The sequence below is a fragment of the Belnapia sp. F-4-1 genome, assembly GCF_000802185.1.
Taxonomy (GTDB): Bacteria; Pseudomonadota; Alphaproteobacteria; order Acetobacterales; family Acetobacteraceae; genus Belnapia.
This window is the reverse complement of record NZ_KN676113.1, coordinates 956,372-1,070,491: the sequence shown is the minus strand read 5'-3', so window position 1 is coordinate 1,070,491 and position 114,120 is coordinate 956,372. Positions and strand designations below refer to the sequence as shown.

Genomic DNA, 114,120 nt, shown 5'->3' with positions numbered 1-114,120 from the left:
CTTCCCGGCCGGCGGCGGCACGGATGTCGCGGCCCGCCCCCTGGCCCGGATCATGGAGAAGTATCTCGGCCAGCCCGTGGTGGTCACCAACCGCCCCGGCGCCGCGGGCGAGATCGGCTTCACCGAACTCGCCCGCAGCAAGCCGGACGGCTACACGATCGGCTTCATCAACACGCCGACCATCGTCACCATCCCGCTGGAGCGGCCGCAGGCGCGCTTCCGCCTCGACGACTTCGCCCCGGTCCTCAACATCGTGGATGATCCGGGCGCCATCTGGGTGCGGCCCGACAGCCCGCTGCGCAACGTCGCCGATCTGGTGGAGGAAGCCCGTCGCCGTCCCGGCCAGGTCAGCTACGGCACCTCCGGCATCGGCTCCGACGACCATCTCGCGGTGCTGGCGCTGGAGCGCGTCACCGGCACCAAATTCCTCCATGTCCCCTTTGCCGGCGGCGCCCCCGTCCGCACCGCCACCCTCTCGAAGCAGATCGACCTCGCCGTGACCAATATCGGCGAGGCGATCGGCGATTTCCGCCAGGGCCTGTTCCGCCCGCTCGGCCAGATGGGCACCGCCCGCTGGCCGGTGATGGCCGACGTGCCGACCTTCCGCGAACAGGGCTTCGACGTGGTCGAGGGCTCGATGCGCGGCCTCGCCGCCCCGGCCGGCCTGCCCCGCCCGGTGCTCGACCGGCTGGTGGACGCCGCCCGTCGCGCGGCGGAGGACCCGGAATGGCAGACGACCGCCACCCAGCTCGCCCTGCCGCTCCGCCTGCTCGGCCCGGACGAGTATCGCGGCGAGCTGGTGGCGATGCAGGCGCAGTACGAGAAGCTCTGGGCCGCGCATCCCTGGAGGGAATGAGGCCGGCGCGCGCTCAGCCAGGGACGGACAGGCGCTCGGCCAGGAAGGCGGCCAGCGCCTCGACCTTGGCCGGCCGGTGCCGCGCGGTCGGCGTGATGAAGTAGAGCCCGCCCAGGGCCATCCGCCAGCCGGGCAGCACCACCTCCATCCGCCCCGCCGCCAGGTGCTCCGCCACGACGAAATCCGGCACCTCGGCGATGCCGAGGCCATCCAGTACGGTCGGCACCAGCGCATCCACATTGGTCACCCGTAGCGGGCCGGTCGGGATGACGGCAATCTCCTCGCCATCCGGCCCGATGAAGCGCCAGGCATCGCCCCGGGCCCGGTAGGCGTAGCCGAGGCAGCGATGCGCCGCGAGCTCGCGCGGGTGCTGCGGCCGCCCATGCCGGGCGAGATAGGCCGGCGAGGCCACCACCAGCCGCGCCACCGGGCAGAGCCGTCGCGCCACCAGCGCGGAATCCTCGAGCACCGCGATCCGCAGCGCCGCGTCGAACCCCTCGCCCACCAGGTCCACCACGGCATCGCCGAGATGCAGGTCGAGCGAGATGTCCGGGTAGCGCCGCAGGAAGTCCGGCAGGACCGGCGCCACCCGCCGCAGCCCGAAGGACATCGGCACAGCGAGCCGGACCAGGCCGCGCGGCTGGCTCGCCAGCTCGCGCCCGGCCGCCTCCGCCTCCTCCGCTTCGCACAGGGTCCGCGCCGCCCGCTCGGCCACGATGCGGCCGAGATCGGTCAGCGCCAGCCGGCGGGAGCTGCGGTTGAAGACCCGGCCACCCAGCCGCTCCTCCAGCCGGGTGACCGCGCGCGAGACCGTTGCCACCGAGACGCCGAGCGCGCGCGCCGCGGCAGCGAAAGAGCCTTCCTCGGCGAGCCGCGCGACCATCGCCAGCGCTTCGAAATCCGGCAGCCTGGACATCTGCAATCCTGCAACAGTGGCTTTCAATCCTTTCTATTTTGACGGCATCGCCCCGGCCATACCTTCCTCGCAGCCAATCCAGCAAGGAGTTGCAGACATGGCCCGCAAGCTCGAAGGCAAGGTCGCCGTCGTCACCGGCGGCACCAGCGGCATCGGCCTCGCCACCGCGCGGCGCTTCGCCGCGGAAGGCGCCCAGGTTTTCGTCACTGGCCGCCGTTCCGCCGAACTCGCCGCCGCCGTGACGGCGATCGGCCCCAACGCCACCGGCATCCAGGCCGATTCCACCAGCCTCGCCGATCTCGACCGGCTCTATGCGCGGGTGAAGGCCGAAGCCGGGCGCATCGACGTGCTCTTCGCCAATGCCGGCGGCGGCTCCTTCCTGCCGCTCGGCTCGATCACCGAGGAGCAGGTGGACGACACCTTCGGCCGCAACGTGAAGGGCGTGCTCTTCACCGTGCAGAAGGCGCTGCCGCTGCTGGTGGACGGCGCCTCGGTCATCCTCGCCGGCTCGACCGCGGCGAGCACCGGCACGCCCGGCTTCAGCGTCTATGGCGCGTCCAAGGCCGCGATCCGCGCCTTCGCCCGCAACTGGATCCTCGACCTGAAGGAGCGCCGCATCCGGGTGAACGTCATCGCCCCCGGCCCGATCCGCACCCCTGGCCTGGTCGGCCTCGCCGGCGAGGATGCCGCCGCGCAGCAGGGGCTGCTCGACCAGCTCGCTTCCGCCATCCCGCTCGGCCGCGTCGGCGAGCCGGAGGAGTTGGCGCGGGCCGCGCTGTTCCTCGCCTCCGACGATTCCAGCTTCGTCAACGGCACCGAATTCTTCGTCGACGGCGGCCAGGCGCAGATCTGAGGCGGGCGGCGCTCAGAGGAACTTGAGCGCCACGAAGCCCAGCACGATCCCGGCGGCAGCGCCGGTCGTCACCAGCGTCAGCCGCCGCTCGATGAAGTCGCGGATCGGCGGCCCGTAGCGCCGCAGCAGGAAGGCGAGCAGGAAGAACCGCGCCCCCCGCGTCACGATGCTCGCCACGACGAAGATCAGGAAGTTGAACTGCGCCGCGCCGGAGGCGATGGTGACGATCTTGTAGGGGATCGGCGTCAGCCCCTTGATGAGGATGACGAGCGCGCCCCAGCGGTCGTACCAGCCCTGGAAGGTCGCCATCGCATCGGCATGGCCATAGGCGCGCAGCACCGGCACCGCCAGCGCGTCGAACAGCCAGAAGCCGATCGCGTAGCCGAGGATGCCGCCCAGCACGGAGGCGACGGTGCAGATGGCGGCATAGCGGTAGGCCAGCTCCGGCCGGGCGATGCACATGGGGATGAGCATCGCGTCCGGCGGGATGGGGAAGAAGCTGCTTTCCGCGAAGCTGACGCCTGCCAGATAGGCCGGTGCCCGGCGGTGCCCCGCCAGCGCCAGGACACGATCGTAGAGGGCTCGCAGCATCATCCAGTCCCAACCGGTGGAGGGCCGCCCTTCGCACTTCCGGTGCGACAACGCAATTCACGGATGCTTCCCTGCCGGATGAGCATGTGCGCCGGCATAGCCATGCGCCCTGCGCAGTTGTCCCATCGGGCCCTGCGATGGTCTCATGCCGATGACCGAGAGGAAGACCCATGACCGCATCGACCCGGCTGTCCGTCGCCCTGCTGCTGGGCTGCGGCGTCGTCACCGCCGCCCTGGCCATGGGCCTCCGCCAGAGCCTCGGCCTCTTCCTCGCGCCGATGACGGCGGCCCAGGGCTGGGGCGCAAGCGGCTTCGCCTTCGCCATCGCCCTCCAGGTGCTGTGCAACGGCCTCACCCAGCCGGTCTGGGGCCAGGTGGCGGACCGCATCGGCGGCCGCCGCGTCATCATGATCGGCGCCGTGCTGCAGGCCGTGGCCCTCACCGGCATGGCCTTCTCGACCAGCCTCTTCTGGTTCACCTTCTTCGCCGGGGTGGTGATGGGCTGCGCCGTGTCCGCCGCCGGGATGCCCGTCATCATGGCGAGCCTGACCCGCCTGCTGCCGGAAAGCCTGCGCGGCCGCGCCACCGGCCTCGGCACCGCCGGCTCCTCCTTCGGCCAGTTCCTCGTCGTCCCTGTTGTCGCCCTCGGCCTGCATGCCGCCGGCTGGCAATGGGCGCTGCTCGCCATCGCCGCCGTCTCCCTGCTGATGATCCCGCTCGCCCTGCCGCTGAACGACCAGGCGGCGAAGCCCGCCCCCGGCGCCGCGCCGGAGGAGCGCGCCACCGTCGCCCTCGGCCGCGCGCTGCGCGACCCGACCTTCTGGTTCCTCTCCTTCGGCTTCTTCGTCTGCGGCCTGCATGTGAGCTTCATGGCCGTCCACCTGCCGGGCTTCGTCGCCAGCTGCCACCTGCCGCTCGGCGTCGGCGCCGCCGCGATCAGCCTGATCGGCCTGTTCAACGTCGCCGGCTCGCTCATCGCCGGCGAGCTGTCCGGCCGCTGGCGGCGGCGGGAGCTGCTGGTGATCATCTATGCCGCCCGCGGCGTGCTGATCGGCGGCTTCATGCTGGTCGAGAAGACGACGGCGAGCGTGCTTGTCTTCTCGGCGATCATGGGGCTGCTTTGGCTCTCCACCGTCCCGCCGACCGTCGCGCTCTGCGCCCGCAATTTCGGCACGCGCTGGCTGGCGACGATCTTCGGCCTCGTCTTCCTCGGCCACCAGGTCGGCGGCTTCACCGGCGCCTGGCTCGGCGGCGTGGTCTTCGACCTCGACGGCAGCTACGACCGCATGTGGCTGCTCGCCACCATCGCCGCCTTCGCCGGCGCCGGCTTCTCGGCGCTTTGCCGCGACGGCGCGCCGGCCCCGACGGCGCCCGCGCGGCCGGTCGGGCGCGTGGCGGAGGCCTGAGCTCAGGCCGGCAGCGCCTCCCACACCCGCTCCGCCGGCCGGCACAGCCCCACCCCGGCCGGTCCCGCCACGACCGGCCGCTCGATCAGCACCGGGTCCGCGGCCATCGCCGCGATCACCGCCGCGTCGGTCACGTCCGGCCGGTCGAGCCCGAGCGCCGCATGGGCCGCCTCCTTCCGCCGCAGGTCGCGCGGCGCGATCCCCATCCGCCGGATCAGCTCCGCCAGCGCCTCCGCCCCGGGCGGCGTCTTCAGGTATTCGACGACGACCGGCTCGATGCCCCGCTCGCGGAGCATCCCGGGCACGCGCCGCGAGGTTCCGCAGCCGGGGTTATGGTAGATGGTGACCCGCGTCCCCCAAGCTTCGCCGCACCTCGCCGCGCCGCAACATCGAATCCGGTGGCGCCACTGCCGCTCCGGGTCCAGCCTCCTTCGAAAGCATGAAAGGAAGGGACCAGGGGATGACCTCACGCCGATCCTTGCTCGCCGGCGGCATTGCCTTCTGCGGCTGCGGCCTGCTCCACGCCCGCGGCGCCTCGGCCCAGGGGCAGGGGCAGGGGCAGGCCCCGCGCCGCCAGGCCGTCTCCGTCGCCGGCCGCCGGGTGAAGACGATCGACGTCCACGCCCATTGCGTCTTCCGCGAAACCGCCGCCCTGCTCGGCGACGATGCCAGGGTGCTGACGCCTCCCGTCCGCGGCGCCGAGGAGGGCTTCATCGACCTCGCCCAGCGCCTCGCCGCCATGGACGCCCAGCGCGTCGACATGGAGGTGCTCTCGGTCAACCCCTTCTGGTACGGCCGCGACCGCGACCAGGCGGCGCAGATCGTCAAAATCAACAACGAGAAGATGGCCGAGTTCTGCGCCGCCTATAAGGACCGCTTCGCCGGCTTCGCCTCCCTCACCCTGCAGGACCCGCAGCTCGCCGTGCAGGAGCTGGAGACGGCGATGCGCCGGCAGGGCCTGAAGGGCGCGGCCATCGGCGGCTCGGTCGGCACCCTCGAATTCTCCGACCCGCGCTTCCACCCCGTCTGGGCCAAGGCCGAGGAACTGGGCGCCGTCCTTTTCATCCACCCCCAGGGCGTGCCTGAGCTGAGCCGCCGCCTCGCCGGCAATGGCTGGCTCGGCAATGCCATCGGCAACCCGCTGGATACGACGATCGCCCTTTCGCACCTGATCTTCGAGGGCACGCTCGACCGCTTCCCCGGCCTGAAGATCATCGCGGCGCATGGCGGCGGCTACCTCGCCTCCTATGCCGACCGCTCGGACCATGCCTGCCTGGTCGGCCCCGCCGGCTGCGACCCGAACATCCGGCTGAAGAAGAAGCCGACCGACTACCTGAAGCAGATCTGGTTCGACTCGCTGGTCTTCACCCCGGAGGCCATCCGCCACCTCCAGGCCCAGGTCGGCGCCGCGCAGATCGTCCTCGGCAGCGACTACCCCTACCCCTGGGCGCTCAAGCCGGTGGACCACATCATGGCCTGCGCCTCGCTTAACGACCGCCAGAAGGCCGGCGTGCTCGGCGAAACCGCGGCGCGGCTGCTGAAGATCGCCTGAGCCCTCCCCGCAACCCTCGTCCGGGGTTATGGCTTTCCCCTGGCTCCGGGGGCAGGCGAGGGGAGGGGAAATGCGGGCGACCGATGCGGCGAAGCTGGCGCGGATTCTCGGCCTGCTCGGCTCCGACCAGCCCGGCGAGCGCGCCGCCGCGGCCGAGGCGGCGCACCGCATGGTCAGCCGCCTCGGCCTCCGCTGGGAGGACATCCTCGCCCCGCCGCCCAAGCCCGCGCGCCTGCCGCCCTCGCCCTCGCCCTCGCCGTCGCACGATGCGCTGGACGCCGCCCAGTCCCGCCTGCGCCAGTCGATGCGGGAGAATGCCGACCTCCGCCGCCGCATCAACCAGCTCCAGCGCCGGATCGAGGTGCTGCACCAGCAGATGCCCCCGCCGGCGCCCGAGGAGGATTGACCCCCGCCATGCCTCCCGGCCGATCGCCACCCAGCCCGGCGCAGCAGGCGCTCGACGAGACCTGCCGCGGCATCTACAGCGACATGGCCGCCCTCTACGCGGAGCTCGAGCCATCCCTGGCCCGCGACGGCCCGGCCCCCGGCTACGCGATCCTGTTCGGCCCGCCGCGCCTGCGGCCGCCGATCCTCTTCATCGGCTACCAGCCGGGCGGGCCATACGGCCCGAGGCCCGACGCGGCCTCGCCCTCCCCATGGCCGCTGGTATCCGAATACGCCACCTGCAGCTGGCGGCTGGCGCTGCGGCTGCAGGACATTTACGGGAAGGAACTGCTCGCGCGCTGCACCGGGACGAATGCGATCTTCGTCAGGGCACGGAGCTCGACCCACTACAAGGCCTACCCGCCCGCGGCCCGGCAGCGGATCGAGGCCTTCTGCATCCCGGCCTGCCGCCGGCTGGTCGAGGCGATGCAACCCGAGAAGGTCGTCGTCCTGGGCCTCGGCAGCCTGGGCCTCCTCGGCAAGGCCGGTCAGGCGCCGATCGCCACGGGCGCGAAGGGCCGCTGGCTGGTCTGCGACGGGACCATCGCGGGCCGGCCCATCACGGCCGTCCTGCACCCGACCGGAGCCTTCGGCCTGTCCGCCGCGGAGTGGGGCACGGTCAAGCGGCACCTGGCCGCGTGACGCTGCCCCACCGCGTCACCCGAACACCTCCCCCCAGGCTCCCATCAGCGCCGCATCCACCTCCTCCATCGTCGCCAGCACCCCGAGCCGGTGCAGGCTCGTCACCCCATGCTGGCTGATGCCGCAGGGCACGATCCCGCCGAAATGGCCGAGGTCCGGGTCGACGTTCAGCGCGACGCCGTGCCAACTCACCCAGCGCGTCACCCGGACGCCGATGGCGGCGATCTTGTCCTCCGTCCCCCGCGCCCGGTCCTCCACCCAGATGCCGACGCGCCCCTCCCGCCGTTCACCCCGGACATTGAACCGCCACAGCGCCCTGATCAGCCACTCCTCGAGGTTGTGGACATAGGCCCGAACATCCCGCCCGCGCCGGGTGAGATCGAGCATCACATAGCCCGTCCGCTGCCCCGGCCCGTGATAGGTCCACTGCCCCCCGCGCCCGGCCCGGAAGACCGGGAAGCGCGGATCGACCAGCCCCTCCGGCGTCGCCGAGGTTCCGGCGGTGTAGGTCGGCGGGTGCTCGACGAGCCAGACCAACTCCTCCGCCGTCCCGGCGCGGATAGCAGCCACCCGCTCCTCCATCCGGGCGAGGGCCGTCTCATAGGGCACCAGCCCCTCCGCGACCTCCCAATGCGGAAGCCCTGTTGCGACCGGCGCATTCATCGTCTATACGCCCCGCCTCGCCCCGGTTTGCGGTCGTGGCGGAATGGTAGACGCGCCAGCTTGAGGTGCTGGTGGGGGAAACCCCGTGGAAGTTCGAATCTTCTCGACCGCACCATTTTTCATGCCTCAGATTATTATGAGGCCACCCATTAAACGGGAATGGACCCATTTCCCAAGAATCGGCTACCCATAAAAATGGAATGGGAACCTAGTCGATTACATACCCTCGCTGCAAATCGCGTCGAGTTGAACCCGAAATAGTGCTTCCTCAAATTTATCTTCTGGCGTGTCCTTGCTGGAAGGACCTCCGGCCCCGCCATGGTTCATGGCGGACCCGAGCCGAATGCCCCATTCACCGATCCTGATTTTTTGCTAAATCGCTATTTGAAACGAATCCCGTCTAGCGAAGCCTTTCGCTGCCGGATGCCGAAGCCTTAGCCCTCTCCCAGACGAGCAACGAGATATCTTCCTGGGCCGACCAAGGCTTCTCGGTCACACAGATGGAATCGTGACGCTCAGGCTTCTAGGACAACCTTGGGCATCTCCTGTCGCCCCTCGCGGTATTTGCATCGAGTCCCTCCAGCCTGCGCTGGAAAAATCCCGCCCGTTGTGGAGCGAGCAAGGACGCTGCTGGTCCACCGTCAGGATGGGTCCGGAAGAATAAATAGGGGATACCGGAGTGAAGGAGAGCGCTTCGACGAGGACAGCAGGGGTGGGGACCTTCTCCGACTTATTCCTTTATGGATAGGTCGTATTTTTGGCTGGTCGCCGGTCGAACCCAAGCGAACGCCACCGCTGCCGCCGCAGTCCAGCCGTCAGGCGTCACCCCGGCCCAGCGGCGGACCCGGTGTCGAAACATAAGTCTGGCCAAGCTTGCTGATTCCTGACGGCGTGGGCGTTTTTAAGGAGAGGCACGAAGGGCGAACCACCTACGAGATCCCTCGATCTGCATCTGCCGAGCCGATGCTTGCTCCGGCACTGCTAGACGTGCGCACTCGGGCGCAGCGTCTCAGCCTCTGCCACCGAACAAGGCAAGGAGACGGCGTCCCGCGGAACGGCCACGTTCCATTACCTCCACCGCCCCCTGCTTCACGGCCATTACTGCCCGCACCACCGGCTTGCGTACACGACTTAATCGGATGCCCCGGGCGATGCGCGTCTGCGGGGATGCGGTGACGGCCTCTTGTCGCGGTGAGGTCGGAGCCTCGGCTTGCCCAGGCGCCGGACCATTACTGGTCGCTGTAACCAAACCCCTGTCTTCTTGCGCCGTGGATTGCGGCGTCTCTACGGCGCCCCTGCGCGTCTGGACTGGAGTCGGGCCGCCATAGGGAAGCGAAGCCGCGTCTTCGATTACTGTCCGCCTGCCATCTGGGCTCCTGCCGTCTTCTGACGCTTCGCCCCCGGATGACGCTTCAAGCTCAACCGACCCTGAACCAGGGGGCATGCCATTGAGCTCTGGGTACACGAGGCTAGCAGACGGAACCTGCTCCTCTTGCGCCGCGGGGGTTCCAGCTACGGCTTCGTCGGTGCCCCCTTGAGCGGGCCTGTCGTCTTCTGCCGCAGGAGGTGGTGGCTCCGGTGGGTTGCCATCCGGCGCAGCATCGTCGACCGGTGGCGAATCCGACGACCGAAACTCCGGCGGTGAACGGGAGAGGGATGGTGCGGCGCCTCTTGGCTCGGGTGTGTAGGTAGCCGTGCCCGAGTCAACGGGCGCCATATGCGCAGGCCGCTCGTTATCAGTGTCTCCGGACGCTTCGCCCGGGCGGGGTGCCTCGGAGTCGCCCGGCTCTGGATCGGGCGGCAGAGCATCAAGCGTCGGGTCGACGTGGCTTGCAGGCGACACCTGCTCCTCTAGGCCCGCCCCCTCTCTATCCACGACCTCATCCGCACCGCCTTCGGCATTCCCGCTGTCCTCCGATTCGGGATATCCGTGCGCCAACGGGTCGCCGCTGGAAACCGTATCCTCGACCGATGGCACATCCGGCGGTGGCCGGTCTTCCGGAGGGGGAGTGTCGGTGAACGGAACGCCACGGTTTGGCGAAGGCACACTGGCGGCCCCTTCTTCAGGCACCCCGCCCTCGTACCGCTCCTTATCAGGATGTCGGGGAACCTCCAGCAGCCCCCCTCCAACCGCGAAGACTTGGCTTTTGTCGCGGATGGGCAGGATGATGTGGGCGAACGGGGCATAGGACCCCTTCCTACTGCGGGTGAAGTCGGCCGGTTTGAAACGAGGTATGCCGCAGACCACGACCTGCTTCGCGTCCCAGATCGCGTCCGCCAACGCCTTGTCCCCGACTTGAAGCTGGACTTGGACGTTGTAGGGGGGATTGTCCGGCTCAAGCTCGAACTCACCGGAAATATGATAGTGCCCGCTGGCCTGGTGGGGGCTGGACGCAGTTTCGCGCTTCCGGCGCTCGAACTCTACCGTGACAGGGCGCCCCTGGATTCGCTCCCACGCCTTCCAAAGGCGGCGGTGCTCCTTGAAGCCGAAGAAGAAATCCCTCCACGGGATCTTCTCGCCGTTGAAGACGACCTGGACCTTCTCCTCGAGCTCTGCGTCGTCGCCGATGACGTCGGCCACCATGACGATGCTCTCGACGCAGTTCATGTACGCAGTCAGGCGTCGGTCCGACTCCCTATACGCATAGGCTACCTCGGGATCAGGGTCCTGTCGGTTGAGGATGCGTCCCGGCTCCATCCCGGCCAGGAGGACGTGGAGCCGGAATTCCACGGCCTGCTCCTCCCGGCTGCCGACATGCTCCACCAGGGCCGCCGTGCCCAGTTCCCGAACCTCGTGCGACTTGGCGACGATCTTACGCAGCGTGGCGTCGATGTCGTACTTGCAGCCAGGGCGATGCTTCTGACCCTTCCGCAGCCCGAAGTGGGCGCTGACCACCGTGCGTCCGCTGTTCTTGGGGTACGCAGACGTGTGTGTCAGTTCGATGCCGCATCCTGACCCTGGACACCGGGGAATGCCGTGCCTGACTTTGCCGTAGAGTGCGGCCAGGATTGGCACTGTCCGGGGCGCACCCTTCTCGGGTAAGGCCTCCTTGAGTTTGACCGCCAATCCGGAAGTCCTTGGCTGCGCCAAGAGTAGATGGGGATCGTGCGTCCGGATTCAAATGCCAGCGGGATAGCTGCGGCTGAGAGATTGGCACCTTGGAGATGCGGCGCTGTGAGGCGGAGCGACATCTACCCAAGAAGGCGCTTCGTTAGCCCTGGCCAACAACTGGCACAACCTTCATCGACGAGTTAGTCAGGGCTGTGCCCGGCGGCTCAAGCGCGCACCTCAGGATCCCGGCAGAAGGTCCTAAGCCACCCTCCGATCACGTGCGGAGCGCTTGGCGAACCGCTGAGCTTCCAGCGCGCGCTGCTTCGCAGCCTGCTGAGCCTTCTCCTGACGGACTCGCTCAGCTTCGGCTTCGGCCGCGCGCCGACGTTCCGTGGCCTCGTCTCGAGCCTTCGCTCGCTCTGCGGCCTTGGCGTCGGCGACCTTGAGGCAGGTACTCTCGCTCCGCAGGCCTGAGGAGGCCATGCGCGCGGATGCAGCGTCGCCGGGACCGAAGTAGACCACAATGGAGACCGGTTCTTGCTGACCGTCGCTCTCAAAGGCGAGCTTGAGGTCGGCGCCCATTTGGATGCGGGCACCCTTCTCAGGAGCTCCGATCAAGCGGCCCAGGAGACCCGGGTCCGGTGCGACCTCGGCGAGTTCGGTGACCTCGGCAGCCGTAAGGTGCCGCAGATTGCGGTAGTTTGCGACCAAGCGGCCATCCTCGCCGGGCTGGACGATGCAAACGCGACCTGTCTCTGCTTCGATGAAAACCCCGATGGCGCCGTCATGGCCAATCATCAGGCGGTCGGTTTCGAAGGAGGTCTCGCGCAGCCTCTCGGTCATGCCATCGAAGCGGCGTCGCAGCGCCTCGGCAGCAGATGTTGTCCCATGGGCCTGCGGGGTTTGCGGCCGAGCGAGCACAATGCCCCCACCTGCTGCGAGAGCCGCGCAGATGATTAACCCTTCCACGAGCATCTCAAGGCACTCCCCGCTCGGTTATCACCAACCGGAGCCGTAACATAACGATATCGAGTAGATAAATCAACTAAAGGTAGCGTTACACAGGGTAGGTGCTCGTTCGAGGGTGTCCGCCGCTCGGCCCGACCGGTGCCGAATGGCGAAGCCTCGGAGGCTGCTGACGCCTGGCACCAAGTCTACGTGACACCTGGTGTGTTTGCGGCATGTCTGCACGCCCCAAGTCGCCAGGAGCGTCGACGCCGAAGTTCCAGGCACTCGGCCATCAGCCGCTTCCAACCACTTACAATCTTTGTGCAAAGGGATTGGGCACCTGGATGTCCGCCGTAGCCTCCAGGCTACCCACCCTCATCGTCGGCTCACGCCAGGTTAGGTGGAAGTCTGCGCGCCTCGCTGGCTGGCGCTCCCGCAGATAGGTGTCAACCTCCTCGGACAGGCACTGCGGCGGACCCCAGTCTTCATCATCGTCCTCAGGCTCGGATTCCCGCGCCTCGTTTGTGATGAAGACGCAGTAGTCCGGCTGGATACCAAGTGCCTCCAGCGTCTGCATCATCGTGACGCCCTCGATGATGACAGGGCGGCCTTGTCGATGCCGCGACCGGACCAGTTTCTCGAGTTCACCGATCCGATGGGTCACAGGAGACGTCGAAGATAACCAAAGGTCCGTCTCCAAGACCGGCATGCCAAGCTGCCACGCCAGGTAGCGCGCCACGGATGTCTTGCCAGCGCCATTCCGTCCATCGATGGCGATAGTGAGCGCCCGCCAGGGAAGACAAAAAGACCGCAGGTGCGTCAACAGATCGTCTGCGCCAGGTATCGGTTGTCTAGTTGGAATCATCGGCATCTCCAATATGCCACGGATGGAACCTGCGGCATCAAGGCCAGGCGACGCCGGACGGTCAGCCAACCCTGATGTCATCGTCGTCGTATGGCTGCCAGCGCCGGTCGAGCGGACCGGGTGGCATGTAGAGGCCCTGCTGTGCCGCATGCAGGAATCCCAGCACAACAAGCGGTCCTGGCGGCCCACCGCTGATGACGAGGTCAAGCGGCGGACGGCCGCCGAAGACGGGCGCGGCATGCTGCGCCTTGAGCCACTCGACCCCTTCGCGCTCGAGGACATGAAGAACCCCGAGCGCCTGATGGATTGCGAGGACGGCGGAGATCTGGGCGAGGACGTCATCCGGCAGCGCGAGGGGGTGGTGCGCCCGGGCCGCCTGGATCCAGATCTCGATATCCGGCGACCCGCCGAGTACGCGGCACCGCTCGGCCTCGCCCAACCCCCAGAGCGCCGTGATTGCCAGGAAGGTGCGCATCCCGGGCCCGCTCAGTCGGCGCCGACGCTCGATTGCGGCGAAGCGCTCGGCTTCCTCCAGGAGGTCAGCAGGTGTCCCGGTCCGGATGAGGGCTAGTTCAGGATCGTAGTTCGTGCAGCCGGGATGGGCATTGGCCAGCCAGGCCAAGCATTTGTGGACACCTTCCCATCCGGCTTCGGCATGCCGCCACGGCTCGATGCCGTCGAGCTCGGCGTGAGGCGTCTCGATCCACTCGCGGCCAAGGTCTACGCTGCCCATTGCCCTCACAGCAGCCACCAGCACGCGGAAAATGCGGCGGGTGACCTGGCGCGCGTCCGACAGGCGGACCGGCTGGCCGTCGAGGAGCTCGTGGAAGTCGGGCTCGCCCTTCTGCCACTCCTGGAATTCCTCAGGCGTCATGGCGCCGTGCCCGCACGCAGGCGACCGAGGATGTCGAGCACCTGCTGACGACCGGCGTCACCCTCGGCGGCGACCGCGGCAGGCGTCCGACCATTCAGCAGGGGATGCGGTCGGTGCAGCCAACCAAATACTTCCTCAACGGAGTCCCAGGTCAGTAAGGCGGCGTCCAGTAACACCGGGTCTTCGAGTTCAAAGAACTCACCGGCCTGCCGCTGCTCAATCAGTAGCCGCAGCGCCTGGAGGTCATCTTCCTGGTCGTCACTGATGTCCGGTCCGTGTCCTTCCGGATGCAGAGGTGGCCGCACAAGTGGTCTTCCGGCCCGCCTAGCGTCCTCCTCGACTTTGTCCAGAAGTCGCTCGATCTCGGCGTAGGCCGCGCGCGCCGTAGTCTCCCACTTCGTGTTCTTGGCCCGCTCGGCCGCGAAGGCGAGCCGTTTCAAAGCGGCCCATGCATACAGGTGGATGGTTGCCCGCACGTTCTCGGGCAGATCGCTGATGTCCGGCCGTGGCTGGCGTCTCGTTCCCTCGTTCATGCCTTCCTCTCAGTCAGCACGATTGCCTCCACTTCGGTGCCGGTCAGCACCTCCCGCTCCAGCAGTCCCGCCTCCAGAGAATCCAGTGCGGGCCGGTGCTCCCGCAATCGGCGGCAGACCTCCTCATAGGCGGCGTTGAGCCGCGTCTCGACCCGCCGCGCTAGATCCGGCCGGTTCATCAGCAGGGTAGCGAGGTCCCGCTCGTTCCAGAGGCCGAGCCAAAGCAATGGCCGTGCGGACATGCCCATCGCCGTCTCGGCGTTGGCGGCCAGCCAGGTCGCCCTCCCCAGGTCACTGTGGATCGGCCCTCCGGAGCCACCCGTCACCTGCCCGAGCACCACCTCCTCCGCAGCCCGGCCAGCCAGAAACCGGCGCAGGTGCATGCTGAGCCAAGCTTCGGTGACGTCGCCGCTCGGGGTATCGACGGCCGTATGCCCGCCGCTCTGGTCATCCTCACGGATGGAGACGTGTTGCAGGGTGCCCGGCTGCTCCAGCACCTGCATCAGGGCATGCCCGGCCTCGTGCACCGCCGCGATCCGCCGGGCACCCACAGGTGACATCTGACCGGCACCCCGGATCTCCGCCAGCAGGTCGTCGAGCGTCATCGGGCGCCCGGCCTTGCGCGCCCGCCGCCGGGCGCCGCGGGCCCAGCGCTCGCAATCAGCACCCGTGCCGCCCAAAGCGAGCAGCGCCGCCCGGGTCAGGTCGACGCCTGCCAAGTCGTCACCGAGGTGAACCCGAAGGATTCCTGCCAAAGCACGCTGGTCAGGGAGGGGGACGGCGATGATGCGGTCCAGACGGCCTGATCGCGTGATGGCCGGGTCGACCATCTCGGGATGGTTGGTGGCCCCAACCACCACGACGCCCTCGCGCCCGCCGACGCCGTCCAGGTGCTCGAGCAGCGCGCCGACAACCGAGGCCCACCAATCTCGGTGACGGCTGTCGGCGGTTCGACTGTAGAAGCTATCGAGTTCGTCGATGAATAGGATGGAGGGCGCCGCCTTCCTGGCCTCATCGAAAGTCGCCGCCATTGCCTTGAGGAGATCGCCAAGGTGCCCATCCCTCGACGCCTGCCACATCGAGTAGGAGCCGACGACAAGCGGGACGCCGCAGGTCGCCGCCAGGGCGCGGGCGAAGGTGGTCTTGCCGGTGCCGGGAGGACCGGCGAGCAGGCACCCGCGGTCGATGTCGGCCCAGGAGAGCCGACCGGCGCCATAGGCCGCCAGGTCGCGCGCGAGGTCATGTCCCCAGGCTACCGCAGCATCCATGCCAGGGAGGTCGTCCAGCGTAGGTGTGGGCCGCGACGCTCTCGAGGTAGCGCGAGCCACGATAGCTTCGGCGCGCCGCAGGAAGTCCTCGGCCGACTGCCCTGACCGTCGTGCCAGCCTCAGGACCACCGGCGACACGGCGGCGCAGACCTCGACGGCGAGCGTCAGGTCCGTAGTGCTGGACGTGACCGACTGGGCTACACCCATCAGGTCTTCGGCGTTTAGAGGCATCAGGACGAGCCTCAGGTCGGCAGCGCGGAGAAGGTCCGCTGGCAGGAGCCGGTCGGGCGCGTGGGACACTCCGAGGACGCTCTGGCCCTGCCAAAGGCTCTCCGCGACCTGCTCGTTCTCGTATTTGGGTCTGTGGCGTGATCCAGAGCCATCGGCGTCAAAGACCATCCACTCGCCCGGCCGAACCTCGATGTCGCCTGTCCTACTGCTGGACGTCCGCTTGGTGGGCACCTTGGCGATGTCCCGCCAGGCCATGCTGACGGGCGACACCCAATCCGGACTGGGCACCTCGATGACAACGACGCCGACTAGGGCATCGGCATCGACCCCCTGTTCGGCCAGAGCGCATTGGACGGCGAGGCGGGCTACAATCCGGGCCGGGTCCACGGCCCTGGGTGCTTCAGGAACCGGCTCACCGTCCGGGAAGTCGTTATCGACTAAGCCATCCTCGTCTACTGCATCGTGGTCGGCGGACATGCTGGAACCTCGTCTGCGGGAATGCGAAATGGCGGCGCGGCGTGGCCGGTCCGTATTCGCAGGGGCAGAGGCTCAGGCTGTCTCGGGTCCACAGGGGTCTCCTGCTCAGGTAGGGGAACGTTAAGAGAACATTTGGGTCTCGGCAACTGTCAGCGCTGGGCTGGCTTCTGACGAGGTTGGGAGGCCCTCGGTCGGCGCCCCAGGAGACGGACATGTTCAACCTGTGGACCAAGAACCCGCTGATGAGCATGATGCTCAGCGGGGCGAATGCCTGGGCCGGAGCCGCCCGGGGCGTCATGCTCGGCCAAGCCAAGCGCCATCAGACGGCCGCGATGCGAGAGGGTACCAAACAGGTCACCGACCCCTGGGCGGCGGCATTGACCAACGCCGCGCCCAAGAAGCGGGTGAGGAAGAAGCGCTCCTGAAGCTGCCCCATGTGCAACCTCTACAGCATGACCAGCAACCAGCGCGCGATCATGGGGCTCACTGGGGCCACGCGCGACCGCACCGGCAACCTACCACCGCTGCCCGCCATCTATCCGGACAGCATGGCGCCGGTTGTGCGGCAGGCCGAGGATGGCGAGCGTGAGCTCATCATGATGCGCTGGGGCATGCCCGGCCCGGAGCAGTATGGCGGGCACCCTGTGACCAACATCCGCAACACCCGCAGCCCGCACTGGCGCCGCTGGCTGGGTCCGGCGCATCGCTGCCTGGTGCCGGTCACGTCCTTCTCCGAGTGGGAGGACACCAAGCCCAAAAAGACGCCGGTCTGGTTTGGGTTGTCGGAGGAGCGCCCCCTGTTCGCCTTTGCGGGGATCTGGACCACCTGGACCGGGGTTCGCGGCACCAAGGCCGATCCCGTTGAGGGCGAGCACGAGCTTTATGGATTCCTGACCTGCGACCCGAACGAGACAGTAGGCGCTATTCATCCGAAGGCCATGCCGGTGTTGCTGACGATGCCGGACGAGATGGACACCTGGTTGGAGGCACCGTGGGAAGTCGCCAGGGAGCTACAGCGTCCCTTGCCGGATGCCGACATGCTCATTGTGTCGAAGGGCAATCGGAAGGATCCGGCGTCCTGACCGACCTGTGATCCTCGAGGCGTCCCAATCGGGCCACACGCCGCTGTGCAGCACTCGACAAGGCTGCCAACTCGAGGCGAGCCAACCCCACAAGCGATTGATTACCAGCGTCGGCGGGCCGCTGGCTTCAGGATGATCTCGAGCGTGCCGCACAACGTGTCGAACGAGGACACGTCCGTGTTGATGCACAGCATCACGGCGGGTGCGCCCGGCAACACGACCGACACCGACTTCGGGCGGCGCCCGTCCCAATTGGTCGTTTCATACGGCCCGGTGAAGCCATTCCGGCCGGGCATGCCGAGCGAGCGGAAGTGGGAAGGCTCGCCGAGCCCGCACGGCGACATAGGGTTTGCGATGTAAGCCATCGTGTCCGCTTCGAGGTCATGCACGGCGACCTCCACCAGCGGCCCGAACAAGGAGGCGCTGGCGTCGGCGAGCATCCGGTACTGAGCCGCAATTTCAGCCAAGCCTCATCTCCTTGTGGATACACGCCGCCTAGAATAGACACCCCACCCAAACAAGGGACGGTTTCCGATGTCGCTCATCGACAACATCGTCGAGGCGTTGGAGCAGCGCCCGGCCGAGATGCTGGAAACGCCACTGCTACCGAGCTTCGGCCTATCCGACCTGCTGGGCTGCGAGGTGCTGCTGAAAGCCGAGCACCTGCAAACCACCGGCTCCTTCAAGTACCGGGGCGCCGCCAACGCCATCCGGCTGCTCAACGAGGACCAGCGCCGCCGCGGCGTTGTGACGGCCTCCTCGGGCAACCACGGCCAAGCCGTGGCCCTCGCGGGGCGCCACGCTGGGGTGCGGGTGACCGTCTATGCCACGTCCACGGCATCCCCCGCTAAGCTGGCCGCGATCCGCGGCTACGGCGCCGAACTCCAACTGCTGGAGGAATCCAGCCTTGAGGTCGAACTCGCTGCTCGAAGGGAGGCGGAGGCAAGCGGACGGCTGTTCGTATCGCCCTACAACGATCTTTCGGTCATCGCGGGCCAGGGCACGATCGGGCTCGAACTGGCTAACCGTGCACCGGACCTCGACGCCGTCTTCGTGGCAGTCGGAGGCGGCGGACTGGTGAGCGGAATCGGCACGGCACTAAAAGGCCGCGGCGTTGGGGCGTTGGTCGTCGGGTGCTGGCCGGAAGCGTCGCCCTGCCTGATGCAGGCGCTGGAGGCCGGATACATCCACGACGTGCCTGAGACGGACACCATCTCCGACGGCACGGCGGGCGGCATCGAGCCGGGTTCAGTCACGCTCGACCTTTGCGCCCAGACCATGGACAGGCGCGTCGCGGTGAGCGAGCGGGAGATCAAGCGCGCCATGTGGCTGCTGGCCGAGCATGACCGCTGGATGGTCGAGGGCGCGGCTGGGGTGGCGCTCGCCGGGCTGATCCGCCTGGCAGATGAGTTCAGGGGCAAGAAGGTCGCCGTCGTGCTGTGCGGCCGTAACATCACGCCGTCCAAGTACGTGGCTGCCCTATCGAGCGCGACGGCTGGCACATGAATGCGCCCTGACGACGGGGCATCCGACCGCTGGCGGCTGTTCCGCTGGTTTGTGTCGTCGGCCACCTTCAGCGTTCCGCAAGCGGCAGGTCCCATCGCGTTCTCCCTGGTCGCGCTGAGCCTCACCGGGGACGCCAGCCGCGGCGCGGCGATCATCCTGGCCATGACATTGGCCCAGGTGGTCGGGGCGGTTCCCATCGCTCGGATCGGCAGGAACCTGCCAGCAGCGACGTTCCTGAGACTGCTGGTGGGTATCCGCACTGCGGCCCTGGTCCTAATTGCCGCCCTGGCGGCAGGAGGGGCGCCGCTCATCTGGCTCATCCTGGCCGCGGCAGTCGGGGGCTCCGTGAATGGTGCGGCCCACGGGTATCTCCGCTCGGTGCTGAACTGGCTGACGCCTGCCGCGCGGCTCCCACGTGCCCTCGGCATCGCGGCCACGCTCAACGAGTTGACTTTCGTGCTGGCGCCGGTGGCGGCCTCCGGCCTGGGCACGATCTCGCCGGTCTTCGCCGTCCTGGCGATCGCGGCTTTGGGCGCCGTCCCAATGCTGCTGATGCCGCAGACCCGCTCCAGTCCCATCGAGGGTGTGCTCCACGCCGGGGGAGCGGTGCTCAGCCCGTCCATCCTGCTCTGGCTCATGTGTTCCGCGGCAAGCGGAGCCACGGTGGCGTCCATCGAGATCGGTGCCGTCGCGCTGGCGCTGCGGTTTGGCTACGAACCGGCGCTAGCCTTCCTGTTCACTGTCCCGCTGTGTCTGGCCTCCGTGGCTGGCGGGATCTGGGTCAGCCTGCGCAACCGCATGGCCACGCGAAAGGCCGTGGTGGTCCAGTTGTCCGTCATGACCCTGGGTGCCGCACTCGTGGCTATGGAGCATTCGTTGGCCACGACGGTTCTCGGTGCCGTGCTGGTTGGTTCTGTTCTGGCCCCGCTGGGCACCTACTACTCGCTCATCCTGGACACCCTAGCTCCTCCGCAAAGGCGCGCCGAAGTCTTCGCCCTGCTGCGTACCGCCAACTCCTCCGGGGTCATCTTTGCCAGCGCGATCCTGACCATGTCCTCGATGTCTGTGGCGCTGATGGCTGTCGCTGGCCTGATGGTGGTCACCACCGCGACCGTCGGCATCGCAACGCATCGGCGTCGATCCCGACCTCGCCAAGTGTAGCTTCGGCCGGGGCGGCATCGCTGCTGCTGCCCGCCCGAGCCGCCCGACGGATGGCGGCTCGGTCCTCTCTTTGGGAGGTCGCTGGCATCAGCCCTGAGGCCGCCGAGGAAACAAGGCGGCACGCGGAGTGCCCGGCCAGCCATGTCCCTCGCCGCTGATGGGCGTTGAAGTGGCCAACCCGGATAAAAGTGCGCATTCCTGCTTCAGCCACTCGGCGAGACCGAGTGCCCCGCCGGACAGTTCCGGCGCTCCAGCGGCGAGCCAACTCGGCGCGATCCTTCGCAGCGTTGCCCTCCTTAACGGCCGTCCTTAGAGTCTTCACTAGGTTGTTGGCGTGGACGTCACCAACCGCGCTCAACCCTGCTTGTACGAGCGGGTTAGCTCGGCCAGCAACCCGACGCCCTTCTCGATGCTCGCCACAGAGAGGGCTGCATAGCCAAGGACGAGTCCGGCACAACCCGGGCGCAAGGCGCCTCCCGTGCGGTCGTACAATGGGCTGATCGGATAGATGCCCAGACCGGCACTGGCCGCCTGCCGGGCGAAGTCCTCCTCGGCCGCGCGGGGGATGCCGTTCAGCCAGGCGACGACGTGCAGCCCTGCATCAACGCCAACCACGATCACTGCATCGCCCAGGTTGGCCGACAGCGCCGCCAGCAGGGCAGCGCGCCGCTCACCATTGCGGCGGCGCACGCGCCGGACATGCCGCTCGTAGGAGCCGCTCTCAATCAGGTTTGCCAGGGCTTCCTGTTCCAGGCCGGGCGCGTGCCGGTCCGCCAGCCGCTTCGCCTGGGCGAAGGCGTCCGCCAGTGCCACCGGGACCACGAGGTAGCCGAGGCGCAGCGTCGGTGAGAGCGTCTTGGAGACCGTGCCGAGATAGATGACCCGCCCGGCGCCATCCATGGCCTGGACCGTCGGGACCGGGGCGATATCATAGCGATACTCGCTGTCGTAGTCGTCCTCGATGACATGGGCGCCCGTGTGCCTTGCCCAGGCGAGAAGCTCCCGCCGACGGCCAACCGACATGACGCCCCCGAGGGGAAACTGGTGCGATGGCGTGACATAGGCCAGCCGGGCCGGAGGTAGGCTCTCCGTCCGCATGCCGTCCCGATCCACCGTAATAGGAACGACCTCTGCCCCGACGGCCAGGAAGACTTGGCGCGCGAGGTTGTAGCCCGGGTTCTCGATCACGGCTTGATCGCCCGGATCGAGCAGCAGTCGCGCGCAGAGGTCGAGGCCCTGCTGCGAGCCGCTGACCACGATGACCTGCCCCGGTTCGCAGCGTAGACCACGCGCCCTCCACAGGTATCCCTGCAAGGCAGTCCGCAGACCGGGCAAGCCGCTGGGGTCCTCATACCGGAGGCGCGGTCTTCGGCGCAGTAGCACGCCGGTGACTGCCTTCCTCCAGGCGAGCACCGGAAAGTCGTCGGCCGCCAAATCCCCGTATCGAAAATCCACTGTCAACCGCATCGGACCGGCGAGCGGGGGAAGTGGAAAGGCCGCCAGTCTCTGCCCAAAGGCCGACAGACGGTCAGGGGCTGCGCGAGTGGTGGGTTGTCCTGGCAGAGGCGAAGCTTGGCCAAGGTCCCTCGCCACCTGCGCCAGGGCGCCCTGGCGCGTCTCTAGGTAACCTTCCGCGATGAGTTGCTCGTAGGCGGCCGTCACCGTCGTCCGCGAGACGCCCCACTCCGCCGCCAGTGACCGGGTGGAGGGCAGCCGGGCACCCGGGCCAAGCAGGCCGGAGGCGATCTGGGTCTTGATCGTCTCGCTGATCCTCTGTGTGACCCGCTCGGGTGTGGGTGCTTCCGGCCTCATTGCAGTGACTGGCCCACTTCATTTCAAGGAAACTGGACGTTCTTTGTGGACCATCGACAGAGCATGTTCCAGCACGATTGGGGAGCCCAGCCGATGTACGTCCCGCCCGCCTTCCATGTGGATGATCTCGCCGCCCTGCACGGCACAATGCGGGAGGCGCGCTTGGCGAACCTCGTCACCGCGACGACCGAGGGCTTGCTTGCAACGCCGCTGCCGCTCTTCCTGGTGCCCGAGGAAGGCGCCTACGGCACCCTCTATGGCCATGTGGCTCGGGCGAACACGCAGTGGAAGCTTCCGCCGACGGGCGACGACATGGCGCTGTTCATGGGTCCCGACGCCTACGTCAGCCCCTCCTGGTACGCCACCAAACAGGAGCACCACAAAGTCGTGCCGACCTGGAACTACATCACCGTGCACGCCTACGGTGCCGTCGAGTTCTTCGAGGATGCCGACCGGCTGCTAGAGGTCGTCACCCGACTGACGAACCTGCATGAGCAATCCCAGGCTAAGCCGTGGGCCGTGATGGAAGCACCGGAAGCCTTCGTCCGCGCTCAGTTGCGGGGGATCGTCGGCCTGCGGCTGCCGATCACACGCCTCGAAGGCAAGCGGAAGATGAGCCAGAACCGCAGCGTGCAGGATCGTGCGGGCGTGGCTGCCGGGCTCGTGGCCAGCCAGCGCGCGTCGGACCGCTACGTGGCAACGATGATCCCAGTTGGATGAGCCTCGCGATCCAGATGAGCCAGACGACGCCATACGCGCCCGGGATGTTCCGCGGCCTCTCCGCATTTCCCATCACGCCTGCTGACCCTGCTGGCCATGTCGACACCGACGGCCTGGTGCGCTTGGTGCAGCGCCTCGCCGCGGCGGAGGTGGACTCCATCGGCCTGCTGGGCAGCACCGGAACCTATGCCTATCTTACCCGCGCCGAGCGTCGCCGCGCCGTCGAAGCCGTGTCGGCGTCGCTGAGCGGCCGGGTTCCGCTGATTGTGGGTGTCGGGGCGCTCCGGACCGATGACGCGCGGGATCTGGCGCGAGATGCGGAAGCTGCTGGAGCGGACGGCCTCCTCCTGGCCCCGGTGTCCTACACTCCACTCACCGAGGAGGAGGTCTACCAGCACTTCGTCGCCGTTGCGGAAGCGACGCCGCTGCCCCTTTGCATCTACAACAATCCCGGGACGACCCACTTCACCTTCTCCGACGCCCTGGTGGCGCGACTGGCGCAGCTTCCCACAGTGCTCGCCGTGAAGAACCCGGCACCTTCACCCTCGGAAGCACGCCTGCGGCACGAGGAGCTCCGCGCCAGGATCCTTGGCGCCTTCGCCATCGGCTACAGTGGTGATTGGAATGCCCCGGCTGCCGTGTTGGCCGGTGGCGACGCCTGGTACAGCGTCGTCGGCGGGCTGCTGCCGGAGCCGACCCTGAAGCTCCTTCGCGCGGCTCAGGCAGGAGATGAAGACGAGGTGGCGCGCTTGAACGCCAGGTTTGAGCCACTTTGGGCACTTTTCAAGAAGCTCAGCAGCTTACGGGTGGTCTATGCGGCGGCAAGCATGCTGAACCTCACCCAAGCACAGCCGCCACGTCCCGTTATGCCTCTCGAAGACGATAACCGGCGGCGCGTCGCTGCGGCCCTCCAGATGCTTGAGGGCTGACCATGCGCTGCCAGTCGGACGCCTCAACAACCTTGCTTCGGCCGCGGCTGGGAGTTCATGAGAATGCCTGGGGTGTCCCAACTCGCCCTGTACTTTGCGGCGGCTCTCTTGCTCGCCATCACGCCTGGCCCCGGTATCTTCTATGTCGCGGCGAGAACCCTCGCTGGTGGGCGGGCGGAAGGCATCGCCTCCAGTTTTGGCACAGGGCTGGGCGGCATGGTCCACGTGATCGCAGGCAGCCTGGGCGTCTCCGCCATCGTGCTCGCGAGCGCCGAGCTCTTCACCGCGCTGAAGCTGGTCGGCTCCGCCTACCTCATCTGGCTCGGCTTCCGCACGATCCAGGCTGCCCGCCGCGAGGGTGTGGCAGCCCTTGGAGGCAAACCCGCGGCGCCGCCGGTGGGGCCGCGCCGCGCCTTCCGGGAGGGTGTTCTGGTCGAGGCGTTGAACCCAAAGACGGCGGCCTTCTTCCTGGCTTTCGTGCCGCAGTTCGTCGACCTTAACCAGGGCAGCGTCGCCTTTCAGTTCGTGGTACTCGGCTTCGTGTCTGTCGCGCTGAACACCCTGGCCGACATCGTGGTGGCCTTTGCGGCAGGCAGTATCCGGGAAGGCGCAGTGGCACGTCCCACCCTGATTCGCCGCCTACGCGAAGGTTCGGGCGCTGCGATGATTGCCCTAGGCATCGGTCTGTCCCTGGCAAAGCGCCCCACCACCTGAGCATTGAGCAAGGCTGCTTGTCCGGTCTGCCTATGTCCGCTTTCCGGGATGTCGCCAAGCCAATCTGCTGACCGCAACGGGCGTCAAGCTGCCCTCGAAGAGCTTCGCTCCTAAGTTTGCAATCCACCCTGAGCGGTCATCCACCAGGGCGGTTGGTATTAGTTACTCATTGGAATGGGCAATCCGCCGGTGACGAAAACCGGCCGCATCCTTCAGCCTCGCAGGGCCAGCAGAACCCTGTTTTCTGCCTAGGGTTCAATGGCTAGTTTGACCATCTTCGGTATTGGCAGCAGCGGGACCTCGATCTCGCATACGAGCCCGGAGGTCTCCCAGGCGAGCGACACCGTCCCGCCGAGTTGACGTCGGACCGTCCCGTCCAGCACTCGTGTGCCGAAGCCACGCCGTTCTGGATTTCCCTCGAGTAGTGGTCCGCCGCTTTCCGCCCAGCGGAACCGAAGCACCTCGGTCGGCCAGCCCTCTTTCTCCCAAGTAATTGCGATGCGGCCGGTCGGAGTCGAGAGGCCGCCGTACTTAATCGCGTTGGTGGCGAGTTCGTGGATCGCCATGGCGAAGGGCTGGGCTGCCCTGGCCGGAAGCGCTACGGTCGGCCCACTCGCTTCGGCCTGGGGACCACCCGCGGCACCGACCTCAAAGAACGCAGCCAACTCTCCCCGCAGCAGAGTCCGGAGGTCCGCTCCGATCCAGTGGTCGTTGGCGAGCATCGTTTGTGCCCGCGCCAACGCCGAGATCCGTCCCTCGATCGCCTTGATGTAGCTCGGCAGGTCGAGAGCACGCGTCAGCCTCAGCGCCGCACCCACCACTGACAGAGCGTTCTTGGCTCGGTGGTCCACCTCGCGCATGAGCAGGGCCTGCCTCTCCTCGGCCGCCTTTCGCGCCGTAACGTCTTGGCCAATCTTGAGAAAGCCCCGTATCCGGTCGTCTGGTCCGCGTAGCGCCGTGACGCTCCCCTCGATGAACACCCGCTGCCCGTCCTTGCGCAGGTGCCAGCCCACATTCGGGCACATCCCCTCCCGGCGTGCCGTCGCCATCTCCCGGTCCGGAACGCCCGCCTCGCGGTCCTCCGGGGTGAAGAGCACGGCGGCGGGCTGGCCCAAAACCTCCTCCGCGCTCCAGCCGAAAACGTGCGCTGCGCCGGGCATCCAGGCATCGATCCGGTGGTCAGGATCTGTGGTGAAGATGGCGTAGTCGTGGATACCCTCGAGGATCAGGCGCAGCCGCTCCTCACTGTCGCGCAGCGCAGCCTCCGCAACCTTGGCCTCGGTGACGTCTACCACGGTCCCGATGTAGCGCGAGGCCTGCCTTCCCTGACGTTCGGCGCAGCGGCCACGCGCCAGCAACCAGCGCGTGGCACCGTCGGGGAGGATGAGGCGGAACCCCGTCTCGTAGTCTGAGCACGAGGCGAGTGCCCCGGCGACGTGCGCCTCCACTGCGTGGCGATCGCTTGGATGGATGTGGTCGAACAGCGGGGCGAGCGTCACCCCGGCGGCGGCGGCATCGAGGTGGATGCCGTAGAGGCGGGCGAAGTGCTCGTCGGCCGTGACAACGCCTGCAACCACGTCCCACTCAAAGAAGCCGATCAGGCCGGTCTCCAGGGCGATCTGCTGGCGCTCTGTGCTCGCCCGCAGCCGCTTTGCCGCCTCGTGTCGCTCTGTAACGTTGCGCAATAGGACGGCAGCCTGTCCTGGTCCCAGCCGGTACACAATGAGTTCCAGCCATCGGTTGGCTGGGGGGAAGTACCGCTCGATGTGCGTCGGTTCGCCCGTCTCCACCACCCGACCGAAGGCCTCAATCCAAAATGGTGTCTCCTCGGGCGGAAAAATCTCGGTCGCACGCTTGCCGACGATCATCGCCCTTGGGAAGCCCGTATGCCGCTCCCATGCAGCGTTGATGTCGACATAGCGGAAGTCGACCGTCCGTCCGTCCGGGGCACGGATCACCTCTATGATCTCGAAGCCCTCGCCCATGTGGTCGAAGACGTCGCGCCAGCGCGTCTCGCTCTCCCGTCGGGCCGCCTCAGCGAGGACCCGACCGGTGGTTTCGATTGCGGTGTTGAGAATGCCCGCAACATTCCCCGTCTCATCTCGGATGGGACTGAAGCTATAATCAAACCACGCCTCCTCCGGCACTCCGCTGCGAGTGAGCGTAAACCGCACGTCTTTGAACGAGACGGTTTCGCCGGACATCGCCAGCCGGAGTTGGGGGGCGATGGTCTCGCGCACCTCTGGCCAAACCTCGAGAATGGAGCGGCCGAGCGCCTCAGGCTTCTCACCCAGCCGTTCCCGGTAAGCGTCGTTGTAAGCAGCGACGGTAAGATCGGAGCCCCAAAGAAGCACGTTTGCGAACGGCAGCGCGAGCACGAGGGACGCGGCTGTCCTCAGGCAGCCTGACCAGCCCTCGACGGGCCCGAGGGAAGTTCTGAACCAGTCGAAGGCTCGCATGCGAGCGCCCATCTCGCCGCCGCCCGCGAGAAAACCAGGCTGGGCCTCAGCATCCACGCGCGGGATCCTGCCGATCCTCGGGGTTGTCCAACTCCCGTTGGTGGGCCGCTCCACGCTTTCGTTCATCCCCCTGCGGATGGAGTCTGGCGCGCATAACCTCACCAGTGCTGCGGCCGCGGCCGGGGACAACGTGCCTATCGATAAACGCCGCGAGTACAGGCGATCGGGAGACGTTATGGGTCTGTGTGAGGGGCACTCGAAAAACCTCTTGTAACCTTATTTCCAGTTCGACCCTGACCATTGTCACAGCGCCTCGCTACGCACTGTGCTGAGTGCCACGTTGATCTCGCATCGGAAGCCGGAGGGCTCAAACTGTAGTCGAGTCTCGGCAGCCAGTTCCTGGGGCAAGCCACGCTCCAGCAAGCGGGAGCCGAACCCACGAGATGGCGATAGCCTTGGCAGGGTTGGCCCACCCATTTCGATCCAACGGAACTTCAGGAGATCGCCTCGAGCGCCTGGCTCGATGTCCCATTGAAGCCGGACATGTCCGCCGGGCATCGAGAGCGCGCCGTGGGTCGCCGCGTTCACCGCCAACTCGTTCAATGCCAAGCCTAGCGCGACTGCCGCGCCAGGGCGCAGCGCGACCTCTGGCCCCTCGACCTGTACGCGGTTGGGACCATCCACCGAGTAGGCTGTGACTTGCGCCTTTGCCAGTTCACCCAGGGGGACGCCCGTCCAACGTCGGGAGGCCAGGAGCTTGTGGACACGGGCCAGGGCTCTCAGGCGGCGCTGAAAGGCGGCCTTGAACTCCAGTGCCGTTTCCACCCCGCGCACCGTTTGGGCGGCGAAGGATTCGACAGCGGCCAGGGTGTTGTTCACACGGTGATTGACCTCGGCGGACAACCGTTCTTGCCGCTCCTCCGCGCGCCTGCGCTCGGTCAGGTCACGCTGCGCGGCGATCCAATGCGTAATGCGGCCGTCCGCCAGCACCGGGGTGATAAGCCATTCGACGAGGTACTCGGTGCCATCTTTGCGGTAGTTGATGGCCTCCCCCTGGAAGCTCTCACCCGCTCTGAGTGCCGCCCGCAACGCGTCCATGACGGCGCGGTCCGTGTTCGGCCCCTGAAGCATGCGCGGCGTCCGGCCCAGCACCTCCTCTAGCGCGTAGCCGGTCATACGGGTGAAAGCGGGATTGACGTACTCTATGTGGGGGCCGGGTGGGTCGAGCTCAGGGCCAGTGATGACGATCGCCTCGCCGATGGCTTCGACGGCCCTACGCAGCAGGGGGGAGGCGATCCCGAGCCGATGCGGCAATGGCTGGGCATCGCTCTCGTCGTCGTTTCCTTTGGCGTTGGTCATCGGGGTCCGGTTCGGTTGGCGCTTCGCTCCAGGCCACCAATGGCGCTGACAGGTAACCAACCGTCCGCAGCTTCAATAGTTTAGGGGGGGGCGTCTTAACTTGCAGTCGCCAGGACAGGCAAGCATGGATGGCAAACTTAAGTTTCCTCTCCAGGAACGAAGCCTGAGGGGCTCGCGGGATTGATTGCGGCGGCTCCGGAGACGTTGGCAAGGCCATTTGCCCGGAATGGTATATTGGGAGCCCTACCAAATAATCAGCGCAACGGACGCTCCTTTTTATGTTGCAACGGGCAAGATCGGACGAGGCCATCCGGGATAGTACCAGATTGGCTTCTGGGATCGTTGCGGCAAGGTGCCAGATAGGTCGGGGGCGCCGTCCAACCGCGACACCAGTACCCAACCATGCCTATTCTTCGTTGACTGGGCAGCAGGCTTGCACATGGAACGAGATTTCAAGCAGGACATAGCCGCGGTGGGCGGCATCAAAGCTGTCCCGACGATACTAGACGTCGTCTGCCGCACGACTGGCATGCGCTTCGCCGCGGTCGCGCGGGTGACCGAGGACCGATGGATCGCGTGCAGCGTGCGCGACGGCATCGCGTTCGGCTTGGCGCCGGGTGGGGAGCTCGACGTAGAAACCACCCTCTGCCACGAGATCAGGCAGAGCGGGCAGGCCATCGTCATCGATAACGTCGCCGAGGACACGACCTACTGTAACCACCACACGCCTGCCACCTACGGGTTGCAGAGCTACATCTCGGTGCCGATCCGCCTCGCGGACGGCTCCTTCTTCGGCACATTGTGCGCTATCGATCCCGAACCGCACAGGCTGAATACGCCGGAAACCATCAGCATGTTCGAGATGTTCGCCGAGATCATCGGCTACCATCTGACGGCCATCGATCGCCTGAGCGCCTCCGAGGAGAACCTGCTCGATGAGCGCAAGGCGGCCGCGCTCCGCGAACAGTTTATCGCCGTCCTGGGCCACGACCTGCGCAACCCGCTAGCGGCGATCGACAGCGGCGCCCGCCTGCTGCTCAAGACATCATTGGACGACAGGGCCACCTCCCTCGTCGGCATGATCCAAAGCAGCGCCGCCCGCATGGCTGGTCTCATCGACGACGTGATGGACCTCGCCCGCAGCCGCCTGGGCGGTGGTCTGACGCTGAACCACAGGCATGACGAGCCGCTAGGGCCGATACTCCGGCAGGTGGTCGCGGAGTTGCAGGTCAGCATGCCGGGTCGGATGATCGAAGCTCGGTTCGAGCTTCCAGAGACCGTCAACTGCGACGGCCGTCGGATCGCGCAGCTTGCCTCCAACCTGCTAGGCAATGCCCTGACCCACGGGGCGCCCGACCGGCCGGTGCGGGTGAATTCTCTGACGGCGGATGGCTGGTTCGAGCTCTCCGTCGCCAATGCCGGTGATCCAATCCCCGTCACGGTCTTAGCCAGCATATTCGAGCCCTTCACCCGCGGAGCGCATCGCCCAAACTCGAAGGGACTAGGACTCGGGTTGTACATCGCTCACCAGATTGCCAAGGCCCATGGCGGCGAGATCGACGTCATGTCGACGGCAGAGGAAACTTGCTTCACCTTCCGGATGCCAGTGAGCGATTGACAGTGTCTGGCAGTGCCCGGCCGCTACTCGCGACCTTCTGGCTCTGATGCCCTCTGGCTCGCCGACGATGAGATACCGGCCAGCCGGGGAACATCTACGAGGCCATCGCCCTTCATCGCGACGGGTAGCGATGCCTACGAAGCCTATGTTGCTCTCCAAGTCCGGCAGACCAGCAGCTCAATGACCTGGAAGATTGATAGGACTCTCGCCGCGAATGAACCTATCCAGATCCGGGCTCGCGGTAGCGCCGCGCCAGTCTAGCAGATCGTCGCAGCGCCCAGCAGCAGCGCCGGGGCGAGAACGAGGACCACAAGGAACGCCAGGTAGGTGCGTAGACGCATCATCCTCCGCTCGCCGCCCGGTGCGGAAACGGTGCAGTCACTCTGGCCTACGGCGACTGTCGGTGCCTGCGATCCCGCAGGCGACAGAACACTGCCGTTCTTCACGCCGGGTCCTGGACGATCATGGCGCGGATCCTGGCGGCGAGCGCCTCCATCGCAAAAGGTTTGGCGACCACCTGCATGCCCGGCTCAAGCGTGTCGCTGCCAATGACGGCAGCCTCCGCATAGCCAGTGATGTACAGCACTTTCAGCCCTGGCCGCCGCTGCCGGGCTGCCTCCGCAAGCTGCCGCCCGTTCATTCCACCGGGCAGGCCCACATCGGTGACTAGCAGGTCGACTCGCCGTTCTGCTTGGAGGACACGCAGGCCCTCTTGGCCATCAGCCGCTTCAATGGCCCGGTAGCCCAGTTCCCCGAGCACCTCCGCGATCAGCATACGGATGACCGGTTCGTCGTCCACGACAACCACCGTCGCCCCGAACTCCGCACCAACCATATCTTCGGTGCGGGGTTGCCTGTCGTAGCCGATCGCCTCACCCATGTGGCGGGGCAGGTAGATGTGCACCGTCGTGCCCCGCCCCACCTCACTATCGATGCGGACCTGCCCGCCCGACTGCTGGGCGAAGCCGTAGACCATGGACAGCCCGAGGCCAGTGCCCTGGCCTACCGGCTTCGTCGTGAAGAACGGCTCGAAGACGCGCTCGAGCACGTGGGGCTGCATACCAGAGCCGGTGTCGGCGACGGAGACCATCACGTAGTCGCCCGGTTTCAGACCCCGGCTTCGCGCGGCCTGTGCATCGCCCAGGTGCTTATTCACGGCCTCAATCGTCAAAAATCCGCCATCTGGCATGGCGTCACGGGCATTGATAGCCAGGTTGAGCAGCGCGCTCTCAAGCTGGTGCGGGTCGCAGAGCGTCGTCCACAGATCCGACTTGGTCGCGGTGCTGACCTCGATCGCGGGTCCGACAGTGCGGCGGATGAGGTCCTCCATGGAGGCGGCGAGCGCCGCAATGCCGGTGGACCTGGGTTCGAGTGTCTGGCGTCGAGAGAAGGCCAACAAGCGGTGAGTGAGCGCTGCTGCACGGTCCGCCGACGCCTGGGCTGCATCGAGGTAACGATCCAGTTCGCCCGTGCGCCCCTGGGCGATCCGCCTGCGCATCAGGGCCAAGCTGCCGACGATGCCGGTCAAGAGGTTGTTGAAGTCGTGTGCCAGCCCGCCAGTGAGTTGGCCGACCGCCTCCATCTTCTGGCTCTGGCGAAGGGCTTCTTCCGTTCGCCGCAGCGCTTCGGCCGCCGCTTTCTGGTCGGTGATGTCCCGGCCAGTGGCGTAGATTATATCGCCCGCAGGCGCCGCCACCCAGGAGATATGGCGGATGCTGCCGTCCTTGTGTCGGTAGCGGTTCTCGACGCGGGGTGTCCCGCCTGCCGCGGCAAGCTCATAGGCCTCGACCGTCTCCTGGTGATCCTCCTCAACGACGAACTCGTTCACATGATGGCCGACAAGATTTTCCTTCGAGTAGCCCAGCAGGGTTGTCCCGGCTGGGTTCACGCGCTGGATGACGCCGTTGAAGCCGATTACCAGCATGAGGTCCGGCGAGGTCTCCCACATGCGATCGCGCTCGGCCGTGCGCTCTGTGACCCGGGCCTCCAGTTGCTCGTTGAGGTCGAGCAGAGCCTCCTCGGCCATCTTCCGATCGTGGATGTCGACGTCATTGCCAAGCCAGCCGCTGATCTCGCCTCCCTCGTTGCGGAGCGGCATGGCGAGCATATGGAACCACCTGTACTCCCCGTCGTGGCGGCGCAGCCGAGCCTCTATCTCGTAGACCCGGCCGTGCTCGCGGGCATCCTGCCATGCCACTTGAAGGCGATCCGCGTCCTCGGGGTGGACCACCTCTGCCCAGCCGAATGCCAACCCGCCGTCGGCTGCCTGGCCGGTGTACTCGTACCAGGCGTTGTTCAGGTAGCTAAGCGCGCCATCCGGGTGGCCGAACCAGACGATGGCGGGGGAGAAGTCGGCGAGTTGCCGGAACCGGGCCTCGCTCTCCCGCAGTCGCGCTTCGCTCTCGGCTAGGGCGCGTTGTGCCCGCCTGCGGTCGGTGATGTCGTGCACAACCAGCACCGCGCCGGTGACTTCTCGACCGATGACGATCGGTGCGTTTGAGCATGCGACATCGAGGGTGGCGCCGGTCTTGCAAAAGAAGACGTCCTCGTGGTCGCGCAGCACCTCACCGGACATGAGTGCCGCGACGAGCGGGCATTCACTGGCCGGAAACCAGCGGCCATCCGGGTGATGATGATGGAGAAGATCATGCAGGACGCGGCCCACCAGTTCGCCATTCTCCCAACCAAACATTCGCTCGGCGGCAGGGTTGGTGAAGGTAATGCGGCCATCGCGGTCCATGAGGAACAGCGCCTCGGCAGCGTGGTCGGTGATGGTGGCCAGGAGGTTCTTCTGCCGCCGCTGTTCCGTATCGGCGCGCAGCCGCTCGCGCACGGCCGCGACCTGCTGGGCAAGGGTGCCGAAGAAGGCAAGGTCGGCTTCGGAGAAGCGATCTCGATGCCGAGTGCCGAATGACAGTGTCCCCAGCAGCCGTCCACCAGCAATCAGTGGAAATGACACGTAGGCACGAACCCCGAGCCGCCGGGCAAGATCTAAGCGCGGATCGGCCGAGGACAGGATGTCCGTCGCATGCATGGGCTCCAGGGTGCGGGCGACGTAACTGCACACGCAGTCATCATACATCCGGAGCCGCGCGAGCTCGCCCCTGGCTCCTTTGGTGACACCAAAAGAGGAGGCCAGGCTTAGGTGACTACCATCCTCGTCCATGACGAAGCTGAGGGAAACGTCGATGCCGAGATCTGCCGCTAGTGATTGGAAGAGAGGCGCCAGTACCTCGTCGGGATCCTTGGCGTCCAGCAGCCGGGCCGCGGTTTGCGCGACGACCTCGAGGCGGCGGGCGCGCGTGCGCAGCATGTGCTCGTCATGCTTGCGCGGGCTGATATCGCGGTAGAAGACCGCGATGCCCTCTGGTCCCGGGTAGGCGCGGATCTCAAGCCAGAGGTCGGTCCCGCCCGTGACGTAGTGGTTCTCCAAGGTCACCGGCACGCGCTCGGTCATGCAGCGCCGGTAAGCAGCCTCTACATGTGTGCCGACGGTCGCGGGCCAAAGCTCCCAATGGCTTCGACCGAGGATCTTCTCCTCGGAACGGCCGTCGATCTCGAGTCCTTTGGCGTTGATCCGGATGACGCGGAAGTCGCGGTCGAGCGCGAGGAATGCCTCCCCCATGGCCTCCAGGATGTCGTCCGCGCGTGCCTCAGCCGCCCGAGCCTCTTCCATAGTGCGCTGCTGCTCGGTCCGGTCCCGCAAAATTTTTAGAAAGCCGCGGACCTCGCCGTCCAAGAGCGGCATCATGAGGCCGCTAGCCCAGAAGCGCGAGCCGTCCTTCCTGAGGTGCCAGCGTTCGTCTGACGCTCTGCCGTGCTCAAGCGCCCCGTCCATTTCGGCTTCATGAACGCCCGCAGCGCGGTCCTCGGGCGTGAAGATGATCTTGGCAGGTTCTCCGAGGATCTCGACTTCCTCCCAGCCCAGGATGCGGCGCGCGCCCTCGTTCCAGGAGATAATCCTGCCGGACAGATCTATGCTCAAGATGGCGTAGTCGATTGCGCTCTCCAAGATGAGGCGGTGGAGTTCGGAGCTCTTCCGGAGCGCAGCTTGGCTCAGACGCAGGTCGGCGTTGGCTCGAACCAGCGCCGCATTCAGTGCCTCGACTGAGGCGAGCTCGGCTTCTGCCCCCAAACGAGCTTGCTCATTCAGGGCCGCGGCATCGGTCGCTGCTGCGCATATCTGCCGCATCTCGACCTGAGCGGCCGCGAGTTCTGCCTCCCGACCGGCCGCGTCGTTCGGCGCCGGTCCAACGACGCCGCCCGCCGTCCCGAGCAGACTGTCAAGGCGCCGCACCTCGGCTTCCAACTCGGCCCTGCGCTGCCGCAGCCGCTCGAGTTCGGCCCCATCCAAGCCATCAGCGGGAGTGCTCACGACGTTATTTCCAAGACCTGCCTGGTGCGGGCCTCGGCGAGTTCATAGACCCGTGGGCGCGAGAAGCCGACCAGACGCCTGGACATCAGGTCCAGCACCCGATCCAGTTCGTCGCCGTCGATGCCGTCCCGCGCCATCCAGCCAGCGACCATGCCCTCGGGGGTCTCCTCCCCGCAGGTCATCCAGCTAGAGGCCGGGGCGCCATGGCACTCGTCCCATTGGCTGTACCAGAGCCTCCAGCGCGTCCTGGCTGCGTCGTCGCGCGGCAGACCGGTGAGGCATCCCTGCGGCAGGTAGCCGATGGCGACATTGGCGCAGCGAGGCGGACCGGGCTGACGGCGCACGTCCCAGACCAGCACGGCGTCCTCGGGCCGCATGCAGCCTTCGACGAGGCGAGCCGGGAACAAGGTCAGCGTTGGGCAGGTTTCGGAAACCTTGCCCAGGCCCCACCATCGCTCAGGCCAGGAAGAGACAGGTGTGGTCTCGAGCATCTCGACCAGCGCCCGCAGGGCACCGCTCGGGCCGTCACCGGCACCAATGTCTCGCGCCCGACGCCGGGACAGCACCCCGGCATGGTCCAAGGCCGCTTGCCAGACTCCGCCAAACAGCGTCTCCAGCCGCGGAACCAGATCGCCCCCTTCGTCCATGGTAACCCCCGCGCCTCACGGGGACGTTATACGTTCAACTTACCTAGGCAGGAAGCGCCTATGTGATGGGGCATCGTAACGGTCGGCGGGAGTGTCGAACTCACAAATCTTCTTAAATTTTTGGGGCGTCTCCGGATTGCTCCAGCAGTTCCGCCAAGCACCGGGCCAACTCGTCGCCGCTCACGGGCTTGCGCAGCAGCTTGTAACTGTGTTCGTCGCTGCCACGAGTTCCGGCCCCGGCGACCCCGCCCGCATACCCGGTCAGGAGGACAGCGGCGAGACCAGGACGACGGCGCTGCGCCTCGGCAATGAGGGCTGCCCCGTGCATCCGAGGCATGGACAGGTCGGAGACCAGGGCATCCACGGCCTCGCCCGCATCGAGCAGAGCCAGCGCGGTCTCGGCGTCCCGTGCCTGGATCACCTCGTTGCCGCGTTCCGCCAGGTCACGGGCCAGCATCTCCCGCACGAGATTCTCGTCGTCGACCAGCAGGATACGGAGCCCGGTGCTGCGCTCAGTCGCAACGCCGGATGCCTGTTCCACCCCGATGACGGCATCGGCGACAGGCAACCAGAGCGTCACGGTTGTGCCGCGCTCCGGCGCACTCGTGATATGCAGGCCGCCGCCGCTCTGCTCGGCGAAGCCACGCGCCATGGCGAGGCCGAGCCCGGTGCCCTTGCCCGGCTCCTTGGTCGTGAAGAAGGGTTCGGAGGCGCGGGCCAGCGTCCCGACATCCATGCCGCAGCCGGTGTCGACCACGGACAGCCGGACGTACGATCCCGGTCGCAGGGTAACCGGGCGGGCCGCCTCGTCGCTGGGTGCGACCCGCTCACCTATGGCCGACAAGGTTAAGGTTCCAACGCTCTCCATGGCGTCCCGTGCATTAGTGGCCAGGTTCACGAGCACCGTTTCCAACTGCCCCTTGTCGGCCATCATTGACGGCAGTTCACCCGGCGCTTCGACCTGGATCTCAAGCCCATGACCCAGGGTATGGGACAAGATTTCACGGGTGCTCTCCAGCAGAGCCACGGTGTCGACCGGCTCCGCCCGTAGCTCCCCGCGTCGGGAGAAGGTCAGCAGGCGGCGGGTAACTCCGGTCCCGCGCTCCGTGGCGTCGATGAGCATACGGACGAGTTGCCGCACCACTTCGGCGTCATTGGCCCGGCGCTGGATCAGGCCAGCACCACTCCGGATGGCCTGCAAGACGTTGTTGATGTCGTGCGCAACGCCACCAGCAAGCTGGCCAAGCGCCTCCATGCGCTGGACGTGTGCCAAGCGGGCCTGTGTCTCCTGCAAGTCCCGCGTCCGCTCCGCGACCAGGAGCTCGAGCTCGACCCTGCTGTCCACCAGGCTCGCCTCTGCCCGCTTGCGTCTGGTAATGTCGATAGACGTTCCGACTAGGCCAATGACGTTGCCCGACGCGTCCCGCAGCGGCGCCTTTGTCGATAGCCAGACCGCCGGGGTGCCGTCCGCCAATCTGACCTCTTCCTCGACCTGCTCGGCGATGCCGTTTTCCATGATCCGGCGGTCGTTGGCCATCACCGCCTCAGCCTGCTGCTTGTCGCTAAGGAACTCGGCGTCCGTCCTGCCCAGGAACTCCTCGCGTGGCCTTCCGACGAGGCGCGACGTGCCCTCATTGGCGAGCAGCATGCGGCCCTGCCGGTCTTTGGCGTAGACCACTCCTGGAACGGCTTCGGCGAAGGTCCGCAGCAAGGCCGTGGCGCGGTCGCGCTCAGCTTCCACGGCATGGCGCTGCTCGATGTCGAGCAGCACGCCCGGGAAGCGCAGCGGGATTCCATCGGGCGCGAGGTCCACACGGCCATTCGCCTCGATCCAGCGGTAGACGCCGTCGTGCTGACGAACCCGGTACTCGCAACGGTAGGGGCCGCCGCGCTGAAGCGCCTTGCCGACAGCCTCCATTACGCGTGGCCTATCCTCGGGATGGATCGACGCCGCTACCTGATCGAGGCCGAGCCCTGCTTGGCATTCCCCGGCGTCGAGCCCGAACGAGCGGGCGAAACGCTCGTCGGCGGTGAAGCAATCGGTCGGCACATCCCAAACCCAGGTTCCGATGATAGCGCCTGCGTCGAGCGCCAACTGCACCCGCTCCGCCGCCAACCGGGCAGTCTCATTACTGACAGCAAGAGCCACCTCGGTCTCGCGCTGCTCGGTGATGTCCATGGTGACACCGAAGATTGAGCCGGGCCGCCCAAGGTCGGCAGCCACCTGTGCACGGCTCAGTAGCCGACGGATGCTCCCATCGGGTCGGAGCACGCGGTACTCAATCTCCGTGGAGCCGCCTTCGCGCATGAGACGGGCGAAGTCACTGGCCAAGCGGGCTTGGTCATCGGGGTGCAGGCGACTAAGCCAAGCCGCGTGATCGAAACGACTGCCCGGCGGCAGGCCAAAGAGGATGCGCAGGCCGTCATCACAGCGGGCAACCTGATCCGACCCGATCTCGAACAGGTGGATGCCTCCAGCATCCTGTGCCCGCCGCAGACGAGCCACGACCCCGACGGCCTCATCTCCGAGCATGTCAGGATTGCCGAACAACGGTTGCCTTGCCCTCAGCGAACGCCCCGTCACAAGTAGCAGCGCTAACGGCAACCGGCTACTTGCCTGGGGTCTGCGTGAAGGCTTTGGACCGGATCATCACTGGAGAAAGCCGTTAACTGAAAAATTCAGGCGGTCACCCAACCCTGGATAGAATGAACAAGCAGCAGATCTCCAGGCATCTCGAACTAACTCCCTGTCGAGCGGCCGGGGCTCCCCGTCATCGTCGTGACCGGCTCTCCGCCGCCGGGCGGCCTCGCCGATCTCCACAGGTGCGGCGGGAGCCATAGCTCCCTCACACTGCTCCACAAGCCGATCAACTATAACGACTTGGTCGCCGACGTCCGGAGTGCGTTGGAGGGTCCTTCTGGTCCTCCCAAGCCGTAGAGGCCAGTCGGCCAATACGGCTTTAGCGTCCCTCCCGCTTTGCTCAGACGGAGGCCTGGGCCTTCCCACAGCCAAGACACCGCTCCTGCCGCCCGAGTATCGCTGACACGGCATCGACCCGAGACCCGGCTGCGGGGGCCATAAAGAGCCTTTCTGGGCCAGCCGCAAGAACTCTCACCTTTCCGTCAGGCTGATCGAACCACCCTCCAAACATTGTACCGGTGGTACGCGTTAGAGTGGCCGGTCATGGACGAGGCAGGCGAGGAGCAGCAGGCCAACAGGCGGCAAAAGCCGGACCCAGCCAAGGCGCTGGAGCAGGCGCTTGCCGACGCCGACACCGCACGGGCGGCTGCTGAAGAGGCAAGGGCCGAAGCCTATACCTACGCCCTGGAGCGGGAGGCAACCCTACGGGAACTTGCCGAAGCGAGGGACGAGGTTAGGCGGGAGCGCACGCAGGCGACGGCGCTTGTCCAGGCCAACGAGGCCCTGGAGCGCGCGAACCGCGATCTCGAAGCGCGTGTGGCTGAACGCATGGCGGCGATCGCCGAGGTCAATGCCATGCTGCGGGCAGCGGCGGACACGCTGCCTCATCTGGTCTGGAGCGCCCTGCCGGGCGGCGCATGGCGCTACGCCAACCGGCGCTGGGTCGAGCATACCGGGATGACGGCAGAGGAGGTGCTCGGGTTCGGCTGGCTGGATGCCGTTCACCCCGACGACCGAGAGCACGTCACGGAAGCGTGGAAGGCTGCCGTGATCCGCGGCGAGTTGCGGGTTGAGCACCGGCTGCGCGGCCGGGACGGCACCTTCGAGTGGTTCGAGACCCGCGCGCTGCCCCTGCGCGGTCAGAGGTGGGGACGGGAGGGTGACCTGGAGCGTTGGTTTGGCACCTCCACCAACATTGAGGAGGCCAAGCGGGCCGAAGCGGCACTGCGGATGAGCGAGGCCCGCTTCCGCGGCTTCGCCGAAACCACGGACGATGTGGTCTGGATCGTCAATGCAGCTACCGGCCGCATTGAATACCTCAGCCCGGCTTACGAGCGTGTTTGTGGCGAACCACGCGCCGCCGTCGTTGGGGCACCATGCCACCGGCCTGAACTGCTGCACCCGGACGACCGCGCCCGAGTGGCGGAAGCGCTCGCCCAGGCGCCCGCGGGCCGTCGGTTCGATATCGAGTACCGAATCGTGCGGCCCAACGACGGCACCGTGCGCTGGATCCGGGACGTGGGCTTCCCGGTGCGGGGTGAGGATGGCCGCACCCTCTGGTTCGCTGGGCTGGCGCGTGACATCACGGGGCGCAAGGAGGCCGAGGCCCGCCAGGGTCTGCTCCTGGGCGAACTGAACCACCGCGTCAAAAATGCGCTCGCCACCGTGCAGTCGATCGCCTCGCAGACGGCGCGGAGTACGGAGATCCCTGAGGCCTTCCGGAAAACGTTCCAGTCGCGGCTGCTCGCTCTCGCACAGGCGCATGGTCTGCTAACGCAGCGGGCGTGGCAGGATGCCTCGCTGCATGACCTGATTCACCGCACCCTGGCTCCACATGCGGATGGTAGAGACCTGTCCAACCGTGTGCAAATCGATGGACTTGAGGTCTGGCTCCGGCCCGAGGCCGCTATCGCGATGCACATGGCTCTGCACGAGCTTGCCACCAACGCCACCAAGTATGGCGCGTTCTCCGTTCCTGGCGGACGTGTCGAGGTCAGTTGGCTCTGCACCAACGGCAACGGGGATAGCCCGAATCTTCTCGAATTCCTTTGGCGCGAGTGGGGCGGGCCGAAGGTCAAGGCGCCCACTCGCATCGGCTTCGGCTCGCGCCTGCTCCAGCGTGGCTTGGTCCAACAGTTCGGCGCCAACACCGAACTTTCCTTCGCACCTGAAGGCGTCGAGTTTCGCTTCGCGGCGCCGTTGGGCGGGGGGCTCAGGCACACCTAGGCACCAGCGCAGTGCAAACATAGGGAAGAACTATGAAGACCCAGACTCTCGCTGCCGAATGGGCGCCACGCCTGCTCAGCGTACTCCGCATTGTCGCCGCGCTCATCTTTCTCGAACACGGCACGCAAAAGCTTTTCGGCTTCCCGCCACGCATGGGAGGAGCCGTAACTGGCCCAGACATCTTCACGCTGCTCTGGTTCGCTGCGGTGATTTAGCTCGTCGGCGGCGTGCTGTTGCTGGTTGGCCTGTTCACCCGGCCGGTTGCCTTCCTCCTGGCGGGTGAGATGGCCTTCGCCTACTTCATCGGCCATGCGCCACGGAACTTCTTCCCCGCTCTGAACGGCGGCGGCGCTGCGATCCTCTACTGCTTTGTGTTCCTCTACATGGCCGCTGCGGGCGGCGGGACCTGGAGCCTTGATCACGCCAGAGACCGGCGTACCGTCGGTTGGGAAGCGGCCGCTCGATAAAGGCCGGAACGGGGGCGCGGTCACTCCGCGGCCCCGGACTGCGGTTAGGGCAGAACGAGCACGCCCGGTTGCTTGGACTTGTGCGGTGGCTCGACATGAATAGTGATTAACGCGGTGCCGGTTTCCTCGCGGTGGGCGTACTCGACCGACTCACAGATGTCGTGCGCCTCGCCAACCGACATCTCTCTGGGCACAACCAGGTGGAACTCAATGAAGGTGACCCGGCCTGCATGCCGATCCCGGAAGTCGTGCGGCTCACTCGCGCCGTTCGCGGACACTGAGATGACAGCCCCGATGCGGTCTAGCGTCTCCTGAGCCGGGGCGGCGTCCATCAGCTACACGCTGATCGGTAGGCAGGTGGCCGATGGCCCTCTGCAACTCCAGCACAAGGTGATGTTTGCGTACGCCACCAACGGCTATGGCAGTTATGGGCACAGCAGCCGAAGCTAAGACCGTCAGGCCGCCGCCGAAGAAGCCGGAGCCCATGGAAGGGCCGCCCCAGCAGCGTCCTCGGTGTCCTAACTGGTCATGCGCCAACCGGCTCACGTTCTCCCGTAAGCGCGCGCCGGATCGCGGCGGCGATGCCCTCCCGGCTAAGGGGTTTTCGGAGAAGACCCACCCCGGAGGGCAGCGGTCTGTCTCCCAGAACATCGACGCGGCCGGTGGCCAGGACGACAGGAATGCCTGGAAAACGCTTGTGGGCAAGAACCGCGAGCTCCACCCCGTCCATCGTGCCCGGCATCGACACGTCAGAGAGCACCACGTTAGGAGAGATGCCGTAGTCGAGCATGGCCAACGCAGCGTCCGCATTGGCGGCTTCCACTACGTGGTAGCGCAAGTCGCGCAGCGTCTCCGCGATAGCTGTTCGCACCATTGCGTCGTCATCGACAACCAGCACCGTTTCCCCAAACCCAACCTCGGGCTCTGGCACCACGTGAGAAGGCTCGTCACTCTGGCGCACAGGCTCGTTGCTCCGGGGCAGCAGGATGGCGACCTCGGTGCCGTGTCCCGGCGAGCTCTTCACCTGGGCAGTGCCGCCCGACTGATGGGCGAAACCGTGTATCTGGGCAAGGCCGAGGCCGGTTCCCTTGCCAGGCCCCTTGGTGGTGAAAAAGGGCTCGAAGGCGCGACGGCGCACCTCCTCTGGCATGCCAGGGCCGTCGTCTCGCACCGCGATCCGCACGTATTCGCCGTCTGGTGGCCAACCTTCGGAAGCGGCGGCGACATGCTCCTTTCGAATGGACACGGTTAAGGTTCCAGTGGCCCCGGCGAAGGCGTCGCGGGCATTGATGGCGAGGTTGAGCAGCGCCGATTCAAGCTGGTTGCAATCGGCGAGGCACGCCCCCGCATCGGGCTCGGCTTCGACACTGAGCGCAATCCGCTCGCCCAGGCTGCGAATCAGCAGACCCCGCATCCCCTCGACCACTCCTGCCGGATCGAGCGGCTGTGGCTCAAGTCGCTGGCGACGGGCGAAGGCAAGAAGCTGCCCGGTCAGGCCGGACGCCTTTTCTGCGGCAGCGAGCGCATTTGTGGCAAGGCGGGTCACGTCGGGCCGCTCGTCGCGCAGGCGCCTGCGGATCAGTTCGAGGTTGCCGGTGACCGCTTGCAGGACGTTGTTGAAGTCGTGCGCGATCCCGCCCGTGAGTTGGCCGATGGCCTCCATCTTTTGCGCCTGGGCAAGCTGCTCTCGGGCCGCATCCAACGTCCGCTGCGCCTCCCGCCGCTCAGAGATATCACGGGTGACCTTGGCGAAGCCGACGTGTTTCCCATCCTCGTAGATGGCAGCGATCACCACGCTGGCCCAAAAACGACGGCCGTCCTTGCGGACCCGCCATCCCTCGTCTTCGAAGTGCCCGTGCCTGGCGGCGGTTGCCAAGGCCCGCTGCGGGAAGCCCTCCTCCCGGTCATCTTCCGTGTAGAAGCGGGAGAAGTGCTCGCCGATAATCTCTGCGGCCTGGTAGCCCTTGATGCGCTCCGCTCCGGCGTTCCAGTTAGTCACGCAGCCGATGGTGTCGAGCATGTAGATGGCGTAATCGGTCACGCTATTGATAAGCAACCGGAAGTCCCGTTCACTCTCCCGTCGAGCCTCCTCTGCCCTCTTGCGCGACGTAACATCGACAAGTGCCGAGATGAGGTGAGGCGAAGTGCCGTCGGAGGCACGCTCCACACGCGACGACACCAGAACATCGAGGACAGCACCGTCACGACGCCGCATGCGGCGAGGCGTATCTCGCAATTCTACCTCGCCCGCAAACACTGCGTCGAGAACCGCCCGCGTTGCCGCGCCGCCATCCTCCTGGAACTCCCCCGCCGCCCGGCCGAGCACCTCCTTGCGGGAATAGCCGAGAAGGTCGAGCCAGCGATTGGAGACCTCGACGATCCTGCCCGCCGGGTCGAGGACATGCAGCGGCACGGGCGCACCGATGAAGTTGGCGCGGTGGCGCGCCTCGCTCTCACGCAGCGCCGCGTCGGCCTCCTGCATCTGGGCTACCGAAGGCAGCGCCAGGGCCCTGGGCATCAACGGCCAAAGGACAACAGCCGTGCCGACGGAGATCGCGGCTGTGAGCACCTTGACGATTGCCTCGGCTCCGTAGGCGGGCACCCAGAGGGTGAGTAGGTCCATCCAGTGGCCGGTGCCGCAGAGCAGAATAAAGGCCGCGAAGAGCCAGAAGACGGGGCGGAAAACGAGATCGCGGCGGCGTCGTGCGAAGATGGCCAGGGCGAGCGGGATGGAGAAGTAGGCAAGACCGATGGCGATATTGGCCAGCCCGTGGGTCCAAATCAGCCAAGGCTCCCAGAGCAGGCAAAAGCCGTGTGGCGTCAAACCAGATGGGTCGAGCAGCCAGCGCGTGATGTCGGAGATCACTTCACATCCGTCATGTTGAGCTCAGCGGTTTGAAGCGGTATCGAAAGTTAAGCCGGTATGGGTTCGCTGCGAGGCAAGATAACAAAAACGAGAGCGCGGGTCGAGCGTGTCCCTCAGCAGAGCAAACTCGAGCAGCGTAATCAACCATTAGTTTCTATTATCAGGATCTTGCGCAATCAGTATGCCGTTTGTGTACAAGATTATTACGATCTTAACCCTCAAAACATGGAACGGCTTAGGGCCGAATGTTTCATGACCGCCCCTAATTTGATAGACGCACGTAATGGCTCGCCGTCATAACGTTGCAGCGTGTGTTTGTGGCCCAAATCGTCGAAGTGGCTGACGACGGTGAGCGCGGACAGGCAGCAGACTTCCTGCTCCATTCGGTGCAATGGAGTGACAGTACGTCGCCGGACAACGCCCCGAGGTTGCTGAGTCTCCAGACAGCGGGTCAGCGAACTTCTAGCCGCGTTTATCCCTCTTGGGTCGGGGCAGGCCGTCCAGATGTGGTTGGAAGCACAGACTCGGTTCGGAGTCGGCCATCGCGTTGCCGCTACGCGGTCCATGCTCTGCGGGGCGACGGCTTTGACGCGGCAAGCTCATCCGCTGCCGCGAAAGTTAATTCGTGGCTTTGCCGGTTGTTCTCGCCGCGTTACTGATCATCGAGGCGGCCGCGAGCCGAACGCGGCCTTCCCGGCCAGCAACCTGCAAGACCACGAGCGCGGCGTTCCATTTATCGAGCATCCATTCTCCTAATTTTCCAGGTCTTGTTCCGCATCCGTGCGTTGACGGCATCTGTATTGCCCCCGGGTCCGAACGACCCGGGAGATCAAGATGGCACACGACACCTACGTCCAAGACGGCAAGCTGCTCTACTCGACCGATCTCAACGCGCTGAACAACTCAGGCGTCGATGGTCGCGTCGTGATGCTCGTCGATCAAGACACGCAGACCCTGACCGTGGACATCCAGGCCAGTGGCCTTGAGCCAGGGCCAATGCACATTCAGCATATCCATGGCTTCACCGACGACACCGATTCCAAGTCGCCCACCCTTGCCCAGGATACAGATGGCGACGGTTTCGTCGAGTTGGCCGAGGGTTTGGCAACCTACGGTCCGATCCAGCTTAATCTGACGCTGAACCCCGAGAACGCCGCCCATGACCACGGCACCAAGGGGCACGATCACACCGACGAGGCGGTATTCCCTACCGTCGGCGAGGACGGGAAGCTGAGCTACCGCGAGGTGTTCACCTTCTCAGCGGATGATCCGAATGCCCAAGCCATCTTCGATGGTATCACCCCGCTCGAGGCCAAGGAAATCGTCATCCATGGCTTGACGACCAACGCCAACCAGGGCGTGGGCACCGAGGGCGAGGTGGACGGCACTGCTGGTTTCAAGCTGGTGTTGCCGGTTGCCTCCGGCGAACTCGCGGGGGTTGCTCCGGCGGCGGGCGTGCTCCAGGCGGTCAGCGACCTCGGACTGAACCCGAACGACGTCGTCGACTGGAATGCCATCGCGTCCGAGGCTACGGCAAACTTCGAGGCTACTGGGCAGTGGTTCATCTGAGCACCGCCTTGGTTTGACGGCCAGAACCAACGGATCGCCGGTTGCGGTCCGTTGGACTTCAGAACCGCAGCAGGCTAACTGGTTTGGTTGTCCTAGCGGCGGTGGCCGCTGCCACCATGATGGCCGTAGCCACCAAAGTGCCGATGACCACCAAAGTGCCGATGACCACCAAAGTGATGGCGGCCCCCGAAGTGACGGTGGCCGAAGCCGCCCCCGAAGAAGCCGAAGGACACGGCGGGACCACCGACATAGGGACCGTAGCCGTAGTAGGGTGCGCCCCAATAGGACGGAGTGCCGTAAGGGGCATAGTAGCTGCTCGGCGCGTAGGAGTAAGACGGGACCGCAGCATAGGTTGGCTGCCTGTTACCGCTCGCGGTCATGCACTGGAGGTAGGCCGTGTCGTAACGCTGCTGGAGGCTGCCCGCCGACGTCTGCGCGTTACCGGCACCGACAGCCGAGCCCGCCAGCAGGCCGCCTCCCGCGCCAATCGCGGCGCCTGCCCCGGGATTGCCACCCGCCGCCCCGAGCAGGGCGCCTGCACCCGCACCGAGCGCCGTGCCCACGGCGGCGCTGCCGACCGCGCTCTGGTTCGCCGCCTGCTGGGGCGAGCCACCGCCGCTCTGCTGCTGTGCGTAGCCTCGGCAGGCCGTGTCCTCTTGCCCGAACTGGGCGAGGTCCTTCCCCTCTGCCGGAAACACTAAGACGTTGGGCCCGGTCGGCAGTGCAACGGTGCAGGCGCCGAGGGCGAGGCCCCCGGCGAGTGCGGCAAAAGCCCTGAAGCCCGGCATGACGGCGTTTCTCCTGCCCGCTTCGCGGCTCACCAGCCGGGCGGGCTTGCAGACGAAACGTCCACGTCGAGTTTTGGTTCGGCACAGCACGATCCTGCCACCCGGATCTCTCGGCTGGGAGCCGCTTGACCAGCATCCACTCCGCGCCTGTCGAGGCCATCAGGTTCGTCTCGACGGAGCCTGTTCCCTAAGGTCCTACGGCTAAGTGCGTTACACCGATATTGCCCGTTTAACACGGGCAAGCCACTCCGCACCGGATGCACGGCCGTCCACCACCTGACCGGCGCTAGCGTCGGACGCAGACACGTGAATCGATAGCCGGGCGCTGCCGCTTGAGCCGCAACTCCGGGTGAACGCACGCCGCTGCTGCGGCTCACCTCTGTCACGTTCACAAGAAGCGTGTCCCAGGGTGTCACCACCGCGTCATGGAGCGTTAGGGCGGACCACTTTGACCTTGCGTAAACCCAGCCCACCAACTTCACATGCTAAACAGTAAAAGGGACGTTTTACCTGCCAAGGGTGTCGTGACTACTTGAGGCGCGCAAGCCGGTGAGGGCCGCAAAGTCGCCAACGAACAAGCCGAACCATCTCTTTGCTGAGCAACGGGCTCGGCAATTCGCGCACATGGAATTCCACCGTCTGGTCGGGAGGAAATGATGGCCCAGAAAGTCGGGAATGTGGGTGACGTTCATGCCTTCGCAGGTTCAGCGGAGTATCACGTCACCGCCCTTCAGATGCCGATCTACTTCAACCGAGAGGGTGATCATGACCATAACGGCTTGATCTATGCTCTCGACGTCAACCTCCCCCTTCTCAAGTACATTCGTGCGCTGGCGGACGGCACAGACCCGAAGGCTTATGAAACGGCGGCGAAGGAGGTTGCGATCCGGCTGGGCATGCCGTTTCCGACCTGCCAAGAGAAGGCGAAAGCTCCGCACCCGCTCGTCCGTCCGCTCGTACTTCGAGTAAACAGGCACCGGACTCTTTCCATTAGGCTACGCAACGAAGTCGAAGGCCGCTGGGTTGGACTGCATTTGGTCGGCGGCGGCTACGACGTGAAGTCGAGCGACGGGTCCGAAGTCGGTGAAAACGGTCACTCCCTCGCGGCGCCCGGCGGACATCGCCACTACAGATGGACCTGCGAAAACGAAGGCGTTTTCCCGTTCCATGATGGCGGCAGCTACTCTGGTGGCGAAGACGGAACCAACGTCCATGGCCTGTTTGGCGCCCTGATTGTCGAGCCCGAACATGCCATCTGGCGCGATCCCGTTACTGGCCGCACTTCGACCGAAGGCCAGATGGATGGGCTTTACCTCGACATCATCCCAAGCGGCCAGGAACCGTCGAAAGTATTCCCGACCTCGGACAGCACGCTACCCGGTCACAAATGGGGAGACCCACAGGAGGAGCACGAGTTCGACAAGGAGGACCACCGCGAGTTTGTGATCTTCTTCCACGACGAGCCCGAGTTCCTCCCGCCGCATAACATAGTCGGGCGGGATCCGTGCCTGGCCGAGAACCCGCTACCAGGTGCGGGAGGCGAGCACGGTGGCCATGGCGCGGGCGACGACCATCTGCCCATCATGCCCGTGTCCTACCGCGCCGAGCCGATGGTGAACCGCGAACGGACCCTTTGGCATTGGGTGCAGGAGAAAAAACACGTTCTGGATCCTCCGGTGCTCAACGAGGAGCAGCACCACAGCAGTTGGCTATTCGGCGACCCCGCGACACCGATCTTGAAGGCTTACATCGGCGATCCGGTGCGCATCCGCTTCGTGCACGCGGGCGTCAAGGAAACGCACGTCTTCCACCTCCATCTTTACGAGTGGCACGCGGTCCCTGACGACAAGACCTCTCCACGTATCGACGCGATCTCCGTCAGCCCTCAGACAGCCCACACCATCGAACCCGCCTGGGGGGCAGGCAACCGGCACCAGGTTGCGGGGGACGTGATCTGGCACTGCCACCTCTACCCGCACTTCCACGAAGGCATGTGGGGCATGTTCCGCACCTTCGAGACCTTGCAAAAAGGGGCGGAGGAGAACGTCGAAAGCCCGCTGATTGCCGACCCGGATCCCGTCTACCAAGGACGGAGGCTCGACCACTATCCCGACGGCACTCCCATCGAGCGGCTGTGGCCTCTACCGGGTCGAGTACCTCCCGCGCCCACACCGGAACATCCTGGCTACCCCCTCTACATCCCAGGCAGGACCCAGCAGAAGTCGCCGGTCCCTCCATGGCCGCTCGAGTACGAAGCGCTTCCAGCGAACTACGATTATCGCCCGAATCCAACGGAGCTCGAGAAGGGAGCGTTCAATGAAAGGCCCGTTCCGGGCGAGATGTTCACGCGTCGACCTTTCAGTGAAGGGCAGAGCGTGGAATGGCCAGAAAACGTCCCATCGCAGTACAGTGGGAACGGCGACCGGGAGGTGGCGCACGACATCGCCGTGACGCTGACGCCGATCCACTACAACGGCCACGGATGGCACGATAAGCACGGCCATCTCTACTACCGGACCGCTGACGGCGAACCAGCCGAGGGCGGCGTCAAGCAGCCGCTGTTTTTCCGCGCGCAGCACGGCCAGATCCTGAACTTAACGCTCAAGAACGACCTGCCTCTCGAAATTTCGAGAACCGAGTTTGACCACGCGTTTCCTCCCTGTGAGGAACGGCCGTGGGAGGGCGAGTGCGCGCTGCACGTCCACATGGTGAAGTTCGACCCGATCTGCGCCGACGGAGCCAGTGTTGGCTGGAACTATCTCAGCGGCCCGGTTGCCGGGAAGAAGATGATATACCGCTGGTGGCTGGACCAGGAGTTTGGCACCATCTTCTTCCACGACCATCTCTTCGCCAACTACCGCCAGAAGCACGGCCTATTCGGCGCCTTGATCGTCGAGCCTCCCGGGGCGGAGTTCTACCATCCGACTGAAGACAAGAAGATCGTCAGTGGCATGCAGGCGCGCATCAGGGTGCCGGGCCGCGCGCCGGAGTGGTTCCGCGAGTTCTGCGTGGGCATCGGCGACTTCATCCCAATGTGGGACCGCGACGGCAACCCGCTGAACCCTCCGGAACACCCTGGCGGTCACGGCGACCAGGGCGTCATGGGTCTGAACTATCGCAGCGATCCTATCCACGAACGTCTCCGGACAGCGCCCCCGCCTGCCGAGATGGTTGACCCGGCCCTGTGGTTCAGTTCGAGGGAGCCATACAACCGCGACCCCTACACCGTGCGCTTTAACACCTTCGCTGGAGATCCCATCTGGTTCCGCCTCGTCCAGGGATCGCATGAGGAGCAGCACAGCTTTCAGATCCACGGCATGAGGTGGCAGCGCTTCCGCGTGAACCCAGACTCCGCCATCCGCAACCAGCAGACCTTCGGCTTGTCCGAGGCGTTCACCTTCATCCAGAACGAGCCCTACCTGCCTGGAGACTACCTCTACAAGCTGTCCAGCGCCGACGACCTCTGGCTAGGGTGCTGGGGCCTCATCCGAGCTTACCAGACTACCGACGGCGACGACAAAACCGGGGGTCTGAGGAAGCTTGGTAACCCGCCCGTAGCCGCCCTGCCGAATCCTGCCTTGATACGCGAGTTCGACGTTCGGGCAGAGAGAAGAAGGATTGTTTACCGAGACCCGGATCTTGTTGACCCCTTCGGCCTTGTCTACCAGCTTGAGAGGATCATCGGTCCGGACGGCATCGAGATACCCGTTCGCCAGCCTCGCTCCGAAAATCCCGCGGTGCCGCTGGTGCTACGGTGCCGTGAGGGCGAGACGGTGAGAGTGCGCCTGACGAACGGCCTTCCGCCGGGCACCAAACTGAGGCCAGAGCCCTTCGCGCCACGAGTGCCCGTCGAGGAGCGCAATCCCTTCTCGAACCGGCCGGAGCGCCCGGTTTCGTCCCAGGTGTCGATGCACGCGGACCTTCTTCGATACGACGTGACGAAATCTGATGGCGCGAATGTGGGGCGCAACGTGGACGCCTCCCCGCAGAGCGCGGCCCCGGGCGGACCAGCAGTAGTCTACGAATGGCATACCGACCGGCCGCCGCCGTCGGCGGAAAATCCCAATCCCAATGGGGGTGAGCCGCTGGGTCCGCTCCTCCTTCAAGACATGGCGGACTTCCGCAACCACCGGCACCACGGCCTGATTGGCGCACTGATCGTTGAGCCAAAAGACGCCACCCCGCTTTGGGTGAGGCCCGGGCAGCAGACGGCCACCGGCAAGCAGGAAGCCTGGGATGGCCCGCGCGCTACGCTGGTCGTCAATGGCGAACATGGGAAGGAACGCATCGAGGAGGTTGTGCTGCTACTCCAAGATGGCCTTCGGCATTATCTGCGCGGCAACATCCACATGCCCATTGCGGACGAACCCCCAGGCGCGGGCGAGGACGAACCCGATCACGAGGATCAGGGGCAGAAGGGCTTCAACTACCGCTCCGAGCCGATCGGACCCGACATACAACGCATCCTGCAAGGCAAGACCGAGGGCTGGCTTTCGAATCCGCATCCTGCGACCCCCGTCTTCCGTGTTCCAAAGCGGAGCACCGTCAGGCTCCATTTGATCGGCGCGACCGACAAACCTCGTAACCAGAGCTTCACCGTCCACGGGGTGACGTGGCCGGAGTACCGCTTCCTGGGCCAGAAGAAGGGGCCGTTCGTGGCGTCGGAGGCGGCCATCACCACCGGAACCGCTAGGACCTTCGAGTTCAAGGTCCATGGCGCCGGGGACTATGCCTACCGGAGCGGCATACTGAAATGGGCGGTGCCTCAGGGGCTTTGGGGCATCCTTCGGGTGGGCAAGTCCACAACAGCATCCTCTGTGCTGTCCAAAACGACCGAAGCCGTCAGGCAGCAGCCCATGGCATCCCTGTCCATCGCTGGGGCCGTTGGCTGGATGTTTGGACTGCTTGCCAAGCGCAGGCGGTAGGCTTGACGGATGCCTCGGGAGCACTGGCGCGGAACACATCTAGGAACTCGCCACAAAGGTCGCTGCTCGGGCGCTGCCAGCCTACGGCAGGCGCCACTCTGGAGCGGGTGGGGTGGCTTACCCCCCTCCGTGGGGCGGCTCTGACCCGCGTCAGACCGCCCCCGCTTGGCGGACGTCGTCGCGATCCGCATTAAGAGGGCAAGCAGAGCCGCGTTGTTAGCGCGGACCAGCCTCGCCGCACCGTGAGTGGTGCCTGGCGATCCGCGCCCGGCGCGCGATGAACAGCACGAGCGACAGATGGCCCGATGAGCTTCGTCGCTCTCGGGGTTCCGTCCCGGATTCTCGGCACGCCCCCCGACGGTGCCGTAGCGAACCAAGCGGCTCAAGAGGTCGCCTCCCAACCCCTGCTCTCAGCTTGGGCCGGTGCTGCTCTCAGCGGCCGGACCGCTTCGGCACTCCCTCCTCGGAAGCGACCAGATGAGCGACCGCCAGGGATGACCCCGGCAGGCCATCCTCACAAAGCGCTTCCAGGGCGCGAAGCAGGTGCTCGGCCGCCTCCAACCGACCCTCGGCCAGAGCCCGCTCAAGCGCCGCCAGAATTTGGTCCTCGAGATGTGATCCTTCCGGCACGAACGTCTCCTTCCCGGTCTACGGTGAGCCGCCCGCGAACCTGGGACCTGCCGCCGTGGGAGGGTCAAGGGGCGCTTTCATACTTTGTCACACGGCATTCGCGTTCCGGACGGAGGCGCCCGGCATCTTCGCAGATACGGTGGCGTTCCCCGCAACGAGGCGGGCCGTCGGCGCCTGCTCGCGCCGCGGCCAACCAACGGCGGTGCACACGATAACGAAGGAGATACGCTGGGATGATCTACATCGGGACACTTCGCCGCACTGGCCTCGCGCTGGCACTGGGCTTATCGCTCGCGGCCTGCGCCCAGCAGCAGACCCCGCCGCCCGCCCAGCAGACCGGCGGCATGTCTGGCATGGGTTCCCAGGGCATGGCTGGGCACAACATGTCCAGCATGCAGGGCCACAACATGTCCGGCATGACCATGGAGCAGATGATGGCCCACTGCGCGCAGATGCGTCAGCAGATGCGGCAGGGCGCCACGATGAGCCCCGACATGCAGGCGATGATGGCTCATTGCGACCAGATGATGCGGCAGGGCGCCGGAGGAACCGCGTCGGGCGGCGCAAGTCAGCACAGGCACTGAACGGTAGCAGGCGGCCGGGTGGACTGCCAATTAGCCGAAGCATCCACGGCGCCCGGAGACTGTCCGGGCGCCGAATGCATCACGTCCTTGCCTCGATACCTTCTGGCGAGCGACGATGAGCAATATGCGGCAGTTTCAATCCACGCCCGGCACGCCGGGGAAGGCAAGGATTAACCTGCCTTCCTCAAGGATACTTCGGTCAAAGAGCCCATCAAAGTTTTATCGCTCGTAACCGAAGCGAGTTGGCGATGACGGACACCGAGCTCAGCGCCATGACTAGCGCGGCAACGATAGGGCTGAACAGGATGCCGGTGAAAGGATAGAGCACGCCAGCCGCAACAGGAACGCCTAACCCATTGTAAATAAATGCGAAAAACAAGTTCTGCCGGATGTTGCGCATTACCGCGTGCGACAACTTGCGTGCCCGCGCGATGCCCGCGAGATCTCCGCGAACCAGCGTCACGCCCGCGCTCTGCATGGCGACGTCTGTGCCGGTTCCCATGGCCATGCCGACATCAGCCTCGGCCAGCGCCGGGGCGTCGTTCACCCCGTCGCCCGCCATGGCGACGACCTTCCCCTTGGCCCGGAGCTCCCAGACGATGCGATGCTTGTCCTCGGGCAAAACATCCCCCTGGAACTCGTCGATGCCAAGTTTGTGGGCCACTGCTTCTGCTGTCGTCCTGTTGTCGCCCGTCAGCATGACGATGTGGATGCCTTCACGGCGCAGGCTCGCCAGCGCGGCGGGCGTGGTCTGCTTGACGGGATCGGCCACTGCGATGACGCCGCCCGGCTTGCCATCCACGGCCAGGAAGAGCGCCGTGCCGCCCTCACGCCGCAACTCGTCGGCCCGGGCGGCCTGGTCACCCAGATCCACCCCAAGCTCCTGCATCAGCCGCGCGTTGCCCAGCGCGACCCGGCGCCCGTCCACCGTGCCGGTCACGCCCTTGCCGGTAACGGAGGCGAACTCAGCAGGCTCGCCAAAGGCCATGCCACGCTCCTTGGCCGCAGCGACGACGGCGGCCGCCAGCGGATGCTCGCTCGACCGCTCCAGGCTGGCGGCGAGCGGCAGCACCTCGGCCTCGGTCAGACCCGGTGCCGGAACCACGGCCACAACCTTGGGCTTGCCCTCCGTCAGCGTGCCGGTCTTGTCCACGACCAAGGTGTCGACCCTCTCCATGCGCTCGAGCGCCTCGGCCGACTTGATGAGCACCCCGGCACCAGCGCCCTTGCCGACGCCGACCATGATGCTCATGGGCGTGGCCAGGCCGAGCGCGCAGGGGCAGGCGATGATGAGCACCGAGACGGCCGCGATCAGGGCGTAGGACAGCGCTGGGGACGGCCCCCAAACCGCCCAAGCGATGAAGGCCAGGACCGCGACCGCGATGACCGCTGGAACGAACCAGCCCGCCACCGTGTCAGCCATACGCTGGATGGGTGCCCGGCTGCGCTGTGCCTCGGCGACCATGGCGACGATGCGCGAGAGCATGGTGTCGGAGCCGACCTTGTCCGCCCGCATGATCAGCGAGCCGGTGCCGTTCACCGTGCCGCCAATAACCTTAGCGCCGGGCTCCTTCTCAACAGGCAGGGACTCACCGGTGACCATGGACTCATCCACGGCGCCGCCACCCTCAAGCACCTCGCCATCTACCGGCACGCTCTCGCCCGGCCGCACGCGCAGCCGGTCGCCAACCTGGACATCAGCCAGCGGGATCTCCTCATCGTGGCCGTCTGGCTGGATACGCCGCGCCGTCTTGGGCGCCATGTTCAGCAGGGCCCGGATAGCGCCACCGGTCGCCTCGCGTGCCCGGAGTTCCAGCACCTGGCCGAGCAGAACGAGCACGGTGATGACCGCGGCGGCCTCGAAGTAGACGGCGACCGTGCCATCGGCGCCCCGGAATCCTTCGGGGAAGATGCCGGGCAAGAAGGTGGCTACCAGGCTGTATAGGTAGGCGGCGCCGGTCCCGAGGGCGATCAGGGTGAACATGTTCAGGTTGCGGCTGACTAGCGACTGCCAGCCGCGGACGAAAAACGGCCATCCAGCCCAGAGAACGACGGGCGTCCCGAGCAGGAACTGGATCCAGACCGAGACCTTGGGTGGCACCAGGTGGTGCAGGCCGAGGCCGGGGATGTGGCCGCCCATCTCCAGGATGAAGATCGGAAGCGTCAACGCCAGCCCAACCCAGAACCGGCGCGTCATGTCGACGAGCTCGTGGTTCGGCGCGGCATCGGCGGTCACCTCCAGCGGCTCGAGCGCCATGCCGCAAATCGGGCAACTGCCCGGTCCCTGCTGTCGGATCTCCGGATGCATCGGGCAGGTGTAAATGGCGGCGTTCTCCGCCGCTGTCGGCGCTGCCGCCTTCTCCGGCTTCAGGTACTGCTCAGGGTCGGCCTCGAACTTGGTCCGGCACCCGGCGGAGCAGAAGTGGAAGGTGGTCCTGTCATGCTCCAGCCGGTGCTTCGAGGTGGCTGGGTCCACTTTCATCCCGCAGACCGGGTCGGTGACCAGGGCCGCCTCGGCCACTGCCACCTCGCCGTGATGGTGATGCCCATGGTCGTGGGTGCAGCCAGGGCCGTGCGTGTGCTGCCCGTGGAAGTGCTCGTGTCCGTGGCCTTGCTGTCCGCTCATGGTGCCGTCTCCGGTTGGTCCGCTCAGGCGGGCCGGTGCTGGTCCGTCATCGGCAAGGTGGGGTTTCCCATGATGGGAAGGTCAAGCGGATCGCCGATCAGACGGCCGCAGACATGTTTTGTCGCAATGTCGGGCGCAAACCTCGCATGCCGGTAGGGGTTCAACCGCGGTCGAGGGCACCCGCCAGGGCTGCTTGGTGAACCACCGGCATAGTCCAGGACTCCGCCGGATGCCGGATCGGAGGCGCGGCGCTACCTCCCTTCGTCCCCTTCAGCCTTCGCTACAGGACCGGCCCAGGGATGCCGGGAGGCAGAGTTCAGCGGCGATTATCGGAGGCGCTTCGCGCGCTGTGATTGATCAGCAGATTCGCTGCGCTCCTGCCCGCCTCAACGACCCAGCCCGCCGCCAATCCCGTTGCCGGATTCACTTTGATGCCGAGCGGGATCGCCTTGGTAACCTCGCAGTTCGCCATAGCGGCGGACCTGCTCCGGAATCAGAACCTCGACCGAGGTCAGGTGATACCTCAGGTGCGCTGCGCGGAGCGCCGCCTGGGTACGGCCAACGGCGGCTGTAGCGGCGTCCAATGAAGCCGGGGTCACGCTGCGGCTGGCGAACTCGCGGTCGAGTGCCGCCTCCTCGGCAATCAAGCGTTCGCCCAGCGGGACGGCCTCGTCGGTCATGGCTTCTCGCAAAGTCTGCATGCGCTGGCGCTGCTCCGGTGTGAGCCGCAGGGCATCGGCCAGTTCAAGGACATGGACCGGCCCTGGGTAGCCGTTGAGTTCAGCGACAAGGGCCATACCCATGCCGCGTCCGGCGCGGAGATCGGCGACTTGCTGCTCAGACAGGGCCTTAATGGGACGGGCCTGCATCCCGGCGTAGGAAGATGGTGCTGAATGTCCTTGGCTGTGGTGCTGGGCGGCGGCGGATGCCGACGCGAAGCAGGCGAGGACGACGGCGGCGGCGGCGGCGGCGCGGTTTCCCATGGCAGTCCCCAGGTTCGGTTTTGAGATTGCATACCACGGGTCCGCTCCCGTCTACGCAACCTGATCGGCTCTGAATGGAGGTTTTCGGACGCGGACGAGAGCGCATAACCCATACGCCGATCGTAACGCGGCATTGGGTCGGCGGCGGTAGCCCTCATGCCTGGCGGCTGGCGTTGGGAAGGGTGGTATGGTGACTGGCAAGGAGAGGAGTGCATGCGGAAGCGCGCATACGAAGAACCGCAGCGAGGGAACACCCATCGTCTGACCGTGAAATAGCACGTCTTCCCCCGAGCCAGTATTGCCCGCTTCGCTGGAGGTGACGGTCAGGTCGCGCTTTATGACCTGAAGCGCCGCACCTCCTTACGACTGTCACCGGACGCCCAAGCCTTCTGTGCTCGCCGGGTATGGGACCACCGGGCCGAAGCGGGCTACATGCGGGCTATCGAGGGCTCGTTCCAAGCCTTGGCCGAGCGGGTAATCGCCAATCCCTGCGTAGAGATCGCGCCGGAGAACGACAGTGCTGCGAGCCGGTTCTTCGCCCTTTGGCGCAGCCGGGCAGTGTACCGGTACCGGCCGGACGGTCTCGTCCCGCTTAACAGCGTCAAAGCCGACGCTCTCAGCAAGTCTCAGGAAGAACTGCTGGAGAGTCGGTGGACCGGCTACGTTCGCCCAGGCGGCGTCCCGGCGAGGCAGATGTACGGCTTGAGCATTCAGCGTGACATTGATGCCTTGACTAAGGCCCTGTGCGAACGGAGGTGGGGTGTCCTGGCGTTGATCGAGGGAGAACTCATTGTTCCAGACATGCCGGATCGATACTTTATCCCGCTGACGCCGACCCTCTGCCTTGCCTGGGGACACGAGACCGGCCGGATTTCCGGGGCGGATGCTGGACTGCTGAACCAGGCGTTCATGGCAGGATGCGAGGTTTATTGGTTCTGCCGCACTTTGCCCGGCTACGGATTGGAGACCAGGTAGACGCCAGCCAAGAACCAAAGAGCGCGAGAGGAGCAGTTCACCGTCAGCAACCGTACTGGCAGGTTGTCAGTCTGTGGTTGAGCAGCCGCTGTGACTCAGTGCATCCGATGCGCCACGCTCGTGGGCGCGGTCGATACCATCTCGGCGGCCGCCCACAGCACCAGCAGGGCTACAACCGCCTCCACCGCCACCGAGCGCGCCAATCTGGCACCGGCACCCGGGACACGCGCCGCCAGCGCCGGTGTCAGGCGGAAGCGGTGCCAAGCGGCAAATGCCAGCAGGATCGCCACAAAGGCTACCTTGGCCATGAGTGCCCAGCCGTACCAGGAGCCGACGAGTTGGCCGAGGTCACCCAGGATCCACCAGGCTAGCGCCAGGCCAGCGGCCACCAGCACCGGCACGGCTATGGCCGCGACCCGGGACCAGTCCTCAACGAGGCGGGCTGCCTGCGGGCCGTCGCGCCGGGACACCCAGGCCAGCGGCGGCAGGCTGCCGATCCAGTAGGCCGCCACGGCCAGATGGACGAGCAGTAGCCCCGCCAGTAGCGGCCTTGGGGCAACCGTCGTCGTATGCCCGAGCAGCGTGTAGCTGGCGCAGACCATGAGGCCCCCAGCAGCGGCGAACTGCGTCCAGTTCAGGCCAGCGCCCAGCGTTGCCACGAGCAGCAGGCCGACCCCGCCCAGCCCGTAGGAGGCACCGGCCGGGGACAGGAGGATGATGCTCCACCCCTCCGGGTCCGTCAGGGAGTTCCCGCCCATCAGCACACCGACATGGGCGGTCAGGGCGCCAAGGGCGGCTACAATGGCGAGCATGCTGGCGCTGGTCGCCCAGTGCCGCAGCCGCCTGGCGTCGCCTGGATCGAGCCGGGCACCAAACAGCAGGGCGAAGAAGGCGAGGCCCGCACCGCCAAGGCTGCCCGCGTAATAGGCCGCCCGCAGCACCACGGCGGCAGCGCCCCAGCCCAGTTCGCCACCCTGGAGCAGGGTCAGGATCACCGGGTGGCCCGGTCCACCCGGAAGGCCAGCGCGCCACCGCCGACATGTCCGTCGGACGAGGCGCCGCGCCACTCCACGCGGTAGGCGCCGGGCGGCAGCGTCTCCTGCACGGCCGCTCGCACCTCCTGCACGGCGGCGCCGCGCTCGCCCTCACGGACCAGGCGCCGCTCGCGCCCGCTCTCGTCGAGCAGCTTCAATGTCATCACCCGGACTGGCGCAGCGAACATCAGCGAGATGGCGGGCGGCGAACTCCGGAGCACCGCCCCGTCGGCGGGCTCAGCATGGTGTAGGTCAGAGTGCGCCTGGGCCGGTCCCGCCACAGCCAAGCCGAGCGCAAGGGCAGCCGCCGCCATGATTGAGCGGCGCCGGGAAATTGAAGCTGTCATGTCGAACCCTTGGGAATGGATGCAGGCGCTTGGTCGTTCAGCACCGTCTGGGCGCAAGCAGAGGAATCGCACGCACCTGGGGCCGCATGGAACGATCCAAATACCGCCAGCAATCATTCGAAATGCAGGCCCCGGTGTCAGCCAGAGGTGACCCGTCTGCCGCTCAATGCCGTGCCCAAATCCGTTCGCCGCCAGGCGCCCCGAACAGGATGACCTCGTAGGGCGTGCCCGGGATGTCCATGCCGGGCGAGGAGGGCGGCATGCCCGGGGCGGACAACCCTTTGGCGCGCGGCCGTTCGGCGAGCAGGCGCCGGACGTCAGCGGCGGGCACATGCCCCTCGATGACATAGCCGTCCACGCGTGCCGTGTGGCAAGACCACAGTGCCTCTGGAATGCCGCTCGAGACCTTAATGGGCACCACGTCCGCGACTTGATGAGCGGCAACCTCGAAACCGGCCGCCCGCATATGCGCGACCCAGCCTTCGCAGCATCCGCAGTTCGGATCCTGCCAAACCTCCAGCCGAACCACCGAGGCGGCCTGTGCTGTTCGCCCCAGTCCCGTCGAAAGCAACGTGCCCGTCAGCACGGTGACGAGCACGCCTCGCCTGCTGGTGGCCCCGACCTGAATGTCGTTACCGGTCATGGCGTACTCCCCTCTTCCTTGTTCATGGTGGCCCGGCGGCGGTTGAAACCAACGCCGGGCCCGCTGCTCAGTGTCCGTGGTGCGCGTGGCCACCCTGGGCCTGTGGCGCCGGTGCGACGCGATGTCCGGTGTGCCCGGTCGCGGCGGCGGCCTGACCGGCGGGAGCGACGCCATGGCCCGCATGGGCGTCAGCGGACATATGCTGCATGCCGTGCCCGGCATGCGCCATGCCCTCCATGCCGTGAACCATGGAGGCGGGCACCTGCACGGCGTCAGCGTTGCCCCGATAGGCGCTGATGACACGCTGCATGAGCGCAATCTCCTGCGTCTGGTCGGTAACGATGTCGACGTTCAGCAGGCCGAGGAAAGTGTTCCGGCCGTTCCGGTCCGCCTGGTAGGCGCGCGCCATGTCGAGCGCGCCCTGATGGTGGATGGTCATGGCCTTGGCGAACTGCACGTCGCGCTCTGTCACCGGCGCGCCCACAGAGAACACGGCCGCCAGCGGACCGGGGACCGGATACTTCATGAAGCGGTCGCGCTGACCCAGCCCCTCTGTCGCGGCGGACTGGACCGCGAACCGGGCGAAGCCGAGGTTCACCACCCGCGCGGGTCGGTCGAGGTTCCGCGCCACCTCGTCAAGAAGTCCGATCTCGAACTGCTGGTTGTGGACGATGGCCTGTGCCAACTCCTTGAGGGCCGGGCTGCTGGCGACCGGGTCGGCCAGGTACTCCTTGGACATTGAGAGCGCGCCCGCGTGGTGTGCCCGCATGCCAGTTACGTAGTCACGGTCGGCCTTCACCGCTGCCGCGAGAGCCTCGGGCGACGTTACAGAGTAGGAGGTCGTGGTCACGGGCGAGGTGCCCGGCTCGTACTGCTCGCCCACCATGGCCCGGGCGGACGGACCAACCGTCAAGAGCGCCGTCGCGGCGACTGCGGTGGCAAGGGTCAGGCGGAGCGGGAGGCGCTTGCTGGCGCGGATCTGGTTCGTCGAAGACATCTGCTTGGTCCTGTCGTATTCCCCGCGACCGCAGCCTGCATTTGGCTACGTGGATCGCGGCGCCCCCGAGCGAGGGCGTGTGATTCCGTGGTTTGGCTGGTCTCTGTGCATCGGGACGAAGTCAGGTCATCCACCGATGCGACCGGGCGCAGTGGCGCGCTCGGTCAGGCCAGACGTCGGGGAGGTGGAAGCGACGGAGGGACCTCGATGCCGAAGCGCGCCTGCACCGGAGCGAGATAGAGGATGGCGGCACCGAACGACGGCACCGGCCCGGCCCGGGAGGGCGGAAGCGTGCCGGTAGCGGCGATGCACTGGGCGGCCACGCCGCAGGGCAGGCCCTGCCCGCCGTCCGAATGGCCGCAGGGCTGGCCGGGCTCCAAGGCGTGTAGGGATGGCAGGTGTTCAGACGTCACCTGCATCAGCGTGGCGGCGTCGGCGTGGGAGACGCAGTGTTCAGGCGTCTGCTGGACCGGCATGGCCGCCGCAGCGTGCCGCATCGCAGGCCCCGGCAGAGCGAGCAGGACCAGCGCGAGCAAGCCCGCGATGACCGTCTTGAATGTGCCCCTGCCGCTCGACATCCTGAAGACTGTTCCTCTGGTGGTGGAAGTTCTGCCGTTTCCCTAGCCTACGCCGTGTGGCACGGCACCGCACCGCTTTTGCCACCCCTCCCTCTGGCGCTGACATGCTTTGTCATCTTGGCCGTCGGTGCCTTCGCCTGGGCGCCACCCTCGAGGTCATGTAGGATCGGGCAATCCGGCCGATGGTCGCCGTGGCAGGCGTCCGCCAGTTCTTGCAAGGTGTCCCGCATGGCAGTGAGCTCGAGGATCTTGGCGTCTAGTTCGGTTACGTGCCCCTGGGCCACCCGCTTGACATCGGCGCTCGACCGCTCCCGGTCCCGCCACAGGCCGACCAGCAGCTTAATGCGCTCGATGGACAAGCCGAGGTCGCGCGCCCGCCGGATGAAGCGGAGGGTGTTCACGTCGGTGCCCGAGTAGACTCGGTAACCCGCCTCGGTCCGCGCTGCCTTCGGCAGCAGACCGATTTCCTCATAGTAGCGAAGCATCTTGGCCGACACGCCCGAGGCCGCCGACGCCTGCCCGATGTTCATGTCCGCCTCCGTTCCGATCTACACCGATACCGGTGCCTATTGACCAAGGTGGGGCTTCCCATAGTGGGAAGGTCAAGCATGATCTGGTGTCCTCCAAACCGTCGTGGAAGGCCTTGACCCTCCCATCGTGGGAAGCCCCAACTAGGGAGCCGTCCCGCATTACGGAGGTCGGCATGATGGTCTTCAAGATCCCCAACATGAGGTGCGGCGGCTGCGCGAAGTCGGTGACGGCGGCCCTGCGGGGCGTCGACCCCGCTCTCCAGGTCCGTGTCGACCTGGAGCAGCGCCGGGTCACAGTGGAGGGGGCGGCGGACGGTGAGGCCCTGGTTCGTGCCTTGCGCCAGGCTGGCTTCGAGGGTGAGAGGCTGACCGCCTGATGCGGCGTCTGGCGACCGAAGCCGCTTAGCCATGATGGTGCCTCGCGGCACCTGATCGCCGTCGGAACCTCCGGGCCGACGTGGTCTCGGCCAACGCCATCCAGGCGCGCGTTCACGCTGCTCCCGCGCAGAAGCCGCGGCGTGAACGCCAAGAGGAAGCGCGGGAGCAGGGTGATACCAAGGGCAGATGCTCTCAGCCCCGCAGCGACGTTCCGCTTAGCCCCAATGAACTCTACGCCCATTCGCCTCTTGAGGTGATTAGTGCGCTGAGACCCACGCGATGCGTTCGTGGTCCGGCGATCTGGGGGATGGAGCGGCGTCGATGGACATACTGGTCATTGAGGACGAGCCACTGGTCCGCGAAGCGATTGCGCGCGATCTGCGCGAAGCGGGATTCAATGCGACCGAGGCTGCTAACGCGGAGACCGCGCTGATGATGGCCGAGGAGGCTGCCGCAGATAGCGCGCCGCCGTCTATCATTGTCACCAGCCTCCATCTCGGCCCTAGCGTGGATGGCTTGGCGCTCGGCGCAGAGATGCTGCGGCGGTGGCCCGAAACCGGCGTGGTCTACATCACCCGCCAACCCGACATGCTCGAGGGACGCCTTCTCGGTCCACGCGAGCACTACCTGCTCAAGCCGGTCGCGCGTGAGACGCTGCTGCATGCCGTGCGCAGCCTCATGCCCGCCTGGGCGCCCGGCCTGACAACGCCCTTGGTTGCGCTGGCTTCCGCAGTGGCCACCACCCTCGGTCTTGCAACCGCTCGTGGTCGGTCTTAGCAGCCGGAGCGGATGAGTTCGGCGCCGCCCACGACTACCTTCATGTCCGCTCCTGTCCGTGCCAACCCATGGCTTCCCTAGTAACTTGCCAACGTCAAGTGCGCGGCCGGTGAGCAACTCGGAGCACCGCACCTTCAGCCGCCGTCATCCCCCTTGACGGTGACATCCGTGTATGGCCGGAAGTCGCCGTCGACCTCGGGCAAGGGTGGCATGAACAACCCCTGCTCGGCGCCGTTTAGGAAGCGCAGGGTGGCCAGCAATGCCTCCAGGCGCCCGCCGATCACGAGCTCGACCGGCGCCTGGCCGCCGAAGGGCGGCATCACGTTGGGCTTGCGCAGCCAGCCAACACCTTCGGTGTCGGTCGGATAGAGGGTACGCAGGCCCCTGTGGATGCCGAGCGCGGCCGAGACGCGCAGCAGGACGTCGCTCTCGAGTTCCAGTGGAGCCTGCGCGCGGGCCTGGGCAGCCCAATCGGCGTAGGTGGCGGGATCGACACCAAGCACCCGCTGGCGCTCGGCATCTATGAGCCCCCAGAGGTCGGCGATGTTGAGGAAGGTCCGCAGTCCAGGACCGCTGACACGGCGGCGCTCCTCGGCCGACGCGTGCTGGCCTGTCCATTTAAGGAAGGCGCTGAGTTCCTCCGGACTGTGGAGGTCGACGTATTCTCCGCGCTCGAGGTCCGCTTCACCCTCTTCGGCCAAGCGCTCAAGGCAGTCGTCAAACTCTGGGCTGTACTCGTCCGGGGAAGGCACGTCGTAGAGCTCCCCGAGTTCGAAGGACGGCAGGCCGGGACCGAGGTCGACGAGGGTTTCGTCGCCGACTAGGTGCTCCGCAGGCCGCCACATGCGGGTCAGAAGATCCCGTCGCCAGACCGCCGCCTCGAGCTCCAGCGGGTCGACCGCGATCAGGGTGTCGACGTCCGGGTCGGCGAGACGTCTGTCGATGCGGACGAGGTCGGCGATCGAGGCTGCCACCTCAACGGCGAGGCCCGGCGCCGGAGAGTGATGTAGCAGGCGCTCCACGTTGTCGGCGATGATACGGCGGGCTTCGTCTGCCTCTGTGTCCATTGTCCGCCTCCGTCATGCCGCACGCGCTCAGGCTTCGGCATCCTGGCCGACAAGAGAGGCGGCTCGTCAGTTGACCTTCTGGCGCAGGTGCAGGTCTCGCAGGCTACCCTCCAGCGACCTGTGGAGCCTGGCCATCGAGCGCTGCTGGCGGAGACTGTCGCTCCTGGACGCCGAGGTGACCACCAGGGCGCACCACGTGAAGAGGCACACGCCGACGGCTGCGGCGAGGAGGTCGGATCCGGTGAGGATGTCGAAGTAGATGGTCAAGGCAGCCTCCTACGCATCCCAGCCAAAGTATGCCATGCGGCGGGACGGTATGGTCAAGCGGAGCGGGTAGCCACAGACGGATACCCGTCGGCCTTTAACGGGGGCTGCCGCAGAGTAGTCTACGCAGAGGACGCTGCCGCTCGCCTGGACGCCTACGTGGGCGGTCTTTGGAGACGCCCAAAGCCAAGAAGCGTTTACCGGTCGGAGAAATATGCATATGGGCCAGAACCCACTCGACCCCGCGAACGTCGCCACGGCCTTGGAGTCGACTGACGAAGACGTCCACTGCGGGGTGATTGAACGACGCGCGGGCGGCACCCTGTCCGCCGAAGCCGTCGGACGCCTCTTGGGTGTCGGTCGACAGGTTATTGACGAGCGGCGCCGGACGGGAGCCCTGCTCGCGTTGCCCCGAAAGGGCGACTGGGAATACCCCCGCGCGCAGTTCCATGGTGGCGAAACCATCCCCGGCCTCGCGGACATCATCGCGGGGCTCGGGGTATCCGGCCCCTGGGTCACGCTCGAGTTCCTGGTAACCGAGGACGCAGTTCTGGACGGGCTGACGCCCCGCGAGGCACTCCTGCGGGGCGGTGAGGTGCACGGGCGGGTCATGGCTCTAGTACGCGGCTACAAGGGTGGCGATGGCTTCGCGTGAGGGCGTGATAGCACCTGCGCCGGTAGATAACCGGTTCCGAGCTAACGCAGCCCCTCGTTATCTAGCCACCCACGGTCCGCTTACCTACCTTCCCTAGCATGTCCCGCTCCCCTAATGCCGACCTGGCCCCCCTCATCAAGCTCCTGCAAGCGGGCGTCCCACCCGCCCGCGCTGCCACCGAGTTCAATCGCGTCCTAGCGATCTGGACGGCCGAACTCAGGGATGACGGCGAGCAGCTACAGGAGCGGCTATCCGGCTTGGCGGAGCAGATGGCGGCGGGAATCGAAGAGATGCACGAGGGCATTGCCGAGGCGAGCGACAAAGGAAAGCCTACACTGCGGCGGATACTGGCGACGCATGAGGCGGTGCTGGACGCCGTACGGAAGGCACAAGGGGCAGGGTAGGTATTCCGTCGTCCCACCTGGAAGGCCACCGTGACAGGCTACCTGGAGCAGGCTTTCTCTACACTCCAAGGTGACAGACGGCCTCGACGCGGTTTCCTGCCGGATCGATCAAGAAGGCGGCGTAGTAGGAGGCATGGTAGGCGGGCCTGATACCGGGCGCTCCGTTGTCACGACCTCCATGGAGGAGTCCGATCCTCCAGAAGTCGTCCACCGCCAAACGGTCCGAAGCCTTGAAGCACCAATGCCGACCGGGCGCATCATCGGGGAGACGCCCGAGCCGGATCGAAAGATAGGTTCTATCCGGATGTGCGGCGTCGCACCTCAGGCCGTAACCGATCCAGCCCTGGGAGTGGTCCGACCCAACCTTCGCTATGCCCAACGTGGCCAGTGTCGCGTCGTAAAATGCCTCGGCGGCGACGAGATCGGGCACGGTGATAGAAACGTGGTCGAGCAACGGATCATGGCCTTCGTAAATCTCGGCAGGCCAGGATTGCACGTCCAGACTTTTCGGAGAAACCAGTTCTCCTAAGTCCGATTCCCACCCTGAGCGGCGATCCATCAGGCCGGTTGGCATGAGCAGGCATCTATCTCGCCTGCTGAGATGACGTCAGCAAGCCGCGCACGCACGCCAAGAGCCAAGCCAGCCAGGAGTGAGGCGAACGGAGATTGCGGCGTGCGGTGACGAGGATGGGGTTGGCAGCGTCGCCCTCATGGCGCGTAGAAGCTGCGGCCGAGATGGCATGGTGAGACGTGGCGCGGATAGTCGCGCAGCGGCAGTTCCGCGTTCTCGGCGATGGTGCGGCGTGTCTCATCTACCTGGGTGTTCATGATGAGGCACGCACGGTCTGCGCGCATTTCCCAAACCTTCCAGAGCCTATGCGCGCTGTCGCTGACGTGAGAATCGCGGGCAGCGATCCCCGTCGGAAGCCGGTTGACCCTGCCACTTCGTTCACTTTACGTTCTCCTCATGACGGGCACCGACACCACCGCTGCCGAGCTTGCTTCCGGGGTTTCCGCCTCGGTGCACGGCATCGTCCGTCAAGCGAAGCCCATCCTTCGAATACGGCCCACAGGGCGGATGGCACAGGCCTGACGATAGCGGCGCTGGAAACGCCGCCCAGTTATCGGCCTGGCTCTTCCGTTCCCCCCGCCCTCGTCCACGGTGACGGGGGCGGGTAACGGCGCACTCGAAGTCAGGGTCCACAACATGTCCAACACCATGGATGGCCGACGCTGCGTCGGCGACCGGACAAGCACGCCCGCTCATCGCGGTCACCCATCGTCCAAGCCGGAACTGGAGGGCGGCCGATGAGCGCCGCAGCCAACACCGGCCACGAATGCATCGGGGAACTCTCCCATGAGGCTGCCGAGGGACGGCACCTCCCGACGCTGCGCGAACTCCTGCGCGGCTGCGCCCTGTTCAGGGAAGACGTGCGCTCCGATGCCGCCGAATTCGCCAACCGTGCCATGGAATCCCTCGATGTCGAGAATGGGGCAGTGCACGAGCTTCTCTTCGCGCTCAACGACCTCACCATCCTGCCGAGAGAGGAGCATTTTGTCGCGGCGGCCGAGGCCTTCACGGCGCTCGAGTGCTGGCCGGGCCTAGATGCCCTCCAGCGGCTCGACGGCGCTGCTCGCTGCCACTTCTACGCCGCGCTGAAGGGAGTGCACCCATCCGTCCACAAGGTCGCAGGATTTGCCGTCGGGCTGGCCTACTCACCCGGCCTCACCGATGCCGAGGCTTCGGACTACGTCTCTGCCGCCGTCGCCTGGCTCTTGGCGGCGAACGGCCAAACAGCGCCGCCAATCGCATGGACACGTGAGGCGGCGTTGGAATTCCTCGGCACTCCTCGAAGGGGAGGCCCTGGCGAGCATATGGTCGAGAAGATGCTCGCCAATAGGTCGGCTCTGCTTGGATCGAGCAGCACACCGAAGTCCGCCGATCAGCCAGCGCGCCGGTCAGATACTGCCCAGCCCTTCGTGCAACATGAGTATTCAGAGGAGGAGGAGCCCGAGGAGAACGCCTCGTCAGATGAGCGTTCGTTGGAAAGCCTTGACGCACCAGCCGCGGTCGTATTCACCGCGGTCGGGAACCCGCAGACGTCGGGTGGCCAAAACCTTCTCCGCGATTTCAAGGAACTCCTTGGAACACCCCTGCCGCTGGCGCCGGTACCCAACCTCATTGAACTGAGGCGCTCCCTGCTAACGGAATTCCCGTATGCCGACAGGGTATGCAATGCCATCCTTGCGGACCTTGTCGGCAGGCCGCATGTGGCGCTCACGCCAGTCGTCCTTGTGGGACCCCCAGGGTGCGGCAAGACCTCCTTTGCCGTGCGTCTGACGCAGTTGCTCGGGCTACCCTTTGAAGTCTTCGGCTGCGGCGGCGTCGCGGATGCCGCCTTCGCAGGAACAGCGCGCCGCTGGCATACCAGCGGTCCGTCGCTGCCAGTGGCCCTAATCCGAGCCCACCGGCATGCCTCGCCAGCAATCATCCTGGACGAGGCAGAAAAGGCAGGGACGTCCCGGACCAACGGACGGCTCACAGACAGCCTTCTCGGGATGCTGGAACCCGGCACCGCTTGCCGATGGCGGGATCCGCACCTCGAGGCAGCGGTCGATCTATCGAACGTAGTCTGGTTGGCGACGGCAAACACCATGAAGGGTTTGCCGCGGCCGCTGCGCGACCGCTGCCGGATTCTGGATTTCCCAATGCCAGGGCCTGAGCACCTGGCGATCCTGGCCAACCGGATCCTCGCCAACACTACATCCCGACGCGGCCTGCACCCGCAGTGGGCATCTCCACTCGACGGCATCGAACTCAGCGCATTGGCCAGAGCATGGACCGGCGGTTCATTGCGGCGGCTCGCCAAGCTTGTGAACGGCGTGGTCGCCGCCAGGGAGCAGCCTGATGCCCGTCACTAAATCGTTAAGACGGTTAAAGAACGTCCGGTGTCTAAAGGGCAAAATCCGGACCAGAAAGCCTCGGAATCCGGTCCGTGCACCATATAATCCTTTAATATGTTGACATTTATGCAGTCAACGTCGCTGTTGACTTGAGCTAACCACTGTAATCTCCTGCTGTTGTCTTCCTGCTCTGCAACGTCACGCTGAAGAGAACAGAGGAGGCAGTACTTAACGGCAGCATCCCATAACTTCCCGCCAGCGGCGGGTGGAGCAGGATTCCAATGCCTTCATCAGGAGCCTTTCGCAGGCAGCGGAGGCCAGGGTGGCTCTATGCGCCCTCCTACGCCGAGAAGCCGAGAGACAACCCGCGCGGTCTCTTCCCAAGCCGCAAATGCGGGCAATCGCCTTTCTGGACGAGGGACGAGTTCCGGCTGATGGCACTGCTCGAGACGGTGCCGGAGGTCCAATCCTTCGGGGCCCATCCCGAACTCATCATGCTGCCGGACGGCCCGGATTGGCTGCCGTTCGTTCCTAGCATGACAGTGTCTGGGCAAGGCTTCCGGGTCACGGTCGAGCTATCGCCGTTAGGCTTCCCAAGGTCCGATCGGCAGAAGCGGATTGCGGGCCTTGCCCGGACACACTGCGAAAGCTCCGGGGCGCCGTTCGTGGAGCTTCCCATCGCGGCTGTCCGCTCCAAGCCTCGGGCGACGGACGCGTTGCTGCTGCTCCGCTATCTGTCTTCACCATTGGAGGGTCCTGAAGAACTCAGAGTGCGGGATCTCCTCCAAGGCGGACCGGCGAGGCTCGATGTCCTCGAGCAAGCGTCGGGCATCAGCAGGGGGCGCCTGCTTGGTATGGCAGCCCGGGGCACCCTCGAGCTTCATGGACCACGCCCGATTGGATTTGAGACGAAGCTCGGCCTGCGTCGGACTGGAGGGCGCGGATGACTTCCTTCAGGCTGTCCTACAAGGACCGTATCCAGATTGGCGCCGAGATCTACGAGTTCGTCAGGCGTGAACTGGGCCGGAAGCAGTTCCTCAGGGAAAGCGACGGCGCAGTGGTCTGGTTCGAGGATGGCGACCTCATCCTGAAGTTGGTGACCGGCGAGCTCACCTTCCCCCCGCATCATAGGATTCCTGCGTGTCGTCATCATCTGCTTCGTATGGAGTTCGCCTCCATGCCGGAGCACATGAAGCAGCAGGCGTGGATGCGGCGGGACTACGCAACCGCCCTTCAGGAAAACACAGAACTTGGCTGTCCCCAGAATGCGAGGGAGGTCATCAAGGCTGTCCACGAGAGGCGCAAGTCCGAGGCGCAGGGCCGAGGGGACGCTTTCCGGGAGCCGATCCCGGGGATGTCCACAGCCTACTATTGGAAGTTGATCTGGGACCTCACAAGCGGCAAGGACATTCGCTACCTGGTTTTTGCGGAGCATAAGCGGGGCAACCGGAAGCCACGTTTCGATACCCAGGTTCAGGACATCATCAGAGATAAAATCCTCGTCCGCTATCTGACGCCCCAGCGGCATCTAGTGAAGACCGTCCATGACGCCGTGGTCGGCGAATGCAGGCGCCGCGGGATCCCGAACAGCCATATTCCCTGCCAAGACACCGTTCGCAGATGGATTGCAAGGCTCTCGCCGTATGCAATCATGAAGTCACGGCACGGCAAGCGGGCAGCCGAGCTTGCCTTCTCCGCCGTGGGCAAGGCGCCAATCCCAGCCAGGCCAGGTGAGGTCTATGAGGTTGACGCGCACCTTCTCGATTTCATCGCGATCGACGAGCGCTTCGGCGGGCCTATGGGCCGCCTGTGGGTCACCTACGCCATCGACCGGTGCACGCGGTGCATCGTCGGATTCCACATCCACGTTGAGCCGCCCTCCTCGCTCACCATTGGTGCCTGCCTCCGGAACACGATCGCGCCGAAGCTCTACGTAAAGGCGCGCTGGCCCGAGCTCCGCGAGTGGCCGTGCTGGGGTGTGCCTGTCCTTGTGGTCGTCGATAATGCTTTCGAGAACAAGGCGACCTTCCTCAAGGAGGCGGCCGACGAGCTCGGCATCGCGCTTCACTGGACGACGCCGAACACCCCGGAGGAGAAGGCAGTCATCGAGCGCTATTTCGGAACCTTGGAGTCGGGCTTCGGCCGACGTATTCCGGGCAACACGGGCAAGAGCCCCAAGGACAGAGGGGATTACGCCGCCGAACAGATGGCATGCGCCACCTTGGAAGATGTTGACGAACTCACCCACCGCTTCGTTGCGAATATCTACAACTGGAGCCATCATCGCGGCCTCAACGACGTGCCGGATCGCCTTTGGCGGGAACTCACCGCCGAGTGGGAGATCGAGGCGAAGGTCGACCTGACCTCCCTGGACGCGCTGCTCGGCTATGTCTTCTGGCGCGTGCCGTCGACAAAAGGAGTTGAGCTCCTCGGCTTGCTCTATAACGACCGGCACGACCACAGGATCCTAGAGCTCATCAGAACCCGGCCCGGGGCGCCGAAGAAGATGACGCTCAAGGTCCGCATGGATCCAACGGACCTGGAGTTCATCTGGATTCTGGACCCAGTGACGGGCCGCTACGAGAAGCTCTGGTCCGTTGAGCCGGATTACACCCGCGGGCTAACGCTCGCGCAGCACCGCCTGATCCGTCGGTCAGCCGTGGAGCGCATGCGAAGCTACGTCTCGGTCAACGACCTCTGCGTGGAGCGTGACAATCTCCAACGCCGGATGGACGAGATCCTGGGAGACCCGCACGCCACCGGCCGCCGGAAAGCGGCCATTCTCAACGGGCTCGGGTCCAAAGGCTCCTGGGGGGAGATCTACCGCCTCTGCGAGTTGGAGTATGAGGGCGACGGCCGGTCCATCGTAGACCTGCTGGAGCCGGACGCTGAGCAGGACGGCCCGCGGCCCCTACCGGCGGAGGCGGAGGCGAACGCGCCGCCACAACCCGCGCAGGACAACACAGGCGACACCGCGAAGCCTGCTGAGGAATCCCTAGCTGCCCGCGCACGTCGCAGCGGCATTGACGTGGAGGGTCTTGATGACTGACGATGCCGGGCAGCGCCGCGCTGAGGAGGCGCGGCGGCTGGAGCGCCTGAAGCGCGTCTTCTTTCGCTCCGAAGAATTCAAGCAAGCTTTGGCCGGGATCGACAATCTCCGGCTGAACGGCCTCATGCCGAATGGCGATGCCATGTGCTACCTGCTCTATGGGCCTCCCGGCGTCGGCAAATCCTGGGTCTTCAAAGAGGTTATGAAGCAGGATTTCGCACAACCAGATCCGACAACTGGAAGCAGGCCGGTCGTACTGATGACGGTTCCATCGCCCTTTACGAACACTGACATGCTTGCGGATACGCTAAGGGCGCTTGGCACGGAGCCACTGAGAGGCCGACAGAAGGTCGGCGACATGATCGACCGGGTTCAACATTATATCCATGTGCGGCGCACCGAACTCATCCTGATGGAGGAGATGCAGCATGTCTTCGACAAGAAGTCCGAAAATTCGGGGGCTGCTTACTGGTTCGCGGATTTCATCAAGACGAACCTTCTCGACCAAGCCAAGGTGAAGGTGGCCTTCAATGGGATTGATGCCGCTTGGCGCGTTTTCGATAACCCACAACTTGAGGACCGTCGGTATGACTCGACCGGCCTGAGCCCCCTTGGCTGGAGCGAGGACAGGGGGTGGGATCCTTTGCGCGTGGTAGTCGCGTCCTTCGAGCGGGCCGCCGATTTCCCGGAGCGCGGCGACATTCTCAATGACGCCACGCTGGAAAGATTTTCCCGGGCGACGGGCGGAGCTTTGCGTCAGCTATTCAAGCTATTCGCCAAGACGATCGAACTCGGTACTCGCAGCGGGGCGGACAGAATTGATGCCAAGCTACTGGCCCTCGCGCACGCTGCCTTGGCCAGGCCGCACCCCAAATGGTTCAACGCCTTCTCGGTGCCGGTTCTGCCTCCTGTTGCCAAACCAGACGAGTCGCGTGTCACCAAGCTCCGCAAGAAGAGGGCATCTTGAGGGAGCGGCCTCTGCCTGTCTGGCCCCGGCCTGACGAGAGCGCGCTCGGCCTCGTCGCTCGGCTTGCTCAGGCGAACATGTGTACCGTCAGCCAAATGCTCTGGTGGCTCGACCTGCCGGAGCGGGGCAAGGCGGCGCTCAACGCGGCGCCCGCCGCGGCCGCCCGGCTCCTGGATCTCGACCCTGGCGTGCTCGAGCGGATGGGTTTCGAGAGCGCCGGGCAGACCTGGGTTCTCGGGGAACGGATCCCGGCCGCCATGGTGGTCAAGCACCGCATGCGGATCTGCCCGGACTGCCTAGCTGACGATCCCTACTATCGCCGGGCCTGGGACCTGCTCGTCCCGGGCCTCTGCCCGATACACCGCAAGCCGCTGATCGACCGCTGCCCGGCCTGCAAGACCATCCTGCGCTGGCAGCGCTCGTCCATCACAGCCTGCGCCTGCGGGCAGGACTTGCGGACAGCCGAGGTCGCTCCGGTCGCGCATGGGTGCCTCGCCGCTGCGGCTCTCTACGATCGACTCGGAATCCCCATCGATGGGCCCCGGCTTCCGCAGCCCTTCCGGCTACTGCCGCTGAAGGAGTTGGTGGAGATCCTCTGCTTCCTGGGACGCACCGATATCGTGCTCGCCCAGGAGAACCCTCACGGGTTGCGGGCCAAGAGCATGAGCCTGGATCCGCGGGTGTTGGACGCCGGGGTACGTGTGGCCGTCGGCTGGCCTGCGAGCTTCAGCGACCTGGCCAACCGGGTGCGGCGGGCGAGGGGGGAGCAACGCGGCTTCCAGACGCAGTACGGCTACCTCCATCGCTTCGTTGCCAGGTGTGGGAAGGCCGCCTATGCCCCTTGGCTGCGAGCCGCCTACCGCGACCACCTTCTAGATTTCGACGGGGTGCCACCGCAAGCCTTGCCATCATTTCTGCACGACGCCGGGCGCGGCACGGATTTCGTCACCGTGACCGAAGCCCGCGCCATGCTGCCTGCCTCACCGAAGCAATGGCGCCGGTTGCGACGGAGCCGCCTGTGGCGAGGCCTGTCGCGGACCGACCGGCTCCGGGCCACCGGGTATTTGCTACGGCGGGCGGACGTGGAGTCGTTGGCAAAACTCCTTCCCCGGCTGATCGGTGCTGCGGAGGCCAACCGGATGCTCGGTCTCCGCGATGTCCGGGCGAGCAAGGTGGACGGCTTGGTCGCCTGGGGTCTGCTCAACATGTACGACTACCACCCGCTGACCTCGCGCTGGGGCGCCGTTGACCGGGCCGAGGTCGAAGGATTGTTCTGGGACATTGCGGCCCAGGCGACCGGCATCCCTCCGCGGCAGGCGGTCGACTTCGAGGGCCTATACCGTCGGTGTTCGCAAGGGTGGGCCGCCCCTTTGTCCTTTGCGGACCTTATCGACGCCTTGGTCGAGGGGCGAATTCGGGGATACGTCGCCCGCCGCGATCGGCTGGATCTGAGGCGTTTCGTTTTCGATGTCGCGCAAGCGGACGAGGTCCTGGAAGAGGCGGCCATCGTGGCGACAGATGGCACGGTCGGCCTCAGGACGGCCGCCAGAATTCTTTCTCTCCGAGAGCCCACCGTGCTTGCGCTGGCCGAAAGGGGGCTCCTGCAAGGGCCGGTGCGGAAAGGCCCCGCACCCCGATTCTATGCTGAAGCAGTCCGGGCCTTCTGGAACACCTACACAATTCCTGACCGCCTGGCGGCTGAAACTGGTGTGGAGGCATCGGAGGTGCGGCGAACTCTAAAGGGTGGGGGGACAGGGCCCGTTGCGGTCATCCCAGATGTCGGACGGCCTGCGATCGTGGTGTATCGGCGTGAGGATGCGCGCCGAATGCCATCACGACATCAAGCAGTCGATGACTGCTATACAACCCACTCAAATGAATGACTGGTGATGACGCTCCTCGGCTATTTTATAGGCTGCCGTTGGGTATCTGGTTAGTAATGCTCATATGAAGTGATCTGAAATCGTTGCCAAAAATATGGCGATGGGAAGATGCGACTTCGCTGTTGAACTCGCTAATGAGGAACGGAAGTAGCGCCCAGCCGCGCTGAGGCTCCTGTGTTTTTGCATTCATTACGTTCGTCAGGCCAGCTTTACCAAAAACCTGCGTCGCGACCTCAAATTCGCTTGCTGAGGCTACCGTAAAAGGCATCTCATCCAACACTGTCGGCGGTACTCCGGCTGCTTTAAGTTTTGGTAGAAGCTGATTTGCCAAACGCTCTCGTGTTACCGGACTAATGAAGAACCAGTCCTCAAGTGTGATTACCACGGGAAGAACGCGGGTCGCACCTGGATCCCAATGGGATTGACCCTCGTGAGCATCGCTTATGTTCTTATAGCATTGGGTCAGGGCGCTCGCCATCACATCTAGATCCCGATCCAATGCGTCGAAGTCGCTTCCAAATTTCGAATCTAACGTCAGTCGCTTTGTTTTACATTCAATTGCGAGGCTTGTCATGCCATCCGTGAGCACCCAATCCAAACCATGTTTCCGGCCTTTGCTACCATCGTAGGGCGCAGGACGTATTATCGTCATTGGCTTCCGACAAACCTGCCTTAACAATTCCCCAATGTAAAGTTCGAAGGACGCCCCAAATGCATTATCAAATCCCTTCCGATTATATAGGTCATAATAAAGACCCTGTGTAATCCGACGCATAATGTGGCTCGGAATTGGGCACAGGATACGTTCGGGGTGCAATGGGTCAATAGAGATGAGGGGAGTTGCTATTAGAGGATTCCAGGTGTAAATCCACCTTCCATCGTAGGCTTGCTTTTGTGCCATTTGTTTTTTGATGTCGGCTAGATTAATGGTCATCCGCTCAAAAAATTTGCGGCTCAATGCAACGTCAACACCAATAACACCATACTCTTGTTGAACCATCCTTGGGCGCTTCCGATAAGAGCCAGCGACGGCGGCGCCTATTCTAAATATTTGGTCGGTTGTCAGGCCTGTGCTGGCAACGACAAAAACATCAACGTTTGAGTCGTTAAATATTTTGTAGTATCTCATGACGAAATCAACATTTATTGGTGCCTGCCATGGAAGCTGGCGATGAGCAATGCGATGAATTTCGTGTAATATATTATCTGGGCCGATATGTGTGCGGTATATTTCGTTATCCAAGTCACGGATTGCTTTTATCGCCTTGGAGAGGGTCTGCCACGAACTGAGACTCTTCCGTGCAGTCAATCCCCCATTTAGAATTACCTCGCGGGTCAGTAGTTCCAATTCCCACTTAAGTATTTGGTCTGATAACGGGACAATCGGCCAACTGGGGCGGTCTTGCAAGTATGTTGAGGGAAGGTCAGCGCCGTCCTCAATGTGTGTGAAAAGCTGCCATAAGTCGATTAGAGAATCGAGCAGGGCAAATTCTCGAGTAAAATTTCTAAGTGGCTTATACGCTTCGTAGAGAGTGCTCAAGGAATCTTCCCTTTCATTTTCCGCGCGGCCAAATCCTCATGGACTAAGCGAAGACATTGCAAGCTTAGCCTCGCGGTTGCCCCTGTCCGAACTGAACAGCGCCGTTCATCTCCGATTTTGAAGCTCGTAAGGAGTCGGGCCGCCAATGGGTGCTTGGACTCCTGAAGATGTCGAGACCTGGTAGGATATCGTGCCGCAGAAAAGGAGCTCGAATTTTGAGCCTTCGCCGGGCCGACAAGCATGCGTGCGTGGACCGGCCCCCACCGAAAAGCGCTTCGGCTAGGGCAGAGAGTGCTTAACAATGCTTTCAGGTCTGCCTCGAACGCCGTCCTGGTGCCGGGAGCCCTCCGGTCAACCAACATCAGCCCTTCTCCAAACCGCCGCCATGCGGATCCATCGCTTCTGGATCGAGGGACGAAGGATACAGAAGCGGACACCGATCCCGGCGGCCAATGGGCAGGCTGGGGCCGCGCTGAGGCAGCGGCATAGGCAGGACCGGCAACCATTCTGATGAAATGCGTGGACCTTTTCTCGGGAATGCAGGAGACACCGAGACAATAAATTCAATAGTTTAAAGGAGACCGGATTCTGCTTTAATGAGTGACCTCATATCATCGGGGCGGTGAAGCCTTGGGGCAGATCGACCTTTGCTGGCCCCTCATATCCGCCCTTCACGATCACCGCCCGGTCGGCCTCCCAGAACAGGCCGCGCCGGTAGAAGATGCGTCGCCCGGGATCGGACAGCATCTCCGCGCCCCGCACCCGTATCATCGCCGCATCGCCGCTGCCGCCGAAACTCTGCGCGCCGATCTGCCAGTCCTCGGGCTCGCCGAGGAAGAAGTAGGTGAAGTCGTGGAAGGCGCGCCCGCCGGTGCCTTGGAAAATCTGGAAATCCACCACCCGATAGTCTCGCACCGTCGCCTTGAACAGGTCGAGCGGGCTCATCCCGAAATCCCCGGTCATTCGAATCCGCGCATTGCTGAACCCGTCAGGCGAGGTGCGATAAAGGCCGGTGATCATGACCGGCAGGAAACGCGCCCGCGTCCGGTGCACCAGCACGCCCGCGCGGATGTGCTCCAGCACCTCGTGTGATGCCGGAACGCCGAGTGCGAAGCCTGACTTGATCTGGTTCAGAAGGGACATGCGCCGCCTCGTCTCGCGGGATCGATGCGGGGCATGATAGTGCTGTGCCCGGATGCCGAGCAAACCAGCCGAGGTGCCCCGGCGGAAGGGGGAACAGGCAGGGCGCTCGCATAGGGTGCCGCACCGGCCGGCGCCATGCCCCCTAGCCCGGCGGCGCGATCCGCTCGAACAGGTGCTCGTAGCGCAGCACCAGCCCCTCGCCATCCACCACCAGATCGGCCTCGAAGCCCCGCGACAGGCCGAGATCGACATAGCGCAGCCGCCCGGGCCCCTGACGGTCGTAGCGCTGGCTCGACCGGGCCACGGTCAGCGCCGGCCCGTCGATGAAGGCGGTGTCCAGGGCGAGGCTCGCCCCGGCTCCCTCCGGCGTCCGCCGGATGGGGAAGCTGTTGCAGAAGGGCGTGACGGAAAGATCGGGCTCGTCCGTCCTGTCGAGATCCGGGCGCAGCAGCCCATCCACCAGCCAGCCCGTCCCGGCCCGCTCCAGGTGCAGCACCCCATGGCCCCGCGCGCCCCAGCGCTCGACGGTGACGGATTGCGCCCGCCAGGCGCCGTCCAGGTGCCAGCGATGGTCGAGGCGATAGCCGCCCTCCTCCAGCCCGATCACCGTCGAGACCGCCGTGACGCCGCCGGGCCCGACCCGGAGGTCCAGCCGCTCCAACCCTTCGGTATCGGTCCGCCGCCAGTAGAGGATCGACCTGTCCATCGCCTGCTTGCCCCCGGCAGAGCATGCGCGCATCGCCGGGAGGAACGGAAGGGCGCCCACCACCTTGGGCCACGGCGCGCCCCCGGCTAGACTGCGGCGCGTTCAGGGGGACCAGCAATGGACGAGGATTTCCGCAAGGCCGCGCTCGACTACCACCGCCACCCGCGGCCCGGAAAGCTGGCGATTGAGCCGACCAAGCGCATGGCCACGCAGCGCGACCTCGGCCTCGCCTACTCGCCCGGCGTCGCCGCCGCCTGCGAGGAGATCGCCGCCAACCCCGACGCCGCCTGGGACTACACGACGCGCGGCAACATGGTCGCCGTCATCTCCAACGGCACCGCGGTACTCGGCCTTGGCGCCATCGGGGCGCTGGCCTCGAAGCCGGTGATGGAGGGCAAGGCCGTCCTCTTCAAGAAATTCGCCGGCATCGACTCCATCGACATCGAGGTCGAGGAGCGTGACCCCAAGAAGCTGATCGAGGTCATCGCCGCCCTCGAACCCTCCTTCGGCGCCATCAACCTCGAGGACATCAAGGCCCCCGAATGCTTCGAGGTGGAAAGCCGGCTGCGCGAGCGGATGCGCATCCCCGTCTTCCACGACGACCAGCACGGCACCGCCATCATCGTCGCCGCCGCCGTCCGCAACGGCCTCCTCCTCCAGGGCAAGCGGATCGAGGAGGTGAAGCTGGTCAACACCGGCGGCGGCGCCGCCGCGCTTGCCTGCCTCGACCTGCTGGTGGCGATGGGCCTCCGGCGCGAGAACGTCACCGTCTGCGACATCGCCGGCGTGGTCTATGAAGGCCGCGCGGAGCAGATGGACCCCTTCAAGGCCCGCTACGCCCGCCGCACCGATGCCCGCAGGCTGGAGGAGGTGCTGGAAGGCGCCGATGTCTTCCTCGGCCTTTCCGCCCCCCGCGTGCTGAAGGCCGAATGGCTGTCGAAGCTCGGCCCCAGGCCCCTGGTCCTGGCCTTGGCGAACCCCGAGCCCGAGATCCTGCCCGAGGCCGTCCGCGCCGCCCGCCCCGACGCCATCGTCGCCACCGGCCGCACCGACTACCCGAACCAGGTCAACAACGTCCTCTGCTTCCCCTTCATCTTCCGCGGCGCCCTCGATGTCGGCGCGACCACGATCAACGAGGCCATGAAGGTCGCCGCGGCGGATGCCATCGCGGCGCTGGCCCGCGTCGAAGCCTCCGAGGTGGTGGCTGCCGCCTATGGCGGCCAGGCCCCCGTCTTCGGCCCCGACTACATCATCCCGAAGCCCTTCGATCCCCGGCTGATCCTCGAAGTGGCGCCGGCCGTCGCCCGCGCCGCGATGGACAGCGGCGTCGCCCGCCGCCCCATCGCCGACTTCGCGCATTACCGGCGGGAACTGGAACGCTTCGTCTTCCGCTCCGGCAATCTGATGCGGCCGATGTTCGAGGCGGCGAAGGGCAGCCCCCGCCGCGTCGCCTATGCCGAGGGCGAGGACGAGCGCGTGCTGCGCGCCGTGCAGACCGTGCTCGACGACGGCATTGCCGAGCCGGTGCTGCTCGGCCGCCGCGCCGTTATCGAGGAGAAGGTCCGCAGCATGGGCCTGCGCATGGATCTTTCCGAATCGGTCCGCGTCCTCGACCCCGGCACCGACGAGGAGGCCTTCGCCCCGCTGCTCGCCCGCTACCAGGCCAAGGTCGGCCGCCGCGGCGTGCCCCCCGAGGCCGCGGCCCGCCGCCTCCGCACCGACCCGAACGTCGCCGCCGCCATGCTGCTCGAGGCCGGCGCGGTCGATGCCGCCCTCATCGGCGGCAGCGGCAACTGGATGGACCAGTGGCACGACGCCTACTCGATCATCGGCAAGCGCCCCGACGTGGCCCGCGTCTACGCGCTCTCGGCCGTCATCGTCTCCGGCGTCACGCTCTTCTTCGTCGACACCCACCTGCTGGTCGAGCCGACGCCGGAGCAGGTCGCCGAGATGACGCTGCTCGCCGCCGAGCAGGTCGAGGCCTTCGGCATCACCCCGAAGGTGGCGCTGCTCAGCCACTCCTCCTTCGGCGCCTCCAACGCGCCGACCGCGCGCACCATGCGCCAGGCGCTGTCGCTGATCCGCGCCCGCTCGCCCGGCCTCGAGGTGGATGGCGAGATGCATGCCGATGCCGCGCTGGTGCCGGCCATCCGGGCCCGCGCCGTGCCGGATTCGCCGCTGACCGATACGGCGAACCTGCTGGTCTTCCCCAACCTCGATTCCGCCAATATCAGCTTCAATCTGGTGAAGGCCGCCGCCGACGGCCTGCAGCTCGGCCCGATGCTGCTGGGGATGAAGCAGCCGGTGCATGTGCTGGTGGCGAGCGTCACCGCCCGCGGCATCGTCAACATGACGGCGCTCGCGGTGCACCAGGCGAACGGGCTCCGGGCGGAGGCGGGCTGAGGCCCGCCGCCCGCCCCTACCGCGAGGTCGCGGTGATCCCGAGCATCCGCTGCACCTCGGCAGGGCCGCCCGCCGCCGCGCCCGACAGCTCGCTCACCGGCACCGGCTTCGGCGGCTGCATGCTGATCGTCACCTCCTGCGCCTGGCCGCGCAGCAGCCGCTGCACCGCCGCCAGCACCGGCGCCACGGCGCCCGTGCCGCCCTGCATGGCGCCCGCCGCCTGGCTGGCCCAGGCCTCGCGCACCTGCCGCTCCGGCTGCCGCCGGTCCCGCGCCTCGGCCGAGGCCAGCCGCCCCAGCAGCGACTGGTCGAGGTAGCGCATGGTCATCGAGACCAGCCGGGCGGCGGCGAATTTTTCCTGCGTCGAGCCCTCAGGCGCGATGCCGTCCATGGTCAGCGACAGGCCGAAGGCCCCCGCATCCCGCACGCCGAGCAGCATCCCGGCCAGTTCCAGCCGCCCCGCCGCCTGATCGACCCGGCTCTCCACCGAGAAATCCCCGGTCAGCGCCCCGTAGCCGAGCCGCTGCAGCCAGGGCGCGATCATCGGGAAGGGCTCGACCCTGAGCCCCTCCAGCGTGACCCGCCCGGTATCCGGCCCGCCCTGGCCGAGCGCGCCCGTCATCCGCATGGCGCCGAGCGAGCCGACCGCGGCATCGCCCTGCGTCACCGTCACCCCCTCGATGGAGGCGGTATAGGCCCCCGGCGGCCGCGGCGGCGTCTGCTTGTCGGCCAGCGCGGCGAAGGTCCCGGCGAGGTCGATCCCCTCCAGCGCCATGCGCGCCACCTTCACCCGGTCGGCGACGCCGCCGCCTTCCGGCACCAGCACGTCGAGCCCGGTGACGGTCGCCCGTCCCGCCCGCCCGGCGCGGTAGTCCTGCACCAGGATCTCGGCGATGCCGACCGGCCGCTCGCCCTGCACCGCCAGCGCCTCCAGCCGCAGCAGGCCGAGGCTCATCTGGTCCGGCCGCATGGTCGCCCCCGGCGCCGGCCGCTGCACGCCGAAGTCGCGCAGCTCCATCCGCCCGATCGCCGTGACCTTCCCCTCCCTGGTGGTGAAGGTGAGGGTCTGCCCGGTGAGGGCGCCGATCGCATCCGCCCCCGGCCGCTCGACCACCATCTCCTGCGCGGTGATCCGCTCGCCCTCCCGCGTGCGGATCTCGGCATCCTGCATCCGCGCGGCATTCGGCCCGGCCTCGGCCGCGCTGCGGTAGGAAAGGCTCGTTCCAGGGCCCAGCATGGCGCGAAGCTGGCCGAGCGCCGCCGGCTCGTTCGGCGGCACCGGCGCGGGGGCCGCCGCCGGCGGGGCAGGGGCCGGGGAGGGCGCGGCCCCGCCATTGCCGAATTTGTCGGCGCGCGGTGCCGGCGCCGGGGGAGGGGTCTCGGCCCGCGGCGCCAGCATCGGCGGCGGATTGGCGAACTTGTCCACCTGCGGCGGCGGCGCGGGCGGCGGGACGGGCGCGGGCGCCGGGCCGAATTTCCCACCCGGCTGCTGCTGCGGCTGCGGTGCCCCCAGCGCCGGCGGCTTGCCCTGGGCCAGGGCGAAGCCGCCTCCCAGCATCGCCACCATCCCGCCCAGCACCCCGACGCCCCGCAAGCCGCGCATCCCTGCCTCCGTCCGATCCTTCAGGCCGAGTGTCGCATGGCCTCGCCGGACCCGCCTGCAATTTTGCGCCACCGCGACGAGTGCCCATCCCCCTACCGCCCGCGCTGCGCCGGGCCCATCTCCGCCGCATGAGCAAGCTGCCCACCGCCCCGGGCTCCACCGCCGTCACTGCGTTCCTCCAGCAGGTCGCGAGCCTCCCCGCCCGCCCGGCGAGCCACCGCCCCGGCCGGCTCATCATGGCGATCGACGCCACCGCCTCGCGCCAGCCCACCTGGGACCGCGCCTGCCAGCTCCAGGGCGAGATGTTCGGAGCGACGCGCGCCCTCGGCGGCCTTCTCATCCGCCTCGCCTATTTCCGCGGCTTCGAGGAATTCGCCGCCACCCCCTTCCTCGCCGATGCCGGGGAGCTGACCCGCCGGATGACCGGCATCGCCTGCCTCGGCGGCCAGACCCAGATCGGCCGCGTCTTCCAGCACGCGCTGGCGGAGACCAGGCGCGACCGCGTCCATGGCCTCATCCTGATAGGCGATGCGGTGGAGGAGCCGCTGGACCCGCTCTGCCACCAGGCCGGGCAGCTCGGCCTGCACGGCACGCCGGTCTTCGCCTTCCACGAGGGCGGCGACCCGCGCGCCCGCGACGCCTTCCGCCAATTCGCCAGGGTCTCCGGTGGCGCCTACGCCCCCTTCGACGCCGCCAGCGCCGCGACGCTCGGCGAGCTGCTGCGCGCCGTCGCCGTCTATGCCGCCGGCGGCCGCGCCGCCCTCACCCGGCTGCCGGGCGAGGCCGCCCGTCGCATCGCCGGCCAGCTTCCCGCGCCCGGCTGATGGCATATCTCGCTCTCGGTGCGCTGGCGCTGCTCCTTGGCCTCTGGCTGCTGCGCGCCTTCGCCGGGGCCTCGCCGGCGGCCATCCGGAAGGTGGGGCTCTGGCTGCTGGCCCTGTTCGGCACCGGCCTGCTCCTGCTCTTGCTGCTGAGCGGCCGTGGCGCCCAGGCGCTCTGGGCGCTGGTCTTCTTCGGCCCGGTGCTCTGGCGCCGCATCGGCGGCTGGATTGCCGCCCGCCGCTTCGCCCGCCCGGCCGACGATGCCAGCACGGTCGAGACGGCGACGCTGGCGATGCATCTCGACCACGTCACCGGCACCCTCTCCGGCCGCATCCTCCGCGGCGCGGAGGCCGGCCGCGACCTGGCGAGCCTCGACCTCCCCACCCTCTTCGCCCTCATGGCGGACTGCCGCAGCGCCGACCCGGAGAGCATCCCCCTGCTCGAGACCTGGCTCGACCGCACCCATCCCGGCTGGCGCGACGCCGCCTCCGAGCCCATGGAGGGCGGGCCGATGACCCGCGCCGAAGCGCTCTCCGTCCTGGGTCTCGAGGAGGGCGCCGATGCGGATGCCGTCCGCACCGCCCATCGCCGCCTGATGCGGAGCGCCCATCCCGACCGCGGCGGCAGCGACTGGCTTGCCGCCCGCATCAACCAGGCCCGCGACATCCTGCTGGGCTAACGAACGCCCCCCGGCCGGGCCGCGTTGGCTTCCCTTCACCCACCAAAGGGAGAAGCCCCATGACCAAGCCCAAAGGCAGCGACGACCGCAGCGGCCAGCTCGGCGAAACCGAGTTCCGCCAGGGCAACCGCGGCCAGCCCGCCACCGGCGAGAAGGACGCCCGCGGCCTCACCCGCGACAAGACCCTGCTTCAGGAGGAGGACGAGGCCCCGGTCCCCGGCGACGCCGCCCGCGGCCCCTGGGCCGTGGACACCACGCCGAAGGGCGATTGATCCACGCATGGCATCCAGGGCGCGGGCATAACTTGCCCCGCCCCCATCCCGCATGGCATCCCTCCGCCCGGGCGCCGCAACCGCGGCGCGCTGATCGCCACCCGAGAGGGAGAGCCCCGTGCCTGCCAAGAAGCCGCTGAAGAAGGCCGTCCTGCCCGTCGCCGGCCTCGGCACCCGTTTCCTGCCCGCCACCAAGGTGATGGCCAAGGAAATGCTCCCCGTCGTGGACAAGCCCCTCATCCAGTACGCCGTCGAGGAGGCGCGGGCCGCCGGCATCGAGGAGTTCTGCTTCGTCACCGGCCGCGGCAAGGTGATGCTGGTCGACCAGTTCGATGTCGCCGTCGAGCTGGAGCGCACGCTGACCGAGCGCGGCAAGCAGAAGGAGCTCGACATGCTCCACGCCCAGGCGGTGCAACCCGGCTCCATCATCACCACCCGCCAGCAGGTGCCGCTCGGCCTCGGCCATGCGATCTGGTGCGCCCGCGCCTTCATCGGCGACGACCCCTTCGCCATCCTCCTCCCCGACGACCTGATGCAGTGCGAGGTGTCCTGCACGAAGCAGCTCGCCGAGGCCTATAACGAGACCGGCGGCAACGTCGTCGCCGTCGAGGAAGTGCCGCGGGAGATCGTCAACCGCTACGGCGTCATCGACCCCGGCGCCACCACTGGCAAGCTCGTGGAAGTGAAGGGCCTGGTCGAGAAGCCCCCCGTCGAGCAGGCGCCCTCCAACCTCACCGTCATCGGCCGCTACGTGCTGATGCCCGAGGTGATCGGCCACCTCTCCAAGATGGAGCGCGGCGCCGGCAACGAGATCCAGCTCACCGACAGCATGGCGAAGCTGATCGGCACCCAGCCCTTCCACGGCGTGCTCTACGAGGGCCGCCGCTTCGACTGCGGCGACAAGGCCGGCTACCTCGAGGCGCAGATCGCCTTCGCCCTCGCCCGGCCGGACATGGCGCCGGCCATGCGCGGCATTCTCCAGCGTTACGCGTAAGGATCACGCGATGTCCGTCTTCCACCACGAATTCCATGGCACCGTCCTCCGCGAATACGACATCCGCGGCATCATCGGCGAGACGCTGCAGCCCGAGGACGCCTTTGCCATCGGCCGATGCTTCGGCTCGATCGTCACCCGCAAGGGCGGCACCAAGGTCGCGGTGGGCTATGACGGCCGCCTTTCCTCGCCCGACCTCGAGCCGCAGCTCGTCGCGGGGCTGCGCGCCTGCGGGCTTGAGGTGCTGCGCATCGGCCTCGTCGCCACGCCGATGCTCTACTTCGCCAGCCATGCGCTCGCCGCCGACGGCGCGGTGATGGTGACGGGCAGCCACAACCCGCCGAACTACAACGGCTTCAAGATGATGCTGGGCCAGAAGCCCTTCTACGGCCCGCAGATCCAGGAGATCGGCCGCATGGCGCGGGACGGCGACGTCGTCCCCGTCGCGACGGAGGGCACCGACCGCCCGGTCGAGATCATGGCCGACTACGTCGCCCGCGTGATGCAGGACTATGACGGCGGCACCCGCCCCCTGAAGGTCGTCTGGGACCCGGGCAACGGCTCCGGCTGCGAGGTGACGAAGGCGCTGGCGGGCAAGCTGCCCGGCGAGCACACCGTCATCAACGGCGACGTGGACGGCACATTCCCCAACCACCACCCCGACCCGACCGTCGCCAAGAACCTCGAGCAGCTCATCGCCGAGGTCGCCCGCACCAGGGCCGATCTCGGCATCGCCTTCGACGGCGACGCCGACCGCATCGGCGTCGTGGACAACGAGGGCCATATCCTCTTCGGCGACCAGCTCCTCATCATCCTGGCGCGCGACGTCCTCAAGTCGAAGCCCGGCGGCACCATCATCGCCGACGTCAAGGCGAGCCAGGTGCTGTTCGACGAGGTGCAGAAGGCCGGCGGCACGCCGCTGATGTGGAAGACCGGCCACTCGCTCATCAAGACCAAGATGGCCGAGACCGGCAGCCCGCTCGCCGGCGAGATGTCCGGCCACATCTTCTTCGCCGACAAGTGGTACGGCTTCGACGACGCGCCTTACTCCGCCATCCGCCTGCTCGGCATCGTCGCCCGCATGCAGGAAAGGCTGAGCGAGGTCCGCGCCGCCCTGCCGCAGGTCATCAACACGCCGGAGCTGCGCTTCGACTGCGCCGAGGACCGCAAATTCCAGGTGGTGCAGGAGGTGAAGCAGCGCCTCGCCGCCTCGGGCGCCCGCGTGCAGGACGTGGACGGCGTCCGCGTGCTGACGGATGACGGCTGGTGGCTGCTGCGCGCCTCCAACACCCAGGCCGTGCTCGTCGCCCGCTGCGAGGCATCGAGCGAGGCCGGGCTCGACCGGCTGAAGGCGCTGCTGGCCGAGCAGCTCATCGCCAGCGGCCTGCCCGTGCCCGACTTCTCCGCCGAGAACGCCGGCCACTGACACCGGGGCGTGCTGCTCTTCCTCTACGGCAGCCTGCTCGACCCAGAGGTGCTCGCCCGGCAATCGGGCGAGCGCCGCCTGGCCCGCCGCCTCCGCCCCGCGGTGCTGCCGGGCCACGCCCGCCGCCCCCTCCGCGGCACGCCCTACCCGACGCTGATCCGCCAGCCCGGCGCGGTCACCGAAGGCGCGCTCCTCCGCCCCGGCCCTGCGGCCTTCCGCCGCCTCGCCGCTTATGAGGGCGCCGAATACCGCCTCACCCCCGTCCGCCCACATACCCCACGCGGCCCGGTCCGCGCCCATGCCTGGGTCGCCCCGCGCTGGCGTGCCGGCTGACGGTCGGAGCTTGCCCGTCCAAGCGACAGGCTAGAGCGCCGGCGCCGCCTCCTGCCGGGCACGCAGCCAGGAGTCCAGCGCCTCCGGCGCCATCGGCCGGGCGATCAGGTAGCCCTGCGCTTCGTCGCAGTCCTGCCGGACCAGCAGGTCGAGCACCGCCTTGGTCTCCACCCCCTCGGCCACCACCCGGTGCCCGAGCCCCCGCAGCAGCGCGATCATGGCCGAGACCAGCGCATGCTGCCGCTGGTCCTCGGCCACGCCCTGCACGAAGCTGCGGTCGATCTTCACCACCTGCACCGGCAGCCGCTGCAGGTAGGAGAGGCTGCTGTGGCCGGTGCCGAAATCGTCGATCGCCAGATGCAGGCCCATTCCGGCCAGCGCCTCCAGCATCGCCAGCGCCTGGCCCGTATCGGCCATAACGGCACTTTCGGTCAGCTCGAGTTCCAGCCGGTCCGCCTCCAGCGCATGCCGCGCCAGCCCCTCCTGCACCCGCGTGGCGAAGTCCGGCTCGGCGAGGTTGGTCGCCGAGACATTCACCGAGAGCCGCAGGTCGAGGCCCGCCCGCCGCCAGGCCGCGAGCTGCCCCATGGCCTGCTGCATCACCCAGTCGGTGGCCGGCCGGGCCATGGCCGTCTGCTCGACCAGCGGCATGAACTCCCCGGGCGAAACCTCGCCGAGGGTCGGATGGCGCCAGCGCAGCAGCGCCTCCGCCCCGCAGCAGCGGCCGCTTGCCAGGTCGATCCTCGGCTGGAAGACGAGGCGGAGCTGCTCCGGCTGCTGCAGCGCCTCGGCGAAGGCATCGAGCAGGGCGAAGCGCCGGCGATGCGCCGCGTCCTGCGCGGAGGAGAACAGCCCGACCCGCTGCACCGCCTGGCGCGCATCCTGCGCCGCGCTGTGGGCCGTCCGCAGCACGTCCTGCGGCTCCGCCTCGCCGAGCATGAAGGGGGCGATGCCCGCGGTGGCGCCGGCGAGGAAGCGCGCATCGCCGCCCCGCAGCCGCTCGAGCGCCCCGGCCAGCCTTCCGGCATAGACCGCCTCCTCCGTGCCGGGCCGGGCCAGGAAGACGAACTGGGTGGCGGCGACGTGATAGGCCTTGCGCTGCGGCCCGACCACCTGGCGCAGCTGCCGCGCCACCTCGCGCACCTGCCCGTCGATGAAGCCGGGCCCCAGCACGCGCACCGCCTGGCTGATCTGCTCGGGCCCGGCGAGGTCGATCAGCACGGCGAGGCGGCGCTCCGGCGCCGGCAGGTCCCGCGCCATGTCCTCGAGATCCTCGATGAATTGCAGCCGGTTGGGCAGGCTGCTCATCGGGTCGATGCGGCCGAAGGCATGCTGCAACTCGATCTGCGCCATCGCCATGGCGGCGAGGTCGGCCAGCGCCCGCATCTCCTCCTCGCTCGCCTCGCGCGGCTCCGTCCCGAGGACGCACATGGCGCCGAGCCCGTAGCCGTCCCGCGTGACCAGCGGCGCCCCGGCATAGAAGCGGATACCGGAACGGGCCAGCAGGCTTTCCCGGTAGCAGGGATCGGCGAGCAGGTCGGGAATCAGCAGGGTGTCGGCGGTCTCCGCCACCGCGGCGCAGGGCGCCTTCTCGCGGGGGATGGACCGGTGCTGCACCCCGACGCGGGACTTGAACCACTGCCGGTCGAGATCGGTGAGGGAGATCGCGGCGATCGGCAGCCGGAAGAGTTGCGCCGCCATGCGGGTGATGCGGTCGAAGGCCTCGCTTGGCGGCGTATCGAGAAGGTCGAGCTGCCTCAGGGCATCCAGTCGCGCGGCTTCGGTGGGCATCGCTGTCCTTGGTTGACAATGAGGCGCTTGAGGGACGGATGGGTATCGTGGGCAACTAACGCAAGATGATTACCGGCGGCTTTACCGTAAGATGATCGCGGGATGTTGTTGCTTAAGGAATAAAATCCTGATAGGATGGCTGTCCTGATCGTCGGACGCGTCCCATGCCCCTCCACCGCCGCAAGCCGCGCCGCCCCGACCCTATCCCCGCCGGCCTCTTCCCTGCCGACTTCCTCGCGCGGCACGACATCCTCCGCCGCATCTACCTCGACCCGCTCACCTGCCTGACGCCACCCCGACCCTGGGCGCCCATGACCGACCGCGAATGGGCCGAGATGGAACCGCTCATGGCCGCCATGGGCTGCGGTGGACTGCACGAGCGCGGCCGGCCGCTCGACGGCACCCCGCGCGCCCGGCTCGACGCCATCTTCCGCTGGGCCACCACCAAGCACCAGGGCGGCCGCGCGCCCTGGCGCCTGCTGCCGCCCGGGCACGGCAAGCCGGACACCGTCTCGCGCTCCTACCGCCGCTGGGCCCGCGCCGGCCTCTGGCCCCGCCTGCTCGTGGCGCTGGCCATGCACCCGCGGCGCCTCGCAACCCTGGCGCACCGCATCTGCTGCGCCTTCCGCCGCGCCATCCGCCTTTGCGGCAATCTCCACGCCATCGTCCTCGCCCGCCGCCTGAAGCTGTTCTCCGCGCTGCCTGCGCCGTCGCAGTTCCTCCCCGACCCGGATTTGTCCGAAACCTACCAACCCGTCTTCACCCGCTTCGCCCAGTCCATGCTGGAGCGCCCCTGGCACCCGCCCAGGCAGCTCTGGCGCACGCTGCACTCGATGCACCGCTTCGTCGCAGGCCGCGCCCGCATCCCGCGATGGATGGAGCCGGCATGAGCGCCGCATTGACGCGGAGCATCCCGGCTCCCTACCTTGTTCCTCGAATGCACAAGGGTCCAAGCCGTTGATGTTTCCGCCGAAACCGCCGATCGGCGCGGCCGGTGGCGCCACCCTCCTCGCCGGGCTCGACAGCCGCGCCGCGACCATCCTGCGCGAGCTGGTCGAAATCTACGTCACGACCGGGGAGCCGGTCGGCTCGCGCACCCTCTCGCGCCGCCTGCCCCTCGGCCTCTCGCCGGCCTCCATCCGCAACGTGATGGCCGACCTGGAGGAGGCCGGGCTGCTCTACGCCCCGCACACCTCCGCCGGCCGGCTGCCGACCGAGCGCGGCCTCCGCCTCTTCGTCGACGGGCTGCTGGAGTTCGGCGACCTCGGCGAGGAGGAGCGGAGCGAGATCGCCGCCCGCTGCGCCGCCTCCGGCCGTTCCATGCAGGAAACGCTGGCCGAGGCCGGGCAGATGCTCTCCGGCCTCGCCGGCGCCGCCGGCCTCGTCGTCGCGCCGAAATCGGAGGGGACGATCCGCCATATCGAGTTCGTCGGCCTCGGCCCCGGCCGCGCGCTCGTCGTGCTCGTCACCGCCGATGGCCGCGTCGAGAACCGCGTCATCGACGTCCCCCCCGGCCTGCCGCCCTCCGCCCTGGTGCAGGCGAGCAACTACCTGAACGCGCGCCTCGCCGGCCGCTCGCTCGACGAGGCGCGGCTGCATGTCAGCGAGGAGATCTCGGCCAACCGCACAGCGCTCGACGCCCTGACCAACCAGGTGGTCGAATCCGGCCTCGCCACCTGGACCGGCGGCGGCGGCGGCAGCCTCATCATCCGTGGCCAGGCGAAGCTGCTGCAGAACCTCGACCAGGCTGCCCGCCTCGGCGAGATCCAGGCGCTGTTCGAGCGGCTGGAGGCGCAGGAGACGGTGCTCCGCCTGCTCGACCTCGCCCAGCGCGGGCAGGGCGTGCAGATCTTCATCGGCGCCGAGAGCGGGTTGTTCGACAGCGCCGGCCTCTCCATGGTCGTCGCCCCCTTCCGCAACGGCCAGGAGAAGATCGTCGGCGCCATCGGCGTCATCGGCCCGACGCGGATCAATTACGGCCGGGTCATCCCGGTGGTCGACTATACGGCGCGCGTGATCGGCCGCCTTTTGGGGTGACCCGGCGGGCGGGAACGCTTCCGGCATTCCGGCTTTGGGGTGTCGGTTCAACCGTCAAGGAGTGGGCAAGGCGTCCATGCGACACCCGTCCCGTCCTGGCGGGAACCCGCCCCGCCACCACGGATGGATCCGATCGTGAGCTTCCGACCCAGCCTGTTCCGCAGCTTCTTCCTCGGCGGCTTCGAATGCTCGACGCATCGCCGCAATGATGGCCGTCGCCTCGACCTCATCGCCGCCACCCGGCATGACCTGCTGGCCGAGGAGGATTACCGCCAGGTCGCCGAGCACGGCATCCGCGCGGTGCGCGACGGGGTGCGCTGGCACCTCGTCCAGGCCGCCGGTCCCGGCCAGTATGACTGGTCGCCCGTGCAACCGCTGCTCCAGGCCGCGAGCCGCACCGGCACCCAGGTGGTCTGGGACCTCTGCCATTACGGCTGGCCGAACTGGCTCGACTTCTATTCGGACGACTTCGCCCCGCGCTTCGCCGAGTACGCGGTGCGCTTCGCCGAACTGGCCCGCGCCGAGACCGGCCAAGCGCCGACCCTCTGCCCGCTGAACGAGATCTCCTTCCTCGCCTGGGCCGGCGGCGAGACGGGCCACTTCAACCCCTGCAGCCGCGGCCGCGGGCCGGAAGTGAAGCGCCAGGCCGTCGCCGCGACGCTGGCCGCGACGCGCGCCATGCGCCAGGCCGTGCCCGGCACCCGCGTCTTCGCGGTGGAGCCGCTGATCAACACCGTCGGCCGCCCCAACGTGGTGGAGGACATCGCCCCCTCCGAGGCGCGCAACGCCGGCATGTGGGAGGCCTGGGACATGCTGCTCGGCCGGCAGGCGCCGGAGCTCGGCGGCAGCGAGGACGTGCTGGACGCCATCGGGGTGAATTTCTACTGGAACAACCAGTGGTGGCTTCATGAGGGCCGCGACGCCGCCCCGCTCTCCGTCTTCGACGAGCGCTGGGTGCCGCTGCGCGAGCTGCTGGCCAAGGTCCACAATCACTTCAAGCGCCCCATCTTCGTCGCCGAGACCAGCATCGAGGGCGATCGCCGTGCCCTCTGGCTGCGCTACGTCGCCGAGGAGGTGCGCGAGGCCATCCGCGCCGGCGTGCCGGTGGAGGGCATCTGCCTTTACCCCGTGCTCAGCCATCCGGGCTGGGACAATGACCGCTACTGCCCGAACGGCCTCCTGGAGATGGAGCCCCGACATGGCCGCCGCCCGGTCCATGCCCCGCTGGCGCGGGAGCTGCGGCGGCAGCAGCAGGACTTCGCCGAGTTCTTCGGCGAGCGCTCCGACGCCGCTGCCTGACAGGGCTGATCCACCGCCACCAGGCCGGCTGCCGCGAGGCGCTGGCCGACCTCCAGCCCTGACTTGCCGAGCGGGTGCCCACCGTCAGTGCCTCCAGCCGCCCGCCCAGCGCACAGCTTCGCCCCGCCATTCCAGGGGTGCGGTTCTTGCGGAGGTGTTACAGGCTGGGGCACGACCCCGCCCGAAGGAACTGGTCACATGTCTGAGAGCTCGACTGCCCCCGCCGGGATGAATGGCGCCGCCACCGCGCCGACCTTGCCGCCGCTTTACCGCCAGCTCGAGGGGCTGACCGCGGAGCGCCACAGCGCGCTCCGGCTGCGCGACGCCGGCTACGGCTTCGCCGCCGCCGCCAGCGCGGTGCCGCTCGCCGCCGAGGAATTCGCCATCGCCGCGCGTAGCCTTGCCATCGTCTTCGCTGCCCAGGCGCCGCACATGCCGGTCGCACTGACCGGCTTGGCGGCAGGCACCAACCTCTTCGTCGACAGCGGCGGGGCCTGGAAAATCGGCGCCTATGTGCCGGCCTACCTGCGCCGCTACCCGTTCTTCCTGCTGCGCGTGACGCAGGACTCCGACGAGCTCGCCCTCTGCATCGACCCGGGGGCGCCGCAGGTGAGCGACAGCGCGGGCGAGCCGCTCTTCACCGCGGACGGCAAGCCGGCGCCGCAGCTCGAGCGCGCCTTCGCCTTCACCAAGTCGGTGGAGGAGGCGATGCTGCGCACGCGCACCATGACGCAGCGCCTGGCGGAACTCGGCCTGCTGAAATCCTCCGTCGTGCAGTTCGAACAGCATGGCCATCCGGTGCGGATCGACGGCTTCTTCGCCGTGGATCGCCCGGCGCTGGCCGCCCTGCCGCCCGAGCAGCTCGCCGAGCTGCGTGACCATGGCTGGCTCGAGGTGATCTACGCCCATCTCCTCTCGATCGGCGGCATCCCGGACCTGGCGCGCGGCATCGGCGGGTAGATGGACGAGGGCGGCCGGGAGGACTAACAGACGGTCAAGGCTCCATCGGGAGGAAGCATGACCGGACGCCGTCACCTGCTGGCCGTTGCGGCCGGGCTGCCCGCCGCCGCCCTTGCCCACGACGCGCGGGCGCAGCAGCGTCTCGCCAGCCTCTACATGTTCATCCCGGCCGGGCCGGGCGGTGGCTGGGACGGCCTTGGCCGGGCGATCGAGCAGGTCGCGCGGCAGGCGGGCCTCGTCGGCAGCTTCCAGTTCGAGAATGTCGGCGGCGCGGGCGGCTCGGTCGGCCTGCCGCGCTTCGTCGGCCAGCGCCGCGGGCGGCCGGATGCACTGATGGTCGCCGGCTCCATCATGGTCGGCGCAACGCTCACCAACAAGACGCCGGTCGGGCTGAAGGACGTGACGCCGGTCGCGCGCATGACGGAGGAGGCCGGCGTCGTCGTCGTGCCGGCCAGCTCCGACATCAAGGACCTCAAGGGTTTCCTCGACGCGCTCAAGGCCAATCCGGGCGGTACCTCCATCGCCGGCGGCTCGGCGGGCGGGACGGACCACATCACCCTTGGCCTCATCCTGAAGGCGCTCGGCCGCTCGGCGAAGGAGGGCTCCTACGTCGCCTTCGCCGGCGGCGGCCCGGCCCAGGCGGCGATCCTCGGCGCGCAGGTGAAGGCCGGGATCTCCGGCTATTCGGAGTTCGCCGAGCAGATCAAGTCTGGCCGCATGCGCGCGCTCGCCACCACCGGCGATCAGCGCCTCGACCCGGCGATCCCGACGCTGAAGGAGAGCGGCGTCGACGTGGTGATCACCAACTGGCGCGGCGTCTTCGCCCCGCCCGGCATCCGGCCCGACGCGCGCGACAAGCTTGTCGCACTGATGACGGAGATCCACGCCCTGCCGGCCTGGACGGAGATGCTGAAGACGCGGGAATGGGCGGACGCCTTTCTCACCGGCGACGCCTTCAGCGCCTTCCTCGCGCAGGACGTGACACAGACCGAGGCGGTGCTGAAGGACATCGGGCTCGCGTGACCCGGCCCGGCACCGGCCCCGACCTCGCGGTCGGAGCCTTCGTCCTGCTGCTCGGCGCGCTCGCGCTTTGGCAGACGAGCGTGATCCCGGCCTCGCCGATCTATGCCCAGGTCGGCCCCAAGGCGGTGCCCTATGTGGTTTCGGCCGGCCTCTTCGCTCTCGGCGCCGGGCTGGTGGCGAGCGCGCTCCGCGGTGGCTGGTCGCACACGCTGGACGGGGTGCGCGAGGCGCCGCCGACCAACTGGCGTTCGCTTGGTCTGCTGCTGGCGGGGCTCGCGGCCAACCTCGTGCTGATCGGCCCGCTCGGCTTCTCCATCGCGGCGAGCGCGCAATTCGTGCTTGTGGCCGCCGCCTTCGGCTCCCGCCGCCTGCTGCGCGATCTGGTGCTGGCGCTGGTGCTGACCCTCTTGGTCTGGTTCCTCTTCGTCGAGCTGCTCGGCGTCAACATCGGCGCGGGCGTGCTGGAAGGCCTCGTGCTGCGTGCCCTCGGCCAGGAGGTAATCTGATCATGCGGCCTGCTTATCCGCTTCGCGGCTTCGCCGCTCCACGGGCAGGACGCCGATGATGGACAGCATCGCCGGCCTGCAGCTCGGCTTCGCCAATGCGCTGACGCTCGGCAATCTCGGCTGGGCGCTGCTCGGCTGTTTTCTCGGCACGGCGATCGGCGTGCTGCCCGGCATCGGCCCGGCGCTGACCATTGCGCTGCTGCTGCCGATCACCTTCAAGGTGGAGGCGACGGGCGCCTTCATCCTGTTCTGCGGCGTCTTCTACGGTGCGATGTATGGCGGCTCCACCACCTCCATCCTGCTGAACACGCCAGGCGAGAGCGGCTCCATCATCACCGCGCTCGAAGGGGCGAAGATGGCGCGCAACGGCCGTGCCGGCCCGGCGCTGGCGACGGCCGCCATCGGCAGCTTCGTGGCCGGCACCATCGGCACGCTGGGCATCAGCTTCCTCGGCCCCGTCGTCGTCAACCTCGCGCTGAAGCTCGGCCCGGCCGAGTATTTCTCGCTGATGCTGCTCTGCTTCGTCACCGTCTCGGCGGTGCTCGGCGGCTCGGCGCTGCGGGGCCTCACCAGCCTCTTCTTCGGCCTGCTGCTCGGGCTGGTCGGCATCGACCTGCAGACCGGCCAGCCGCGCATGACGCTCGGCGTGCCGGAACTGCTGGACGGGGTGAACGTGGTGCTCGTCGCCGTCGCGCTCTTCGCCGTCGGCGAGACGCTCTACATGGCCTGGCGGCATACGAACGCGGCGCCGCAGGTGCGCCAGGTCGGCAGCATCATGATGTCGCGCCAGGACTGGCGGCGCAGCATCGGCCCCTGGTTCCGCGGTTCGCTGCTTGGCTTCCCCTTCGGCGTGATGCCGGCGGGCGGCACCGAGATGCCGACCATGCTCAGCTACTATGCCGAGAGGAAGCTGGTGAAGCCGGAGCATGCGAAGGAGTTCGGCACGACGGGCGCCATCGAGGGCGTGGCGGGGCCGGAGGCGGCGAACAACGCGGCGGCGGCCGGCATCCTGGTCCCCATGCTGACCCTCGGCCTGCCGACCTCGGCGACGGCGGCGATCATGCTGAGCGCCTTCCAGAGCTACGGCATCAACCCCGGCCCCTTGCTCTTCGAGCAGCAGGGCGCGCTGGTCTGGACGCTGATCGCCAGCCTCTACATCGCCAACATCATGCTGGTGGTGCTGAACCTGCCGCTGGTCGGGCTGTGGGCGCGCATCCTCAAGATTCCCCAGCCCCAGTTGTACGCCGGCATCCTGGTCTTCGCGACCATCGGCACCTACGGCATCAGCAACAGCGTGACCGACCTCGTGCTGCTCTACGTCATCGGCATCATCGGCATGTTCATGCGGCGCTTCGACTTCCCGACCGCGCCGGTGGTCATCGGCATGATCCTCGGCCCGATGGCGGAGCAGGCGATGCGCCAGGCGCTGACCATCAGCGAGGGAGACTGGACGACCTTCCTCACCCGCCCGGTCTCGCTGGCGATCCTGCTGCTGGCCCTGGTCGCGTTGGTGGGGCCGCGATTGTATGGGCGCTTCGCCGGCGCCAGGTAGGGGCGACGGCCGGCGCCGCTACTCCGCCGCCTGCGCCATCTTCCAGTCGCCATGCGCTGCGCGCCCCAAGCCGAGGTGGTCTCGCAGCGTCGGGCCCGAATAGTCCTTGCGGAACAAGCTGCGGCGTTGCAACTCCGGGACGACGAATTGAACGAACTCGGCATAGGTGCCGGGAACATGCGTCGCGGAGATAACGAAGCCATCGCAGGCGCCGCCCGTGAACCAGGCCTCGAGCTTGTCCGCCACCTCCTTCGGCCCGCCGACCATGTCCATCTTCGGCCGGCCGCGCCCGCTGCCGGTGATGAAGTCGCGCACTGTCGGATTCTTCTTCCCCGTCGCCTCCACCACGCGGTCGCGGATCGCCTGCAATCCCTGGATGCCGGCCATCTCCTCGTCGGTGAAGGGCTCGTCCATGCCCTTGCTGGCGAAGTCGAAATTCAGCGCCTCGGAAAGCAGCGAGAGCGCGTCGATCTCGAGCGGCAGCTTCTCGATCAGCGCCGCGCGATCCTCGGCCTCGGCCCGCGTCGCGGCGCAGATCGGGTTGCAGAGCGTCGCCACCTTCACCGAGGAGGGATCGCGCCCCGTGGCGGCGACCATCGCCTTGAAGGCGTCGTAGTCGCGCTTGCCGGAGGCGATGTCGTGATAGGCGACAAAGACCAGCTCCGCCCAGCGCGCCGAGAAGGCCTTGCCGCGCCCGCTGCTGCCCGCCTGGATCAGCACCGGCCGCCCCTGCGGCGAGCGCGGCACGGTGAAGGGCCCGCGGGAGTTGAGGAACCGCCCACGGTAGTCCAGCCGATGCACCTTGTTGCCGTCGCCGAAGCGGCCGGAGGACTTGTCGACGATCAGCGCATCGTCCTCCCAGGCATCCCAATGGCCGAGCACCACCTCGACGAACTCATCCGCGCGGTCGTAACGCGCGTCATGCGCCATCATCTCCGCATGGCCCATATTCGCCGCCTCGCCGTCGTTCAGCGAGGTGACGACATTCCAGGCCGCGCGGCCATCGCTCATCAGGTCGAGCGTCTGGAAGGCGCGGGCGACGTGGTAGGGCTCGTAATAGGTGGTCGAGGCGGTGGAGCCGAGGCCGAGGCGTTGCGTCGCCGCCGCCATCATCGTCAGCACCACCACCGGGTCGAGCTTCACGCAGCGGATGCCGTGCTCGATCGTGTGATGGTGGTCGGAGCCGTAGCGGTCCGGCATGGAGAGCCGGTCGTCGAAGAAGGCGAGGTCGAACTTCCCCGCCTCCAAAATGCGTCCGATTTCCTGGTAGTAGTCGGCGCGGAGGAAATCCGTCCGGCTCTCCGGGTGCCGCCAGGACGAGGCGAGGTTGGTGCAGTTCTGCGCCTGCAGGAAGCCTACGAGATGCATCTGGCGCATGGCCCATTCCCTCCGTGATTGGCGAAAGCCTCGCCCCCGGACGGCCGTCGGTCAATGCTGGCGCCCTTGGGCGAGGGTGCTAGCATCCCGCCCGGGTGGAGATGTCCGGCATGCGATTGGCCCTGTGCAACGAGGTCCTGCGCGAGATGCCCTTCGCGGCACAATGCGCGCGGGCGGCGGCGCTCGGCTATGCCGGGCTCGAGGTCGCGCCCTTCACCCTCGATGCCGAGGCGCCGCATCTCCTGCCCGCCCCGCGCCGGGCGGAGCTGCGCCGGGATGCGGCCGGGGCCGGCATCGCCCTCAGCGGGTTGCACTGGCTGCTGGTCGCACCCTCCGGCCTCTCCATCACCACCGCCGACCCGGCGGTCCGCGCTCGCACCCTCGACGTCATCGAGCGGCTGATCGCCCTCGCCGCCGATCTCGGCTGCGCTTACCTCGTCCACGGCTCCCCGGCGCAGCGCCGGGTGGAGGCCGAGGGCGACGCGGCCCGGGCCGAGGAGGCCATGGCCCGCATCGCCGCCTGGGCGGACGCGGCTGGCCTGACCTACTGCCTGGAGCCGCTGGCCGCGCGCGAGGCCAATTGGGCGACCACCGTCGCCGAGGCCGCCGCCATCGTCGAGCGCATCGGCAACCCATCGCTGCGGACCATGCTCGACGTCTCGGCCTCCGGGAACGGCGAGGCCGAGCCCCCCGATGCCCTGCTGGAGCGCTGGCTGCCGACCGGCCTCCTCGCCCATATCCACCTGAACGACCGCAACCGCCGCGCGCCGGGGCAGGGGAAGGACCGTTTCGCCCCGATCCTCGCCGTGCTCAGGCGGCAGGGCTATGCCGGCTGGTGCGGCGTCGAGCCCTTCGACTACGTGCCGGACGGGCCCGGCGCCGCCGCCTTTGCCGCCGGCTATCTCCAGGGCGTGCTGGAAGGGCTGGCATGACCGCTCCCCGCTTCCGCATCCTCGAGATCGAACGGCGCGAATGGCCCTTCCGCCTGCGCCTGCCCTTCCGCTTCGGCGTCATCACCGTGACCGAGGGGCGGCAGGCGGTCGTCCGCGCCCGCATCCGCGACGAGTCCGGCCGCGAGGGCTGGGGCGTCGCCGCCGAATCCCTCGCCGCCAAGTGGTTCGACAAGGACCCCGCGCTCAGCGACGCGCAGAACGAGCACCAGCTCCGCCGCTCGCTCGAACTCGCCGGCAACACCTCGCTGGCCGCCGGCGAAGCCACCGCCTTCGGCCACTTCGCCGATACCTATGCCGGCCATGCCGATGCCTGCGCCCGCGAGGGGCTGAACCCACTGGTCGCCAGCTACGGCCGCTCCCTCGTCGACCGCGCCGCGCTGGACGCGCTGTTGAAGCTGCACGGCCTCTCCTTCTTCGCCGGCATGGGCGCGAATATCGGCGGCCTGGCGCCGCATGCCGTGGCGCCCGACCTCGCCGGCTTCGATTTCGCCGCGATGCTGTCGGGGCTCACTCCCGCGCGCCGAATCCAGGCGCGGCACACGGTCGGGCTGGTCGACCCGATCACCGCCGCCGACCAATCCACGCGCGTCGATGACGGCCTGCCGGAGACGCTGGAGGAGGTCGCCGCCACCTACCACCATGGGTGGTGGAAGCTGAAGGTCGCCGGCGACATCGCCGCCGATGTCGACCGGCTCTGCCGCATCGCCTCCGTGCTCGACCGGCGGCCCGGCTACCACGTCTCGCTCGACGGCAACGAGCAGTATGCCGATGCCGAGGGCGTCGCCGCGCTCTGGCGGGCGATGGCCGCCGAGCCCCGCCTGAACCGCCTCTGCGCCGCCGTCGCCTATATCGAACAGCCTGTGAAGCGCGCCCGCGCGCTGGAGACGCGGATGGCCGCCCCGCGCCCCGTCATCATCGACGAGAGCGACGGCGCGCTCGACGCCTTCGTCCAAGCGCGCGGCCTCGGCTATGCCGGCGTCTCGTCGAAGGCCTGCAAGGGCGTCTGGCGCTCGCTGGTCAACCTCGCCCGCTGCCGGCAATGGAGCGACGGATACTTCATGACCGGCGAGGATCTGACGACGCTGGCCGGGGTCTGCGTGCAGCAGGACCTCGCGCTGGTGGCACTGCTCGGCCTCGCCCATGTCGAGCGCAACGGCCACCACTTCATCGACGGCTTCAACGGCCGCCCGAAGGCCGAGGCCGTGCGCTTCATGGAGGCGCACCCCGACCTCTATGCCGACACCCCACGCGGCCCCCGCATCGCCATGCGCGAAGGCAGGCTGGACCTCGGCTCGCTCGACGTCCCGGGCCTCGGCGCGACGGAGGAGCCTGACTACCAGGCCATGCAGCCCATGCCGAAGGCCGAATGGCCCCGCTGACGGAGGACACGACCATGCTGACGAGACGCCACCTGGCCGCATTGCCGCTGCTCGCCGCACCCGGCCTCGCCCGGGCGCAGGCCTGGCCAGCCCGGCCGGTCACCGTCATCGTGCCCTGGGCCGCGGGCGGCGGGGCGGATACCGTCACCCGCATCTTCGTCCAGGGTCTGGAGCGGGAGCTGAACCAGCCCGTCAACGTCGTCAACCGCACCGGCGGCAACGGCGTCACCGGCCACGCCGCCATCGCAAACGCCACGCCGGATGGCTACACGATCGGCACCGGCACCTCCGAATTCGCCAATTTCCGCGCCCTCGGCCTCGCCGAATTCGGGCCGGAGAGTCTCGACCTGCTGTCCCGCCTCGCCACCATCCCGGCCGGCGTCACGGTGCGGGCGGAGGCGCCGTGGCAGGACTTCAAGTCCTTCGCCGCGGCGCTGAAGGAGGGGCGACGCGGCAGCATCACCGGCTCCGGCGTCGGCGCCGGCGGTTCCTGGCACCTGGCGGCAGCGGGGATGGCGCGCAAGCTGGGCCTGGAGGCGGACCGCATCCGCTGGATCCCGAGCACCGGCGGCGCCCCCGCCCTGCAGGACCTCGTCGCGGGCGGCATCGGCGTCTTCACCGGCTCGCCGGTCGAGGCGCAGTCGCTGGCCTCGGCCGGGCGCATCCGCATCCTCGCCGTGATGGCCGAGCAGCGCATGACCATCCTGCCCGACGTGCCGACGCTACGGGAAAGCGGCCTCGACTGGGCCTATGCCAATTGGTTTGCGCTGGTCGCGCCGCGCGGCATGCCGGCACCGGTGCGCACGGCGCTGCTGGCGGCGGCCGAGCGCGCCCATGCCCGGCCGGAGGTGCGGGAGATGATGCAGGGCCGCGGCATCGTCCCCGTCTGGGACGGGCCTGACGCCTTCAGCCGCTTCGCCGTGCAGTTCGCCGAAACCTCCGGCGTGCTGCTGCGCGAACTCGGCTTGGCCCGCGCCTCATAGCAGGTCGATGAACAGCCGCGAGGATTGCTCGCGGAGGCGCGCGCGGAGGCCGCGCCGCTCCCACTCCGCGAGGCTCACCGGGCGGGCGCGGCCGAACTCGCGCGCGAGGATTCGCTCCAGCGTCGCCGCGGTATCGCGGCCGAGCACGACCGCATCCACCTCGTTGTTCCAGGCGACGCTGCGCCGGTCGAAGTTGGAGGAGCCGACCGCCGACCACACGCCGTCCACCACCGTCAGCTTGCCGTGCAGCACGCCGTCGGTGACCTCATAGATCTTCACCCCGGCCTCCAGCATGTCGTCATAGGCGGCATGCTGGGCGTTCAGCGCCTCCTGGCTGTCGCTGACGCTCGGCAGCAGCAGCCGCACATCGACGCCGCGACGGGCGGCGGCGCGCAGCACGCGGCGCTGCTGCCAGGTCGGCACGAAATAGCCGGTGCAGAGCCAGATCCGCTCGCGCGCCGCCTCCAGCGCCGTCACCAGGGCGATGTAGTAGCGCGGCTTCCGTTCGCCCGGCTCGCTGCCGAGGATGCGGATGCGCGCCGGCCCGACCTCCGCGAGGCGCGGGAACCAGAGGCGGGGCGCCAGCCTCTCCCCGTGCTCCTTCTCCCAGGTCTCGAAGAACAGACGCTGCATGGCGGCGACCGCCGGGCCCTCGATGCGGATGGAGGAATCGTGCCAGCAGGCCGCCTCCGTGTCGGTCGGCGTCGCGCCTGTGCCGCAGGGGTTCTGGTAGACGCGGTCGAGATTGACGCCGCCCATGATGCCGACGCGCCCGTCCACGACCAGCATCTTGCGGTGGTCGCGGTCGTTCGGCCTCCACCCGCGCTTTGCGGCCGTCGGGTCGAGCGGGTGGAATTCCAACGTCCGCGCCCCCGCCGCCCGCAGCGGCGACAGGTCGGTCCCGAGCGAGCCGTAGCCGTCATGGATGATGGTGACGGCGACGCCCTGCGCGAGCTTCACCTGCAGCAGCTCGAAGAGCGAAGGCCCCTCGACGCCGGGAATGCGGACATCCTGGAAAATGTAGAATTCGATGTTCACATGGTCCCTCGCCGCCGCGATGGCCTGGAAGGCGGCCTGGAACATGGCGACGCCGCCATCCAGCACCTCCACCCGGTTGCCGCCGAGCAGCGGGGCGCCATCCAGCGCCTCGGCGAGCAGCAACTGGCGTTCCATGGGGTCCGATGGCCCATCGGGCAGCACCGGGATCGCCGCGCAGCCCGAGAGTCCCGCCGCCAGCAGCCCGAGGCCGCGCCGTCCGATCCGCATATTCTCCATGCAGGACGTAACGTATCCGACCAGTTCCGGATCCGCGCCGTTTCGGATCAGCTTGGCGCGAGCGGCTCCGCTGCGGGTGTCGGCGCGGGCGAGGCCGGGCCGGGTTTCGGGCCTGGCGTCCCCGCCATCGCCAACTCCTCGGGCGTCGCCGCCAGTCCGCGACGGCGGAGGCGCTCGGAGAGGCCCGGTGCCGCCGTCGCCACGCAGAAGGGAATGGCGAGCAGCAGCCCGCCCGCCGGCGCCAGCGCCCATCCCACCGCCTCCGGCGCCGCCACCAGCAGCAGCCCGAAGACCAGCAGGCCGAACAGCGTATGTGGCCAAAGCAGCCGCGCCGCATCCGCCCAGGCAATGCCGCGCGCCGCCCGATTCTGCGGCGCCCAGCCCTGCCGCGCGCCGAAGGGCAGCCGCGCCAGGAACATCGCCTTGTTGAAGATGCTGACCGGGTCGAGCAGCGTGGTGAAGGCAAGCTCCGCCGCCGCGCCGCGAATGAAGGCCGGCCGCCCGCCATACCCCGCCGCGAGGCCAGGCTTCAGCAGCACCTCGGCATAGCCGCAAAGCTTGGGTGCATGCAGCATCGCCCAGACCGCCGCCATCAGCACGAGCAGCCAGCCGCCCGGCGTCTCCGCCGCCCCGCCGATCGCGGCATTGAGCGCGGCGAAGGCCAGCACGCCGGTCCAGAGCGGCGCCCCTAGGAAGAGCAGGATCGCCTGGATCAGCTGCCACCGCCCCATCCAGGTCATCCCCGGCAAGCGGAGCAGGGCGAAATACTGCATGTTCCCCGTCGCCCAGCGCAGGTCGCGCGCCATGAATTCCGGAAGCGCCGGCGGATTGCCCTCGAGGCTCCCCGCCTCCTCCGGCAGGCAGCAGACCTTCCAGCCGGCGGCATGCAGCCGCACCGCCTCCACCTGGTCATGGCTGAGGATCGGGCTGCCATCCGGCAGCGCCTCCAGCCGGCAATGGCGGCGGAAGGGCTCGGTGCGGATGATGGCATTGTGCCCCCAATAGGGACCCTCCGGCCCCTGCCACCAGGCCTGCCCCGTCGCCCAGGCGCGCATCCCGGCGCGCATGCCGAACTGGAACAGCCGCGGGAAGGCCGCCGCCGCCGGCCGCCCGACGATGAGTTGCTGTAGGATGGCGAGCTGCGGGTCCGCCTCCATGCAGGCGACGAGGCGCAGCACGGCGGCGGCCGACATCTCGCTGTCGGCATCGAGGCAGAGCATCAGCTCGGCCCCCTGCGCGTGATGGTCGAGGAAGTCCATCACGTTGCCGGCCTTGAACCCGGCATTGCCCTCCCGCCGCCGGTACCGCACGCCCGGGTAGCGGGCGCGGAAGTTCTCGACCGCCGCCGCCTCCGCCGCGGCCAGCGCCGGCTCCTGCGTGTCGGAGAGGAACCAGAGGGTGAAGCGCCCCGCCGCCCCCGCCGCCACCAGCCCATCGAGCAGCCGGGCGAGCGGCGGCAGCACCTGCTCCATCGCCTCGTTGCGGATGCAGACGGCGATGGCGGTCCGCATCCGCCCCCCGCCCGGCCGGATGTGGCGCAGCGCCGGCAGCACCGCCGCCGGCGGATGCGGCGCTCGCAGCAGGATCAGCAGCCCGACCAGCGCATTCGCCGCACAGAGCGCCGTCCAGGGCGCCGTGCCCGCGAAGCAGAGCAGGGTGAGCCCCTCCCACAGCGTCCAGCCGCCCGGCGCCATCACGCGGGCGGCGAGCCAGAGCTGCACCCCGGTCAGGGCCAGGCAGAGCAGGGCGAAGACGAGGCGGCGCGTGACCATCCCGCCCAGGCTATTGCGCCCGCGTGGCGGAATTGCGGATGGGCTACCCCGCCGCGATCCCCGCCGCCTGGATCACCCTCTGCCACTCGCCAAGTTCCCGCTCGATCCGCGCGGCGAACTCCGCCCGGCTGCCGGCGACAACGCTGAAGCCGATGCGGGTCAGCCGCGCCTCCGTCTCTCTCTGGCGGAGGGCGGCGACGAGGGCGGCATGCACTGCCTCCAGCACCGGCTCCTGCGTGGCGCGCGGGGCGACGAAGCTGTGCCAGCTGCCACCCTCGAAGCCGGGGACGCCGCCCTCATCCACCGTCGGCAGTTCGGGGAAGAGCGGATGCCGTGCCAGGCTGCCGACCGCCAGCGCCCGCAGCGCGCCGGACTGCACGTGCGGCGCCACGGTCGAGATGTTGAGGAAGGAGAGCTCCGTCGTCCCGGCGATGAGGTCCGTCACCGCAGCCGCGCCGCCGCCATAGGGCACATGGGTCAGCCGCGTGCCCGTCCGTTGGGCGAAAAGCTCCATCGTCAGGTGCTCGGAAGAGCCGATGCCGCTCGTCCCGTAGCTCGCCCCGTTCGGGTTGGCCTTCAGCCAGGCGACCAGCCCCGGCACGTCGCGCGGCGGGAAGCGCGGGTTGGCGACCAGCAGGTTGGGCGCGCTGATGGCGACGGTCAGCGGCGCGAAATCCCGCACCGGGTCATAGGGCAGGTTCGGCATGAGATGCGGGTTGATGGTGAGGATGCCGCTCGCCGCGATGAAGAGCGTATGCCCATCCGGTGCCGCCCGCGCGGCGAGGGCGGCGGCGACGGCGCCATTGGCGCCCGGCCGGTTCTCCACCACCACCGGCTGGCCGATGGCGGCCTGCAGCGCGGCGCCTGTGGCGCGGGCCAGGGTGTCGGAGGGTCCGCCGGCGACATAGGGCACCAGGATGGTAACCGGCCGGCTGGCCCAGCCGGCCTGGGCGCGGGCGAGATGGGGCAGGGCGAGGCCGGCGGCGGCCAGCAGCAAGGGGCGGCGTTGCATGATCGAGGCTCCCGGTCTTTCGGCCGGATCGCTTGGCAAGCCCCGTGCCGCCTTGCCGCTTGCGTCCCCGCATGGCCTCATGGTGCCAAGAACGGGGGAAGTCCAAGATGGAAGAAGCAGCGGATTACGTGATCCTCGGCGGCGGCTCGGCCGGCTGCGTGCTGGCCGCGAGGCTTTCCGAAGATCCTGCGGTGAAGGTGGTGCTGCTGGAGGCAGGCCCCTGGGACCGCAACCCCTGGATCCACATCCCCATGGGGTTCGCCCGGCTCTACGTCACCCGCAAATTCGACTGGAACTACCAGACCGAGGCGGAGCCGGAGCTGAAGGGCCGCAGCGTCTACTGGCCGCGCGGGCGGGTCATTGGCGGCTCGGGCAGCGTCAACGGGCTGGTCTTCCTGCGCGGCTCGCCGCGCGACTACGACCGCTGGGCGCAATCCGGCGCCCGCGGCTGGTCGCATGACGACTGCCTGCCCTATTTCCGCAAGCTGGAAACCTTCGCTGGGCCCGAGAGCGAGTATCGCGGCAAGGAAGGCCCGGTGCGCGTCGGCGAGGTGCCGGACCCCTCGCCCGGCTGCCAGGCCTTCGTCGCCGCCTGCGAGGCGCTCGGCTTCCCGCGCAACGCCGACAACAACGGCGCCTGGTTCGAGGGCGTGGCGCCCAACCAGCTCAACGTCCATCGTGGGCGGCGCTGGAGCCCGGCGGTCGCCTATCTGCGGCCGGCGCTGAAGCGGCCGAACCTCACCGTGCATACCGAGCAGGTCGGCCAGCGCATCATCCTCGAAGGCAACCGCGCGGTCGGCGTCGCGGTGCGCGGGCCGGACGGCGTCGAGCGCATCCACCGGGCGCGGCGCGAGGTGCTCCTCTCGGCCGGCGCCATCGAGAGCCCGAAGATGCTGATGCTGTCCGGCATCGGCGACGGCGCCGCCTTGCAGGCGCTCGGGATCGAGACGCGCGTCCACGCGCCGGAGGTGGGGAAGAACCTGCAGGACCACTTCATGATCCGCTTCGCCTTCCGCACCAGGCCCTGCGGCACGTTGAACGAGTTCATGGCGAACCCCTTCAAGACGGCGCAGCTCGGCCTCGATTGGGCGATCCGCCGGCGCGGGCAGATGGCGATCGGCGCCTCGGAGGCGAGCCTCTTCGCCCGCGTCCTGCCCGGCTCCGAGGAGGCCGAGGTGCAGTTCCAGTATGTCAATTACAGCCTCAGCAACCAGGCCGCCTCGGCGGCGGCGCTGGCGAAGCATCCGGGCTTCACCTTCAACTTCTGCCAGTGCCGGCCGGACAGCCGGGGCGAGCTGGCGCTGCGCTCGCCGCGCGTCGAGGACAAGCCGCGGATCGAGGCGCGCTACCTGACCGCGCCATCGGACGTGCATGTGATGCTCGAGGCGGCGAAGCTTGCCCGGCGCATCTCCTCGACCCAGCCCTTCGCCGGGTTGATCGAGGAGGAGGAGGCGCCGGGTCCGCAGACCGGCGGCGACGAGGCGATGCTCGACTACATCCGCGCGGCGGGGACGACCGTGTACCATCCCTGCGGCACCAACCGCATGGGCGCCGACGACCGCAGCGTCGTCGACACCGAGCTCCGCGTCCGCGGCGTGCAGGGGCTGCGCGTGGTGGATGCCTCGGTCTTCCCGCTGGTGCCTTCCTCCAACATCCACCCGGCGGTGCTGATGACGGCGGAGAAGGCGGCGGACGCGATCAAGCGGGCCGCCTGACCAGCCGCGCCATCGCCAGGCAGCCGAGCACCGGCCCCGGGGCGAGCAGGGCGAAGGCCCCGCCGCCCCAGCCGAGCCAGGCTTCTGCGACGGGCATCAGGTGGATCGCCGGGAGGGTGAGGGCGAAGCCGAGCGAGGTCTGCACCGTCAGCATCGTGCCCGAAAGGCCGGGCGGCGAGGCCTCGGCGACGGCGGCCGAGAACTGCGCGGAATCGGCGACGACCGTGGCGCCCCAGGCGAGGCACAGCGCCATCACCAGCCAGGGCGCCGCGCCGAAGGCGGGCCCGGCGAGCAGGCAGCAGGCGCCGCTCACCGCCATCGCCCCGATGGTCAGGCGCGCCCGGCCGATGCGGTCGGCCATCCACCCGCCGGCGATGCAGCCGAGCGCGCCGGCCGCCATCACCGCGAAGCTGGCCAGCGCCGGGCTGGCGGCGCTGCCCACGGCAGCGAAGCTCGCCGCGAGATAGGCGCCGATCCAGGCCCACATCGCATAGAGCTCCCACATATGGCCGAGATAGCCGAGGGTCGCGAGCCGGGTGCCGCGATGGCGGAACAGCTCCAGCGCCAGCCCCGGCCGGAAGGGCGGTGCTGCGGCATGGCGCGGCCCGGGCCGGGCCAGCAGGATCAGCCCCGCCGCCAGCAGCGCGGCGAGCGAGGCGAGGCCCACGGCACTCCGCCAGCTGAGCCCGCCCAGCGCATTGGCGAGATGCGGCGAGGCGGAGCCGAGCGTCAGCCCGCCGACCAGCAGCCCGACCACGAGCCCCGCATCCCTGGGCCCGGCCCAGCCCGCGGCGAGCTTCATCCCGACCGGATAGACGCAGGCGAGTGCGAGCCCGGTCACGCCCCGCGCCGCGATCACCAGCGCATCGCCCGGCGGCAGCAGCAGGATCGCCGCATTGGCGGCGGCGCCGAGCAGGCAGGCGCCGGCGATCAGCCGCCGCGGCTCGACCCGGTCAGGCAGGGCGAGCGCCGCGCTCGCCAGCGTTCCCAGCACGAAGCCGAGCTGCACCCCGCCCGTCAGCCAGGCGAGGAAGCCGGGCGGCAGCGCCGCCTCCCGCGCCATCGCCGGCCCCGCCGCGGTGCCCGAGAACCAGAGCGAGAGGGCCAGCACCTGCGCCAGCGTGATGAGGGCGAGGCTGGCGGCCTTCCGCCTAGTAGGCGGAGGCGAGCTCCCCGTCCCCGCTCTCGACGGGGACGCAGACATGGCGCATGCCGCGCCGGGGGGTGAGCTGGGCGGTGGCGGCCTCGCAGGCATGCAGGTCCTTGTAGAGGCGGAAGCCGATGGTCGGCGCATTCTGCGGGATGACGACTTCCGGCGGCAGGTTGGGCGCGGCAGCGAGGCTGGCGACGGCGGCGACGACGATGACGAAGTCGGTCATGATGGCCTCCTGGCGGAAGCGCAATGCCTCCGCGGTCACCATGGGCTCATCGAACCGTGGCCGTAGCTGTATTCACTGTCATGTTGGTCACTAATCGACCGAGGCGCCGGACGCCTTGACCACCGGCGCCCAGGCGGCGACCTGCTGGCGCATGTACTCGTTATAGGCCGCCGCCGGCAGCGGCGCCGGCTCCGCGCCGAATTCGCGGATGCGGCCGGCGATGCCTGGATCGGCCAGCGCCTCCAGGATCTCGCCGCCGAGGCGGTCGGTGATGGGTCGCGGCAGGCCCGCAGGCGCCGCGATCCCGTACCAGGAGGCGACGTCGAAATCGGCGATGCCGCTTTCCTGCAAGGTCGGCAGCTCCGGCATGGTGGTCGCGCGCCCGGCGGTGGAGACGGCGAGCGCGCGCAACAGGCCGCCCAGCACCTGCTGCCGGCTGGCCGGCGCATTGTCGATGGCGAAGAGCACCTCGCCATTCATCACCGCCGCCATGCTCGGCGCCGTGCCGCGATAGGGGACGTGGATGGTCTCGATCCCCGTCCTGAGGCCGAGCAGCACGCCGGAGAGATGCGAGGAGGTGCCGGTGCCGGCCGAGGCGAAGGTCGCCGCCTGCGGGTTGGCGCGCATGAAGGCGATGAGCGCAGCGACGTCGCGGTGCGGGCTGTCGCCCTTGACGATCAGCACGTTCGGCATGCGGGCGATGCGGCAGAGGCCCGGCAAATCCTTCAGCGGGTCGAAGGAAAGGCGCCGGTAGAGCGTCGGCCCGATGCCGTGCGAGGCGATGTGGTTGACGAAGAAGCTGTAGCCGTCCGGCGCGCTGCGGGCGGCGACCTCGGCGCCGAGCATGCCGCCGGCGCCGGGCCGCGGGTCGATGACCAGCGGCTGACCGAGCCGCTCGCGCAACCGGGTTTCCATCAGCCGGAGGAAGATGTCGGAGACGCCGCCCGCCGCCGCGCCGATGATGAAGCGCAGCGGCCGGTCCGGCCAGGTGCCCGTGCCCTGGGCCCGCGCGATGGCCGGTGCCGCCAAAAGCCCGAGCAGGGCCCGCTTTCCGAGACGCATGATGCTTCCTCCCCGTTTTGCGGGCGAGCATAGCATCCCCGGCGTCGGTTGACGCCGCCCCGGCCGGATGCTGCCTTGCCGCCCGCCGACGACCCGCCCCACACCCTTCCGCCGCCATGCCTGGCTGGCCCTCCTGCTGCTCGCCGGCTGCACCGGCAACGGGCCGCAGCAGCTCGACACCGACCAGGTCGGCTATGCCCAGGCGCTCGGCGACGGGCTGAAGCGGCAGATGCTGCTGAACATGGTGCGGCTGCGCTATGCCGACGTGCCGACCTTCCTTTCGGTCAGCCAGGTCATCACCGGCTACACGCTCCAGACCACCGGGCAGGTCGGGCTGAACGCCTACCCCACCGCCAATCCGGGGAATTACGCCACCCTCTCCGGCACCATGCAGTACACGACGCGGCCGACCTTCACCTTCACGCCGATGACCGGCGAGCAGTTCGCCCAGTCCTACCTGCGGCCGCTGGCGGCGGCGGAGCTGCTGTCGCTGGCGCAGAGCGGCGCGCCGGTGGACCTGCTCTTTCGCCTCGGCGTGCAGTCGGTGAACGGCATGCCGAACGGCGCGACGCGAGGCGGCGAGGCGCAGGAAGCCTCGGGCGGCTTCCTCGCCCTGGTCGGGGTATTGCGCCAGGCGCAGGCGGCGGGGGCGGTCGGGCTGCGCTTCGAGCGGCGTGGCGGCGTCGGCCGCGTCTTCCTGTTGCTCGAGGGTAGCGCGCCGGCGGTGCGCCAGGCCCGCAGCCTGCTCGGCCTCGGCCCGTCCGAGCGGGAGGCGGAGGTGGTCTACGGCCGGACGCGGGCCGGACGTGGCCAGGTGGCGATCCTGACGCGCTCCGTCCTCCAGGTGCTCTACGAGCTCGGCGCGCAGATCGAGGTGGCGGAGGCGGATGTCGCCCGCGGCGATACCCCCGCGACGGATGGCGGCTTCGGCGAGCGGCTGATCCGCATCCGCCAGGGCCCGCGTGCCCCGGCGGATGCCTATGCCGCCGTGCCCTACCGCCAGCGCTGGTTCTGGGTGGAGCAGGACGACTACCGCTCCAAGTCCAGCTTCACTTTCGCCTATATCCTGCAGGTCCTGGCCGAGAGCGGGCGCGGCCAGCCGACGCCCGTGGTCACCATCCCGGCGCAGTAGCAGGCCCTATCCCCGCCGCGGCCTGTCGTGCCGGGCGAGGATGGAGCGGAGCAGGTTCTTGATCGCCTCCGCCTCGGCGGGCGGATGGCGGGCGAGCAAATCCGCCTCATGCGCCTTGGCGGCCAGCGCCAGGTCCTCCGCCATTGCCCGCCCGGCCGCTGTGAGGCCGACCCGCACCACGCGGCGGTCCCGCTGGTCCGGACTGCGGCAGACCAGGCCGGACCGAGCCATGCGGTCGAGCAGCTTGGTCATGGTTGGCTGCTGCAGCAGGCAGATCTCGGCGAGGCCGGTGACCGTCTCGCCCTCGCTGCCGATGAGGGCGCTCAGCACGCGCCAGACCGCGACCGAAATGCCACGCCGGCGCAATTGCTCGTGGAATTCGCTGGAAACCTGGTGCGCGGCACGGGCCAGCAGATACACGAGGTAGTCGTCGATGAAGCGAACCCCTGAGGGCGGAGAGGGAATTTCCATAGCGGTATCGCGGCGTCGTCCTTTGAGGGCTTTCGATACGATACCAAATCCGATGAGGAAAATCTTCGAAATAATACGTCCTAAATATAAGTGCTAATTCATTTGAATTGCCCGGTGGTCGGGCCATCGATAGGAGGGAACATGCTTGCCGACCGGATCGAAGCACCCTGGGTCGAGGCCTTCGAGGCCGTGCTGCGGCTCTGCGGCGCCGGAGCGGGATTGCCCGTCTGCCTCCTCGGCGAAAGCCAGTCCCGAGCGCTGAACCTCGACCTCGCCGAACTCGCCGCCCTCCGCCTCGGCTGCCGGCCCTTCCGCTGCATCCTGCCGACCTCCGCCTCCACCGCCCCGGTGCCAGTGCGCTCCACCGGCGCCTCGCGCGCCATCGGCGGCCATCCCGGGGTGATGGCGGCCCTCGCCGCGGCACCGCTCATCCTCGACCTGACGGTGGAGGGGCTGCTGCACGCGCCCGAACTCCCCGCCATCCTCAAGGCGGGCAGCCGGGTGCTGATGGTCTCGAACGAGCACCCGGAGATCCTCGCCCGCCTCGTCCCCCGCCCCGAGGACGAGGCGCCGGTGAAGGCCGCGGTGAGGCGCGCCCGCGCCGCCCGGCGGATGCATGTCACCTCCGCCGCCGGCACCGACCTGCATGTGGTGATGGAAGGCGCCGCCGTCGCCGGCGTCTGGGGCTGGACCGACCGGCCGGGCACCGTCGCGCACTGGCCGGGCGGCATCCTCGTCGCCTTCCCGCGCGCCGGCAGCGTCCACGGCACCCTGGTGCTGGACGCGGGCGACGTGAACCTGACCTTCAAGCGCTACCTGGAGCGCGCGGTGCGCCTGACGCTCGCGGACGACCACATCGTCGCTGTCGAAGGGGAGGGGGCCGATGCCGAGATGATGCGGCGCTACCTCTCGGCCTGGGGCGACCGCGCCGCCTATGCCGTCTCGCATGTCGGCTGGGGCCTCAACCCGCGCGCGCGCTACGAGGCGCTTGCCTTCTACGACCGGCGCGACACCAACGGCACGGAGCTGCGCGCCTTCGCCGGCAATTTCCTGTTCTCGACCGGCGCCAACGAATTCGCCGGCCGCTTCACCGAGGGGCATTTCGACATCCCCGTCCGCAACTGCACCATCACCCTCGATGGCGAGGCGGTGGTGGAGGAAGGAAGGCTGCTGCCATGACCGAGGCCCCGATCCCCGCCTGGCAGGAGCATGGCGAGGGCCGGCGCGCCATCGTCCTCCTGCACGGGCTCGGCGGGAATGCCGGACTCTGGGGACCGACCCTGCCGGCGCTCGCCGGGTATCGCGTGCTTGCTTGGGACATGCCGGGCTACGGCGCCTCGGCGCCGGTGGAGCCGGGCTTTCCCGCGCTTGCCGCCGCGCTCGGGCGGATGCTGGACGCGGCGGGGCTGGAGCGCGCCGACCTCGTCGGCCATTCGATCGGCGGCATGGTGGCGCTGGAATTCGCCCTCACCTGGCCGGAGCGGGTGCGCAGCCTGACGCTCTATGCCAGCCCGCCGGCCTTCGGCGGCCGCGACCCCACCTTCCGCGAGCGCTTCCTCGCCGACCGCCTGGCGCCGCTCGAGGCCGGGCAGAGCCTCGCCGACATCGCGCCGCAGGTCGTCGCCCGCATGCTCGGCGACAATCCCGACCCGGCCGCCGCCCCGGCCGCCATCGCCAGCATGGCGGCGGTGCCGGAGGCGGGCTACCGCGCCGCGCTCGCCACCCTCGTCACCTTCGACCGCCGCGACGATCTCGGCCGGCTCGACATGCCTTGCCTCGTGCTGGTCGGCGAGGCGGATCCGCTCGCCCCCTTCCACGTCATGCACTGGACGGCGAGCGCCATTCCCGGCGCGCGGATGGCGATCATCGCCGATGCCGGGCACCTCGCCCATCTCGAACGGCCGAGCGACGTCAACATCATGCTGACCAGCTTCCTCGACCGGGTGGGAGGGGACTGAACGCATGGCCGCGCCGCTCTTCGACCCCGCCGCCTTCCGCCTGACGCCGGAGGAGGCCGCGCTCACCGCCATGGCGCGCGAGTTCGGCGAAGCCGTGCTCGCCCCGCGGGCCGCCCTCTGGGACCGCGAGGCGCGCTTCCCGACCGAGAATTACCGCGACATGGCGGCGAACGGCCTGCTCGGCCTCTGCATCCCCCGCGCGGAGGGCGGGCTCGGCGCCGGCTTCCGCGCCTATTGCCTGGCCGCGGCCGAACTCGGCCGCTTCTGCGGCGCGACCGCGCTCACCTGGAACATGCATGTCTGCTCGACGCTCTGGACCGGCGCCCTGAGCGACGACCTGGAGATGGACGCCGCGCTGCGTGACGCCCACCATGCCCGCCGCCGCCTGCACTACCGGCGCATCCTCGAGGAAGGCGCCGTCTACTCGCAGCCCTTCTCCGAGGGCGGCGCGGCGGCGGCCGGCGCCGCGGCCTTCGGCACCGTGGCCCGGCCCGTCCCCGGCGGCTGGCGCGTCACCGGGCGGAAGATCTTTGCCAGCCTCGCAGGACATGCCGACTATTACGGCATCCTCTGCACCGAGCAGCGCGAGGGCGAGGCGCCGCTTTCCCGCCGCGACACGCTCTACCTCGCCATCCCCCGCGACGCGCCCGGCGTTTCCGTCACCGGCGAGTGGGACCCGCTCGGCATGCGCGGCACCGTCTCGCGCACGCTGGTGTTCGAGGACGTCATGGTCGGCGCGGAGGCGGCGCTGATGCCGCCCGGCCTCTACATGCAGGCGGCCAGCCGCTGGCCGCACATGTTCCTGACGCTGAGCCCGACCTATATGGGCATCGCCCAGGCGGCCTACGACTTCACCGTCGCCTATCTGCGCGGCGAGGTGCCGGGGATGCCGCCGGTGAAGCGGCGCATGTACGCCACCAAACAGATCGCCGTCGCCGAGATGCGCATAGCGCTGGAACAGGCCAAGGCATTGTGGTTCCAGGCGGTCACCGAGGCCGGTCCCGACCCCTCGCCGGAGCAGGTGCAGCGCGCCTGGGCCGCGCAGCACAGCGTGATGGAGAATGCCGCCGCCATCGCCGCCCGCGCGGTCCGCACCTGCGGCGGCCAGGCGATGCTGAAGTCGCTCCCGCTCGAACGCCTCTACCGCGATGCGCGTTGCGGCTCGCTCATGCTGCCCTGGACAGCGGAACTCTGCGTCGACCGGCTCGGCCGGGACTGCCTCTACAAGAAGGGCGAGACCGATTGATCTGCAGCATCATCCTGCGCCATGCCGAACACGCTCCCGATTCCATTGCGCTGACCTTCGGTGACGAGCAGATCACCTATGCCGAACTCGCCCGCCGCATCCATGCCGCGGCGGCCATGCTGGAGGCGAGGGGCTACGGCCATGGCGACTGCATCGCCTATCTCGGTCACAACCATCCCGGCCAGATCGTCCTGGCCCTCGCCTGCGCTGGGCTCGGCTGCCTGTTCCTGCCGCTGAACTGGCGCCTGGCGCCGCCCGAGTTGCGCCACATCCTCGACGATTCCGGCGCCGCCGCGCTCTTCGCCCTGCCGGAGATGGCGATGCCCGCCCGCCGCGCCGCGCCGAAGGACTGCCCCGTCCTCGACGCCGCCGAGGCCTGGCGCGACGCGCCGGGCCCCTGCCTGCTCGGCGTCACGCCGCTGACCGAGATGGAGGACCCGATGCTGCTGGCCTATACCAGCGGCACGACGGGCCATCCGAAGGGCGTCGCGCTCGACCATCGCGCGGTGATGGTCAACGCCATCAACAGCCAGCACATGCATGCGCTGGCCGGGGCGGACCGCGTGCTGACGGTGCTGCCGATGTTCCATCTCGGCGGCCTCAACATCCAGACCCTGCCGGCGCTGCTGTTCGGCGCCGAGGTTGTGCTGCTGCCGCGCTTCGAGCCGGAGGCCTTCTTCCTCGCCTGCGCCCGCAGCCGGCCGACGCTGAGCCTGCTGGTGCCGGCGGTGATGCAGGCGCTGGTCGAGCATCCGCTCTGGGCGACGGCCGACCTTTCCAGCCTGCGCGCCGTCGGCGCCGGCTCCTCCGAGGTGCCGCTGCCGCTGATCGAGGCCTTCCACGCCCGCGGCATCCCCGTGCAGCAGGTCTATGGCGCGACGGAGACGGGGCCGATCGCCATCTACCAGACACGGGCGGAGGCGCTGGCGCATCCCGGCTCCATCGGCCGCCAGGCGCTGCACGGCGCCGCCCGCATCGTCGATGCGGAGGGCGAGCCGCTGCCCGCGGGCGAGGTCGGCGAGATCGAGGTGAAGGGCCTGCACGTCGCCCGCGGCTACCGGAACGCGCCGGAGGAAGGCGAGGAGCCCTGGCGCGACGGCTGGTTCGCCACCGGCGACCTTGGCTGGCGCGATGCGGATGGCCGCTTCTGGTTCACCGACCGGCGCAAGCACCTCATCATCTCGGGTGGCGAGAACGTTTATCCGGCGGAAGTGGAGCGCGTGCTGCGCGGCGCACCGGGCGTGCTGGAATGCGCCGTCTGCGGCCGGCCCGACCCGCGCTGGGGCGAGGTGCCGGTCGCCATCGTCGTCCCCGGCCCGGACTTCGACGCGGCGCGGATGCTGGCCTATTGCAAGGACCGGCTCGCCCGTTTCAAGCATCCGCGCGCCGTGGTGACGGTGGAGGCGCTGCCGCGGACCGCCCTCGGCAAGGTCCGGCTGGAGGCGTTGCGCCAACTGGCGCGGGGTGAGGGCGGCTAATCCGCTTCGCCGCTGAAAGCCGGCATGGTGGCGTGGCCCGGCGCGCTGGCGCCGCGGCCGCGCAGCACCAGCAGCGTGCAGCGCAGCATCAGCGCAAGGTCGCCGCCGAGGCTTTGCCGTGCCGCATAGCGCGCATCGAGGGCGAGGCGTGGCCCCCAGGGCAGCGCGTTCCGCCCTGCCGCCTGCGCCAGCCCGGCCAGCCCTGGCCGCACGCGGAGCCGCGCCGCCTGCGCCGGGCGGTAGAGGGGCGTGTAGGCGACGGGCAGCGGCCGCGGCCCGACCAGGCTCATCTCGCCGCGCAGCACGTTGAGAAGCTGCGGCAGCTCGTCGAGCGCGCTCGCCCGCAGCCACCGCCCGAAGCGGCCGAGACGGGCCGCGTCGCTGCCCGGCCCCTCGGCCATGCTGCGGAATTTCAGCAGGGTGAAGGGCCGTCCGCCGCGCCCTGCCCGCTGCTGCCGGAACAGCACCGGCCGCCCGAGCCGCATCCGCACCGCGAGCGCCGTGAGCCCCAGCACCGGCGCCAGCAGCAGCAGCAGCAGCCCGGCGCCGGCCAGGTCGAGCAGCCGCTTGCCGCCCCGCTCATACATGCCGCTCCCGCGCCTCCACCCCGAGCGAGAGCAGCAGGCCGAGGGCGAACCAGACCATCCGGTTGCCCAGATCGGTCGAAACCATGGCGGTCAGCGCCACCGGCAGCGTCAGCGCGGCGATGCGCGCCGCCCGCCCCGGTGCCACCAGCGGCGCCCGCAGCAGTGCCAGCCCTGCGCCCCCGCCGAAGGCCATCAGCCAGAAGGCGAAGCCCGGCAGCCCGGCCTCCGCCAGCATCTCCAGCGCATGGTTGTGCGGGTGCAGGCTGCGGTCGTCGCCGCTGCCGGCGGCCAGGGTGAAGCCGCCGGTGCCGAGGCCGAAGGGCGCCGCCTCGCCCGCCCAGCGCAGCGCTTCGCCCCAGAGCAGGATGCGGGTCGGCGTCGCCTCCGCCGGGTCGCCGAAGAACCGGTCGAGGGTGCGGAGGATAGCGGCCTCCTCCGGCATGGCCAGCAGCAGGGCGAGCCCGCCCGTCGCGGCCAGCGCCACCCCGGCAAGCCAGCCGAGCGCAGCCCGCGGCCGCCGCAGCAGCCAGAAGCGCAGCGCCGGCGCCCCCGCGAGCCCGAGCCCGAGGCCGAGCGCCGCCGCCCGGCCCCCCGGCACCAGCGAGGCCGCCGCCAACCCCAGCACCACGAGCCCCCAGCCCAGCCGCGCCCAGCCCACGGCCTCGGTCAGCCGCACCGCCGCCAGCCCGCCGGCGCAGGCGATCGCCAGCCCGGCAAGCTGGTACTGCACCCGGATGCGCGCCGGGTCGGCGCCGACCTCGCCGCCCAGCACCACCGCATCCCGCGCCAGCCCCCAGGCGATGCCTGCCCCGACCAGCAGCCCGATCGGCACCACCGCCGCGGTGAAGCGCCGGAGCGTCGGCGCATCGGCTCCGACCAGCAGCCCCGCCGCCAGCATGGCCGGGCCGAGCAGCACCACCTGCGGCAGCTTCTCGGCGAGCA

Annotated in this window: 98 protein-coding genes, 1 tRNA gene and 1 pseudogene (1 of these 100 running past the window's edge); 52 read left to right on the top strand and 48 right to left on the bottom strand. The window is 67.9% G+C overall.

Translation table 11 applies throughout. From position 1 onward, the window contains the following. Positions 1-856 carry the 3' portion of a tripartite tricarboxylate transporter substrate binding protein gene (locus tag LH62_RS05235; RefSeq protein ID WP_043359731.1) on the top strand. It extends 110 nt beyond the left edge of the window, so only the last 856 of its 966 coding nucleotides appear in the window; the start codon falls outside the window, past its left edge; it ends in the stop codon at positions 854-856. Between the two features lie 13 nt (positions 857-869). Here the strand turns inward: LH62_RS05235 and LH62_RS05230 are convergent, their stop codons facing one another. After that, positions 870-1,772 carry a LysR family transcriptional regulator gene (locus LH62_RS05230; RefSeq protein ID WP_043359728.1) on the bottom strand — a complete coding sequence of 301 codons (903 nt, stop codon included), beginning with the start codon at positions 1,770-1,772 and terminating at the stop codon, positions 870-872. Positions 1,773-1,869: 97 nt separating this feature from the next. Between LH62_RS05230 and LH62_RS05225 the strand changes: the two genes are divergently transcribed. Further along, positions 1,870-2,625: an SDR family oxidoreductase gene (locus LH62_RS05225; RefSeq protein ID WP_043359726.1), complete on the top strand. Its 756-nt coding sequence runs from the start codon at positions 1,870-1,872 to the stop codon at positions 2,623-2,625. Between the two features lie 12 nt (positions 2,626-2,637). Here the strand turns inward: LH62_RS05225 and LH62_RS05220 are convergent, their stop codons facing one another. Further along, a complete protein-coding gene (locus LH62_RS05220; RefSeq protein WP_043365217.1) occupies positions 2,638-3,216 on the bottom strand; it encodes a YqaA family protein in 579 nt (192 codons plus the stop codon). Between the two features lie 170 nt (positions 3,217-3,386). Here LH62_RS05220 and LH62_RS05215 point away from each other — a divergent pair, with 170 nt between their 5' ends. Next, positions 3,387-4,622: an MFS transporter gene (locus LH62_RS05215; protein WP_043359724.1), complete on the top strand. Its 1,236-nt coding sequence runs from the start codon at positions 3,387-3,389 to the stop codon at positions 4,620-4,622. A gap of 2 nt (positions 4,623-4,624) precedes the next feature. Here the strand turns inward: LH62_RS05215 and arsC are convergent, their stop codons facing one another. Further along, on the bottom strand, positions 4,625-4,963 hold the full coding sequence (arsC, locus tag LH62_RS05210) for an arsenate reductase (glutaredoxin) (protein WP_043365216.1): 339 nt from the start codon (positions 4,961-4,963) through the stop codon (positions 4,625-4,627). A 119-nt stretch (positions 4,964-5,082) separates the two neighbouring features. On the opposite strand from arsC, the gene LH62_RS05205 reads away from it, so the two are divergent. The 3 genes from LH62_RS05205 (at position 5,083) to LH62_RS05195 (ending at position 7,260) form a co-directional block, all read left to right on the top strand. Further along, positions 5,083-6,174: an amidohydrolase family protein gene (locus tag LH62_RS05205; RefSeq protein WP_043359722.1), complete on the top strand. Its 1,092-nt coding sequence runs from the start codon at positions 5,083-5,085 to the stop codon at positions 6,172-6,174. Positions 6,175-6,244: 70 nt separating this feature from the next. Further along, positions 6,245-6,580: a hypothetical protein gene (locus LH62_RS05200; RefSeq protein WP_043359720.1), complete on the top strand. Its 336-nt coding sequence runs from the start codon at positions 6,245-6,247 to the stop codon at positions 6,578-6,580. Positions 6,581-6,588: 8 nt separating this feature from the next. Then, on the top strand, positions 6,589-7,260 hold the full coding sequence (locus LH62_RS05195) for a hypothetical protein (protein WP_043359718.1): 672 nt from the start codon (positions 6,589-6,591) through the stop codon (positions 7,258-7,260). A 15-nt stretch (positions 7,261-7,275) separates the two neighbouring features. Here the strand turns inward: LH62_RS05195 and lipB are convergent, their stop codons facing one another. After that, positions 7,276-7,923 carry a lipoyl(octanoyl) transferase LipB gene (gene lipB, locus LH62_RS05190; protein WP_043359716.1) on the bottom strand — a complete coding sequence of 216 codons (648 nt, stop codon included), beginning with the start codon at positions 7,921-7,923 and terminating at the stop codon, positions 7,276-7,278. A 29-nt stretch (positions 7,924-7,952) separates the two neighbouring features. Here lipB and LH62_RS05185 point away from each other — a divergent pair. Next, positions 7,953-8,038: transfer RNA gene (locus tag LH62_RS05185), tRNA-Leu, on the top strand. Between the two features lie 894 nt (positions 8,039-8,932). On the opposite strand, the gene LH62_RS30135 is transcribed toward LH62_RS05185, so the two are convergent. From LH62_RS30135 to LH62_RS05155, 6 genes are all read right to left on the bottom strand, one after another. Then, complete coding sequence (locus LH62_RS30135) at positions 8,933-10,990, bottom strand: hypothetical protein (protein ID WP_144404384.1); 2,058 nt, start codon at positions 10,988-10,990, stop codon at positions 8,933-8,935. A gap of 243 nt (positions 10,991-11,233) precedes the next feature. Next, positions 11,234-11,950: a hypothetical protein gene (locus LH62_RS05175; RefSeq protein WP_043359713.1), complete on the bottom strand. Its 717-nt coding sequence runs from the start codon at positions 11,948-11,950 to the stop codon at positions 11,234-11,236. 283 nt (positions 11,951-12,233) lie between these two features. Next, a complete protein-coding gene (locus LH62_RS05170; protein ID WP_043359711.1) occupies positions 12,234-12,662 on the bottom strand; it encodes a hypothetical protein in 429 nt (142 codons plus the stop codon). A gap of 187 nt (positions 12,663-12,849) precedes the next feature. Then, the gene (locus LH62_RS31855; protein WP_236552481.1) at positions 12,850-13,662 is read right to left on the bottom strand and encodes a hypothetical protein; all 813 of its coding nucleotides are present in this window, start codon (positions 13,660-13,662) and stop codon (positions 12,850-12,852) included. Beyond that, positions 13,659-14,195, bottom strand: a complete 537-nt coding sequence (locus tag LH62_RS05160; RefSeq protein WP_043359710.1) for an MbcA/ParS/Xre antitoxin family protein — start codon at positions 14,193-14,195, stop codon at positions 13,659-13,661. Before LH62_RS05160 ends, LH62_RS31855 begins: the two co-directional genes overlap by 4 nt. Further along, positions 14,192-16,171 (bottom strand): AAA family ATPase, encoded by a 1,980-nt coding sequence (locus LH62_RS05155; protein WP_052213730.1) that lies wholly within the window; start codon positions 16,169-16,171, stop codon positions 14,192-14,194. Before LH62_RS05155 ends, LH62_RS05160 begins: the two co-directional genes overlap by 4 nt. 212 nt (positions 16,172-16,383) lie before the next feature. On the opposite strand from LH62_RS05155, the gene LH62_RS05150 reads away from it, so the two are divergent. Both LH62_RS05150 and LH62_RS05145 read left to right on the top strand, forming a co-directional pair. Continuing rightward, on the top strand, positions 16,384-16,596 hold the full coding sequence (locus LH62_RS05150) for a hypothetical protein (protein WP_043359709.1): 213 nt from the start codon (positions 16,384-16,386) through the stop codon (positions 16,594-16,596). Between the two features lie 9 nt (positions 16,597-16,605). Next, positions 16,606-17,253, top strand: coding sequence for an SOS response-associated peptidase (locus tag LH62_RS05145; RefSeq protein WP_043359708.1), 648 nt, complete (start codon positions 16,606-16,608; stop codon positions 17,251-17,253). A gap of 101 nt (positions 17,254-17,354) precedes the next feature. Here the strand turns inward: LH62_RS05145 and LH62_RS05140 are convergent, their stop codons facing one another. Beyond that, entirely contained in the window at positions 17,355-17,720 is a 366-nt protein-coding gene (locus LH62_RS05140) for a PAS domain-containing protein (protein ID WP_144404383.1), read from the bottom strand. Positions 17,721-17,787: 67 nt separating this feature from the next. Here LH62_RS05140 and LH62_RS05135 point away from each other — a divergent pair, with 67 nt between their 5' ends. Together LH62_RS05135 and LH62_RS05130 are read left to right on the top strand one after the other, a co-directional pair. Continuing rightward, positions 17,788-18,759: a threonine/serine dehydratase gene (locus LH62_RS05135; RefSeq protein WP_043359707.1), complete on the top strand. Its 972-nt coding sequence runs from the start codon at positions 17,788-17,790 to the stop codon at positions 18,757-18,759. Next, complete coding sequence (locus LH62_RS05130) at positions 18,760-19,920, top strand: MFS transporter (RefSeq protein WP_052213728.1); 1,161 nt, start codon at positions 18,760-18,762, stop codon at positions 19,918-19,920. A gap of 354 nt (positions 19,921-20,274) precedes the next feature. Here the strand turns inward: LH62_RS05130 and LH62_RS05125 are convergent, their stop codons facing one another. Continuing rightward, on the bottom strand, positions 20,275-21,732 hold the full coding sequence (locus LH62_RS05125; RefSeq protein WP_043359705.1) for a PLP-dependent aminotransferase family protein: 1,458 nt from the start codon (positions 21,730-21,732) through the stop codon (positions 20,275-20,277). A 63-nt stretch (positions 21,733-21,795) separates the two neighbouring features. Between LH62_RS05125 and LH62_RS05120 the strand changes: the two genes are divergently transcribed. The 3 genes from LH62_RS05120 to LH62_RS05110 all read left to right on the top strand — a co-directional run bounded on the left by LH62_RS05120 (position 21,796) and on the right by LH62_RS05110 (position 24,095). Continuing rightward, on the top strand, positions 21,796-22,452 hold the full coding sequence (locus tag LH62_RS05120; RefSeq protein WP_236552480.1) for an FMN-binding negative transcriptional regulator: 657 nt from the start codon (positions 21,796-21,798) through the stop codon (positions 22,450-22,452). Then, entirely contained in the window at positions 22,449-23,381 is a 933-nt protein-coding gene (locus LH62_RS05115; RefSeq protein ID WP_236552479.1) for a dihydrodipicolinate synthase family protein, read from the top strand. Before LH62_RS05120 ends, LH62_RS05115 begins: the two co-directional genes overlap by 4 nt. 63 nt (positions 23,382-23,444) lie before the next feature. Continuing rightward, positions 23,445-24,095 (top strand): LysE family translocator, encoded by a 651-nt coding sequence (locus LH62_RS05110; RefSeq protein ID WP_043359703.1) that lies wholly within the window; start codon positions 23,445-23,447, stop codon positions 24,093-24,095. Between the two features lie 248 nt (positions 24,096-24,343). Here LH62_RS05110 and LH62_RS28065 read toward each other — a convergent pair whose 3' ends face one another. Both LH62_RS28065 and LH62_RS05100 read right to left on the bottom strand, forming a co-directional pair. Further along, on the bottom strand, positions 24,344-26,611 hold the full coding sequence (locus tag LH62_RS28065; protein WP_052213727.1) for a PAS domain S-box protein: 2,268 nt from the start codon (positions 26,609-26,611) through the stop codon (positions 24,344-24,346). A gap of 246 nt (positions 26,612-26,857) precedes the next feature. Beyond that, positions 26,858-27,913 (bottom strand): HWE histidine kinase domain-containing protein, encoded by a 1,056-nt coding sequence (locus LH62_RS05100; protein ID WP_082012359.1) that lies wholly within the window; start codon positions 27,911-27,913, stop codon positions 26,858-26,860. Positions 27,914-28,352: 439 nt separating this feature from the next. Here LH62_RS05100 and LH62_RS05095 point away from each other — a divergent pair, with 439 nt between their 5' ends. Beyond that, entirely contained in the window at positions 28,353-29,531 is a 1,179-nt protein-coding gene (locus LH62_RS05095; protein ID WP_043359699.1) for a GAF domain-containing sensor histidine kinase, read from the top strand. A gap of 442 nt (positions 29,532-29,973) precedes the next feature. Here the strand turns inward: LH62_RS05095 and LH62_RS28060 are convergent, their stop codons facing one another. The 3 genes from LH62_RS28060 to LH62_RS05080 form a co-directional block, all read right to left on the bottom strand. Beyond that, entirely contained in the window at positions 29,974-33,906 is a 3,933-nt protein-coding gene (locus tag LH62_RS28060) for a PAS domain S-box protein (protein ID WP_052213726.1), read from the bottom strand. Further along, positions 33,903-34,553: a hypothetical protein gene (locus LH62_RS05085; RefSeq protein ID WP_043359697.1), complete on the bottom strand. Its 651-nt coding sequence runs from the start codon at positions 34,551-34,553 to the stop codon at positions 33,903-33,905. The genes LH62_RS28060 and LH62_RS05085 overlap by 4 nt, the downstream gene beginning before the upstream one ends. A 112-nt stretch (positions 34,554-34,665) precedes the next feature. Then, a complete protein-coding gene (locus LH62_RS05080) occupies positions 34,666-37,104 on the bottom strand; it encodes a PAS domain-containing protein (protein ID WP_144404382.1) in 2,439 nt (812 codons plus the stop codon). A gap of 633 nt (positions 37,105-37,737) precedes the next feature. Between LH62_RS05080 and LH62_RS05075 the strand changes: the two genes are divergently transcribed. Both LH62_RS05075 and LH62_RS32625 read left to right on the top strand, forming a co-directional pair. Next, entirely contained in the window at positions 37,738-39,420 is a 1,683-nt protein-coding gene (locus LH62_RS05075; protein ID WP_052213724.1) for a sensor histidine kinase, read from the top strand. Between the two features lie 32 nt (positions 39,421-39,452). Next, a pseudogene (locus LH62_RS32625) lies at positions 39,453-39,887 on the top strand (DoxX family protein). Between the two features lie 44 nt (positions 39,888-39,931). On the opposite strand, the gene LH62_RS05065 reads toward LH62_RS32625, so the two are convergent. The 3 genes from LH62_RS05065 to LH62_RS32295 form a co-directional block, all read right to left on the bottom strand. Next, positions 39,932-40,219, bottom strand: a complete 288-nt coding sequence (locus LH62_RS05065; RefSeq protein WP_043359695.1) for a cation transporter dimerization domain-containing protein — start codon at positions 40,217-40,219, stop codon at positions 39,932-39,934. 194 nt (positions 40,220-40,413) lie between these two features. Further along, positions 40,414-42,753: a PAS domain-containing sensor histidine kinase gene (locus LH62_RS05060; RefSeq protein ID WP_052213723.1), complete on the bottom strand. Its 2,340-nt coding sequence runs from the start codon at positions 42,751-42,753 to the stop codon at positions 40,414-40,416. A gap of 618 nt (positions 42,754-43,371) precedes the next feature. Next, positions 43,372-43,497 (bottom strand): hypothetical protein, encoded by a 126-nt coding sequence (locus tag LH62_RS32295; RefSeq protein ID WP_255359982.1) that lies wholly within the window; start codon positions 43,495-43,497, stop codon positions 43,372-43,374. A 90-nt stretch (positions 43,498-43,587) separates the two neighbouring features. Here LH62_RS32295 and LH62_RS28055 point away from each other — a divergent pair, with 90 nt between their 5' ends. Further along, positions 43,588-44,322 carry a CHRD domain-containing protein gene (locus LH62_RS28055; RefSeq protein WP_052213722.1) on the top strand — a complete coding sequence of 245 codons (735 nt, stop codon included), beginning with the start codon at positions 43,588-43,590 and terminating at the stop codon, positions 44,320-44,322. Between the two features lie 92 nt (positions 44,323-44,414). Here the strand turns inward: LH62_RS28055 and LH62_RS31845 are convergent, their stop codons facing one another. Next, positions 44,415-45,110, bottom strand: coding sequence for a glycine zipper family protein (locus LH62_RS31845; RefSeq protein WP_144404381.1), 696 nt, complete (start codon positions 45,108-45,110; stop codon positions 44,415-44,417). 656 nt (positions 45,111-45,766) lie between these two features. Between LH62_RS31845 and LH62_RS05035 the strand changes: the two genes are divergently transcribed. After that, the gene (locus tag LH62_RS05035) at positions 45,767-50,035 is read left to right on the top strand and encodes a multicopper oxidase domain-containing protein (protein WP_160299774.1); all 4,269 of its coding nucleotides are present in this window, start codon (positions 45,767-45,769) and stop codon (positions 50,033-50,035) included. A 432-nt stretch (positions 50,036-50,467) separates the two neighbouring features. On the opposite strand, the gene LH62_RS05030 is transcribed toward LH62_RS05035, so the two are convergent. Then, positions 50,468-50,665, bottom strand: a complete 198-nt coding sequence (locus LH62_RS05030; RefSeq protein ID WP_043359688.1) for a hypothetical protein — start codon at positions 50,663-50,665, stop codon at positions 50,468-50,470. Positions 50,666-50,898: 233 nt separating this feature from the next. On the opposite strand from LH62_RS05030, the gene LH62_RS05025 reads away from it, so the two are divergent. Continuing rightward, entirely contained in the window at positions 50,899-51,249 is a 351-nt protein-coding gene (locus tag LH62_RS05025; RefSeq protein WP_052213721.1) for a hypothetical protein, read from the top strand. Between the two features lie 211 nt (positions 51,250-51,460). On the opposite strand, the gene LH62_RS05020 is transcribed toward LH62_RS05025, so the two are convergent. Both LH62_RS05020 and LH62_RS05015 read right to left on the bottom strand, forming a co-directional pair. Beyond that, the gene (locus LH62_RS05020) at positions 51,461-53,875 is read right to left on the bottom strand and encodes a heavy metal translocating P-type ATPase (RefSeq protein WP_043359686.1); all 2,415 of its coding nucleotides are present in this window, start codon (positions 53,873-53,875) and stop codon (positions 51,461-51,463) included. A 386-nt stretch (positions 53,876-54,261) separates the two neighbouring features. Continuing rightward, complete coding sequence (locus LH62_RS05015; protein WP_082012357.1) at positions 54,262-54,858, bottom strand: Spy/CpxP family protein refolding chaperone; 597 nt, start codon at positions 54,856-54,858, stop codon at positions 54,262-54,264. A 432-nt stretch (positions 54,859-55,290) separates the two neighbouring features. Between LH62_RS05015 and LH62_RS05010 the strand changes: the two genes are divergently transcribed. After that, positions 55,291-55,833, top strand: a complete 543-nt coding sequence (locus LH62_RS05010) for a hypothetical protein (RefSeq protein ID WP_043359685.1) — start codon at positions 55,291-55,293, stop codon at positions 55,831-55,833. 95 nt (positions 55,834-55,928) lie between these two features. Here the strand turns inward: LH62_RS05010 and LH62_RS05005 are convergent, their stop codons facing one another. The 6 genes from LH62_RS05005 to cueR all read right to left on the bottom strand — a co-directional run bounded on the left by LH62_RS05005 (position 55,929) and on the right by cueR (position 59,962). Then, complete coding sequence (locus LH62_RS05005) at positions 55,929-56,828, bottom strand: copper resistance D family protein (RefSeq protein ID WP_043359682.1); 900 nt, start codon at positions 56,826-56,828, stop codon at positions 55,929-55,931. Beyond that, the gene (locus LH62_RS29035; protein ID WP_236552476.1) at positions 56,825-57,181 is read right to left on the bottom strand and encodes a copper resistance CopC family protein; all 357 of its coding nucleotides are present in this window, start codon (positions 57,179-57,181) and stop codon (positions 56,825-56,827) included. Before LH62_RS29035 ends, LH62_RS05005 begins: the two co-directional genes overlap by 4 nt. Before the next feature lie 196 nt (positions 57,182-57,377). Then, positions 57,378-57,857, bottom strand: a complete 480-nt coding sequence (locus LH62_RS04995; protein WP_043359678.1) for a DUF411 domain-containing protein — start codon at positions 57,855-57,857, stop codon at positions 57,378-57,380. Between the two features lie 67 nt (positions 57,858-57,924). After that, positions 57,925-58,854, bottom strand: a complete 930-nt coding sequence (locus LH62_RS04990; protein ID WP_052213719.1) for a DUF305 domain-containing protein — start codon at positions 58,852-58,854, stop codon at positions 57,925-57,927. Between the two features lie 164 nt (positions 58,855-59,018). Then, positions 59,019-59,432 carry a hypothetical protein gene (locus LH62_RS04985; RefSeq protein ID WP_043359676.1) on the bottom strand — a complete coding sequence of 138 codons (414 nt, stop codon included), beginning with the start codon at positions 59,430-59,432 and terminating at the stop codon, positions 59,019-59,021. Positions 59,433-59,479: 47 nt separating this feature from the next. Next, positions 59,480-59,962: a Cu(I)-responsive transcriptional regulator gene (gene cueR / locus LH62_RS04980; RefSeq protein WP_082012356.1), complete on the bottom strand. Its 483-nt coding sequence runs from the start codon at positions 59,960-59,962 to the stop codon at positions 59,480-59,482. A 173-nt stretch (positions 59,963-60,135) separates the two neighbouring features. Here cueR and LH62_RS04975 point away from each other — a divergent pair, with 173 nt between their 5' ends. Then, a complete protein-coding gene (locus LH62_RS04975) occupies positions 60,136-60,339 on the top strand; it encodes a heavy-metal-associated domain-containing protein (RefSeq protein ID WP_043359674.1) in 204 nt (67 codons plus the stop codon). A 322-nt stretch (positions 60,340-60,661) separates the two neighbouring features. After that, the gene (locus tag LH62_RS04970; protein WP_043359672.1) at positions 60,662-61,117 is read left to right on the top strand and encodes a response regulator; all 456 of its coding nucleotides are present in this window, start codon (positions 60,662-60,664) and stop codon (positions 61,115-61,117) included. Between the two features lie 134 nt (positions 61,118-61,251). On the opposite strand, the gene LH62_RS28045 is transcribed toward LH62_RS04970, so the two are convergent. Further along, a complete protein-coding gene (locus LH62_RS28045; RefSeq protein ID WP_052213718.1) occupies positions 61,252-62,184 on the bottom strand; it encodes an antitoxin Xre-like helix-turn-helix domain-containing protein in 933 nt (310 codons plus the stop codon). A 66-nt stretch (positions 62,185-62,250) separates the two neighbouring features. Continuing rightward, on the bottom strand, positions 62,251-62,451 hold the full coding sequence (locus LH62_RS04960) for a hypothetical protein (RefSeq protein WP_043359670.1): 201 nt from the start codon (positions 62,449-62,451) through the stop codon (positions 62,251-62,253). A 217-nt stretch (positions 62,452-62,668) separates the two neighbouring features. Between LH62_RS04960 and LH62_RS04955 the strand changes: the two genes are divergently transcribed. Together LH62_RS04955 and LH62_RS04950 are read left to right on the top strand one after the other, a co-directional pair. Then, positions 62,669-63,103 (top strand): hypothetical protein, encoded by a 435-nt coding sequence (locus LH62_RS04955; protein ID WP_052213717.1) that lies wholly within the window; start codon positions 62,669-62,671, stop codon positions 63,101-63,103. 98 nt (positions 63,104-63,201) lie between these two features. Next, positions 63,202-63,507: a hypothetical protein gene (locus LH62_RS04950; protein ID WP_043359668.1), complete on the top strand. Its 306-nt coding sequence runs from the start codon at positions 63,202-63,204 to the stop codon at positions 63,505-63,507. A 58-nt stretch (positions 63,508-63,565) separates the two neighbouring features. Here LH62_RS04950 and LH62_RS04945 read toward each other — a convergent pair whose 3' ends face one another. Further along, on the bottom strand, positions 63,566-64,081 hold the full coding sequence (locus LH62_RS04945) for a VOC family protein (RefSeq protein WP_236552475.1): 516 nt from the start codon (positions 64,079-64,081) through the stop codon (positions 63,566-63,568). 734 nt (positions 64,082-64,815) lie between these two features. On the opposite strand from LH62_RS04945, the gene LH62_RS29030 reads away from it, so the two are divergent. The 4 genes from LH62_RS29030 to LH62_RS04925 all read left to right on the top strand — a co-directional run bounded on the left by LH62_RS29030 (position 64,816) and on the right by LH62_RS04925 (position 72,310). Continuing rightward, a complete protein-coding gene (locus LH62_RS29030) occupies positions 64,816-66,429 on the top strand; it encodes an AAA family ATPase (RefSeq protein ID WP_082012354.1) in 1,614 nt (537 codons plus the stop codon). Positions 66,430-67,354: 925 nt separating this feature from the next. After that, entirely contained in the window at positions 67,355-69,460 is a 2,106-nt protein-coding gene (locus tag LH62_RS04935; protein ID WP_043359664.1) for a DDE-type integrase/transposase/recombinase, read from the top strand. Further along, positions 69,453-70,427: an ATP-binding protein gene (locus LH62_RS04930; RefSeq protein ID WP_043359661.1), complete on the top strand. Its 975-nt coding sequence runs from the start codon at positions 69,453-69,455 to the stop codon at positions 70,425-70,427. Before LH62_RS04935 ends, LH62_RS04930 begins: the two co-directional genes overlap by 8 nt. Continuing rightward, positions 70,334-72,310 (top strand): TniQ family protein, encoded by a 1,977-nt coding sequence (locus LH62_RS04925; RefSeq protein ID WP_082012353.1) that lies wholly within the window; start codon positions 70,334-70,336, stop codon positions 72,308-72,310. Before LH62_RS04930 ends, LH62_RS04925 begins: the two co-directional genes overlap by 94 nt. A gap of 25 nt (positions 72,311-72,335) precedes the next feature. On the opposite strand, the gene LH62_RS30130 is transcribed toward LH62_RS04925, so the two are convergent. The 3 genes from LH62_RS30130 to LH62_RS04915 all read right to left on the bottom strand — a co-directional run bounded on the left by LH62_RS30130 (position 72,336) and on the right by LH62_RS04915 (position 75,699). Beyond that, positions 72,336-73,850: a hypothetical protein gene (locus LH62_RS30130; protein WP_144404380.1), complete on the bottom strand. Its 1,515-nt coding sequence runs from the start codon at positions 73,848-73,850 to the stop codon at positions 72,336-72,338. A 606-nt stretch (positions 73,851-74,456) separates the two neighbouring features. Continuing rightward, positions 74,457-74,993, bottom strand: a complete 537-nt coding sequence (locus LH62_RS04920) for a hypothetical protein (protein ID WP_043359657.1) — start codon at positions 74,991-74,993, stop codon at positions 74,457-74,459. 142 nt (positions 74,994-75,135) lie between these two features. Further along, positions 75,136-75,699 (bottom strand): putative glycolipid-binding domain-containing protein, encoded by a 564-nt coding sequence (locus LH62_RS04915; RefSeq protein ID WP_043359655.1) that lies wholly within the window; start codon positions 75,697-75,699, stop codon positions 75,136-75,138. A gap of 117 nt (positions 75,700-75,816) precedes the next feature. On the opposite strand from LH62_RS04915, the gene LH62_RS04910 reads away from it, so the two are divergent. Then, complete coding sequence (locus LH62_RS04910) at positions 75,817-78,102, top strand: NADP-dependent malic enzyme (RefSeq protein ID WP_043359654.1); 2,286 nt, start codon at positions 75,817-75,819, stop codon at positions 78,100-78,102. A gap of 16 nt (positions 78,103-78,118) precedes the next feature. Here LH62_RS04910 and LH62_RS04905 read toward each other — a convergent pair whose 3' ends face one another. Next, the gene (locus LH62_RS04905) at positions 78,119-79,705 is read right to left on the bottom strand and encodes a hypothetical protein (RefSeq protein WP_043359652.1); all 1,587 of its coding nucleotides are present in this window, start codon (positions 79,703-79,705) and stop codon (positions 78,119-78,121) included. A gap of 128 nt (positions 79,706-79,833) precedes the next feature. Here LH62_RS04905 and LH62_RS04900 point away from each other — a divergent pair, with 128 nt between their 5' ends. The 6 genes from LH62_RS04900 to LH62_RS04875 all read left to right on the top strand — a co-directional run bounded on the left by LH62_RS04900 (position 79,834) and on the right by LH62_RS04875 (position 84,231). Then, complete coding sequence (locus LH62_RS04900) at positions 79,834-80,529, top strand: hypothetical protein (protein WP_043359651.1); 696 nt, start codon at positions 79,834-79,836, stop codon at positions 80,527-80,529. Continuing rightward, the gene (locus LH62_RS04895; protein ID WP_043359650.1) at positions 80,529-81,206 is read left to right on the top strand and encodes a hypothetical protein; all 678 of its coding nucleotides are present in this window, start codon (positions 80,529-80,531) and stop codon (positions 81,204-81,206) included. The genes LH62_RS04900 and LH62_RS04895 overlap by 1 nt, the downstream gene beginning before the upstream one ends. Before the next feature lie 59 nt (positions 81,207-81,265). Further along, on the top strand, positions 81,266-81,478 hold the full coding sequence (locus tag LH62_RS30125) for a hypothetical protein (protein ID WP_043359649.1): 213 nt from the start codon (positions 81,266-81,268) through the stop codon (positions 81,476-81,478). A 118-nt stretch (positions 81,479-81,596) separates the two neighbouring features. Next, positions 81,597-82,472: a UTP--glucose-1-phosphate uridylyltransferase gene (locus LH62_RS04885; RefSeq protein ID WP_043359647.1), complete on the top strand. Its 876-nt coding sequence runs from the start codon at positions 81,597-81,599 to the stop codon at positions 82,470-82,472. Positions 82,473-82,482: 10 nt separating this feature from the next. Continuing rightward, positions 82,483-83,898, top strand: a complete 1,416-nt coding sequence (pgmG, locus tag LH62_RS04880; protein ID WP_043359646.1) for a phosphoglucomutase/phosphomannomutase PgmG — start codon at positions 82,483-82,485, stop codon at positions 83,896-83,898. 9 nt (positions 83,899-83,907) lie between these two features. Continuing rightward, entirely contained in the window at positions 83,908-84,231 is a 324-nt protein-coding gene (locus tag LH62_RS04875) for a gamma-glutamylcyclotransferase family protein (RefSeq protein ID WP_043359645.1), read from the top strand. Between the two features lie 30 nt (positions 84,232-84,261). Here LH62_RS04875 and LH62_RS04870 read toward each other — a convergent pair whose 3' ends face one another. After that, positions 84,262-86,022, bottom strand: a complete 1,761-nt coding sequence (locus LH62_RS04870) for a bifunctional diguanylate cyclase/phosphodiesterase (protein WP_043359644.1) — start codon at positions 86,020-86,022, stop codon at positions 84,262-84,264. 164 nt (positions 86,023-86,186) lie between these two features. On the opposite strand from LH62_RS04870, the gene LH62_RS28040 reads away from it, so the two are divergent. The 7 genes from LH62_RS28040 to LH62_RS04835 all read left to right on the top strand — a co-directional run bounded on the left by LH62_RS28040 (position 86,187) and on the right by LH62_RS04835 (position 93,399). After that, a complete protein-coding gene (locus tag LH62_RS28040; protein ID WP_052213716.1) occupies positions 86,187-86,912 on the top strand; it encodes a transposase in 726 nt (241 codons plus the stop codon). Positions 86,913-86,982: 70 nt separating this feature from the next. Beyond that, positions 86,983-88,059 (top strand): heat-inducible transcriptional repressor HrcA, encoded by a 1,077-nt coding sequence (hrcA, locus tag LH62_RS04860; RefSeq protein ID WP_043359641.1) that lies wholly within the window; start codon positions 86,983-86,985, stop codon positions 88,057-88,059. Positions 88,060-88,194: 135 nt separating this feature from the next. Continuing rightward, on the top strand, positions 88,195-89,358 hold the full coding sequence (locus LH62_RS04855; RefSeq protein WP_236552474.1) for a beta-glucosidase: 1,164 nt from the start codon (positions 88,195-88,197) through the stop codon (positions 89,356-89,358). Between the two features lie 198 nt (positions 89,359-89,556). Beyond that, positions 89,557-90,318 (top strand): SapC family protein, encoded by a 762-nt coding sequence (locus LH62_RS04850; protein ID WP_082012351.1) that lies wholly within the window; start codon positions 89,557-89,559, stop codon positions 90,316-90,318. 57 nt (positions 90,319-90,375) lie between these two features. After that, positions 90,376-91,341: a tripartite tricarboxylate transporter substrate binding protein gene (locus tag LH62_RS04845; RefSeq protein ID WP_052213714.1), complete on the top strand. Its 966-nt coding sequence runs from the start codon at positions 90,376-90,378 to the stop codon at positions 91,339-91,341. After that, entirely contained in the window at positions 91,338-91,847 is a 510-nt protein-coding gene (locus LH62_RS04840) for a tripartite tricarboxylate transporter TctB family protein (RefSeq protein ID WP_043359637.1), read from the top strand. The genes LH62_RS04845 and LH62_RS04840 overlap by 4 nt, the downstream gene beginning before the upstream one ends. A 55-nt stretch (positions 91,848-91,902) precedes the next feature. Beyond that, on the top strand, positions 91,903-93,399 hold the full coding sequence (locus LH62_RS04835) for a tripartite tricarboxylate transporter permease (protein ID WP_369796738.1): 1,497 nt from the start codon (positions 91,903-91,905) through the stop codon (positions 93,397-93,399). 18 nt (positions 93,400-93,417) lie between these two features. On the opposite strand, the gene LH62_RS04830 is transcribed toward LH62_RS04835, so the two are convergent. Next, a complete protein-coding gene (locus LH62_RS04830) occupies positions 93,418-94,776 on the bottom strand; it encodes an LLM class flavin-dependent oxidoreductase (protein ID WP_043359635.1) in 1,359 nt (452 codons plus the stop codon). Positions 94,777-94,886: 110 nt separating this feature from the next. On the opposite strand from LH62_RS04830, the gene LH62_RS04825 reads away from it, so the two are divergent. Genes LH62_RS04825 through LH62_RS04815 form a run of 3 tightly spaced genes read left to right on the top strand, consistent with a single transcriptional unit; the run spans position 94,887 to position 98,091 of the window. Next, positions 94,887-95,708, top strand: coding sequence for a sugar phosphate isomerase/epimerase (locus LH62_RS04825; protein ID WP_043359633.1), 822 nt, complete (start codon positions 94,887-94,889; stop codon positions 95,706-95,708). Beyond that, positions 95,705-97,108, top strand: a complete 1,404-nt coding sequence (locus LH62_RS04820; protein WP_043359631.1) for a mandelate racemase — start codon at positions 95,705-95,707, stop codon at positions 97,106-97,108. Before LH62_RS04825 ends, LH62_RS04820 begins: the two co-directional genes overlap by 4 nt. A gap of 14 nt (positions 97,109-97,122) precedes the next feature. Beyond that, positions 97,123-98,091 (top strand): tripartite tricarboxylate transporter substrate binding protein, encoded by a 969-nt coding sequence (locus LH62_RS04815; RefSeq protein ID WP_052214936.1) that lies wholly within the window; start codon positions 97,123-97,125, stop codon positions 98,089-98,091. Here LH62_RS04815 and LH62_RS04810 read toward each other — a convergent pair. The 3 genes from LH62_RS04810 to LH62_RS04800 are packed head-to-tail and all read right to left on the bottom strand — an operon-like array spanning position 98,086 to position 102,150. Continuing rightward, complete coding sequence (locus tag LH62_RS04810) at positions 98,086-99,357, bottom strand: phosphatidylserine/phosphatidylglycerophosphate/cardiolipin synthase family protein (RefSeq protein WP_160299772.1); 1,272 nt, start codon at positions 99,355-99,357, stop codon at positions 98,086-98,088. The two genes, LH62_RS04815 and LH62_RS04810, sit on opposite strands and share 6 nt — an antisense overlap. 56 nt (positions 99,358-99,413) lie before the next feature. Then, complete coding sequence (gene mdoH / locus LH62_RS04805) at positions 99,414-101,171, bottom strand: glucans biosynthesis glucosyltransferase MdoH (RefSeq protein WP_255360011.1); 1,758 nt, start codon at positions 101,169-101,171, stop codon at positions 99,414-99,416. Positions 101,172-101,181: 10 nt separating this feature from the next. Beyond that, complete coding sequence (locus LH62_RS04800) at positions 101,182-102,150, bottom strand: tripartite tricarboxylate transporter substrate binding protein (RefSeq protein WP_043359627.1); 969 nt, start codon at positions 102,148-102,150, stop codon at positions 101,182-101,184. A gap of 107 nt (positions 102,151-102,257) precedes the next feature. On the opposite strand from LH62_RS04800, the gene LH62_RS04795 reads away from it, so the two are divergent. Continuing rightward, on the top strand, positions 102,258-103,865 hold the full coding sequence (locus tag LH62_RS04795) for a GMC family oxidoreductase (protein WP_043359626.1): 1,608 nt from the start codon (positions 102,258-102,260) through the stop codon (positions 103,863-103,865). Here LH62_RS04795 and LH62_RS04790 read toward each other — a convergent pair. From LH62_RS04790 to LH62_RS04780, 3 genes are all read right to left on the bottom strand, one after another. Next, positions 103,849-105,069, bottom strand: a complete 1,221-nt coding sequence (locus LH62_RS04790; RefSeq protein ID WP_052213712.1) for an MFS transporter — start codon at positions 105,067-105,069, stop codon at positions 103,849-103,851. The two genes, LH62_RS04795 and LH62_RS04790, sit on opposite strands and share 17 nt — an antisense overlap. Then, on the bottom strand, positions 105,017-105,244 hold the full coding sequence (locus LH62_RS04785; protein ID WP_144404378.1) for a hypothetical protein: 228 nt from the start codon (positions 105,242-105,244) through the stop codon (positions 105,017-105,019). The genes LH62_RS04790 and LH62_RS04785 overlap by 53 nt, the downstream gene beginning before the upstream one ends. Positions 105,245-105,334: 90 nt before the next feature. After that, entirely contained in the window at positions 105,335-106,306 is a 972-nt protein-coding gene (locus LH62_RS04780) for a tripartite tricarboxylate transporter substrate binding protein (protein ID WP_043359622.1), read from the bottom strand. 67 nt (positions 106,307-106,373) lie between these two features. Here LH62_RS04780 and LH62_RS04775 point away from each other — a divergent pair, with 67 nt between their 5' ends. Beyond that, a complete protein-coding gene (locus tag LH62_RS04775; protein WP_052213711.1) occupies positions 106,374-107,438 on the top strand; it encodes a hypothetical protein in 1,065 nt (354 codons plus the stop codon). Between the two features lie 6 nt (positions 107,439-107,444). Here the strand turns inward: LH62_RS04775 and LH62_RS04770 are convergent, their stop codons facing one another. Further along, positions 107,445-107,909 carry a MarR family winged helix-turn-helix transcriptional regulator gene (locus LH62_RS04770; RefSeq protein ID WP_043359619.1) on the bottom strand — a complete coding sequence of 155 codons (465 nt, stop codon included), beginning with the start codon at positions 107,907-107,909 and terminating at the stop codon, positions 107,445-107,447. 141 nt (positions 107,910-108,050) lie between these two features. Here LH62_RS04770 and LH62_RS04765 point away from each other — a divergent pair, with 141 nt between their 5' ends. The 4 genes from LH62_RS04765 to LH62_RS04750 are packed head-to-tail and all read left to right on the top strand — an operon-like array spanning position 108,051 to position 112,591. Next, complete coding sequence (locus tag LH62_RS04765) at positions 108,051-109,088, top strand: hypothetical protein (protein ID WP_043359616.1); 1,038 nt, start codon at positions 108,051-108,053, stop codon at positions 109,086-109,088. After that, complete coding sequence (locus tag LH62_RS04760) at positions 109,085-109,867, top strand: alpha/beta fold hydrolase (protein WP_043359614.1); 783 nt, start codon at positions 109,085-109,087, stop codon at positions 109,865-109,867. The genes LH62_RS04765 and LH62_RS04760 overlap by 4 nt, the downstream gene beginning before the upstream one ends. 4 nt (positions 109,868-109,871) lie before the next feature. Then, positions 109,872-111,113: an acyl-CoA dehydrogenase family protein gene (locus LH62_RS04755; protein ID WP_043359613.1), complete on the top strand. Its 1,242-nt coding sequence runs from the start codon at positions 109,872-109,874 to the stop codon at positions 111,111-111,113. Then, positions 111,110-112,591, top strand: coding sequence for a class I adenylate-forming enzyme family protein (locus tag LH62_RS04750; RefSeq protein WP_043359611.1), 1,482 nt, complete (start codon positions 111,110-111,112; stop codon positions 112,589-112,591). The genes LH62_RS04755 and LH62_RS04750 overlap by 4 nt, the downstream gene beginning before the upstream one ends. Here the strand turns inward: LH62_RS04750 and LH62_RS04745 are convergent. Together LH62_RS04745 and LH62_RS04740 are read right to left on the bottom strand one after the other, a co-directional pair. Further along, positions 112,588-113,178 carry a sugar transferase gene (locus LH62_RS04745; RefSeq protein ID WP_043359609.1) on the bottom strand — a complete coding sequence of 197 codons (591 nt, stop codon included), beginning with the start codon at positions 113,176-113,178 and terminating at the stop codon, positions 112,588-112,590. The two genes, LH62_RS04750 and LH62_RS04745, sit on opposite strands and share 4 nt — an antisense overlap. Further along, positions 113,171-114,120, bottom strand: a 950-nt coding sequence (locus tag LH62_RS04740; protein ID WP_236552473.1) for an O-antigen ligase family protein, incomplete at its 5' end; no start/stop codon positions are given. The genes LH62_RS04745 and LH62_RS04740, both read right to left, overlap by 8 nt.

What these genes read in the sequence shown, in the direction of transcription:
- LH62_RS05230 (WP_043359728.1), bottom strand. Translation starts at nt 1,772, where the DNA reads ATGTCCAGGCTGCCGGATTTCGAAGCGCTGGCGATGGTCGCGCGGCTC.
- LH62_RS05225 (WP_043359726.1), top strand. Translation starts at nt 1,870, where the DNA reads ATGGCCCGCAAGCTCGAAGGCAAGGTCGCCGTCGTCACCGGCGGCACC.
- LH62_RS05220 (WP_043365217.1), bottom strand. Translation starts at nt 3,216, where the DNA reads ATGCTGCGAGCCCTCTACGATCGTGTCCTGGCGCTGGCGGGGCACCGC.
- LH62_RS05215 (WP_043359724.1), top strand. Translation starts at nt 3,387, where the DNA reads ATGACCGCATCGACCCGGCTGTCCGTCGCCCTGCTGCTGGGCTGCGGC.
- LH62_RS05205 (WP_043359722.1), top strand. Translation starts at nt 5,083, where the DNA reads ATGACCTCACGCCGATCCTTGCTCGCCGGCGGCATTGCCTTCTGCGGC.
- LH62_RS05200 (WP_043359720.1), top strand. Translation starts at nt 6,245, where the DNA reads ATGCGGGCGACCGATGCGGCGAAGCTGGCGCGGATTCTCGGCCTGCTC.
- LH62_RS05195 (WP_043359718.1), top strand. Translation starts at nt 6,589, where the DNA reads ATGCCTCCCGGCCGATCGCCACCCAGCCCGGCGCAGCAGGCGCTCGAC.
- lipB (WP_043359716.1), bottom strand. Translation starts at nt 7,923, where the DNA reads ATGAATGCGCCGGTCGCAACAGGGCTTCCGCATTGGGAGGTCGCGGAG.
- LH62_RS05175 (WP_043359713.1), bottom strand. Translation starts at nt 11,950, where the DNA reads ATGCTCGTGGAAGGGTTAATCATCTGCGCGGCTCTCGCAGCAGGTGGG.
- LH62_RS31855 (WP_236552481.1), bottom strand. Translation starts at nt 13,662, where the DNA reads ATGACGCCTGAGGAATTCCAGGAGTGGCAGAAGGGCGAGCCCGACTTC.
- LH62_RS05160 (WP_043359710.1), bottom strand. Translation starts at nt 14,195, where the DNA reads ATGAACGAGGGAACGAGACGCCAGCCACGGCCGGACATCAGCGATCTG.
- LH62_RS05155 (WP_052213730.1), bottom strand. Translation starts at nt 16,171, where the DNA reads ATGTCCGCCGACCACGATGCAGTAGACGAGGATGGCTTAGTCGATAAC.
- LH62_RS05150 (WP_043359709.1), top strand. Translation starts at nt 16,384, where the DNA reads ATGTTCAACCTGTGGACCAAGAACCCGCTGATGAGCATGATGCTCAGC.
- LH62_RS05145 (WP_043359708.1), top strand. Translation starts at nt 16,606, where the DNA reads ATGTGCAACCTCTACAGCATGACCAGCAACCAGCGCGCGATCATGGGG.
- LH62_RS05135 (WP_043359707.1), top strand. Translation starts at nt 17,788, where the DNA reads ATGTCGCTCATCGACAACATCGTCGAGGCGTTGGAGCAGCGCCCGGCC.
- LH62_RS05130 (WP_052213728.1), top strand. Translation starts at nt 18,760, where the DNA reads ATGCGCCCTGACGACGGGGCATCCGACCGCTGGCGGCTGTTCCGCTGG.
- LH62_RS05125 (WP_043359705.1), bottom strand. Translation starts at nt 21,732, where the DNA reads ATGAGGCCGGAAGCACCCACACCCGAGCGGGTCACACAGAGGATCAGC.
- LH62_RS05120 (WP_236552480.1), top strand. Translation starts at nt 21,796, where the DNA reads ATGTTCCAGCACGATTGGGGAGCCCAGCCGATGTACGTCCCGCCCGCC.
- LH62_RS05115 (WP_236552479.1), top strand. Translation starts at nt 22,449, where the DNA reads ATGAGCCTCGCGATCCAGATGAGCCAGACGACGCCATACGCGCCCGGG.
- LH62_RS05110 (WP_043359703.1), top strand. Translation starts at nt 23,445, where the DNA reads ATGCCTGGGGTGTCCCAACTCGCCCTGTACTTTGCGGCGGCTCTCTTG.
- LH62_RS05100 (WP_082012359.1), bottom strand. Translation starts at nt 27,913, where the DNA reads ATGACCAACGCCAAAGGAAACGACGACGAGAGCGATGCCCAGCCATTG.
- LH62_RS05095 (WP_043359699.1), top strand. Translation starts at nt 28,353, where the DNA reads ATGGAACGAGATTTCAAGCAGGACATAGCCGCGGTGGGCGGCATCAAA.
- LH62_RS05085 (WP_043359697.1), bottom strand. Translation starts at nt 34,553, where the DNA reads ATGGACGAAGGGGGCGATCTGGTTCCGCGGCTGGAGACGCTGTTTGGC.
- LH62_RS05075 (WP_052213724.1), top strand. Translation starts at nt 37,738, where the DNA reads ATGGACGAGGCAGGCGAGGAGCAGCAGGCCAACAGGCGGCAAAAGCCG.
- LH62_RS05065 (WP_043359695.1), bottom strand. Translation starts at nt 40,219, where the DNA reads ATGGACGCCGCCCCGGCTCAGGAGACGCTAGACCGCATCGGGGCTGTC.
- LH62_RS32295 (WP_255359982.1), bottom strand. Translation starts at nt 43,497, where the DNA reads ATGCTCGATAAATGGAACGCCGCGCTCGTGGTCTTGCAGGTTGCTGGC.
- LH62_RS28055 (WP_052213722.1), top strand. Translation starts at nt 43,588, where the DNA reads ATGGCACACGACACCTACGTCCAAGACGGCAAGCTGCTCTACTCGACC.
- LH62_RS31845 (WP_144404381.1), bottom strand. Translation starts at nt 45,110, where the DNA reads ATGCCGGGCTTCAGGGCTTTTGCCGCACTCGCCGGGGGCCTCGCCCTC.
- LH62_RS05035 (WP_160299774.1), top strand. Translation starts at nt 45,767, where the DNA reads ATGGCCCAGAAAGTCGGGAATGTGGGTGACGTTCATGCCTTCGCAGGT.
- LH62_RS05025 (WP_052213721.1), top strand. Translation starts at nt 50,899, where the DNA reads ATGATCTACATCGGGACACTTCGCCGCACTGGCCTCGCGCTGGCACTG.
- LH62_RS05020 (WP_043359686.1), bottom strand. Translation starts at nt 53,875, where the DNA reads ATGAGCGGACAGCAAGGCCACGGACACGAGCACTTCCACGGGCAGCAC.
- LH62_RS05015 (WP_082012357.1), bottom strand. Translation starts at nt 54,858, where the DNA reads ATGGGAAACCGCGCCGCCGCCGCCGCCGCCGTCGTCCTCGCCTGCTTC.
- LH62_RS05010 (WP_043359685.1), top strand. Translation starts at nt 55,291, where the DNA reads ATGCGGGCTATCGAGGGCTCGTTCCAAGCCTTGGCCGAGCGGGTAATC.
- LH62_RS29035 (WP_236552476.1), bottom strand. Translation starts at nt 57,181, where the DNA reads ATGGCGGCGGCTGCCCTTGCGCTCGGCTTGGCTGTGGCGGGACCGGCC.
- LH62_RS04995 (WP_043359678.1), bottom strand. Translation starts at nt 57,857, where the DNA reads ATGACCGGTAACGACATTCAGGTCGGGGCCACCAGCAGGCGAGGCGTG.
- LH62_RS04990 (WP_052213719.1), bottom strand. Translation starts at nt 58,854, where the DNA reads ATGTCTTCGACGAACCAGATCCGCGCCAGCAAGCGCCTCCCGCTCCGC.
- LH62_RS04985 (WP_043359676.1), bottom strand. Translation starts at nt 59,432, where the DNA reads ATGTCGAGCGGCAGGGGCACATTCAAGACGGTCATCGCGGGCTTGCTC.
- cueR (WP_082012356.1), bottom strand. Translation starts at nt 59,962, where the DNA reads ATGAACATCGGGCAGGCGTCGGCGGCCTCGGGCGTGTCGGCCAAGATG.
- LH62_RS04975 (WP_043359674.1), top strand. Translation starts at nt 60,136, where the DNA reads ATGATGGTCTTCAAGATCCCCAACATGAGGTGCGGCGGCTGCGCGAAG.
- LH62_RS04970 (WP_043359672.1), top strand. Translation starts at nt 60,662, where the DNA reads ATGGACATACTGGTCATTGAGGACGAGCCACTGGTCCGCGAAGCGATT.
- LH62_RS28045 (WP_052213718.1), bottom strand. Translation starts at nt 62,184, where the DNA reads ATGGACACAGAGGCAGACGAAGCCCGCCGTATCATCGCCGACAACGTG.
- LH62_RS04955 (WP_052213717.1), top strand. Translation starts at nt 62,669, where the DNA reads ATGGGCCAGAACCCACTCGACCCCGCGAACGTCGCCACGGCCTTGGAG.
- LH62_RS04950 (WP_043359668.1), top strand. Translation starts at nt 63,202, where the DNA reads ATGTCCCGCTCCCCTAATGCCGACCTGGCCCCCCTCATCAAGCTCCTG.
- LH62_RS04945 (WP_236552475.1), bottom strand. Translation starts at nt 64,081, where the DNA reads ATGCCAACCGGCCTGATGGATCGCCGCTCAGGGTGGGAATCGGACTTA.
- LH62_RS29030 (WP_082012354.1), top strand. Translation starts at nt 64,816, where the DNA reads ATGAGCGCCGCAGCCAACACCGGCCACGAATGCATCGGGGAACTCTCC.
- LH62_RS04935 (WP_043359664.1), top strand. Translation starts at nt 67,355, where the DNA reads ATGACTTCCTTCAGGCTGTCCTACAAGGACCGTATCCAGATTGGCGCC.
- LH62_RS04930 (WP_043359661.1), top strand. Translation starts at nt 69,453, where the DNA reads ATGACTGACGATGCCGGGCAGCGCCGCGCTGAGGAGGCGCGGCGGCTG.
- LH62_RS04925 (WP_082012353.1), top strand. Translation starts at nt 70,334, where the DNA reads ATGGTTCAACGCCTTCTCGGTGCCGGTTCTGCCTCCTGTTGCCAAACC.
- LH62_RS04920 (WP_043359657.1), bottom strand. Translation starts at nt 74,993, where the DNA reads ATGTCCCTTCTGAACCAGATCAAGTCAGGCTTCGCACTCGGCGTTCCG.
- LH62_RS04915 (WP_043359655.1), bottom strand. Translation starts at nt 75,699, where the DNA reads ATGGACAGGTCGATCCTCTACTGGCGGCGGACCGATACCGAAGGGTTG.
- LH62_RS04910 (WP_043359654.1), top strand. Translation starts at nt 75,817, where the DNA reads ATGGACGAGGATTTCCGCAAGGCCGCGCTCGACTACCACCGCCACCCG.
- LH62_RS04905 (WP_043359652.1), bottom strand. Translation starts at nt 79,705, where the DNA reads ATGCGCGGCTTGCGGGGCGTCGGGGTGCTGGGCGGGATGGTGGCGATG.
- LH62_RS04900 (WP_043359651.1), top strand. Translation starts at nt 79,834, where the DNA reads ATGAGCAAGCTGCCCACCGCCCCGGGCTCCACCGCCGTCACTGCGTTC.
- LH62_RS04895 (WP_043359650.1), top strand. Translation starts at nt 80,529, where the DNA reads ATGGCATATCTCGCTCTCGGTGCGCTGGCGCTGCTCCTTGGCCTCTGG.
- LH62_RS30125 (WP_043359649.1), top strand. Translation starts at nt 81,266, where the DNA reads ATGACCAAGCCCAAAGGCAGCGACGACCGCAGCGGCCAGCTCGGCGAA.
- pgmG (WP_043359646.1), top strand. Translation starts at nt 82,483, where the DNA reads ATGTCCGTCTTCCACCACGAATTCCATGGCACCGTCCTCCGCGAATAC.
- LH62_RS04870 (WP_043359644.1), bottom strand. Translation starts at nt 86,022, where the DNA reads ATGCCCACCGAAGCCGCGCGACTGGATGCCCTGAGGCAGCTCGACCTT.
- LH62_RS28040 (WP_052213716.1), top strand. Translation starts at nt 86,187, where the DNA reads ATGCCCCTCCACCGCCGCAAGCCGCGCCGCCCCGACCCTATCCCCGCC.
- hrcA (WP_043359641.1), top strand. Translation starts at nt 86,983, where the DNA reads ATGTTTCCGCCGAAACCGCCGATCGGCGCGGCCGGTGGCGCCACCCTC.
- LH62_RS04850 (WP_082012351.1), top strand. Translation starts at nt 89,557, where the DNA reads ATGTCTGAGAGCTCGACTGCCCCCGCCGGGATGAATGGCGCCGCCACC.
- LH62_RS04845 (WP_052213714.1), top strand. Translation starts at nt 90,376, where the DNA reads ATGACCGGACGCCGTCACCTGCTGGCCGTTGCGGCCGGGCTGCCCGCC.
- LH62_RS04835 (WP_369796738.1), top strand. Translation starts at nt 91,903, where the DNA reads ATGATGGACAGCATCGCCGGCCTGCAGCTCGGCTTCGCCAATGCGCTG.
- LH62_RS04830 (WP_043359635.1), bottom strand. Translation starts at nt 94,776, where the DNA reads ATGCGCCAGATGCATCTCGTAGGCTTCCTGCAGGCGCAGAACTGCACC.
- LH62_RS04825 (WP_043359633.1), top strand. Translation starts at nt 94,887, where the DNA reads ATGCGATTGGCCCTGTGCAACGAGGTCCTGCGCGAGATGCCCTTCGCG.
- LH62_RS04820 (WP_043359631.1), top strand. Translation starts at nt 95,705, where the DNA reads ATGACCGCTCCCCGCTTCCGCATCCTCGAGATCGAACGGCGCGAATGG.
- LH62_RS04815 (WP_052214936.1), top strand. Translation starts at nt 97,123, where the DNA reads ATGCTGACGAGACGCCACCTGGCCGCATTGCCGCTGCTCGCCGCACCC.
- LH62_RS04810 (WP_160299772.1), bottom strand. Translation starts at nt 99,357, where the DNA reads ATGCGGATCGGACGGCGCGGCCTCGGGCTGCTGGCGGCGGGACTCTCG.
- LH62_RS04800 (WP_043359627.1), bottom strand. Translation starts at nt 102,150, where the DNA reads ATGCAACGCCGCCCCTTGCTGCTGGCCGCCGCCGGCCTCGCCCTGCCC.
- LH62_RS04795 (WP_043359626.1), top strand. Translation starts at nt 102,258, where the DNA reads ATGGAAGAAGCAGCGGATTACGTGATCCTCGGCGGCGGCTCGGCCGGC.
- LH62_RS04790 (WP_052213712.1), bottom strand. Translation starts at nt 105,069, where the DNA reads ATGTCTGCGTCCCCGTCGAGAGCGGGGACGGGGAGCTCGCCTCCGCCT.
- LH62_RS04785 (WP_144404378.1), bottom strand. Translation starts at nt 105,244, where the DNA reads ATGACCGACTTCGTCATCGTCGTCGCCGCCGTCGCCAGCCTCGCTGCC.
- LH62_RS04780 (WP_043359622.1), bottom strand. Translation starts at nt 106,306, where the DNA reads ATGCGTCTCGGAAAGCGGGCCCTGCTCGGGCTTTTGGCGGCACCGGCC.
- LH62_RS04775 (WP_052213711.1), top strand. Translation starts at nt 106,374, where the DNA reads ATGCTGCCTTGCCGCCCGCCGACGACCCGCCCCACACCCTTCCGCCGC.
- LH62_RS04770 (WP_043359619.1), bottom strand. Translation starts at nt 107,909, where the DNA reads ATGGAAATTCCCTCTCCGCCCTCAGGGGTTCGCTTCATCGACGACTAC.
- LH62_RS04765 (WP_043359616.1), top strand. Translation starts at nt 108,051, where the DNA reads ATGCTTGCCGACCGGATCGAAGCACCCTGGGTCGAGGCCTTCGAGGCC.
- LH62_RS04760 (WP_043359614.1), top strand. Translation starts at nt 109,085, where the DNA reads ATGACCGAGGCCCCGATCCCCGCCTGGCAGGAGCATGGCGAGGGCCGG.
- LH62_RS04755 (WP_043359613.1), top strand. Translation starts at nt 109,872, where the DNA reads ATGGCCGCGCCGCTCTTCGACCCCGCCGCCTTCCGCCTGACGCCGGAG.
- LH62_RS04745 (WP_043359609.1), bottom strand. Translation starts at nt 113,178, where the DNA reads ATGTATGAGCGGGGCGGCAAGCGGCTGCTCGACCTGGCCGGCGCCGGG.